Consider the following 115,343-nt stretch of genomic DNA (forward strand, 5'->3'; position numbering starts at 1 on the left):
CAAATCCTTCTCTGCTACAAGATAATTGAGCATCCCAAGCTTATAGGCTTCCTCTGCTTTAAACATTCTTCCTGTAAACACTAAATCCTTTGTTGTGGCTGGGCCAACAAGCTGTACTAAACGCTGTGCAAATTTATTATTTAATGTAATCCCTAATTTACCAACAGGAATGCCCAGTTTGGCTTTGTCAGAGCCAATACGAATATCACAGGCTAATGCTAATTCCAAGCCAGCCCCCATTGCAGGCCCATTAATCACACCAATCGTAGGGATAGGCAAGCGCTCAATAGTGGAAATGGTCTTTTCCATATGTATAAACGCCTCTTCAGCCTTGTCGAGAGAAATGGCATTAAATTCTTTAATGTCAGAGCCAGCAGTGAAATTTTGTCCTGAGCCTCGTAAAATAAGGACTTTATTTTTGGGATTATCTAATACTTGCAGGGCAATTTTTGCTAATTGATCCCACATATTTGCGGTTAATGCATTCTTCGCCTGTGGTCGATGGATCGTAATAATTGCTAGCCCAGCAGTTTCTTGATAAATAATTTTTGCGTCTTCTGCTTCCAGTCGAGTCGTCTTTACTTGCATTTTAGAGAGCCCCCTACATATTTGTCTATACCATTATTATATAACACCATGAACGATAAACACGAAATTATACGAATTTTCATATAAAATTGCGTTGTTATACAAAAATAGATGGAATAAATAGCAATTGTCTTACAACAGGGGAATGGAATTTACTATTGTAAGAAAGCAAAAGATGTGAGAAACTAATAGTCGAACATTTGTTTCTTTACGATGCAAGAAGCACTTGAATGATGGGAGCATGTATGAATCTAAAATACAGATTATCCGACACTATATATTATTTAGAAAATAAAAACATACGCTCCACATATATAGTAAAATAAAACTAACTAACGCACAGCACACAAGGAGGGAGCCTATGGTCACACTCAAGGAAGCGTGGAACAGCTATATTTTGCTATTACAGTCATTAAAAAAAAGTGCAGCAACGATGAAGCAATACAATATGGACGGGCAGCATTTTTTATCATTTGCCCATGAAAAAAATTACTTGTATGTAGATCACCACTTTCAAGAGTTATTACAAATCTATGGTCACTATTTAAAGGAAACCTATCACAATATCAATACGTTTAATCATAAAATAGCAACTATGCGGGGCTTTGTAGACTTTATTTTCCTACGAGAATGGATAGAGCCCTTTGATTATCAACATATTTTACAGCCGAGGAAAAGGCAAAAAGAGGCACTACAAGTACTTACAAATAAGCAAATCGGGCAAATGGCTAATGTTTGGCCTATTTATTTTCAATATGCAAAAACAGCAGAGCATGCATGGCTGGCGAGACGCAATGGTTGTATTGTGCAGGTTTTGATGGAGACAGGGTGTAAGCCAGCTGAGCTTGTACGAATGAAGTGGTCGCATTTCCAAAAGGAAAAATCAACTCTTTATATTGCGAATCGAAATGGACGCCGCGAGGTAAAGTGTTCGCCCATACTTATGGACATGCTAGCGCATTATCAGGAAGAAACAGAAACCATGCATGACAAGGAAATGGGGGAATGGGTGTGGGTGAGCGAGGCAAGCCTGACAAAGCCGATTACAACGAAGACAGTGGAACGTATTTTTCAAACGATGTCCAAGGATATTGGGAAAAACGTCAGAGCCACCGATTTGCGTTATACTGTTATGCAAAGGGCGTTTCAACAAGAGAAAACATTGGAACATATTCAGCAAGAAATGGGCTATGTTCGCAAATGGGTACTAACAGAAAGACAACAGCGCTTTGAATAAAAAACGTGCAGGAATTGCGTGTTCTCGCCAATCCTGCACGTGTCAATAATGCTTATAAATGATTCAATGCTTTGACACTTACTTTTACGGTTAAATCATGCTTGCCTCCTGAATAAACCCCTTCAACAGGGCTTATATCACTATAATCTCGGCCAATACACAAAATAATATGGTTTTCTAATACTTCCACGTTATTGGTAGGATCCAGACCAATCCAGCCAATACCAGGTATCATGACTTCTACCCAAGCATGTGTTGCACTATCGCCGACGAGAGCTGAATTTTCATCGACATATAAATAACCACTAACATAGCGTGCAGGAATTCCTTTAGAGCGTAATACACCCAGCATAACATGAGTGAAATCCTGGCATACTCCACGCTTTAGGGCAAATGCCTCACTAGCTGTTGTACTTACATCTGTTGCTGACGGGTCGTATTCAAAACTAGAGTATAAGTATTGCATTAAATTAAGCGAAAAGAGCACAGGATTTTCAGCATGGCCTATCGCATGAAAAACCTCCTCCAGCTGTTGCTCTGTCATATACGTAAAATGAGTTGCTTTTAAATAGGGAAGATAATGTTCATAAAATAGCTGTGAGTGAAAAATAGTCTGCATTTCGGGTGAATATTGAATACGATGAATAAATGGCGCACGCTGGATACTGACAATCGACGATGTATGAATTTCTAGTACTTGATGCTGCTCCGGGATATAAAATGAACCTACTGTATTTCCCCAAATATCCGTATGCTCACGGGTAAGAGAGGATGGAGTAATTGCAATTCGATAGGATAATAGCCGTTGACGCTCATCACTGCGTGGCTTTAAGCGAATCGTATTTAAACTTTGGTCGACTTCAGACTCATATTGAAAAATATTTGTATGTTGAATTTCAAATTTCATCGTGTCCGCTTCCTTCTGCTTACTGACTTGCCTGTTGAAAGGGAGCTGTGATGGATTCCTTTCAAGGTTGTACGCTGGGTTCATATAAATGATAGATTGTCGAGAATGTTTCGCTAAAGGCAATCCATTGACTCAATCTTTCCTCCATGATTGTAATGGCTTCCTCGACGCTCATTGTCCAAAAATCAAGATGATTGAATGCTAAAACAAAGCTTTTGATGGTCGAATGGAGCGTTAAACATTTTGGTGATAAAGGATCATGCTCGATGGACTGGAAAGCTTCTTCTAATTTCTTCAGACAAAACATGACCGAGCAAGGAACATGTTCATCCTGCCATAAATATCGAATGCCCAATAATAAATTTGTTTGGCGATGCTTCTGCAAAAAGGATTCTTTTGCGGCAGCAAGCTCTAATAAAAATGTACCATCCATCTCATGAAGGGATTGGCCTGTTATTTTCTGTTGCTCGAGAATAATTAACGACATCCGCATCGTTTTTTCTGCTCTTTCCAGCCATTTCCCAATTTCCATGAAATAAAAGGGGAGATCGCGATCCATTGTGCCCTCGACCAGTCCAGTCACCATCCACAATGTCTTCCGCACTTCCTGTAAAAAAGCTTGAAGATCAATTAACGGGATAGGTCGATCCATTGTTAGTATGTCCTGCTGCTTCGTTAAATAAAAGGCATTTTGTATTTCCCATAGCTCCGCAGGTAGACGATCTCTTGTCACTCGGGCATTTTCTCGAATGGCACGTAAGGTAGCAAGGAGGGCGTTGCCATTTTTCTCGGAAAACAATAGATAATCAATTAATGGATTAACACGTAATGCTGTATAATTGGCTAAATACTCCTCCTTCGAGGCACAAATATTTAAAACAGCCTCCCAATGATCAATATAATCATGTTCTTGCCCAGATTGCTCCAACATATTCAACAGCTGTACCTGTAATATATGTGTATTGGTTTGTGTGCGTTCACTATACCGTGCCATCCAGTATAACGCGTCGGCTACTCGACTCAGCATGCTGCACCTCCTCCTTTAAAATCCATGTGTCCTTAGCACCGCCGCCCTGCGATGAATTGACCACAAGTGAACCTTCTTGTAAGGCCACTCGTGATAATCCACCTGGCAATACATAACAATCCTCACCCTTCATGGCAAACACACGTAAATCCACATGGCAAGGATAAAACCGCCCATTTTGAAAGGCTGGTGCTCTGGACAATTTTATGGTTGGTTGAGCAATATATTGGCATGGATGCTTCATTATTTTTCCCTTAAACAGAGCGATTTCTTCCTCACTTGCATGGGGACCAATGAGCATATCATAGCCCCCGGAGGCACTTACATTTTTAATGACTAGCTCCTGAATATGCTCTAATACCCATGCTCGCTGTTGCTCATCTTCTAAATGATAGGTTTTCACATTCGGTAATATAGGCTCTTCTTGAAGGTAATAGCGAATCATATCAGGTACATAGGCATACATCGCCTTATCATCTGCCACGCCATTGCCAACAGCATTTAAAATGGCCACATTGCCAGCTTGGTAAACTGCCATTAAATGAGGGACACCTAACAAAGAGTCCTCACGAAATGCAATCGGATCTAAAAAATCATCATCAATCCGGCGATAAATAATATCGATTTGTTGTAAACCGTAAATGGTTTTCATATAAACCTTCAAATCCTGTACGACCAAATCGCGGCCCTCTACTAGTTGAATCGTTAAATGCTGAGCTAAAAATACGTGATCATAATAGGCTGAGTTGTACATACCTGCTGTTAGCAGCACCGCTTTTGGTTCTCGTCCTTCCTCCATAGTAGGTGGACGATGAGCAAGCAGTGCTTTTTTCATGTTAGCCATCTGCTTATCCAGAGATAAAATAGTATGCTTAGAGAAAAATTCAGGATACACCTCCTTCATGACGTCACGGTTTTCAAAAACATAAGAAATGCCAGAAGGATTCCGTAAATTATCTTCCAGCACGAAATATTCACCATTCTCATCCCGTATTAAATCAATACCTGCTAAAAATATATGATTAGCAATTGGTACCTTAAGTCCATGCATGATTGGTGAGAAATATGGATTATTTTCTACCAACTGTCTAGGAATATAGCCATCACGAATGATTCTTTGTTCATCATACACATCTTGTAAAAATAAGTTCAGCGCTTCCACACGTTGCTTGACGCCTACCTCAATAATTGCCCACTGTGTTTGAGGAATAATGATAGGGACACAATCAAAGGGCATGGTCCTTTCGGTTCCACCTTGTGCACCATAGACAGTAAAAGTAATTCCTTGTCTGAGAAAGCTTGCTTGTGCTTGCCGATATTTCTCTTCAAGTTGCTCCTGAGAAAAAATGGATAGCTTATGATGAAAAGATCGATAATGGGGCTTCGGTTGATTGCCATCAAACATTTCATCGAAAAACAGACTAGAATCATATAAATTCATCCTATGAATCCCTCCGAATTTGAGTAGTAATAAAAACATGGTACACTGTGAGTAAATACATAAAAGGAGCTAACATTCATGACAATCATTAATCTAATGCAAGCTTATGAACTTGATAAACTATCTAAATTAAATTATTCAGACGAAGAGATTTTGCGTGCTTTACGGGCGGGGGATGTATCAGCTTGGCAGGAACAAGTCCCAAACTATGAATTTAGTGAAACAATGGCACTTTTCCAGGATGGCGAACAAGAGTTCTTAGATGCGTTACATGGCCATTATCGAATTAAGTATGTAACATTGCCTGGCATCCAACGTTTATTGCATCTACGCTTTAATCTTGAAGAAGGGGTAGATTACCAACTTTTAGAAAATGGTATCCAACATTTGATGTGTGATGAGGAAACGGTCACAAAACTACAGCAAATGTTATCGACGAACTGGTCACTTACAAAACAAGGTGATGAGAAGTACTCGGTTTTTGTAAAATAGTCAATTTATCCAAATAATCCCATGCGTGTTGTGAGACGAATCGACATGGGTAGTTACCCACCTTTCTAATTTTCGAGTCGCCTCACAAACCAATAGAAGTATACTAGATTTTAATATTCATCGAACGTCAACTTTATACCTAAAAACCAGTAACTGTCACAATTCTTTTCTTATTTAGTCAAAGGATTCCCTTTAAAAAAAGGGGATCTTTTTTTATTTGTATACACCGAATGTATGTTCTTAATAATAGGAAAATGACCTATTTGTCCAGATAAAGTTCCCAAATTTATATTTGGGAACGTTTTTTATGGTAAAATAGAGCAAATAGAGGTGATTGGAATGCAAAAAACAAAACTACCAAAAATCATGAAGGACTTTCTTGTTTATTTAACGACTATCAAAGGAAAGTCCCAGCGCACAAGAAAAGAATACGAATATGATTTGTCTTTATTTTTCCGTTTCCATACAGCTGTTCAGGAGGATCTGAATATAGAAAATTTAGCAGCAATTGATATTGCCACTATTTCAATAGAAGAAATTCGAGAGATTACATTGGAGGACCTTTATTACTTTATGGAATACTGTGAGGTACAGCGTGGTAATTCTGCAGCTTCAAGAGCACGTAAGGTGGCGACATTAAAATCCTTTTTCAAATATTTAAAAGGCAAACGGCGACTTATTGAGGAAAACCCAGCAGAGGAATTAGAATCGCCGAAAATTGGTCGAAAAAGACCTATCTATATGAATTTTCAAGAAGCTACACAATTTATAGATGGCATACCAGTCAATCAGGCGTCACCAAGAAATTACTGTATGATGATGTTTTTCTTAAACTTAGGAATTCGTGTGACGGAGCTATGCCAGCTCAATATTACATCGATACAGGGACGTCATTTAACTGTGGTCGGGAAGGGTAATAAGGAGCGAACTGTCTATTTGAATGATAGCTGTATGCAGGCACTAGCAGACTATGAAAATAGTGGGAAAACACCGTATAAAGGGAACGGAGATGAGCCTCTTTTTGTTTCACAAAAGGGAACACGTTTTACGCGTCAAACGGTTGCCAAAATCGTGAAACGTATTAATCAGCAATCAGGTCTTCAAAAGGAGCGGCTTACACCACATAAGCTGCGCCATACTTCTGCAACAATGATGTATAAAGCTGGTGCTGATATTAGAAGCTTGCAGCATATTTTAGGGCATTCAAGTGTAGCAACCACTCAAATTTATACACATATTGAGGATGAGCAGCTACAGCAGGTTTTAGAAAACAATCCATTTAATATGGTGCAGGAAAGATGATTTACAGCCATCTCTGTCGAATATAATGGTATAACGAATAAAGGGGGTAGCGTATGCTATTATTAGCAAAGAATCAATTTGATGCTACAAGAGAGCAATTACTTCAGGAGATTAACCTTTTAAGTGATGCAGAATTTAATAGCAAGCCAGATGCACAAAGTTGGAGTATAGCACAAATCTGTCATCATCTTATTTTAGTAGAGGAAGCCACTAAGAAGGCTATTACTTGGGGCTTAACATCCCAAGAACAATTGGCTCCTGAACGAAAGGATATGCGACTGCTGTTAGACCGTACACGAAAAATTCAAGCACCAAACATAGTGGAACCTTCGGAAGAGCCCTTCCAGGTTCAAAGGATGCTGGAATTGTTAGCAACCACAAGAGCGGACTTCCTGGGATTTTTAGATACCATTGAGGATGCGGATGCTTTAACCAAGCGTACAATGAAGCATCCGGCTCTTGGTGAATGTCCACTAGATCAATGGATTGAGCAGATTTATCTTCATGAACAACGGCATATTCAACAAATTCAGGAAATAAAAAATAACTGACAACAGACTCCATATTGATGTGAAAACCCATCTATCCTTTAAGCAGATAGATGGGTAATTTTTTGCGTGTTTATCATTAATCATTCTTTTCCATTTATGTCAGTGTAAATGGCTTTAGCTGTACTGTCCACATACTCAGAAAAAAGCACACTCCCATGGCTATAGGGTTCCATGAGGGGGTCAGTATCCAACAAGTGATGCCAGTGCGAATCGGGAACGCAAAGATAGTTGCGGTCCATTAGAGGATGTACATCCTTCTTTATAAATTCATCATGGACAAAAACTCCAATAGCTAGAGGCGCTGCGAGTGTAGGTGTATTGGCTATCTTTTCAAAGCCTAATATTAAAATGATTTCTTCTTCAAAGTGTTTATCTCCCGTAATCAAAAGGTTTAGAAGGCATCGTTATTTTACCATTGAATACCGTAAAACACGCCTTATTTTGGAAACACTACGTTCATAAGCGCAAAGCGATGCAAGCTTGTGGCGATTTTTTTCTATCATAAATACTTGACGTTCCTCATAATCTGTTATATATTAAATAAAAATAAAAACAACTGTTATAAAACAGATTGAACCAAGGAGGAACTTTTCATGTCAAAGTATCGAGATGGGTATGAATTTTATTGTGAAATGTGTGAGCGTTATGGGCTAGAACCAATTTCTTTCCGCTATTATGTATTACAGCTATCACAGCAGCAGCTTTCTGCCTATAATATGCAAGCGAAGCAATTAGGAATTTAAAAGGATATGGTTATGATGGAAGCCGACACGAATATTTTATGAAAAGCCCAGCCATACTAAGTAAAATGGACTGGGCTTTCATCTTTTTGAAGCTAATTTCAGAACATTCATTGATTTCTAAAGTAGAGATGTAGATAGATTATCAAAATAAAATACAGTTATAGTTCCAGGAAAAGTAGCTCAAATGAAAGGAAGAATTAAAGATGACTGATTATCGAGAAGGCTATGAATTTTATCGACATATATGCGAGGAGCATGGATTAGAGCCCATTAATTTTCACTATTATATATTAAATTTATCGCAAGAGCAGTTAAATGCTTATAATGAGCATGCTAAAACATCTGGAGGATCAATAGAATATGAGGTCTCCTAACTATTAAAATGCCTTACTGCTCATAAGTGACAGTAAGGCATTTTTGTCTAATCAATTTTAAATTCTGAACAATTTATACGTTATTAGTTTTTTGTATTTAATAGAGAAATAGCCTAAGGAAAATACTATCAATAGTACAAAAGTATTTAAAAACCTTAAAATTAGACAATGTTTTTGAGTTAATAATAACTAATATTTGTATTTTATATCAAAAACTATTCCAACCTTCCTGTGAATGATTGCATATTTGGGTTGAATTAACTGCTTTTCTAAGACTATAATATAATTACAGAAAAAAGGGCGATATACCACAACTTTATACCTCGCTGTAAAATAAAGCAAAAGTACCAAACCCTTCATATTTTAATGAATGGAGAATGAGAATGATGAATATCACGCCTAGTAGTAATCAAATGAACTACAGTCTTAAAGAATTGCAAGATATTTTTTCCGCTATGAATAGTTCCATTATTGTGGCAATTACAGATCGTACCGGAAAAATTACTTTTGTTAATGATCATTTTTGTAAAATTTCGAAGTATACGCGTGAAGAATTAGTAGGCCAAGATCACCGTTTACTGAACTCAGGCTATCATCCTAAATCTTTCTTTAGAGAGATGTGGAGAACAATTGGAAATGGTGATATGTGGAATGGCGAGGTTTGCAATCGTGCGAAAGATGGCAGTTTATATTGGGTGAAGACTACTATTTTCCCATTCCTTGATGAGCGGGGAAAGCCCTATCAGTATATCGCTATACGCGTCGATATTACAGCGCAAAAGGATATTAAAAAAATTACCCACATAGCCTATCACGATGAATTAACAGGGCTACCAAATCGTCGTAAATTAGAACAGCGTTTAGAAAATGAATTCCATCAATCTCGACGTTCAGGAGAAAAATTTGCGTTATTTTTCATTGATGTGAATCGTTTTAAACACATTAACGATGGACTTGGTCATATTATCGGTGATATGTTTTTAGTGGAAATGTCGAATCGTTTGAGAAATATTGATTATACCTCTAATTCTTTTTATCGTCACAATAGTGATGAATTTGTCATGATTTTAAATGATGTGAATCGTATAGAGGAAATGGCCAAGGAAATAATAGGTGTCTTTAATGAAAGCTTTGTCGTAGATAACTATGAATTTTATGCGAGTATTAGTATTGGCATTAGTATTTTCCCAGATCACGCAAACACGGTAGAAGAATTACTGAAAAATGCTGATATTGCCATGTATGCTGCTAAATCTACGCGAGGAAATCAATATCGCCTTTACCGTGACAATATGGATGAAGCGAACGATAAATGGCTTTTACTAGAAACAAAATTACATCAAGCTTTAAAAAACGATCTTTTAGAATTACATTATCAGCCCAAAATCGATTTAAAAACAGACACAATTATTGGTATGGAGGCTTTATTGCGCTGGTATGATCCCGAATTAGGGCATATTCCGCCAGATCGATTTATTCCATTTGCTGAAGAATGTGGACTCATTAATGATATTGGGGTATGGGTGCTAGGTAAAGCCAGTGCACAGGCTAAACTTTGGAATGAATCCCATAATCTCAGATTACGTGTAGCAGTTAATATTTCACCCATTCATATTAGTACTTCTGGCTTTGTAGAGATGGTGAAGGATGTTATTGCAGAAACAGGCATTGACCCTCAATTATTAGAAATTGAAATTACCGAAATGAGCATGCTCGATTATACAGAAGATCTAATTAATACAATTAATCAATTGAGAGCTCTTGGGATTACGATCTCCTTAGATGATTTCGGGACAGGCTATTCTTCACTAAATTACTTAAAAAAATTCCCTGTGGATGTACTTAAAATTGATCGTGCTTTCGTGCGTGATATCGTTCCTGAAAAATCAGGCATCGCGATGATTTCGGCGATGATTTCTTTAGCTCATGCGCTCAACCTACAAGTAGTTGCTGAAGGTGTTGAGGAGGAGGCTGAATTAAACGTACTTCGCGAGCATGGCTGCGAGTATGTGCAGGGCTATTATTTTAGCAAGCCTCTTTCTGTCGAGGATTTTACAAATGTTATTGTCCAGTCGTTCACTAATAGCTCCAGTTATTAATTGCTATTTATGAATGATTTTGCTAAAGTGAAAGATAATATACATGACAATTTGATGATGTGGCCAAGTAAGTTAGAATAGTGAAACAGAAAATATAGCATTTGCTGAGAGCTATATCACCGCTTCTTTACTGAACACCTACCACGGAGAAGTTATGAAAACATAACCGAGTCGTTTTCGTTACTAAACGCTAGAGGGTTTTAAGCTTAGCTTAAAGCTAAATTCAAGGTGGTACCACGTCATTCCAGCACAAAGACGTCCTTTATACAAGGACAGCTTTGTGCTTTTTTAATTCAGGAAATCGAATACTTAAAAAAATGGAGGTAAGTACGATGTCAAAACAACTAGAAGATTTTTCAAAATGGTATATCGAAACCATTCAAAAAGCAGATTTAATGGATTATACGCCCGTTCGTGGCTGCATCGCCTTTAAACCAGATGGCTACGAAATTTGGGAGCATATACAGGAGGAAATGGACCGTCGTTTTAAAGACACAGGCCATCGTAATGCGTATTTTCCTATGTTAATTCCTGAATCCTTCTTCCAAAAGGAAAAGGATCATATTGAAGGATTCTCACCTGAGCTTCCTTGGGTGACAGAAGCAGCAGGTGAAAAATTAGAAGAACGCTTAGCACTTCGTCCAACATCTGAGACGATGATTGGTCACCTTTATTCAAATTGGATTAAAAGCTACCGTGACCTACCTGTTCTCATTAATCAATGGGCAAATGTCTTCCGATGGGAAAAGAAAACATTGCCTTTCATTCGTACCTCAGAATTCCTTTGGCAGGAAGGGCATACGGCCCATATAGATGAGGAAGATGCACGTAAAGAAACGATGCAAATGCTAGACATTTATAAAGAAGTGGTGGAACAAGTTCTAGCAATTCCAGTCTATGATGGACAAAAAACGCCATCTGAACGTTTTGCAGGAGCTGTCGATACGTATTCAATTGAGGCGATGATGAAAAATGGGAAGGCTGTGCAAGCAGGTACGTCCCATTATTTAGGAACAAAATTTGCGGAAGCCTTTAACATAAAATATTTAAATAAAGCGAATCAGCACGAATATGTCCACACAACATCTTGGGGGACATCTACACGTTTAATTGGTTCAGTCATTATGGTACACGGTGACGAGCAAGGACTAATTTTACCGCCTCGAATTGCTCCAACCCAAGTAGTGTTAATTCCAGTAGGACCATGGAAAAAGAATCCTCAAATTATGGAGCAGCTGGATGCAATTTTTGCGGCTTTAAAAGCGAAGGGGATTCGCGTGCGACTTGATGATTCAGACCAATCGCCAGGCTTTAAATTCAATGAATGGGAACTAAAAGGAGTGCCTGTTCGTATTGAATTGGGACCACGAGATCTTGAAAACAATCAAGCATTATTGAAAGCGCGTGATGAGGACGAAAAACAAACGATTGAATTAGCAACTGTTGTGGCAGCTATTGAGGAAGAATTGACGACCATGCAAGCACGTTTACTAGAAAAGGCTCGTCAATTCCGAAACGAAAATACACATTCTACGATTGATACACTGCCACAATTACAGCAGCACATTGAAACAGCTAAAGAAAACGGCTCTATTCCGGGCTGGGTACTTGCTGGATGGTGTGGGAAGGATGTATGTGAGGAAAAAGTGAAGGAAGAAACAAAATACACAACTCGCAATATTCCATTCAATCCGCCAACAATAAAAACGACTTGTATTTGCTGTGGAAATGAAGCAAAACATACGGTTTGGTTTGCCCAAGCATATTAATAGTACACTAACCCCTGAACGAAAACTCAGGGGTTTTGTTCTTCTATGTGAAGAAATTGAATACATGCTCCAACGAATGAATCTCGGCATATGGCTGAATATCCGTGTCATTTTTGCGCATGGATGGATTAAACCATATGCCCTTTATATGTGCCTGTTGACACCCACCAATATCCTTTACTAAGTCATCCCCAATGAAAAGAGTATTCTCTGGTTTTACATTAAGTCTTTTTAAGGCAATTTCAAAGATCCGTCCATCTGGCTTACTCCATCCTACTTCCTCAGAAATAATGACCGTATCAAAATAGCGGTCTAAATTCGTATAGGATATTTTAGCTTTTTGTCTTTCTACGGAGCCGATGTTAAAACTTTATAAATTCTTACAAAATAAATTGTAATTATAAGGTTAAATTCCCTGTTCAACGAGTCCCGCCTTGCCGAAGCTACTACGGTTTGATATAACTCTCCGAGGGCTTAAATTCCCGTGCATCACACGGTACATATCTAGGATTTAGTTTGGAGTTAAGCTTCCTAGATTGAATAATTCGCTAAATTGATTGAAGCATTCAAATCACGGTCGATTTTCAAGCCACAATCGCACCTGTAAACACGGTCTTTCAGTTTCAAATCAGATTTAATTTGACCGCAACAAGAACACATTTTAGACGATGGGAACCATCTGTCTGCCACTGTCACATCAATACCAAGATAAAATTTGGCTTTGTATTCGAGTTGTCTTCTAAATTCGAAAAACTTTTGATTTGCGACCAATTTTGCCAAGTGTTTGTTCTTCATCATGCCCTTGACATTTAAGTCTTCAACGACTATCTTGCTTGGTTTTTGCTTGATAATCGTCTTTGTAGCTTGATGAAGGTGATTGTCCCTAATGTTCGTCAATCGTCTGTCTACTCGCTTGCGAAGCCTCTCTAATTTTAAAATATTATGGGTCTTCACAAACTTCTTGCCATCTTTGTTTGCCTCGTATTTTCTACTGATTTTATGGGACATCCGCCGATGCTTCTTCTCCAAACGCTTGACTTCACGTTTTTTGTTGATGTTGTCGAAGCTCAAACCTTCCACGTTGGTAACAGCCAGTTCTTTAATTCCCAAGTCAATACCGATGGATAAATCTTGGTTAGGTGTCCAGTATTCTTCTGGGGTTTCAATCCCACAAGTCAGATACCAGTTCTTGTTATCGTATCCGACACGGACGTTGGAGACCTTGATTTTATCCTTTTTGTAATTTCCTTGAGGCAGTCTTCCTTCGTCTTTCATCTTGACGAAGCCTATCTTTTCGAGATAAACCTTGTTCCCGTAGACTTTCAGCTTACGCTCATCATGATAGAAGGAAGGCTTTGACTTGGACTTTTTCTTGAACTGAGGGTAGCCTGCATCGGGGAACGGGATTCCTTTTTTAAGGTTTTCCCGAAACACCTTGAATGCCTTGGTCATATCTTGGAATACGTTACGCCAAGCGTCAGCGCTGATTTCACCTAGCCATAGATAATCCTTATTGGACTTCTTGGCATCAGTAATCATCTGCCTAGCCTGAGCTGTGGAGACGCTATTTCCTTTTTCGTATTCGTCTTTGATATAACCAAGACCAACATTCCAAGCGCCCCTTGCGTGGTTGGCTGTTTTCCATAACATCGACTCTTGTTCTTTCGTGGGATAGAGCTTGATTTTAATGGCTTTAATCATCTTTTTTCAGCTCCTTAATCAGTTCCTTAGTTTTCTTGGAACGTTTCCCTTGGAGCTTGCAACTGAACACTGTGATAATCTGAACCAAATCCTCAACGACTTCCTCCTGTTCGGATTTCTCATTGTGGTCGATGATTTCGATGCTCACATTGTTCTTGTCGCAAATGTTTTTGATGAGTTCGTAGCCGAATCGGACAAGCCTATCCTTGTAAAGAACAACGATTTTAAAAGGCTTTCCTTGCGCCAACAGATACGTCTTCATGTTCTGAACCTGTCGCTTCAAATCTGCTTGCTGCTTCTTGGAGCTGACACGGCAATAACCAACCACAATCTTTTCCTCGGCTATCTTCCCGAGTTGCTCTTGTAATTGTTCTTCTGAATAATACCTATAGCCTGTATCTGGGTTCACGTAGGCGGGCTTCAACTTGCCTTCTTTATCCCAGTTACGCAAAGTCTGAGGATTGACATCAATAAGGTCAGCGAATTTTCTTATCGAATATCTTTGCATTACAATCACCTCTAAAGTAATCATCACACAAATACCTTAAAATATCACAACTATTTTATAAAGTTTTATAAAGTTTTAACCGTTCACTATCAAACGCAACTTTGACAGCAGTTCTCTTATGAACTTCTCATGCTTTCACATGAGCGCAGACTATATGTTTACCCAATTCCTTGGGTAGAGGATTTTTCCACCACCATAAGCTTGTGATGTACTCCCGTCAGCTATACGGGATAGTCGTTGAACGTTCCCCAGTTTAAAGGGGAGTCGATGCGGAAGACCGATTGTTCCATAGCACTTAGGATTTAACCTTATGCCATCCAGATGATTTTTTTTACTTTCGTAACCGTCACGCACGGCTTTCTATATAACATTACAAACATTATTTAATTTGTAACAATTTATAAAGAATTTGTTACCGTTTGTGATAATACCCACTTTCATTTGCTGCTTTATCCGATGAATAATCGTTAATGTATCTTCACTGACAGAAAAGCATTGAGGAAAGTGATGGTTCCAAAAGTCTTGAATAGCATGTTTTGGCATGCCATATTGAGGCGGAAAGTCATCAAAAAAAGAGGCTACCACATCCGTTTTATCACTTTTACCAAAGTATTTTTCATCATATTCCCTAAATTTTTGTCGCATTTCATTTTTTATCGCATGCTCGTCATCCACATAACACATTTTTACTAGCCTAAGAAATAATTTATCTACTGCTTCATCTCGATTCAGTAAGGTGTTATCTAAATCAAATAACATAGCTTTACAACCGTTCAACTAAGTCACGACCTTTCATCCAATCAGTGACGTTTTCCTTTAATAAAAAGGTATCGATAATATCTATCGCTTTCTTAACCATATTAGATGGCAATGCATCTAAAGAAAAATAGGCTAGCTGTAAACTCTCATCGTCAAGCATTGTTAGCTGCCCCTCTATTTGTTCAGCTATAAAGACGGCGGTTACTCCATAAACCTCATCTCCGTTTGGATATAGATAATAGTCCTGTTGACCAGATAGCATGGTTATAAAACGAAGTTGGGAAGTCTGTAGCCCAGTTTCCTCTAATAATTCACGTCTAGCTGTATCCTCTAAGCTTTCGCCAGGTTCCATCGCTCCACCAGGTAACCCCCACATTCTTATATCAGAGCGTAGCTGTAGAAGAATTTGTTTCTCCTCATTAAAGACAATCACCGTCGAGCCTACTAAAATAAGGGGCATTGTCCCAACCTGTTGTCTTAGTGCTTTTACATAATCACTCATAACATTCCTCCTTTTCCCATCAACCGTTAAGTACACCTTAACATAAATATCCAGACTCATCGTATGATTGTGATAAAATAAAAGGGTGGTTTCCTAAAATCAAGGAACTTGACTATGCAATGCGATAGAAGGTTGTATAGGTCTCAAAAAAATTACAAAGAAAGTCAGTTTAAAAGGAGAAATAGAAATGACAGAAACAACTGGCTGGAAAAATAATGCGCGTAATCATCCATTCATCGCTTCATTCAGTGGGGGAAAGGATAGTGTTTTAGCTTTATATAAAGCATCACAGGTGGGGCGAGCAATTGGTCTCATTGTCATGCTGGAGGAGGAAGGGAAGCGCTCTCGATCTCACGGTATGCCACCTGAGCTTATACAGGCTCAAGCCGATTCTATTGGATTGCCAGTGTATACAGCTGCTGCTAGTTGGACGGAATATGAACATGTATTTATCGATCTTTTAAAAAATGCGAGAAATCAAGGGGCAGAGGTGTTAGTTACGGGTGATTTAGATATGCCTCAGCACGGCTGCTGGCATGATGAGGTTACGAAGAAGGTTGGATTAAAGCTTGGCATGCCATTATGGGAGATGAATCATCGGGATGCTGTTGATGAATTTATTCACTTAGGGTTTGTCACGATAGTGGTGACAGTGAATTTATCGTTAGGGATGACAGAAGAGGATTTAGGACGAATACTTACCCCTGATTATATCAAAGAGCTGGAAGAGCGTAATATTGACCCTTGCGGAGAAGGGGGAGAATTCCATACGACAGTTTTGGATGGACCTCTTTTCCGATATCCCATCAAGGTTCGTAAATGTTCTATTATTCGAGATGGGGAATATGCATTTTTACCATTAGAACTTGCTTAAACATAACCTAATCACAACGATGGATGCCTGTTTAATGGCGTATGCTACATGAGGTTACAAAAGCATCACATCCAAAACCAATCATAAAAAATGAGCACAAAGGTGATCACCTTTGTGCTTTTTGTATTTATAAGTATAAAATCCATAACAAAATGTCCAAAATAATAATTGACTAGACACTAAACGGTGTCATATAATTAGGACACCATTTAGTGTCCAATTAGAAAGGGTGGTGGTTTTGAATAATAATCATCAAGAGCGTGATGTGTATGTAGCCATTGCTGACCCTACAAGACGCCAATTGATTAATTTATTAGCAAATGCCGATGAGTTACCGCTGCACGAATTAACAGCTCATTTTGAAATGGGACGTACTGCTGTGTCTAAGCATTTAACGATTCTGAAAGACGCAGGACTTGTGATCGCTCGAAAAGAGGGTAGAGAAACAAGATATAGGCTCAATGCCGCCCCGTTGAAAGAAATACAAGATTGGATATCGATTTACGAAGACTTTTGGAAAGCAAGAATTTCAAAATTACATTTATTATTGGGGGAAGACAAATGAAACCAGATGTAGCATTAGATTTTAAATTTACAAGTTCTATCGAGCAAGTATGGCATGCCTTAACGGATTCGGATACACTTGCAAAATGGATTTGGAACAATGATTTTAAGCCGATTGTAGGTCATAAATTTCAATTCCGTGCTGAGCCAAACGAATGGTGGGATGGCATTGTCGATTGTGAGGTACTTGAAATTGAAGAGCCTCATAAACTATCTTACACATGGAGAAGTGCAGGAGAAACTACAACAGTAACGTGGACTTTGACACAAGCAGCTGATGGTACAACTCAGTTACATCTCGATCAGGGTGGATTTAGTGAAGAAACAAAAGCTCGTCAAGGAGCAATTGAAGGCGCTAAATACGCTTGGACTAACATGGGTAGTCAGCTCGAAAAAGTATTAGCCTAGTAATTGAATCAGCCTTTATGAAAAAGAGCGCAATTCCTTCAAATGAATTGTGTTCTTTCATTTTCCGAAGGTCGTTCTTCATAGGTAAATAAAGTATCCTTGTGAAAATAGTAAACACGGAAGGAAAACAGAATGAAGATTAATCAACTAATTGCTAATAATATTAACCGTTTACATGTCGACTTACCAGAAGACTTATCCCTTGGCATTGCAGGCTTGTCTGGGTCAGGGAAAACCACCTTTTGTCAAACAATAGGGGAAGAGTCCAAAAAGCGTCTTGTTTCTTTATTACCTAAAGCTGAATATCAATATTTATTTCCTGCGATTATGGAAACAAATTTTAGTGCTATTAAAATGGAGGATATGCCATTAGTTCTTTTTCTAGGGAAATCATCCATATCTACAAATCCACGTTCAACTATCGGTACGCATACAGGTGTATTTAAGGAAATACGTGATCGTTTAGCAGAAGAGTTTCAATTATCTCCAGAAGTTTTTTCCTTTAATAATGCGCTAGGCTGGTGTCCGACATGTAAAGGACGTGGTACGACGAAAAATGTTGAATGTAAAAAATGTCAGGGGAAGCGCTACAGTGAGGAGGTAGAACGTCATCAGCTACCATTAAGAGGTGAACTGTATAGTATTTCCGATATTCATCAATTAAGTGTGGAAACGATCTATTCCTTAGCAACGGAATTAAAGATTAGTGAAGAGAAGCAACATATTCTTCAAAATATTATTCAAATGAATATTGGTTATTTAACATTAAACCGCATTATGGGGACATTATCAGGGGGAGAATTAACAAGACTGTATTTGGCTGAGTTTATGGCAACGAGTGAGAATACAGTGATTATTGTTGATGAAATCTCTGTAGGTCTAGATCATGACACACTCCTGAAAATTTTAGAGCAAATTCAACGACTAGGCTCTAAAAATCAAATTTGGCTAATTGATCATTCGGATACAGTTTTAAATACAGCAGATAAACATCTATTCTTTGGACCAGGTAGTGGAAAATACGGAGGAAAAATCGTGGAAGAATCCCCTCGACCACAGCCCATTTACTGGGAACGAAGTCAGGTAAGACCTAAGACCTTCTATCAATTCCGTGACCTATATTGCCGCAATATCCAAATGGACGAAATAGAAATTCCACAAAATCAGCTTGTCACCTTCACAGGAGAGTCGGGCTGTGGAAAATCAACATTGGTGAATGAGTGTATCGCAAAGGATTTTGTAAAACGTTACCCAAAAGATAAATTAGTGATGGTAGGGCAAGATCGAAATCAATCGATTACAAGTCGATCCACCGTTGCGACATTTCTCGATATTAAAAAGAAGTTAACGAAATATAGTGAGGAAATCGATGATATTTTTCAACGCTCGATTGAAGATATTATCGTGGAGCTCCCAAAGGAAGATATTGCTCATAAACGGTTAAGCTTGCTCATCAAACTTGGCCTAGGCTATTTAACGCTGGAAAGAAAAACACAAACACTATCCACGGGTGAATTTCAATGTGTGCATTTAGTGTCAGAGCTGTTTGCCAATTCTCGAAATCCTCACACACTGTTTATTTTTGACGAGCCTTCCAAAGGATTATCCCAAAATATATTAAACCAATTTATTGATAGTGTGAGGGATATTCTGAAAGATGATTCGATTTCCATTGTTATGATTGAGCATAATGCCTATATGCTTGAAAGCTCTGATTATATCGTTGACTTTGGTAAAAGACAGCAGGGGCCAGTGACACATCTTGATGTAGTGGAGCATGAAGCATATTTTAAACAATCGCACCTTACGAAAAGCACCTCTGACCTACAAATCACATCTACTTTTGCATCGAAAAAGGGTATTCATTATTTACAAGACCATCCTATTAGCTATTTTAAAAATGCAGAAAATATATACAAAGGTGGCATTTTAAAAAGCCTATCATCCATGGCCCGCCTCATTTACGGTGAATATGAATCGAATAAGATAGCCCCTGTCATTGCGATTGATCTTGAGAGGCATTTATACAGCCAATATAGCTTTTTATATGAAATAGCTGGTCTTATCAATCATATTGTCGCGGCCCATCCGACCAATAAGGATACAAGAAGCTTTGATTTCTTTAGCCAAGAAAACCATTGTCCGAGCTGTTCAGGTCGATTACAAATAGAAGAATTCGATTTTGATGTAGTCATCCAAGATAAAACAGTGCCATTCTGGGACGGCTTATTGCATCCAGATGTGATGGAGGTTCTAAAATACTATCAGCATTCAAAATTGGCGTTCCTTTTTGAAGAGATACAAAATGAACTGGGGCAAGATATTAGTAAAAGCTATACTGATATGACAGAAGAAGAAAAGCATACATTTTTATATGGTTATTGGGACAAGTCATTTTATGATAAAGCAACAAAATCCTCGAAAAAATGGGAAGGCTTCAATTTTATTATAGGCCGTTATATCGTCATTTCTAAATCCATTATCAAAGAGCAGATGAAGGAAACAAGAAAGATGGTCCCTTGCCCAATTTGTCATGGTTCGGTTCTTAATCACCAAAAGAAATTACGTTTTGGTGACATAGATATTCGAGAAATCATCCATCAACCGATTGATGAGGTCATCAAAATAGTAGGCAATTTACCACCACTTGAAAAAATCAAAGCGATTGTAGGCAGTGATATGTCACTCATACAGGATGTCTCTTTATTGCCAAGGGAAATGCAAGTAGCACTGAAAATGCTGGAAATAGAGCTTGCCAGCTTTGTGGGCTATGAAATTGTTCTACAAAATACATTGCCATTCTGGGATAAAATTAAAGATAATATTGCTTCCATCAGCCGTAAAAACGAGGTTACAATTTGTGATTTCGCTTCTATTTATGAAACGAGAGACACAATTATTGATCAATATTTTACAAATGGTCAATATAAAAAATTAACGTATGTTTATGAAGCTTTAGGCTACAAAAAAATTGTGACGCAAATCAATAAAGTTAAAGGGAGTCATCCATGTCCATTCTGTAAGGGGAAAAAGGTTCTGACGGAAGAAGGGCTACATGACGGTGTCTATAAATTAACGGTTCCATGCGTCAGCTGTGGTGCAACCGGTATTAATGATGAGGGCCAAAAGGCAATTATCGAAGGTATTGACGTGCATACATGGCTAACGGGTACGGTCAGTGATGTTGTAAAGGAAGGAAACCAGTTGGGGGTAGTGGGGAAAATTCCTATTTTCAATCGTATTAGAGAGTTAAATAAACAAGAGATGATGGCGGTTTATCAGTACCTTGAACAGAACCGTTAAAATCCTACGTTCGAAGCCCATTTGCCAATTGCAAGTGGGTTTTTTTATGTATCACTAATTTTTCCAAAAAAGTAAACAATCAGTGGCGTCTTGGTTGTATGAACCGTACTATAAGGATAGGTAAATCGGCAGTACAAGGGAGGCCTTTGTTTGAAGAAAAAAGTATTGTTATTCGGTGACATTGGCATCGACGATACGATAGCATTGATTTATGCAAGATTACACAAAGAAATCGAAATTGTCGGGTTAATTGCCGATTATGGCAATGTATCAAGAAAGGATGCGGTAGCTAATATTTATTATGTTATGAAATTATTTGATTTTCCCGAGGGAATTCCCGTTATTTTAGGTGCAGAGATCCCACTAACCGGCGAACAGCCAACGTATTATCCAGAAATACATGGAGAACATGGACTTGGTCCGATTATCCCGAACGAAGATCATGACATAAAAATCGAAAACTTTTTGGAAATTGTTAATATTATCGAGAAACACAAGAATGATGAACTAATCATTGTCAATATTGGGCGTCTTACATCCTTAGCGACCATGTTTATTCTTTATAATCAGCTCATGCAACATGTGAAGGAAATTTATATTATGGGTGGGGCGTTTTGGGTGCCGGGCAATGTTACGACCGTAGCGGAAGCAAACTTTCACGGGGATCCATTTGCGGTTAATATTGTGCTCACCTATGCAAAAAATGTCACAATTATTCCATTGAATGCTACACAGAAGGCAATTGTTACACCAGGAATGGTTAATTATATAGACTCATTTGGAAAGACGAAAATCCTTAAACCATTGATGGAATACTATACAAAATTTTATCAAGAACGGGACCCATCACTACTAGGTAGCCCCGTCCATGATGCTTTAACGCTAATGGCAGCAATTTATCCTGAGATGTTCATCTATGAGTCATATCCTGTGATGGTTGTTGATAAATTAGATGGACCTGCTAGAGGGCAGAGCATTGCCGAAACACGACCGTTTGAAAATATAAATAGTGGTAAAAAAAGACATCGCATTGCATTTGATATCCACTATGATATATTCTTCCATCACTTTATATCTATTATGACCGGCCATGATTGGCAATAAATTATTCAAAAACACCGTCTCTTAAGACCACAAAGTCAACATTTACATTTACTTTCATATCCTTATACATTTCATGCCATTTGTCCTTTGTTAAATGGGAATATCTCACAACGCTTCTATATTTCTCCCCGAAGCCAAAAATATCGGATTCCACTTTCTGACTATGAGCAATGACTCTTGCTATTTCCTTCGACAATTTTTTTTCAATGGCTTTTTCAAGGGCAATCACGCTGTCTCGGTCACCCTGATTAATATCTGGAAATACTTCTAATACCCTTGATTTGATTTTAATGTTTAAATCAAACGCAGGTGTTTTTGCATCCAGTAATTTCATCTCTCTTGTCGAGTGGATGGCGTCGAAAGCGACCGTTATTTTATCCGCAGGTTTATGGAGTAATTTAGGAGGAATATCTTCTTGCTCCAAAATGGTTTCATATAAACCTACTTTAAACGTATCTCTGACAATTTTTACATAAAAGCTATCCTTTGCAGGAAGTGTACTAACCATTTTGCCACCTTTAAAGAGAGCTACACCACTTAGCTCCACAAATTCACCATCTCTTCTGATGGTAGGCATAGCTAAATCCTGTCCAATGGAATAATAATCATGAGCAATCTGATGAAGAGTCGCCGAAATCATATATTCCTGTTTCACATTTTGCTCGATTAATCTGAAAACATGCTGACCAATATCCTCAATATTTTGGTATTCGTATTTCAAAAATGGGGCTGCTTTACCTTCCACTACGGCCATATAAATACCGTTGCTGACGCTGGCGTTTTCTAGACTAGTATCAATATAATAACGTAAATCTTCTTTCGCCAATTCTTCACCAAACAAAATAACCCTCATTTGACCAACCATTATTTTTTTTGAAAGCTTTCTGTTCGCTTCCATTCGATTCCCTTTACTTGTGTCATTTTCTGTTGTCAAAATTTCCACTTTACTTTGGAACTCTGGATTGACTTCACGAATAACAGCTGTCGCAGCCATTTTGCTTTCTGTCCCTACATCGTAGCCAACTAATGTGGTTAATCCTACTTTATCTAAAACATTGGTTTGAGCACATCCATATAAAAAAACCAATGAGAGCAGCATAATAAAAGAGCATCTAAGCTTGTTCATTTTTGGTCACCTTCTTTGATGAAACCTTCTTTTTTAATATAGCCAAGATCCATAATAAAATAGGGTAAATAAAAATAACATAAAATGCTATATTGCCAAATACGGTGTTAATCGTATTGATTTCTGTACGGGTTTGAATGATCATTGTGAAAATGAAAACGATGAAGGAAAAAAGCCAAACAAATGTCGTGGCGCGTATTTTGACTAATCGAATGGCTCCGCGATATGCGGCCCATAAATACAGACATAAATTCGGTATAATAATGAGCATCCAAAAACAAACGGCTATAAATTCAAAACGTTCTATAAAAGGGAAGCTGATAAAGCTAAACAATGTCAATGTTGCCCAGATGGTTTTTAGTAATTTTCCCTCACTGTAATAAGCAATGGACACCATCATGACTACTAGATAAATCAATGTCGTAAACAATAATCCTAAATGAACGGGCTTGCGAATATTTTTTTTGTCTTTTACAAAGGGATAAATAACATTTAAGATTTCGAAGCCGATAATGGTAAAGGTCATGGAATGGGCACCCTTTAAAATGGAGCGAATGTCGTTTTCTAAAATAGGAAATAAACTTTCCGCTGAGGCATACTTTATTGGAAAGGCTAGCACGGGTAGTATCCATAAGGAAAGTATGATACTGAAAAAGGATACACCGACTATTACTCGAAGCCCACCTGTAAAGGCATAAATAATAATGACTAATAACGTAGCGGACAGAAACCATGTCCCAATACTAGGGAAAATCCATGCGTGAATCACTTCAATATAATTTCGCAAAACAGAAAAAAAGGCGACAGAGCAATAAGTAACATACAACGCATTTAAAAAATTGCCCATCCATTTTCCAAAAATATCTTGTTGGATGCCATATAAATCATGGGAGCCGTATATGTCTAATGTTTTAATCATGCAAAATGTGACTATATGGGTGGCAATGCCTGCTATCAGAACTGAAATCCATGCATCCTGCCTTGCATCTTGATAGATAATGCGTTGAAATCCCTGTATACCGACCCCAATTTGAGCGCTGTGCACGACAAAAAAGAGCAAATAAGCGTTAATCATCTCTTTTGGGTTAAGTTGTATAGGATTGTTCATTTCTTTCACCTTCAGTTCAACTTTTTTCCGGTTTTATTGGCTCAGGCTCGAATTTATTGGTATCTTTTGGTCTTGTTAACGCAGGTCTTTTCGCTGTATAAGGAATAGGCATTCTGATAATACTATCCCGCATTTCTTTCAACCTTGGTGGATAGAAAGGAGACAAATACGGAGCACCCAAACTTGATTGACGTAAAAGATGAATAAGAATAAAACAAAAAGCTAGCATAATGCCATAAAAACCCCAAAAGCCTGCAAGGATAATGATGGGGAAACGAATCAAACGAATCACGTTGCCCATCATATAACTCGGAGAAGTGAAGGAAGCGAGTGCACTTAAAGCAATGATAATCAATAAAATATTACTCGTAATACCTGCCTGTACGGCTGCGGTACCTATTACGATACCGCCAACGATACCGATGGTTTGTCCAATTTTTGTTGGTAGTCTTGCCCCAGCTTCTCGTAGTAATTCAATAATAAACTCTAATAATAACGCTTCGAATATAGGTGGGAAAGGAACTAAGGCTCTGGACTCACTTAATGGCACTAAAAAGGCTTGTGGAATGACCTCGTAATGAAAGGTTAAAGCGGCCACGTAAAAGGGTGTTAAATAGACGGATAAAAAGAAAGCAGATATTCGTAATAAACGAAGAAAGGTAGCAATTTGCCATCTTAAGTTTTGATCTTCCTGGCTTTGAAAAAATTCCGTAAAGGCTTGCGGGCAAATAATAGCCATCGAGCTACCATCAACTAAAACACCTATTTTTCCATCTAATAACGCATCACAAAATCTATCTGGCCTTTCCGTTAGCAGCATTTGAGGGAATACTGACAATGAATTATCATCAATCATTTCTGCCAAAACGGCACTATCAAGTAGCTCATCGACATATAAATCCGTTATTCGTTGGCGCATTGTATGGACCATTTGCACATTAGCAATGCCACTCATATATAGCAGTGAGACAGAGGTATTGGTACGCGTGCCGATTTTCAGTTTTTCATTACAAAGGTTAGGACTTACTATGTAGCGACGGATTAAAGAAATATTTGTAGTTAAGCTTTCATTAAACCCAACCTGTGTTCCAATGACCTGTGATTCATTTTCTGGTGCCGATAATGATCGGGATTCTCGCGTAGCGATATTGCCAATAAGAACTTGGGAGCAGCCGTCTATATGAATAACGACAGATCCATTGACCATCGATTCTACTGTTTCCTGTAGTAGATTGGATTTTACAATTTCGGGGATAGAAAGACTTACCTCAATGCCTTCTAGTGTTTCTTGAGGATTATTGAGCAAATTTGCAATAATGTCATTGTTCAATGTCTGATTATCGACTAAATTATCTATATAAATAAGCGTAATATTATGTGGGATGGCCTTCATTATTAAATCAGCTGGGTTATTCGTTGCATTTTGAATCGACTGAATAAAATGATCAGTTGTCGGGGCGACCCTTACAAGATTTTCTTTTGGTGGCTGTTCAACGGATGGTAGTTGTTTTTTGTTGAAAGCTAGTTTAAATTTCATGCTGAATTGTAGGCTCCCTTCATGGTTAACTTCTTTATAGATTGAACATTTGCAGGATATTCTATACTTATACTATTCTTTTTCAGTCTAACTAACATGGTCGATACATCAGGGAATTCATCTAGACAGCATTTAGCAGAAAGTGGTAAGATTAGAGTATTCTTAAAAACAGAAGGGAAATTAGACATTTATGCTAAAACTTATTATCGCGATTTAAATTCCTATGAATTTAATAGAAGGGCTATTCTATAATGTTAGAAAATTATAGATTTATTTAGTATGGCCCTTTTGCGATAACGAAGAGAAGCATAATCTTGTCTGATTCAAATAAACAGATACTTTAGTAGCCACTAAAGTGGTGAGCATTGTTTTCTGTGTATCAACAAAGGACTTTATGAGGTTTTCTCATAGGGTCTTTTTCTGTTTTTAGGAGGTGAGGATTCCACTAATAAAGATGTATTCCTATATATAATCGGAGGGAAAAACATGAAGAAGTACGAATTGGTGTGTGATTATCGTCATGATGATCGATTAAAGGATAGTTTTAATGATTTAGCCATAAAAACATTTGGTTTGGATTTTCGAGGCTGGTATAACAGAGGGTATTGGAATGACCAATATATTCCTTATTCATTTATACATGAAGGAAAAGTGATCGCCAATGCTTCTGTATACAAAATGTCGATTTGCATAAATGGCGAGCAATTAAAGGGGATTCAGATTGGGACGGTGATGACCGATGAACATCATCGTCATCAAGGTTTGGCAAAGCAATTGATGCTACATATCATGAAGGAGTACGAAGAAGCCTGTGATTTCATGTATCTCTTTGCCAATGAAACAGTACTCGATTTTTATCCAAAGTTTGGCTTTACGCGTATCCATGAAAGTGAATTCAGCTTAGACCTTACTACAAGACCTATACAACGAAAGCAGACTAGCGTCCAACTGCTGACCATTGATCAAAATCTAGCCCTTCTTGAAGCTTATGCGAAAAATCGTTATACCCATTCAAGTGTGATTGCTGTGGAGCAAAATGAAAGCTTATTAATGTTTTATTTTACGTTAGTTTTCCCGCATGCTATTTACTATTTAGAAGAATCAGAAACAATAGTATTAATGGAGGAAGAAGAAGGGGTACTAAATATTTATGATATCATCTCTTTGCATGCTATCAATGTAGAGGATTTGCTAGCAAGTATTGTCAAGAAAACAACCAAAAAAGTAGTGTTTCATTTTACACCAGAGTTTATGATGGAAGGCATGAATGCAACCATCCTGCCAAATGATGACGACGCTTTATTCGTGCTTTCGAAAAAAGCGATTGTGCAAGGGAATTTTATGTTCCCTTTCACATCGCATTGTTAATTGCAATAGGATGGACTCTATACACAAGCTCGTACTTTAAAAAGTGCGGGCTTTTTTTGCCACTTTTCATGTTTTGTCAAATAACTGTAACATTGCTGTTTTACGATACAACCATCAGCTTAATGGAAATGAGGTAAAACACAATGAAAAAAATCAGCATGCTATTACTTACAGTTATTTTAGCCCTATACATGGCCAAGCTATTTGGACAGGGTCATAACGACGAAGTAGCATTTATTGATGAAATCGCACCAATAGCGGTGACATTAAATCAGCAAGGTCAAGAAATATTGCCAAGCATAATTATTGCACAGGCTATATTGGAATCGAATTATGGTAAAAGTGAATTAGCTGTTAACGCAAATAACTTGTTTGGGATGAAGGGCAGGTATCATGGTAAATCCGTTAAAATGCCGACAGTTGAATATGAACATAATAAAAGCTATACAACGGAAGCAGAATTTCGAGCTTACCCCGATTGGAATAGTGCATTAAAGGACCATCGTCAGCTATTATTAGAGGGTACCAGTTGGAATGCACATCAATACGAAGAGGTTTTGGCAGCGTCAACCTATCAAGAAGCTGCCTATGCCTTGAAAAAAAGCAATTATTCGACGGATCCTTTATATAAATATGATCATTAGGAGTTTCATAAAATGAATATACTCATTGCAGATGATGAATTAGCTATGTTAAAGATTTTACAAAACTATTTTCAAAGAGAGGGGTTCACGGTCTTTACCGCAACAAATGGAGAGGAAGCACTTGCCATTTTTTATCAAGAAAAAATTGATTTGGCCATTTTAGATTGGATGATGCCTAAAAAAGATGGGTTGATGGTCTGTCGTGAAATGAAACAAACACAAAAGATAAAGGTCTTACTGCTAACAGCAAGGGACACTGGTGAGGATGAATTTCAGGCGTTGGCAGAGGGGGCCGACGATTATGTCAATAAACCCTTTTATCCCAAAGTACTCATTATGAGGGCGAAAAAATTACTGCAAATCGAAGCTATACAACAGCTACAGAATGTGTCCTTCGATGTGACAAGTAAACGTGTTTGGCGAGCAGGGATAGAAATAGAGTTAACGAAAACGGAATTTGAGCTGTTACGAATTTTTAGCCAAAATCGGAGACAAATCTTGACGAGAGATCAGCTCCTGGATTTAGTGTGGGGATTGGACTATATGGGAGATGCTCGAACAGTGGACACACATATACGACGATTGCGAGAAAAAATAGGGGAGAACATTATCCAAACACATAGAGGTATTGGGTATAGTACAAGCGAATGAAACAGAAAATCGGCACAAAATTAACCATTTATATTACTTTAGTAGTCATACTTACATTTTCTATATCCCTTGGTGTAAGCCAGTTTTTTCTCCCTAAATTTTATCTTTATCAGCTGAATAAAAAAGTATCAGAAGCCTTTGAGACTTATCAAGTTTTAGAGGATGTAGAGTTGGTGGAGCGTCAATTTGATGTCACGATTATAGCAGTTCCATTGGAGGATTCCCTCAATGATCTGAATGAAAATTTAAGACTTCAACTGGCGAGAAAGCATATAGCTCTAAATAAATTTTGGGTTTCCGAGGAAGTACTTCAAACTATCTCGGAAGATAAAGTTGTAGGAAAGCTCTATGATCAGGGGAAACAAAAGTCTAGCTTTATTGTGCATTATGCGAAAGAAGAGGATCAGCTTGTGATGATTGGAGCCACTATGGCACGTTTTACAGATATAGCCTCTTTTATTAATCGTTTTAATTTAGCCTTTCTAATAGTAAGCATTTTAATCATTATTATAGTTACGGGGCTCCTATCTCGAAAAATAACCAATCCATTAAATGAATTGCAACAAGTAGCAAAAGAAATTGGGGAACTGAATTTTCAACAGACGACCATTCAAACGGGTGATGAAATCGAAGAATTAGCAAAAAGTATTAATAAAATGAGTTTAACCCTTGAATCAGCACAGCAATTATTAACCCAACGAAATCTAGATTTAAAGCAATTTATGATGGGCTTAACACATGAGTTGAAAACGCCTCTCGCCCTCATTAATGTTTACTCAAGTGGGATTGAAGATGGGTTGGATGATGGCACCTATTTAACTGTTATTCATCAGCAAGTGGATCGTATGGAGAAAATCATTACAGATATGCTTTATTATGCTCGAACAGAAGAAAATGCTATGTATGTATCACATTTTGACTTTTTCCAGCTACTACAAGAAATCATCCAAAGCTATCAGCCTTTGAAGGGGGATAAGCAGATAGTTCTTCAATCTGACGTAACTACCTTTATGCTGAATAGTGAGCAGGAAAAAGTCTATTATATTGTAGAAAATTTGGTTAGCAATGCACTAAAATACACCTCGGGCAATGAAATAATGATTACCTTTCATTCGGGTATATTGAAAGTAAGTAATCATACAACGCTTCAGGATATTTCTAAAATATGGCAACCATTTTATGTAGGGGAAAGCTCTCGAAATAAACATTTCTCTGGAACAGGGCTTGGTCTCGCTACAGTGAAAAGTCTTGCCGAACAGTTAGACTTTGTAACGGAGTCCACACTATCAAATGGAAAAATAACGTTTACTATAGATTTTACAAGCAAGTAATAATCATAGGTAGTGAATATATGAAAACACGGTTTAGGCATATTCCTAAACCGTGTTCAGACAGAAGACAAACATCTTGTTCAATTAATACTATGTTTGGAATTAAAACGTAGAAAATCTACAGTCTAAGGTTGAGAAATGATATTCTTAACCTTTTTCTATATTTAAAGACTTAGTTTCACAGTAATACCCTTTGCCGCCAACATAAACTTTTTCTATTTCATTCTTGCTATTGGTTGCTAATTTAACTAAAATTTCAGAAGGCGAGTGTAAAGAATAGCCTTGTTCAAATACATAGACTTCTTTTTGCAGGTGATGCTGTTCATAAAGGTAGCAAGCTAATGCACCATTAGAAGTTCCAGTTGCTGCTTCTTCATTGATGTCGTATAGGGGAGCAAAATTTCTGCATATAATACGATTGTCATTAAAAGTATATAGATGCATCCCAACAACATTATAATACTGGCTCATTTCTTTAATTTTTTCAAAATTAGGTTGCAGTGCATGTAATTGTGTTTCATTGGTTATAGGAATTAAAATATCTTTTAAGCCTGTCGAGACAATTTGAATGGGGTATTTATTGTCTATAGCTTTACTATCAAAACAGTTGATGAATTCGTTTGAAGATATAACATCATAGAATATCGGTTTGTTTTGTTCCATGAAAATGATGTCATCTTTTATCGTAATAGTAAGAACACCGCTGTTCGTTTCAATTGTATAGCAATCCCTGAAAAGTTTGTGTAAATGCATCAGTATCGTGAAAGAGCCAATTGTAGCATGACCACATAAATCAACTTCTTCTTTTGGTGTAAAATACTCAAATTTATAATCAGCCATTTCAGATTTTGATATAAATGCAGTTTCCGCATAGCCCAGCTGTTTGGCTATTTCCATTTTTTGAGTAGTGGTCAATGTATTCTCATCAAATACTACTCCTGCTTTATTTCCGCCTTGATGATCCTTGCTAAATGCACTTGCAACATAAACGGTTACGTTCATTAGACATCTTCCTTCCTCATTTATAGTGAATTGTAGCATAGAAAAAACTACGTAAAAACGTTGTTGTATAAATATACAATAAAACAAGAGGCGAACTATTTTAGTATCTGAACTCTCCAAAATAGTTTACCTACAGTCAAAAACGCGGTGCCGTCCTTCATCTACTAGGAAGAACGCGAATAGTAGCTGATTCCTTCTTTGTTTTAACCTTTAACGTCAGCCCCATGATAACGATGATAATAATTAATAAGGTGAAAAGGGCAACGTCAAATGTATTTGTCATATCTTTGATAATCCCAACAAGCATTGGTATGATACCACTAATGATATAGCCACCGAATTGAATCATTGCTGTCCATTCACTTGCCTCTTTTGGTGTAGTCGTTGCATCTAAAGGTAAAATCATTGCTAATGGGAATAAACCACCAGCACCAATCCCTGTTAATGTCGCACAGAAAATAGGGGAGATTCCACCCATAATTAACATGAAAATGCCGATAAAGGAGCTTGAAGCACAAAGTAGCATCCAAGGCTTTCTCTTGGAACTATTATTTATTAAGATGGGAATGATAAAGCTGCAAACCATCTGCATGACAGAAAAAATAGTGACGGTCGTTGCAGCGTAGGCGTCACTATATCCCATATCCTGTACTTTTGGAGCGAGCCATGTCGCGAGGGAATAATAAACACCTGATTGGAAACCGAACATAATCATAAGGAGCCAAACATATCGGTTTCCCCAAGGTAACCGACTTTTTTGATTTGCAGTTTTCTCAAATGACTCTTGAGATGGCTTTGATTTTTTAATGATAGGAATCCAAACAATGATACCTATAAGAGCGAATACCGACCATATCGCTAAAGCTGCGTTCCAAGATTGATGAAATGCATGCATAGCAGGAACAACTAAACCAGCACTTAAAGAGGCTCCAATTCCCATACCCGCAGAATATACACCAATCATAGTAGAAGAATATTTAGGAAATTCCTTTTTGATATAGCCTGAAATCAGTGGACCTGTTATGGCAATCCCTATCCCACTAAGAATAGCAGTTAATAATAAAAGGAAGGGGAAAGTTGCCACTAACCGTAAAGCAGTTGATATACCGATTAATAAAACGGATCCACCAATCGTCCACTCAATACCCCATCGTTCACTTAGCTTGCCAGCCAATGGCGCAAAAATCCCCATACAAAATACGGGTAGTGCCGTTAATAAACTTACTACAACACTTGTCATCTGCAAGTCTACTTGAATATTTTTCAATACTGGCGAGATAGATGTTATCGAAGCTCGTAGATTCATGGAAAGTATAAACAAAGAAAAAACGCTCCAAATAATCGGGAAGTTTTTTGATTTCGCCATCACTGAAAACACCTCTTTTAGTTATTATTTGATATACTATAGTTAACTTTTTGTTTAAAAAATAAACTATGATTAACCGACTTGTATAATATAGTATACTATTGGTACAAAGTCAATGGAAAGGGTGCCATCTATTGCAGGAGGAGCATATGGATTTATCTAGTCAAGTAGGTATGAACTTAAGAGAGATTCGAAAAAATAAAAGGATGAGTCTCGAAGAGCTCGCGAGTGTTAGTAATGTCAGTAAGCTAACATTAGGGAAAATTGAACGGGGGGAAACAAATCCAACTGTTAATATCCTTTGGAAAATATGTAGAGGGCTTCATATTCCATTAATTTCTTTATTATCCTTTGAAGAAAATGTAGAGGTTCATCGTTTTGGATCGGAATATCAATTTGCAGGTCACAATAACGACTGGTTTGTCGAGCCTTTATTCAAAACAAATGGAACTGAATGGTATAGAGGTCGTCTTGATCCTAATAGTGAATATAGTGAGTGTCACTTAGCAGGCTCTGAGGAAGTTGTGCTTGTGTTGAATGGGCAATTGGAGCTGAAGGTCGGAGAGAAAACCCATCTGTTAAACCAATGGGATGTCATTAAGTTCAAGGGTGAAGAACTTCACACGTATATTAATCACTCAGATGAAAAAATACATTTAATGCTGTCATTAACGTATACAACTCCGTGATTGTCCCCTAAAAATTAGGCACGGATGAATGGTAAGGGTTACAAAGTAAAATAGATTGAATCTTTTAAAGAAAGATTTGCTCTCATTCAAAACAAACATCGGTATTTTCACGTAAAAATCGTCCTTACTAAGTTCAAGTAAGGACGATTTTTCACCGTTGTATTATTAAATATAACCCCAAATCATACATAGTAATGTTCCAAAAATGGTAACGAGCGCTATGACTAACCCATAATAAATATTGGTATAGATGGCGGGTTTATCATTCGTTTCACCAGCATGCATAAAGACAACTAACTGTAAGCCTGCCTGAATAAATGCTGTGACTAAAAGTATTGTCATCGTAATAGGCATTGCTATTTGAAAAAAATAGACACACGCTGCAATGATGGTAAGGATTATCGACAAGGCAAATCCCATCACCTGTTTTAGTGGGAATAAATCACTCATTTCACACCATTCCTTTCAAGTAAATGAAGCTGAAGATAAAAATCCAAACCACATCTAAAAAGTGCCAGTATAAGGAGAAGATGAAAGATTTATTGGCTGTTTCAGGCGTTAATCCACGCGTAATTAATTGGTAGACAATAAACATCCCCCAAAACACACCAAATGTGACATGGGCACCATGTGTCCCTAATGTTGTCAAAAGGGTAGCTGTAAAGGCGCTCGTTTGTAAGCCTGCACCAACATGCACATAATGAATAAACTCATAAACCTCAAATCCAATAAATGCTACGCCTAGCAATAGCGTCAACACATAGAACGTAATCATCGCTTTCATATAGCCTTTGCGCATAGCGTGTATGCCTAGACCAATCGTAAAGCTACTAGTGAGAAGAATAAATGTTTCAAATAAAACAGGTGTAATTTCAAAAATATCTGCTCCAGTAGGGCCAGTTCCGGTGCGATCCACTAACACAAAATATGCTGCGAACAGCGTTCCAAAGAGCATGATTTCAGCGCCGATAAAAACCCAAAAGCCTAGTATATTCAATTGATTTTGCTGTGTACTATATTCTAAAGGGAGTGATTGATCGATTTTCATGATTGACTACCTCGCAATTTTGATTCCGTTTCTTTCACTTTTTCGACAGGTACATAGTGTCCAGTGTCTTTTTCCAATGAACGATGAGCCATGCAAATAAAAATACCGATAGTTGTAACAATAGTTGGAATCCACATACCAAATACAAATGAGAAGCCCCAAGCAAAGAATATACAGCCTAGAATGAATGGTATCCCACTGTTATTTGGCATATGAATGTTTTCGTATTTTTCTGGGAACAAATCATGCTGGCGATATTTTGCATCCCATAATGCCTCAGTTGAAATGACATGCGGTACTTTTGCAAAATTATAGTACGGCACTGGATTTGGTGTAGCCCATTCTAATGTACGTGCGTCCCATGGGTCTGAGCCAATGTTTCTTGGTGCATAACGAATGCTGTAATAAACGTTGTATACAATTAACATAAAGCCAATCGTAAGACCAATAGCGCCGACAAAGGAAACCATATTCCACATACCAAAACCTGTGGAAGCTGAGTAAGTATACATGCGGCGTGCTTGTCCATCTAAGCCAGAGAAGAACATCGGCATAAAGGCAAGTAGGGTGCTAAGTGCAATAATCCAAGCCGTCACTTTGCCGATTTTTTCATTTAACATAAAGCCAAACATTTTTGGCCAATAGTAATGTAATCCTGCTAGCATGGCAAATACAACACCAGGAATAATGACCATGTGAAAGTGAGCTACTAAAAACATCGTATTATGGTACTGGTAATCTGCTGCTGACATACCTAGCATTACCCCTGTTACGCCACCAATTGTAAAAGTAGGGATAAACAACATGGCATACAGCATCGGCGTTGTAAAGACAATTTTTCCTTTCCACAGGGTGAATAACCAGTTAAAAATCTTCACCCCAGTGGGCACAGCAATCGCCATCGTTGTTATTGAAAAAATACTATTTGTTAAAGCACCTTGCCCCATTGTAAAGAAATGATGGGTCCATACTAAAAACGATAGGAAGGAGATAATCACCATGGAGCCGACCATCGATTTATAGCCATAGAGATTGCGTCCCGAGAAGGTCGAAATAATTTCACTGTAAAGCCCAAAGGCAGGTAATATGAGAATATAAACCTCAGGATGTCCCCAGACCCAAAAGAAATTCGCCCATAGCATATCCATACCACCATTGGATGTTGTGAAGAAATTCGTAGCAAATAGGCGGTCGAATGTTCCCATGACAAGTGCTACCGTTAATACAGGAAAGGCAAAAACAATAATAACGTTTGCGACTAATGAAGACCACGTAAACATAGGCATTTTCATTAATGTCATTCCTGGAGCACGCATTTTGAGAATGGTAACAATCATATTAATACCAGTAATTAATGTACCTAACCCTGAAATTTGTAGAGCAAACAAGTAATAGTTGACCCCTACAGATTGACTAAATTCATTATTAGCAAGAGGGAAATAATTCGTCCAGCCAGCATCAGGTGAACCCCCAATAACAAAGGAAATATTTAATAGCATAGCTCCCATGAAAAATAGCCAAAAGCTTAATGCATTCAAACGTGGGAAGGCCACGTCTCTTGCGCCGATTTGAAGCGGCACAATGTAATTCATAAAGGCCATAATAAACGGCATCGCCATAAAGATAATCATGACTGTTCCGTGTGTTGTAAATATTTCATTATAATGCTGGGCATCTAGTAATTTATTATCAGGTACTGCCATTTGCGCTCGCATCATAATAGCATCCGCACCACCACGGAATAGCATAAGAATGGCTGAAATTAAATACATAATACCAATGCGTTTATGATCCACTGTTGTTAACCATTCCCGCCAAAGATAACTCCACTTTTTAAAATAAGTTAATCCTACAATAATCGCTATAACCGTTAGACCAATAGCGACCATAGATGCATAAATAGCTGGGCTTGGATGGGGTATAGCAAAACGTTCAAAGTAATCCATCTGACTAGGTCTCCTTTCGACATAAACCTTATCGTAAACTAGTTTCGTTTGAGAAATTCATGATTAATTTATGGAGTGGCATGATCTTTTACGTGGGAAGAGCCATGCTGATGTCCGCCATTTTCACCCTCAGGCGCTGGTAGAAACGTTAAATGCGTTCCATTGAATGTGGCTTGTCCCACATGACCTGGTTGTAGTAACGTATTAAACTTTTCCTCCGTTAATAAATCTGCTGTTTCCTTTACTTCCTTGACCCATTCATCAAATTCATCATGAGTCACCGCTGTAACATTAAACGTATTTTCCGCAAATCCTTTTCCATTAAAGTTTGCATTTCTTCCCATAAACTCTCCGGGCATATCCGCAGCCAAATGCAAGGTATTCACCATATCGGCCATCGCATATTTTTGACCCCCAAGTTGTGGAATCCAGAAGCTAGTAATCGGTCCATACGAATAAAGCTTAAATTCGATTGGACGCTCTGCAGGAATATACAAATAATTTACGGTTTCAATATCTTCTTCTGGATAACTAAAATGCCATTTCCAGTTAGATGTTGCAGCATAAATGACTAAAGGCTTTTCATCTTTGTATTTTTCCGGCGTAGACTCCACCTTGTAATTACTTTGAACTGAAATAATAGACATGTACGCAACAATTAACACAGGGATACCTACACAAATTATTTCAACCATTGTACTTCCCTTAATATGGGGAGGCTTATAGTCGGGACTTTGCTTGGAAGCGCGAAATTTCATTAACATATAAGCTAAAATCACAAAAACGACTAGCACGATAAAGGACATAATCCCTATCGAAAGCATAATATCTTTGGCTTGTACTTGAGCTTGAGGACCTTTTGGGTCTAATACTAAAAGCGGGTCACAGCCCGTTAACATAGTGACAATAGTGAAAAGACCAATTAATCTGAGCCAACTTTTTTTCATAAACAAACCCCTTTAACTGATTCTTTGAAGTGCTATCGGTTACTATAGGCTTGTATGGATTTTGATTCACAATTGATTTTTATGATAGTGGTCCATATTTTGAAAGACAAGGTGTTTTGCAAGATTACACAGAACGTTCTAAAACAACAAAAATAATTTTAGTATAATATTATCGAGAGGAATAAGCGTCAGGTAAGGGTTCTCGTAGAATTCTACGGGTTATAATTAAAAGTGGATGGTGAAAGTAATAAGGAAGTGGATGGTCATTAATCATTAACATTCTATTATGATTGACTTTTTAGCTTTTCAGACAAAGCTAGAAATAAGAGGCAATATAGAGGTGAAAAACTATGAATTGGAAACCAGATCGACATGCAAAAAAAGCTATCTATAAACAACTCGCAGAATATATGGAAAAAGGGATTGCTGATGGAACATTTCCGCCCGATAAACCATTACCATCAGAGCGATATTTAGCGAATACTTTACAAGTAAACAGAAGTACAGTTGTTAGTGCCTATGACGAATTAGAAGCAATGGGACTCATTGAACGCAATAGAGGAAGCGGTACGACCATTAGCAAAGATATTTGGGGAATCACACGAAAGCGAATTCCGAGCTGGAATCGATATATTGAGGCAGGCTCCTTTTTACCGAATCTACCAGTTACGCAAAAAATAAGAAAAGAGGCAGTGGATCATAAACTCATCAATTTAGCAACCGGAGAATTATCGGAGGATCTTTTTCCTAAAAGCGCATTAAGAGAGATTACGGCAACACGCTCTTTCATTGGTAGTCTAGGATATGATCATCCTCAAGGAAGTGAGATTTTACGAACGACCCTAGCAAACCATATAAAAACTAGCAGAGGAATTGATACAAATCCTTCTTCCATCCTCATTACGTCTGGAGCTCAACAAGCATTACATTTGATTGTCCAATGCTTGTTAAAGCCTGGAGATGCTGTCGCGATTGAAGATCCTTCGTATAACTTTAATTTACCAATTTTTAAATCGGCTGGATTAAAAATCCATTATCTTCCTGTTCATAAGGATGGCATTAATCCCGATGATTTGCAAGCCCTTTATAAAAAACATCGAATTAAAATGATATTTTTAAACCCAGATTTTCATAATCCAACTGGATCTTCGTTAAATATAAAGAAACGAGAGGCTATTCTAGACATATCGTCCAAGCTCGGGATTCCGGTAGTAGAAGACGATCCCTATAGCTTAACGGCCTTTTCAGGTGAGAAAAGACCAACTTTAAAATCATTAGATACAAACGGAAATGTATTATACATTAGCTCCTTGTCCAAAATCGTAGCTTCAGGTTTACGAATCGGCTGGATTATTGGTCCTACATCCGTTATTGAAAGACTATCCGATGCCAAGCAACAAATTGACTTTGGCCATTCCAGCTTCACACAATGGATAGCGAATGATTTTTTACAGTCCTCCAATTTTAACCTGCATATCGAGCATTTAGTGAAGGAATTGGAAAGACGCCGAGATACTATTGTCCAAAGTCTCCATACGTACTTAAAGGATGAGGTGACATTTTACGCGCCACAGGGTGGCATTCATATTTGGTGCCAAGTAATGGTAGAAGATTATAATGAAACACAATTACTAGAAGAATCCATTCAACGTGGGGTCATCTATGTGCCTGGCTCTACTATGGGATCACAAAAGGGATTTGTCCGTTTTACGTACGCCAGAGAAGATACCGAGTCAATAGACGAAGGAATCAAAAGGTTTGCAGAAGCACTGCATTGTCTAAATGGAAAAAGATGAATTTTTGTTAATTATAGACAAGTGGATGGTTAAATTAACAATGATGTGGATGGTTAAAAAAGTAGGGAAAGTATTTATGATAGAAACATGGATAACCAACATCCATCAAAGCTATCAACAATCATGGACGTGTGGAACGATTCACAATTATTCGCACAAGTAATGAAATCTGTAAATAGGGAAGGTGATAGAGGAACCTTGACTGTAATGCCGAGGACATTAGGGATGAGGTAGATCACTAATGCTAGTAGGTTTTGCGCTTCACAAAGGTTTAGGGAAAAATGCTAGAAAGCCACTTTTAATAAAGAGGTTATAACATTCACAACACCTATCGTTAATGTTGTCTGAAAGCTTTACCTGTTCGAACAGTCTCATTTTTAGCTTTAGCTGCTGATGAAAAAAATCAAGGCAGTCACTACTTATTATATTTTTATGCCCACGAGAATATAGAAGGGATATAGGCACCCCTTATATATTCAATTAAATCTAGTTAAAAACATCACTTAGCCACCTAGCTCCGCAATACCATCAGCGCGCTAGGTGGCTACTTTTATAGAAAGATTGAGTAAATACCTAGTTTCAATATTCTTGTTTACTCGCTAAGGGGAATGATGGTGGAAGTACAGGTAGGTGTGAAATAATATTAGAACACATATTTACAAGGGGAGATGTGGAATTTTTTACGAAGGTTTTTCAAGATGCAGGGGGGTCATTATAGGATGACTGGAACACGGGTGGTTTCTTGTGCAAGGTCTATTAACAGCCACTCAATTGACATAAAATATCAAATGGTGCACAGATTGAAAGCTCTGGGCTAATTGATACATAGGGAAACTATTTTTATTGCACAAGATGCTTCTGTTGATAAACAGAAGCATTTTTTGATTTTATCAAACGTCGGGGTGATGCAGATGAAATTTTAGTCCTTTGACAACGCCTGTACTGTTGTGTAATGCGTTAGCCCAATATGGTGGCACCATTATTAGTGTTTCGCATGACCGCCGATATTTAAAGGAAGTTGTATCAACCATTTATGAATTAACGAATGATGGCTTAATCAAGAAATCAACAATAAAAAAAGTCAATTCTCTGTAAGAAAAGAATCGACTTTTTACAAAAAAATATATGTACAACACATTGAAATCAACAATGGTTTATGGTAAATTTATAGAGATAGACATTGTATAATTAACGTACCACGTACTTTACCTATTTTAATTATACAATATACTCTATTCTTTCGTCAACAGTTTTATTATTTATTTTTAAAGGAGTGGTTGCTATGAAATCAGCAAAGGCACTACAACAGATGGGAGGAAAACCTACTCAGCTCATTGACGAAGAAGTCGAGACCTAAAAAGATAATCGAAATTCTCAAGAAAATGAAAAAGATAAAAGAAAGTAGGATTGATATTATATGTCGGAGAATACCATGTCTGCCCAGACAAAAACGCCATACGGCATGATTGCCATTTTATTTATTGGGGCATTTGTAGCGATTTTGAATGAAACATTATTAAACATTGCCCTCCCAGCCATTATGACGGAATTTGACGTAAAAGCCACTGCCGTACAATGGCTTTCAACGGGCTATATGTTGATTAACGGTATTTTAATACCTGCGAGTGCGTTCTTTATTCAACGCTTTACGGATAAAAAGCTATTTATTACCGCCATGGCCTTATTTACGCTAGGTACGTTCCTAGCGAGTATTGCACCAGCATTTGGTGTATTATTAGCAGCCCGTATGATACAAGCTGCAGGCTCAGCCATAATGATGCCTTTACTAATGAATGTTATGCTTACAGCATTTCCAGTTGAAAAAAGAGGGGCAGCGATGGGGATGTTTGGTCTCGTGATGATTACTGCTCCCGCAATAGGACCTACACTTTCCGGCTGGATCATTGAACATTATAGCTGGAGAATGTTATTCGATCTTGTTCTGCCAATTGCCATTTTGACATTAATTTTTGCAGCGTTTAAATTGAAGGATGTGACACCACAACGTGCCATTAAGCTTGATGTGATATCACTCATTTTATCAAGTATCGGATTCGGCGGCCTGCTGTATGGTTTTAGTTCAGCAGGGGAAAAAGGTTGGGACGACATACTTGTCTATGGAACAATCATCATCGGGACGATTGCTTTAATTACCTTTGTCCTTCGTCAACTTCGAATGGATGAACCAATGCTTGAGTTTCGTATTTTCAAATATCCTATGTTTGCCTTATCATCGGCAATTTCCATCGTCATTGCGGTGGCCATGTTCTCTGCAATGATTTTAATGCCTATTTATGTGCAAACAATTCGTGGCATTTCACCAATGGATTCAGGTTTATTAATGCTACCAGGTGCTATTGTAATGGGAATCATGTCTCCAATTACCGGGAAGCTCTTTGATAAATATGGCGCAAGAAGTTTAGCCGTATTTGGTTTAATCATCACCATTGTCACATCCTATTACTTTAGTAAAATAAGTATGGATACGGCTTATTCGACACTTGTTCTTCTGTATACATTACGGATGTTTGGGATGTCAATGGTCATGATGCCAGTTATGACTAATGGGCTGAATCAGCTACCAGCGTATAATAATCCACACGGAACAGCAATGAACAATACACTTCAGCAAGTATCCGGTGCTATTGGGTCGGCTGTATTGATTACAGTCATGAACAATAAAACAACTGCCAAGGCAGAAGAAATAGCTGCTAGCGCTATGAATAATATGAGTGCCAATGCACAGACATCTACACAGGGTGCCGCTGAGCTAAAACAACAAATCATGAATGAAGCCATGCTTCATGGTATTAATTATACCTTCTTTATTTCAACATTGATTGCGGTAATCGCACTCATTCTTGCATTCTTTATTAAGAGAGTTCAACCAAATCATGAAAATATGATGACTCATGAGGATGCTGAACAACAAGTAGACGTGAAATAAGTAGTCAAAAACGGGTGTTGCTAATGATAAGCAGCACCCGTTTTTTAGTGAAAATAAACCTCGGCTTCAGCTACAACTATACAGTGGTTATCTACTGGCTTTGTGCGATAGGAGCTGCTGTTGTATTACCCTTTTTACAACACAAACGAAAAGCCTATTTGTAGAAACACTCAATGCTACGGCTGAAATGGTTCTCTATCTTAGTCCAGTGATACCTATTATTTCATGACCATCTAGGCGATTATCGCCTTTATTTTAACGCGATTGGTTCCCTCTAAAAAATGGTGCAACAAAACGTTTAAAAATGCTTTGGGTTGAGGGGCGAGCGGAGAAGGGGAGCTTGACATAAAAAAATGGCGTTTCATCCATGTGAAACACCATTTCATATTATTGAGTTAATCGTTGGATAAAAGCATCTAAATGTTCGATTGTCACATAATCGTTAACACCAAATAAATTATCACCTTTACCTACCGTAATTTTATTGGATGCAAGGATGGATACATAGCTGTTAGCCCAATGAGCTCCAGGAACATCTACAAAGTTTTCTGTTGTTCCTTGTTGTTTTAAGTGGAATGCTTCTACTAAAACTTTTGATAGTTGACCGCGTGTAATAGGTGAACCTGGATTGAATTTCCCGTTTTCATCACCAGTAAAGACACCGATTTTTTTTAGCGCTTCAGCAGCACCTGCATATTTAGACCCTGGCTTTACATCAGGAAAACTTGAATTTGTTTGACTAGTATCTAATTGTAGTTTTTTAGCTATTTTAAGAGCGACTTCTCCACGTGATGAATAAATAGTAAAGTCTATTTCAGCATCTTTTACCTCTCCATAATCCGAGAAGCTTGCAACACGTTTTGCCCCCACGTAACGAGATCCCCAATAATAAGGGTCATTGATTTTATCCATTTTAACCCCTGAACTTGTCGTAGCCGAAATAAAATTGCTGTCACCTATGTAAATGCCAACGTGTGAAACACCGCTTCCCGAAGTATTAAAAAATACAAGATCGCCAGTCTTTAAATTACCTTTTGCGATAGAAGTACCTTGTTGATATTGAGCATTCGATGTACGTTCTAATGAAATACCTACCTTAGAAAATACTAATTGTGTATAGGCTGAACAATCAATACCTGTCTTAATATCTGTGCCCCCATATTTATAAGGAGTGCCAATATATGCTTTAGCTGTATTTGTTATATCTGTATATGTAGCTGCTTGAGCATCGTGAATACCTATTCCTGTAAAGAACATAAAAGACGCAAAAATCGGTAGTAATATTTTTTTCTTCAATTAATCCTTACCCCTTTCAAAAAGCAATCGCTTTTGAACTAAAGTAAGAATATCATGAAACGGTTAAGAGTTATTTTTCAATCATATTACTGATTAACACTTTCCTATGATTCTGACATGTTATTTTTAATCATGTAATGTATCTGCAATAATTATGGTCAATTTTACTAAAAATATATGAATTAATTGGATATTTAGGGATAAAAGAGATATTAATTATATTTATGCTAAATTCCATAATCAATATCTCTTACTAGCAAAATATAAATAGTGGAGATTTAATAATGAATCTTCGTTATAAAAATAGAAAGGAGGGAATTATGGTCAATTGACTTGAATAAATGAAATCTTCATCTAGGTAAGACACTATCAGATAAAGAATATTCAATCAGAGGCAAGTTTCCAATTTAGATAAAGCGTATTTCTAGTTATTTTAAATAGTAGCTTTAGTCAAAAACATGTAATGTCGTTTCTTTTTTTGTTTAAAGTGAACAATGTTATTTAAATGCTCCTATCCTACAATTAAATTAAGCAATTAACATAATAAAAAATAAAAAAGGAAGTGATCGAAAACGAAAATACCTGATTTTTTTGTGCAATATGTGCAAAAAATCTCAACCACCTCTTGCTGTGAAATAACAGTCTTGAAGAGATGCGAATGTCTCTTCTAGAAACCTATGGTAACTAGTTAATCAACAGACGTATTAGTAAAAAAATAATAGGAAGGAATTGATTGAAATGTTAGTCAAATTATTAGAACCATTAAATGTTTCAGATTCGATCATTGAAAAATTAGCGGAGCCAATCAAACAGGCCGGACACGAATTTGTTTATTACAACAAGAAAACAACGGATAGTGCAGAATTAGCAAAACGTAGTGAAGGTGCAGATGTGATTATGATTGCTAATAATCCTTATCCTACAGAAGTGATTGATCAAAATGCCAATTTAAAATTAATAAATGTAGCCTTTACAGGTGTTGATCATGTAGGTATCGGGCAAGCGAGAAATCAAGATGTTATGATATGTAATGCAGCTGGATATGCGAATCAAGCAGTTGCTGAATTAACAATTGGTTTAGTATTAGATGTGTACCGCCGTATCTCTCAGGGTAATAAAGAAATCCATGCCGATCATTTCCCAGGAGCATTCCAAGGTAGTGAAATTAAAGGGAAAACAGTTGGTTTGATTGGTACAGGAAAGATTGGCATGATGACTGCTCGTTTGTTTAAAGCATTTGGCGCAAAAATAGTAGCTTCAGACCAATCTAGAAGAAATCCGGAAGCTGAAGCTTTGGGTATCGAGTACATGGAATTAGATGAGTTATTAGCACAATCAGATATTGTGTCATTACATATACCACTACTTTCAAGTACAAAAGGATTAATCTCTAAAGAAAAATTAGAATTAATGAAAGAATCAGCTATTCTAATCAACTGTGCACGAGGTCCAATTGTTGATAATGATGCATTAGCCGATGCTTTAAATGAAGGGCGAATTGCAGGAGCGGGGATTGACGTATTTGATATGGAACCGCCAATTCCTGGAGACTATAAACTATTACAAGCCAAAAATGTTATTTTAACACCCCATGTAGGCTTCCTTACAAATGAGGCAATGGAACTGCGTGCTAAAATTGCATTTGATAACACCATGGCTTTTTTAGAGGGAAAACCTCAAAATATTATTCGCAGATAATCATTTTCTAATAAACGCTAAATGACGTGGGTATAGTTTGAAATTCGAAACAAGGAGAAAATACTATGACATTAAAACAATTAGCAAGAGAAGATTTAAAAAATCGTATTTTCCATTGGCCTGATATTCAAGAGTTTAGAGAAGAAGAAGCGACAAAACATATTTTTTATGAAACACCTAATACTGTTGGAGCTATATGGTGTATGCGTCCAGGACAAACTTTGCCACTTCACTCACACGAGAAAGCGGATGATATATGGGTTGTTATTGAAGGGACAGCTGATTATTATCCAGAATGTGGTGAAATGGTTCAAATTAAAGCTGGTGATGTTGTCGTTTCACGTGCAGGAGAAAAGCACGGAATGACTAATAATTCTAGTAGAGATTTCGTCATGTTAGGGTTCGCAGGTCCCACACCAATAGGCTTTATTGCGCATAAACATCATTAAATTAACGATCACGTCTGTTGATTAACTAGTTTTCATAGTAAAAAGATTCCTCCTTGATGATCCATTATCTACAAGGTGGAATCTTTTCTGCGATCACAAAGGATTGTCACATGAGAAAAATTCCATTTTTCAAAATAGGATTTGAGCAAAGATGTTTGCACGAGGATGGCGATCAGTCCGATTACCTATAGGGTAGTCGGGCTTATTTTTGTTTATTCGAGCCGAGAAAAGTTTGTAGATACAAAAGCACTGAGTAGGAATCGGTAAATAAGAATGCCATAAGTCATGCATTTATAAACAATTCAAACATTGGCTTTTGTCTAAAATGTGCAATGCTGGTTCTGTTTTTGTTAAAAGTGAACAATGTTATTTACGTACTCATCACCTAAAATTAAATTAAGCACTACATAAGTAAAAAAAAAGAAAAATGGGAGTGTCATATTATGGGACAAACAGTTAAGAATGACCCGAATTATTACAAAAAAATCATTTTTACTCTGTGTTTAGGTTGGGTAGCTATTTGGATTTATCGTACAATACTTACACCAATATATCCACAAATTCAAGAATCGCTTGGTAATATTAGCGATACTCAAGTAGGACTTATTGCTTCTATTTATTTCTTTGCCTATACGGGTATGCAAATTCCATCAGGAATACTCGTTGATAAATTTGGACAAAAACGAGTATTGATCCCTGCGTTTATCATATTTGCATTAGCAGCATTCGTCATTGGATCAAGCACGACAATCACTCAAGTTTATGTAGGCGCCTTAATGGCAGGTCTTTCGACTGGCTCATACTATGGTGCGGCCTTCTCTTTATCCGCTAAATATATGCCAAAAGATAAGAAAAGCTTTTCTAATGCGATCATCAACAGTGGTTCGGCATTAGGGATGGTTATTGGTCTAGTAGGCTCATCTGTATTAGTAGGTGGCCTTGAAATCCAATGGAATTACATGCTTTATATGATAGCAGTCTTAATTGTAGCTGTAACATTTGTGTTTATCTTATTTGTTAAACAAGACAAAAAAGCTACAAACGAAACATCCGAAGATAAAATAACAGCACAAGCCACAGTATCTCAAGGCGTAGAATTATTCTCGATAAAAAAATTAGTTATTTACTTCGTCTATTTTGCAACATGTTATGGTTATTACATGATAGTGACATGGTTACCATCATTCCTTGTCGGAGAAAAAGGATTTGAACAAGGTTCAGTAGGATATGTAGCTGCTTTAGTTGCAGTCACAGCAGTACCTGGTGCATTGATATTTTCTAAGTATATTGATAAAAATGCACATATGCGTCAGAAATTAATAATCTTCTTGTTAATTGGGGCAGCCGTAACTATTAGTTTAACCGTATTTGCACCTAACCCTTCTGTCCTCTATGCAGCATTAATTTTATACGGTTTATTAGGTAAACTTGCCATTGATCCAGTTTTAATCACATATGTAACGGATTCAGTACCTTCCAACAGCATGGCCAAAGCACTAGGTATCTTTAACTTCTTTGGAATGACTTCATCAGTTATTGCGCCAACTCTTACAGGTTATATTGGTGATATCACTGGTTCAAAAGTATTAGCATTCTATATTGCAGCAATACTTCTTGCAGCAGCAGCGATTTTATTCTTCCTGGTCGTGATGTTGAAAGAGAAGAAAGCAACCCATCCCCTAACTAATGAATAAAGTAAAGCTACCTATTAGCGGAGATTTAATACATCTCCCGCTGATAGGTAGTTTTGTTATTGCTGCCCAAAAGCGACGATGCTCGTGGAACCGTTGTGAAAGCAGCTTCATTTAAATGTGGATTCAATCGAATAAGCGTGTCGGTTTATTGATAATAGCTTGAGTAGGAGCTGCTACATTGAATGGTAAAATAGGTAAAAAGAATCCCGCTAAAAAGCATTCATAACAGCTTTTTAGCGGGATTTTTAAGTTTAAAAATTTACTTTCTCTGAGGCAAATAATGCTAATCGTAGATCCAATGAAATATCAGGCGATTCGATAGACTGACCTAAAATCTCTTCACATTTTTTAATACGATATTTTACTGTATTTCGATGAATAAATATATCTTCAGAGGTCTTTGTCAGATCACAATGATTCGCCAAATAGATTTTCAATGTATGCTTTAGTTCTTTTTCTTTTGTCGATTTTGGATAGGCTAATGAACCTAGTGTGTACGTGATAAACGGTTTTAATTTATTGGCTGGAATGAGTTGTAACAATTCTTCTACACTTTTAGATTTATAGAGTTCAATAAATTCCACTTTACTACTTTCAGACTTATGATCAAAAGCTTCATTCGCTTCAAAATAAGAGAGTGGTAACTGTGAGAATTCAGTCACTTCATTACCAATACCGAATGACAGTGTACTATTAAAAAGTTTATGATACTCTTTTTGGATATATTTGCAGTAATCTAAATAATATTGATGTTTAGTTTGTAATAGGATCGTAAATCGATGATTACCTGGAGACCTATAAACACTGATAGAAGGATCAATGTCAGTAAATTTATGTGTTAGCCACTCAAAAGTCATTTGATAACGTTCATTCAAATAGATATTATTTTCCACATCCCTTTCTTGATCAATCGCACAAACGATCACTTGATAGAAATTGGATGGGTGAATATGGTGCTTTTTTAAAAACTCAGGGTGCTGTTTGACTGAAATAAGATTATCAGGATGCTCAGACATCAATGTTTCGAAAAATCGGTTGACATCTTGTTGTTCCGCTTCTTTGATTTTACTGTTTTTATAAATGGCGAGACTGAGTGTATTGACGGCTTGTTCTATGGCAAGCAAACTAAATGGATAGGTGAGCGTATTAACATTTGAAACCATCAAATAATACGGGAAATATTTAAATGCTGGAACTTCAAATATAATATGCTCCTCTTGGAAAGATGCTTTATTATTAGGTGAAATTTGCTTGGAATTAACACATCTTTTGAAGTAACTAAGATTTTTTTGAATTTGCTCTGATTGTTCTTGGAAGTGATGGCTCATCGTTTTAATTTGATGAAAAGGATTTAAGAGCATCACAGGGACTCTAAGAAGTCTGCTCATACGTTCAATCATCATTTCCAAGCTCAAACCTCTCATCAGCATGGTATTTAATTCTTGTTGGATATCTAATGCAAAATATAACTTTTCAGTTTCTTCATCCAAGATATAGGATGATATATGATGTGTAATGGATCCGAGATTCCAACTATCAGGGATTCTAATAATGGGGAATTTTAACTTGTTTGCAAATTCTATTACTTCATCATCAATTTTTTCTAAAAAACGCGATAATTTAACGCCTATGCCAGCAACTTGTATATCATTTAATTCTAGAATGAGATCCTTTAATCCGGATTGGTCGTGTTGATAACACATACCCGTAGTGACGATAAATGAATGAGGTGCTGTGAAATTTTTAATATCTGGTGTTTCCGTAATATCGACCATTTCTACTTCTCTATCTAAATCTCCCTCATCATTTAATAATGTTAAATCAGAAAATTGTTGGACAGACATGATTTCTTTTAATGTTGTCATAAGGATCATCTCCTTTATATTTGTTAGAAAAAGACCAAAATAATAAGAAATATATTTGTAAAACGCTACAAGGATAACCTATCACTCTGATTGTATACTATTTTTGAAGGTTAATATACGTATAATTCTTTATTTCGAAATAGTAAAGGAGGAATCTTACAATCGTACTTGTAATGACTTTTGCCAATCTTTCTGACTTCTCTGGGCTTAGCACTTCTCTAGGACCCGACCTGCCAAAACGGATGAATTCTTCCCATTTGTTAGTCCAGTATTAGGATGGATGGGTGTCTTTCTAACGGAATCGGTTGTAAATAATCATGCACTATTCGAAAGCTTACAGGCAGTTACTGGGAAGCAGATTGGCATCTCGCGTTTATGCTAATAGCAGCTAACACTGCTGGGGGAAGCAAAGCAAAAGTGATTTCTCCACAATCTATCCCGATTGCAGCAGCAGCCGTTCATCAAACCGGGGATGAGTCAAAAACCTTTCAATAGCCAATACGATATAACTGGCTTGCTCCTATTTGTAAGGTTCATGATTTATCCTTTAATCATTTTAATAGGGACTATACCACATAGATTTACTATGTGGTTTTTGTTTTTTAGTAAGGATAGAATGGATGATTTACTCCACTCATACCCCGTCTTAAAGCCTTTCCATAATCAATAGCAAAAAGCGTTCTTTTTTACTCCGACAGCTACTTGCTCCTTATCCATATCTATTTGTCTAAAGTGCATAAAAAGACTATCCATTATTGTTCATTGTGTCAATGAATGGTTATGGGGGAGGACCTATAATAAAAGTGTAGAAGGAAGGAGTGAAAGAGGTATGGATATTCAATCAACTTTTGAAATGTTAGATAAGAAATTTACAGGTTTTGGTGGCTTAGAACAAGGTGGAATTACACGCCTTTTATATTCTCAAGAATGGAATGATGCAGTTCGTGAACTGGAAAAAACATTCAAAGAAGAAGGATTAGAAGCAAGCTTTGACGATATCGGGAACTTAACTGGGCGTCTGGTTGGCAGTAAATATCCGGAAGAAACCATTTTAACAGGATCACATATCGACACAGTAGTTGAAGGGGGTCATCTAGATGGCCAATTCGGTATCTTAGCTGCACTAGTGGCTGTGAAATATTTAAAAGCTAAACACGGCCAACCACTACGCTCATTAGAAGTATTATCTCTTGCAGAAGAAGAAGGCAGTCGATTCCCTTACACATTCTGGGGTAGCAAAAACTTCTTTAACTTAGCTAAAAAATCGGATGTTGACACAATTGCAGATGCTGAGGGCATTAAGTTCGAAGACGCGATGCGTAAATCAGGCTTTGATTATCGTAAAACTACTGACGTTCGTAATGACATCAAAGCATTTGTTGAAATTCATATTGAACAAGGCAAAGTGCTAGAGACAGAAAACAAAACAATCGGTGTTGTTAATGGCATCGTTGGTCAAAAACGCTTCACGATCAATTTAAAAGGTGAAGCAAACCACGCTGGTACTACGCCAATGTCATTACGTCGCGATACAGTTGTTGCCTATAGTGAAATTGTCTCAAATTTAACAAAACGTGCTAGAGAAATTGGGGAACCACTTGTATTAACGTTTGGTCATATCACACTTGTACCAAACACAGTAAATGTAGTTCCTGGTGAAATTACGTTCTCAGTAGACTGTCGTCATATTGATCAGCAAATATTAAATGATTTTGCAGTAGAAATCGAAGACAAAATTAAATTAGTCGCTGAAGCAAATAGCATGACTTATGACATTAATTTATGGATGGATGAAGCACCAACATTGATGGACAAAAAAATTGTTCAAATCATTGAGCAAGCAGCAAAGAACAATGTAGGGAATCAATATAAAGTGATGCCATCTGGTGCAGGACATGACTCACAAATCTTTGCACAATATGTTCCAACGGCAATGTTATTTGTACCTTCTATTGGTGGAATTAGTCACAACATTAGTGAAGAAACGAAGATAGAAGACCTTGTTAAAGGTATTGAAGTATTAAGTGATGTACTTTATGAACTAGCATACAAAGAATAAAAATAATGAAAAAGGAGCCAGATACTTATGGGTTACTTAAATCAAGTTCAAGGATACAGAGAAGGTTTATTAGAAACACGTTCTGTCATTAAAAAAGACAATTATGCGGTAATCACACCAGATGGCCTAGTTAATAATGTTGTACCTGGCTTCAAAGATTGTGACGTCACAATTTTAGGGTCCCCGCGTTTAGGTGCAAGATTTGTAGATTACTTAGTAACAGTAAAAAACCAAGGTGGAAACAAAGCGGGCTTCGCTGGTGATGGTATTCAATCTTTTGTATACGTTGTTTATGGCAAAATCAATGCTTTTGCAGATGGTAAAAAATACGAATTAACTGAAGGTGGGTATTTATATGTGCCTCCACACTTACAGTTAACTTTTGAAAATAATAATAACGGTGAAGATAGCCGTTTATTCTTATACAAAAAACGTTATCAACCTCTTAAAGGACAACCTCTTAAAGGGTTTACGCCAGAAGTCGTTACAGGTAATGTGCACGACATCGAACAAGAGGCATATGAAGGTATGAAAGAAGTATTAATTCAAGACTTATTACCAAAAGAAATTGGCTATGATATGAACATTCATATTCTTTCATTCAAACCAGGTGCTTCACATGGTTACATTGAAACACACGTTCAAGAACACGGCGCTTATGTTTTAAGCGGGCGAGGCATGTACAACTTAGACAATGAATGGATGCCGGTTGATAAAGGTGATTATATCTTTATGGGCGCTTATGTACCACAAGCAACCTATGCAATTGGTTTAGATGAACCATTCTCATACATTTATTCTAAAGATGCAAATAGAGATATTGATTTATAAAAAGGGAGTCTATTATCTCCGATAGTGAACCAAAGATAAATTAGGCATCTTAGTTACAAAAAAATTTCTAAAATAAAATTCTGATTATTCAGAATGTGAAACAAAATATTAATTAAATGAGGAGTAAACAAGATGCGTGTATCTAAAGAAGAACTATTTAATTTAATGAAGCAAAAGTTTATAAAAGCTGGATTAAATGAAGGAGCGGCACATGATGTTGCAGACGTATTAACATACGCTGATCATAGAGGTATTCATTCACATGGTGCTGTACGTGTTGAATACTATTCTGAACGAATTGCAAAAGGCGGGATTACAAACAATCCCAACTACACATTTGAACAAACAGGACCAGCATCTGCGATCTTTAATGGGGATAATGGTCCAGGTCACCAAATAGCAAAACAAGCGATGGAAAAAGCGATTGAAATGGCTAAAAAATCAGGTGTTGCCGTTGTTGGTATGAAAAATATCTCACATAGTGGTGCTTTAGGTTACTTTGTTGAAATGGCAGCAGAACAAGATATGGTTGCTCTAAGTATGTGTCAATCAGATCCAATGGTCGTACCGTTTGGCGGAACTGAACCTTATTTTGGGACAAACCCGATTGCTTATAGTGCACCATCTGCTGATGACCGCATCATTACATTTGATATGGCGACTACTGTCCAAGCATGGGGCAAAATCTTAGATGCAAGAAGTAAAAATGCATCGATTCCAGACACATGGGCTGTGGATGCTACTGGTGCACCTACAACGAATGCAAGAGATGTTCATGCACTCCTACCAATTGCAGGTCCAAAAGGATACGGCTTGATGATGATGGTAGATATTTTATCAGGTAGTCTTCTAGGAGTCCCACATGGTATCCATGTATCTTCTATGTATCAAGACTTAACTAAAGGACGCGATTTAGGTCAAATTCATATCGTCATTAACCCTGCCTATTTCACAGATCTGGATGCTTTCAAGCTACAAATTACAACTATGCTCAATGAATTAAAAGCACAGCCTGCGGCAGAGGGCTATGGAGAAATTTATTATCCAGGTGAACGCGGTATATTAAGAAGTAAGGAATATGATAAGGAAGGTATTGAAATCGTAGACGACATTTACAACTATCTTGTGTCAGACGACGTTCATTACGATCGTTATCATGGAAAAAATAGATTTGCAGAATAATAAAATTGGAGGTTCATCATGTTATACACAATTATAAAAGAAAACACTTATAAAGACTCCATCGTGTTAATGCTTTTATCCAACAAGTTGTCTGCAATTGATGGTGTAAACAAAGTATCGATCATGATGGGAACACCAGCGAATAAGGACATTTTTAAATCTTCTGGCTTAGGCACGGATGAATTAGAAAAAGCAAAGCCAAATGATATCGTCATCGTTGTAGATACAGAGCAGGAAGAAAAAGTAGACGAAGTGAAAGAAGAAGTAGAAATCGCTTTAAAAGGTGATTCAGATTCACAAAATACGTCTAAAGGTCAAGAAGCTCATAACTGGAAACGTGCAATGGAGCTTGCGAACAATCCAAATTTAGCGTTAATTTCAATTCCTGGTCAATATGCCGCAATGGAAGCGGAAAACGCATTGAACGAAGGTTTACATGTGTTCATGTTTAGTGACAATGTTTCGAAAGAAGACGAAGTGAAACTAAAACAAAAAGCGCATGAAAAAGGGTTATTAGTGATGGGTCCAGACTGTGGCACTGCCCTTATTCACGGTGTCCCCATTGCTTTTACAAATAACGTCAACGAAGGCGATATCGGTATTGTTGGGGCATCAGGTACAGGGATTCAAGAAGTCACTACAATTATTGACCGTTATGGTAAAGGTGTTACAAATGCTCTTGGAACAGGTGGACGTGATTTATCGACGGAGGTTGGTGCTATCACGATGTTAGATAGCATCAAAGCGTTAAATCAAGATCCAAAAGTAAAAGTCATTACAGTGATCTCCAAACCACCTGCAGAGGAAGTACAACGCAAAGTATTAAACTTATTAAGAAATATTGATAAACCAGTGGTTACGCTATTTTTAGGTGACAAACCTTCCTATCAAGAAGAGAACATCTATCATGCTTATACACTTGAAGAAGCAGCAGTTGTAGCTGTCCAATTATCAAATGGTGATAAACCGAATTTTGAACCGACAACAGCTGATGTTAACGTTGTATTAAAAGAATCACAAGTTGGTATTAAAGGTTATTATTCAGGTGGTACATTAGCATCTGAAGCGGCTATGCTAGTGAGAGATGCTTTTAAAGATACAATGACTGAAGAGAAAAGCGAAAGCTATGTTTTAAAAACAAACACTCATGAAATCATTGATTTAGGTGATGATGTTTATACAAAAGGTAAACCACATCCGATGATTGACCCTGAAAAACGTATCGAAATGCTTGAAAAATCTATGAATGACCCTGAAACTGCAGTCATTATGATTGATAACGTAATCGGTAACGGTGGTCATGAAGATATGGCTAGTGAGCTAGCACCAACCATCAAACGTATTTTGGATAATGCACGTCAAGAAGGTCGTCAGCTTGCAGTGCTTGCAACGGTTGTAGGTACAGCACAGGATATTCAAGGTTACGATAAACAAATTGCCATTTTAAAAGAGAGTGGTGCAATTATTTGTAAAACCAATGATCAAATGGTCCGCACAGCTATCCAACTTGTAGGTGGTAAAGTGGAACAACCAATTACTGATGTACAAAAATTTGACTATACAGAAGAAAGCTTAGTAGTGGATGAGAAAATCATGTCCTTCATCAATATGAAACCTAGCGTTATCAATATTGGGCTAAAAAGCTTTACGGAAGCTGTTCAAAACAGTGGCTCAGAGTGTGTTCAATTTAACTGGCGCCCAATTGCTGGTGGCGATGAGAAGTTAATGAAAGTACTTCAATTCTTAAACTATTATGAAGGAGGCACAATCTAATGGGATACAAAACAATAAATGAAGCGAACGAAGCCGTTATCCAAAAGATCATAGCAGCAGCACCATTTTTAACGGATGTTGTACCTGCTAAATCTGTGATTCCTGAATTAGAAGAGTACGTGTTATTACATGCTGGACCTCCAATTAAATATGAAAACATGACAGACCCAATGCAAGGTTCCTGTGTTGGCGCAATCCTTTTTGAAGGATGGGCAGAAGACGAAAAGAATGCACGTGAATTACTTGAAAACGATAAAATCAAATTCATTCCATGTCATCATGTGAATGCGGTTGGACCAATGGGTGGTATTACTTCACCTAACATGCCAGTCCTTGTTGTTATTAACAAGGAGAGTGGTAACGAAGCGTATTGTCAAATGAACGAAGGGATTGGCGCAGTATTACGTTTCGGCGCTTATAATGAGCAAGTCATCAATCGTTTACACTGGATGAAAGATGTATTAGGTCCCGTATTAAGTAAAGCCTTAAAAAGAATTGATGGAGGCTTGAACGTCAACGTATTGATTGCTAAAGCTATTGCTATGGGAGATGAGTTCCACCAGCGAAATATTGCAGCTTCACTTGCATTTTTAAAAGAACTATCTCCAGTAATTGCTTCATTAGATGACGTTGAAAAAGATCAACGTACAGAAGTAATCCAATTCTTAGCTGACACAGACCAATTTTTCTTAAATATTGCTATGGCGACTGGAAAAGCGATGATGGATGCAGCACGGACAATCGAACACGGTACAGTTGTTACCGCAATGTGCCGAAACGGTGAAAACTTTGGTATTCGTATTGCCGGTATGGGAGACGAATGGTTTACTGGTCCTGTTAATACCCCGCAAGGATTATATTTCACTGGTTACTCAGCAGAAGATGCCAACACAGATATCGGTGATTCAGCGATTACAGAAACAATTGGTGTCGGAGGTATGGCGATGATTGCAGCACCTGCCGTAACACGCTTTGTTGGTTCGGGTGGATTTAATGATGCGCTTGAAACAAGTAATCAAATGACTGAAATCTGTATTAGCGAAAATCCAAACTTTGTCATCCCAACTTGGGACTTTAAAGGCGCATGCTTAGGTATTGATGCACGGAAAGTTGTTGAAACAGGGATCACACCAGTTATCAACACTGGTATTGCCCATAAAATTGCGGGGTACGGACAAATTGGTGCCGGTACAGTACATCCGCCAATCGAATGTTTTGAGAAAGCTATCACAGCATATGCTGAAAAGCTAGGATTTAAAGGATGATTTTACAAGCAAGTGCGGTTGGTTCAATCGCACTTCAATTATTGAATGAAGGAAAAACCTTTACCGTGCACAGTATGTTTGAAAAAGGTTTAAATATGGTTGATCAAGATGGAGAATTGATATTTGTTGGTACCGATGAAAATGGGACATTTCCGTTCGGGATCTTGCTTGATCCTCAAACGAGACAAACAGTAAAAACCAATATTAAGGTAGGCGATACATTAATATTTCGGAATAATCGTCTTTTTCATAACCGCTTCGAAATGGTGTTTAATATAAAAATACTACCGTTATATATGGATTTTGAACATGCAAATATAAATAAATTGAAAGAAAATTTTAAATACATTTCATTTACATCCTATGAATCATCAGATTTTGAACGAGCACGTGTATTATCCTTAATTAATCAATTACAAGATCCAACCCAAAATCTTGACGAGACATTCCGTTACTTTATTGGGCGTGGACAAGGTTTAACACCAACTGGTGATGATATACTAGTCGGCATATTGTACGGACATTTTATTAAAAATTTTATCGAACCTAAACATCTAGAAACACTAAAAGCTCTAATCAAGGAACCTTTAACAACCATTGTCAGTAAGCGTTTCTTAACCTGTGCTATAGACGGTGTATTTAGTTCGAAGATTACAGCATTGCAACATGATCCATCTTTAGAAAGCATGAACAGGCTTATAAAAGTAGGATCATCATCTGGAATGGATACGTTATATGGCATTTACTTGTCATTAACTAAGGAGTGAAAGAAATGGGGAAAAGTGTAGTTATTGCTTTAGGTGGTAATGCTATTTTACAGCCGAAACAAGAAGCAACTTATGATAATCAATTCAAAAATGTAGTGTCGGCAACAGGCCATATGGTAGAAATTCGAGAAGCGGGTCATAACATCGTCATTACACATGGTAATGGTCCGCAAGTGGGGAATATCATTGCCCAAAATGAAGCTGCGAAAAATGTAGTCGAACCACTACCAATTCATGTCTGCAACGCAGAATCACAAGGTTTCATTGGTTATATGATGGAAACAGCTTTAAAAAACCATATGAAAGAACGTGGCATAGCTACAAATGTAGTGACATTGCTAACGATGGTTGAAGTCGACAAGGATGATCAAGCTTTTAAAAATCCGACTAAACCAATCGGTGTATTTTTTTCAGAAGAAGAAGCGCATCGTTTAGAAGAACAAGGCTTTACTATGGCAGAAGATGCTGGGCGAGGATATAGACGAGTTGTCCCTTCACCAGAACCAAAAGTGATTCATGGTATCGATGAAATTAAACGTTTACTTGATGAAACGATTGTTATTTCATCTGGTGGTGGCGGTATACCTGTATATCGTGAAGACAGTGGTCAATTACATGGTATTGAAGCAGTTATTGACAAAGACCGTTCAGGATTAAAGCTAGCACAACAAGTGAATGCAGAAGTTTTCATGATGCTAACAGATGTACCAAATGTCTATATTAATTTCGGTAAAGAAAATGAGCAAAAGCTAAGCCACATTACTGTGGCAGAAGCTGAACAGTATGTTAAAGAAGGACAATTCCCGGCGGGTAGTATGTTACCAAAAATGCAAGCAGCTATAGAATTTGCAAAATTAGGGAAAGAGTCAATCATTTGTTCAATCGATCAAGCAGTAGCTGCATTAGATGGAAAAGCAGGTACACGTATTACAAAATAAGTTTAAAGGATGGTTCAAGAACCATCATCCATTAAGTTTGCAACGTCATGAAGTGAGGAATCACGGACTATAGACGTTGCAAACTTTTTTTCATTTGTGGAATTAGTGTGAAAAAGGAGTTTGAGACATTAACTGTTTAGAAAGAGGCTTAAGTAGTACAGGTACATTTTATGTCCATTACTCTAATATCTTTGCTGCCATTGAAGTGGAGGACCTGTCTTACTAAATTTTTATTAATTATTGGTTTAGTTGGTAGCCAGGAGCCATTTTTCCCCTTTCGTACTCGTCAATAACAGGAGGAAGGTAAATTCCGGAGTATCATCACATACTATTAGGTGGTGCTGGAAAACGAGAAGGCGAAACCAGTAGTTGATTTTGTTGAGGAAAAGATGAGGAAATTATGGCTGTTATATAGATTTTAGAATAAGACTTTAAGAGATATAGTAAATCAGTAATTTTTCGCACATTCCTTTATAAAACGAAATGGTTTTAACACTTAATCCTCAAAGTTAAACTTTGAGGTCTTATTTATATACCGAAAAAAATTAACTTTTCTTAAGCTATAGTTATTTTATTATTGATGAGATGGACTAGGAGTAACAACTTTCACAGAACATCTATTGTACTGTTGATTTTTGATTAAACAAAATGATTGAATCTTTTCTCCAATTTACCCCTGAATATTCTTACTTTTGTTTGGGTAATATATTTTTGAACATTAAACGTGATTATATAACTTTCAATTCTTTTTTGATTTAAAAGTAGGAGTGACGGACAAGTCAGTTTGTTTTACTTGGTGGAGGTCTTAGAAATAAAATGGCCATTTGAAAATTTTAAAAAAGTTTTGGTAAGTAAAAATCTCGAAGCGCCAGGTGCAATTTAAATTTCAGGAGGAAAAAATGATGACAAAAGATTTCTACACTACACTTAAAGAAAGACGTTCTTACTACGGAATTAGTAAAGAGGTAAAAATATCGGATGAAAGAATTAAAGAAATTGTAGAATTTGCTGTGAAATATACTCCGTCAGCATTTAATTCCCAAACAGCTCGTATTGTTGTATTATCTGGTGACGCACATAATAAATTATGGGACATCACTACTGAAACATTAAGAAAAGTAGTAGGCGATCAAGATTTTTCAGGAACTCAACAAAAAATGGATTCCTTTAAGGCAGGTTATGGCACAGTATTATTCTTTGAAGATCAGGCTGTAGTTAAATCGCTTCAGGAGCAATTTGCACCCTATGCTGAGAACTTTCCAATTTGGTCAAATCAAGCATCAGGTATGCATCAATTGGTCGTATGGGCAGGTTTGGAAGCAGAAGGATTAGGAGCTTCTTTACAACATTATAATCCACTAATTGATGATGAAGTGAAAAAAGAATGGAATATACCTGAAAATTGGAAACTTATTGCACAAATGCCCTTCGGTAACCCAACGGTAACACCAGGTGAAAAAGATTTCCGACCGCTTGAAGAGCGAATGAAATTTATCAAATAATTAATTACAATATACCCCAAATGTTTCAAACCCGTACCGTCATTCATGGTAAGGGCTATGTTGTGAAAACGAGTATGGTAAAATTACAGCATCTACAATCAAATATATAAACGAATGGGAGAGCCTGTTCAGGGTTCTCCTTTTTAAGAATCTGGTGTTAAAAAAGAGCGAAAGTCCCCCTGTAGGTATCTGTTGGAAAGGGGAGCTTTAAAGTTCTTAATCCTTGATATAGCCGGCGGGATACTTTGCGGAAATGAAACGATATGTATACATCAACTAATCAGGTTCCATTTTTTATTTTCTCCATATAATTAATTGGAGAAGGAGAGGATGTTAAAATGTTGGAGAGTGAAAGATTAGTTTAGTTAATTATACAGAAGATGATATTAGTGTTTCAGAGAGCTTGCTAAATAATCCTATATGGTAAGGCACATAGTAAATGGAGAAGTTCGTGATAAAGAACAAATTCATAAATTAGCATCAAAGTACGGTCCTCCACAGATAAGTTTGTGGAGGACCGCCTTTTTATTATAAACAAAGTCAGCATTTATAGTCGGTTACATGTGATTCATTTAACCGTCTTGAAATAAAAACTAAACGAAGTAATTTAGCGTACTACGCTTGACGCAATGATTTCATTATTAAGCTTACAATGAACACTAGTATAATGGCTCCAATGAGAGCAGGGAAGATGTAGAAATCAGAAATTTTAGGACCCCAACTTCCTAGAAGCATCCCACCAATCCAAGCACCGATAATCCCTGCAATAATATTACCAATAATGCCACCTGGAATATCTTTTCCTAAAATTATTCCTGCAAGCCAACCGATAATCCCGCCAATTATTAAAAACCAAATAAAACTCATACTATCCATCTCCTATTTTGTATTTTAAGTATTTCGCTACAGTGTTATATAACCCTTATGAACACCTTTCAAACTATAAGGAGAAAAAAATTAAAATTGGTCTTATGTTTAAAGAAGAACTTATGTTCAACAATCGGGCGCAATTGTTGAACAACATAGATATTGCTTAATAAGACTCTCTTTTGGTGAACTTATTTTCAGAAGAGAGTCTTTTCATTTATCATGGAATATGGATTTATGAGATTTTCTAATCAAACTTTCTCCTAAAGCCACAAATTATTCTGGTGGATATTAATACGTTTTTAGGAGAGTGTGATATTTTTTACCTCAGGCCCATAAGATATTTCATTGGTCATTCGTTCCTTCTCTAGTGACGAGGGGGTACAACCAGTTTCTGCAAGTGTAATTGCTACGGAACACCTGAATGCAGAAATTCCAAGAGAGTTAACAGAAGTGAAATCTATCCACTTTAGGTGTTGTTTTGCATTTTACATATAAAAAAGCTATCCAAGGGGGATAGCTTTTTTATATGTAATTCCGAGAAGTCTAAAGCTTCCTCCTTTAATCTTAATCATACTGGTAATTGCCTCGTAATCAGAAAAATTTTCAAGCTTTATAGAAATGCCTAACAGTGAGACAGGTAGTTGGTTCCTTGAATTATTTGTGGTAAGAGATGTACGAATCCAATCGCCTCTGCAGATGTATACTCTATTCCTGCCACACGCTCATAGGGTCCCATGGCTTAATTCGATTGCCATATTTCTCGGATAAAAAAGCTTTCATGTCTTCCAGTTTTGTAGGAACCTCGTTCCAATTTGGAAGAGATGGCAACCCGCGTTTGCTTTTTAAAAGAATATCTACCGTAACATATAAACGTTCTGGCTGAATCCAATGAAGGAAGCGAGAAATATCGATTTCCTTAGTTAGGGACAAGGAATCAATCTCGTCATTGTAATGCTTGTTGAACTCGCTTATCACGTTCAAGAGGTAGTCTCTCTGTTCCTTCACGAAATCCAGGCCGCATATGGCGCCATGCCCTGGAACAACGATTTCAGGTTGAATGTCATCAATAATGCGATCAAGTACTTTAATCCAGTTGAGGGTTCCTTCTTCACTGTATGCCGTACAACCGTTAAACACGACATCGCCGGCGAACAGCACTTTTTCTTTTGGCATCCACAACAGCAAGTCACTGTCAGAGTGGGCCGGAGCTACATTGTAAATCATAACTTCAGTATCGCCAAGCCGTATGTTAATATCGTCCTTTAACTCTATATTCGGGTGCACCCATTCTACGCCCTCCAGGTCGAATCCTTCAAATTCCGCTGCAAAAAACTGCTCTCCCTGAGTCGATTCTGGAGAATGTTTCCCTCTTTTGATGACGCTATCCATCCAAGCTATATTTTCAGAAAGACGCTCCCTGGCCGCTTCCTTGTGCATAATAATGCAAGCTTCTTCAAACACTTTGTTCCCCCAAGTATGGTCGCTGTTATAGTGCGAGTTCACCACGTAGGCGGGAGAGCCGCCATTGCTTACTTCCTTAAAAGCCTCTCGCATTTCTTGCGCATGGAACAGATCAAAGAACGTGTCATACACCAGACCTTCGCCTTTGTTGATAAACCCAGCATTGGCCCAACTGATACCACGATACGGCGAAATACCGGCAAAGACGCCATCTGCGACTTCAAAAAATTTAACCCGAGGTTTTTGTATAATACTTTTATACTGCATAACAATTCCCCTTTACATATATGTTTATTGAGGTTAGTCACCCTATATCTTTATTATAGAGAATGGAAAACAAAAAGCAAGCGAGCACTTGCGTGCATTCATTCTATTATGTAATATGATAATAACTGAACAACACCACACTACATGGATGGAGGCGCTATAAACATGAAACTGGTAACCTTTCAAATCGAAACTTCGAAAGGAGATTTTTTGGGCTTGTCATTAATGAGAAATTTGTCGTGTCTTTTGCCGCAATCATGAAAAAGCAAGGGACATTCAATACGCTGTTAGACAGCCGCATCAATTCAATGAAAATGAAATCTGTCCAATTAAAGGGGTAAAACTGCTGCCGCCGATTCCGAACCCGGCTGCACTTATTGATTTCGGGATGACGCCAAGACATCTGAGAAATGCTGGCGTAAATCTGCTGAAAAGAGAACACACATGAGCGAAAAGAGAGGAGTTTAAATAAACGTTTACGAAGATGATGAACCCCGACCCTATTGTCTATATATAACTTGTTGTATAATGGGTTTAACATATGCAAAAGGAGTAATACAATGCATACTTCAGACAGAATCATTGAGGCCGCGACACGGCTCATAAAAAAGAATGGCTATCGGGGAGTAAGCACTAAAGCCATCGCAGCGGAAGCTACAGTCAATGAATCTACAATTTTCCGGCACTTTGGAAGCAAGCAAGGCATACTGGAAGCCATCATTGAAAGGCATTCGGATATCCCACAATTTGAGAAGCTGTTAATGGAGGAAGCGACCGATAATCCGGAAGTTGATCTGCTGAATGTAAGCCAGCAGTACCGCTTGTTTTTCCATAAAAATAAGGATATTATTTTGATTGGCATCCGCGAAAAAGGCATATTTCCTGAATTAGACAGAGTGCTGGCAGAACCACCAGTGAAGCTGCACTCTTTGCTCGTTGAATATTTTGAACGACTGCAGAAGAAAAAAATCATAGCCAGTCATGATGCGCGTCTTGCCGCCATGTCTTTTCTCTCGACGTGCTACGGCTTTCAGATGAGCGAGCTGATTCACCAGCAATATCAGTCTCACTTCGTCACCGAGGAAGAGTTCTACAAGTACATTGTCTCATCGTTCGTTAAAGCAATATTGTCTTAGTCATAAAAAGGCTGTAGCCGTTTATACGAAATCTTATGGGTATGCTTCACTTGATGAAATAAAAGAAGGTATATTCCAAAGTGTAATTAATAAAATTCAATAGATATCAAATTTTAATTATCTAGTGTATTAAAGAATTTTCTGAAGTCGAAATAAAATTACATTATAAAAACATGAGACAAATAATAACATCTTTGGTTGAAATACAGGGTAATGCATCTTATCAATTCAACGTCTATAGGTAGTTGCATTGTAGAAATAAGTTAATGTATTAAGGAACAATAAAGTCATAAAAATTATTAAAGAAAGCTGCTGTCTGTATTTTACAGTCGGCAGCTTTTTCAAAATCTGTTTTTTGAAGAAATTAAGGCGACAGTCACCAATAATAAATCTATTAAATAAAACTCCACAACAAGCTTCCCCCAAAAAAATGAAATTATTAGCAGTAAAATCAATTAAAGTATAGCTTTTTTAATCAATTTTTTTATTAAACTAACAAAAATACTTGCAATACGCATTGTAGTACTGTACAGTACTAATTATGACAAAGGTAAAATTAATGAATCAAAAACGTGTGATTGAAGTCGCTGCAACATTATTTTTAGAAAAAGGGTTTGCTTATACTAGCATGGATGAATTAGTTCGTGTAAGCAAAGTTTCAAAGTCTAATGTGTATTATCACTTTTCTAATAAGGAAGAATTGTTGGAAGGGGTCGTGGATTATTGGATTGAAATGTATCAATCTGCAATTGATGACTTACTATCTCAAAACCAATTATTAGTTGAAGATCGTATCCAACTGTTTTTAAAGCAATTATCACAAGGAGTTCAGACGAGGGAATATAAGGGGAGCTGTCCGTTTATTACGCTCTATATTCAAAGTCCAACAAATGCCACTAAAGTAAAAGAGAAAATAGGTCTTTTTTTTCAAGGATTACAAACGAAAGTTTCTCTATTACTTAAACAAGGGGTAGAGAATGGTGAATTTAGAAAGACAATTAATATTGACGAGGTTGCATCTCTTTTTATTACAAATCTTGAAGGAGCGCTATTTATTTCAGAAACACTGGAGGATGCAACTGTAATTATGAAAACAGCAGATCATTTTTTTAACTTGCTTCGATAAAAGAAGCATTTTTTTTACACCAAATTAGTACTGATTAGTACTACAAGGAGGATTTTTATGAAAACAGTATTTTTAACGGGTGGAACAGGTTTTATAGGAAAGCAATTAGTGAAGGAATTAGCCAAAGAGCATGTTAAAATTCTTCTATTAGTGAGATCGAAAAGTAAAGCAACACGCATTTATCAAGAAAGAGGCATCTTAAAAGAGGCAGTTATGCACTTTATTGAAGGTGATTTGACAAAAATAGACTTAGGTCTAAGTGCTGAAGATAAGGAGTTGGTATTGAAAACGGATGTAATTATTCACGCAGGAGGCCCCATGGATATTCAATCGACAAGCAAAGAGGCATCTTCCGTCTTTTTAAATGGCGCCAAACATATTAGTGAATTCGCTAAAAGTATTCATCAATTGAAGGGCTTGCAGCAATTTATTCATGTTGTAGGCTATATGAGTCCCTTTGATGATAAAAATAGCAAGATTGCAATTGATGTGTTTAAAGAAGGAAACAATTATTTAAAAATAAAAAATCCATATGAGAAAACAAAATTTTTAGCAGATCTTTATATCCGTCAGCAGGCCTCAGCAGTAGGTTACCCGCTGTCTGTCATTAATCCGCCAACTGTGGTCGGTAGTAGTAAAACAGGGAGTACAGAGCAGATAGCAGGATTAGGTTTGCTTGTGACAAGTATGCGAAGAGGGCTCATGCCAGTGATTCCTGGTGGTAAGGGATATAGGTTGCCACTGATTTCAAACGATGAGTTTGCGAAGTTTATTGTGCAGGTTTTCAAATTGGAGCAGCCGGCTATTCAAACATATACACTTGTTGAAGACAAAGAGAACGATCCGAACATTGCTGAATTATTAAGTGTTATGTCGGAAAGTATGAATATGAGGGCACCAAAAATCTCTGTTCCCATGCCGCTTATGAAAACAATAATGAATAGTGGCGTAAGCAAAATAACCCAAATTCCTGCTGATGGGCTGAACTTTATTACAAATCGAACATTTTCAAATGGTTCAGCGAAAAAGATTATGGGAGAAGATTGGTTTAAGGAGACAAATGTAATGAAATTTTTCCCAGCCGTAGTAGCTGATCTGGATTATCGATTGATGTATCAAAATGGTGAGCATCATCATTTATTTGAGCGAACATTATGTGACAACAATACCCTTTACCAATTACAAGGAGAGGGTAAACCATTTATTTTATTACATGGTTTATTAAGTGATGGAGAGGATTTATTTCCTTTAGGGAAAGAGCTTCATGAAAAAACGGGTCGACCTGTATGGATTATGGACCTTCCAGGTTTGGGACGTTCTCCTTTTAAACGAGAGAAAAATCTTTTAAATATCTATTTGAATGTATTGAGAAAGTTATTGGAGAAAGCTACTAGTGGTGCCCATCTAATTGGCCATTCGTTTGGTGCGTATATTCTGCTGAAAGCATTAGAACAAAAGTACATAGATAAGAAGTATACAATTACTTTACTTCAGCCACCTGTTGCTAAAAAAAATGCTAAATCGATAAATGTTCCTCAATTTATGAACAAATGGACATTGAAATTGGCAACTACTAATTTGATAGAGCGTTATTTATTAAGTAATGGTTTATTTGAAAGTACGGAGAGCATCCCTGAACATTATATTGAGAAACTAAGTAACAGTTTTACTTCTCCTAGAATTTTAAATACTACGGTTCAGCTTAATAGTTTACTATTGAAAAACGTTCAAGGTGATTTCAATGAAGTAACAAAGGTTAATCTTCACATTATTTGGGGGGATTATGACAGAGGCTATTCGGCTCCTTCACATCTTGGTAAGATTGATTTTGTTCCATATGGTCATCATTTTCCTCTTAACCATCCAAGTGAAACGGCTAATCTGATAATAAAATAGGAATACTAGTAGATGAACGAGTGGGATTAATGAAATAAAGTCGTCCTGTTGAAAACTAATGTTTAGTATCCTTTACAGGTAGAAGTGAAAATTGCTGATAGAATACAGTCGAAAAAGTATACACCTAACCAGTTGTCGGAATTTATTTGACGACTGGTTATTTAGTATTGTTCTGCAGAAGAATTGTACTTTTTCTTTTTGGGGGATTTTATAGTGTATGAAATCTGTCATTTATCAGTGTATATTTTGGAAAAATCTGATAAAATAATGTTCATGAGAAGGAGGCGGTATATTATGAAAATCGCGAACAAATTTAACGGGGTGCATCTTTTTTAAGGGATGAGCGTATAAATCATCTTTAAACACTGAAGGGAAATTAGTGATTATTAGAGACTATGAGTTAATGATAAGACTGGTTGGGTAAGATGCCGAACACTTGCGTTTTTACGATAATTGGTACTAATCAATAGATTAATTAATGGAAAAATATTCAATAGAAAAAATTTAATACATATAGGAGGGTCGCTCATGGATAAAAATGAATTAATATCACTATTCCACAAAGAACTTCGACAAGAGGCTCACGTACAAGGTTACATAAGAGAGGAAACAGAGCATGTCGTGCGCCACATTTCACAGTTTGGTGAAAAAGGGTTCATTATCTCATCTAATGTAACCGAAGGCAATGTAAGAGAAATTATTAAGAACGAGTTAAACTATTTTAGTAACTTTGAGCAGGATTTTGAGTGGAAAGTGTATAGCTACGACAAGCCTGATAGTTTAAAAGATATTCTTAAACAAGAAGGATTCACAATAGAGGATCCTGAAGCACTAATGGTCCTGAAGTTAGATAATCAGCATCCCTTGCTTATTCATGACCAACACATCGACATTAAGGAAATAACGGATGAACAAGGTATTCAAGACATTATTGTTCTAGAAGATACCATCTGGAATGCATCGCACGCTGAGCTGGGAGAAAGACTTTGGAGAGATAAACAGAATAATCCTGACTCCCTATACCTTTATGGAATTTATGAAGATGGTCTGCTTATAAGTGCTGCTTGGATGTACTTAGAGAAAAACTCCTCCTTTGCTAGCTTATGGGGAGGTTCAACGCTACCGTTGTCCCGAGGAAAAGGTTATTATACAGCACTTTTAGCTACTCGAGCAAAAAAGGCTTATGAAAATGGGCATCCTTTCCTTACTGTTGACGCCAGTCCAATGAGTAGACCTATCCTAGAAAAGTGCGGTTTTCTATGTCTTGCATACTCTTATGGCTGCCAATCACCTTCTACTAAGTAGTAGAGCCAAATAGAAGCCCATGTTTTATTCCGTTAAAGGGCGCTATTATTGAACAACATAGCTGGAAAATAATCAAACTTTTTTATAAAAATCTTATACTTATATAAAAGGAGTAACTCCATTTTGAACAAACTTTATTCAAAATGGAGTTTTTGAAGTTGCTATTAGATAAGGATTGAGGGATATTTTTAATCAATCTTTATTCCAAAACTACAGTAATATCGATAAAAGGATAAACAAATCCTAATTCCGATGGATTGTTTAACGGAGTTGAAAAAAGAAATTTTCAAATATTGTCACGATAAAGACGGGCGCAGAACTTACACGCTTATAAATTATGCTACGTTCGTGGAGCTCGCTGGAGAAATCAAATAGATAGCTAATCAACAGCTTGTTGATATAAAAAGAAATCACTAAAATGGTTTCTTTTTTCTATAGCGAGATAATCCTTATGCTTCTTCACTAAACATGAAGATAAAAAACCAAATGGCTTTCATAATCCTGATTATTGACATTTATCCAAATAAATTATTGCGTTTTTTTCATTGTTTCGCCCTTTCATAACATCTATAATAACCCTGTAAATGATAATCATTTTCAATTAAGGGTAAATCGGAAAGGGGTAACAAATATGAAGCAGTATATAGAAAAACGAATTATGCTATGGGGGAGTTTCCTCCTGTTGCTAGTGGTATTAGTGGCATGTAGTTCTAGTAGCAACACATCTGATGCGAAGGAAAAGGAAAACGAGAAAACAGCTCAATCTGATGTGCAAGCAGAGAAAAGTGAGACAACTGTTCCATATACAACGATTACAGGTGAACAGATTGAAATACCTGCAGATCCAAAACGAGTTGTTTATATTGGTCAGACAGTTGGTGATTTCTTGGCGATGGATATTCCGGTTGTTGGTAATAATCTTCCCAAAGATTCTCCAAGTTACTATGAAGGCAAACTTGAAGGAATCATTGATATTGGAAACCCTGCTGACTTAGAGACGATTCTGACTTTAAAACCTGATCTTATTATTAATGGCTATTACAAGGCGGATCCAAATCTTAACGAAAAATTGTCAAAAATTGCTACTACGATTCCCTTTAACCCTGCTCTTCCTTATACAGAACGAGTAAAAGAGATGGGGAATATCCTAGGTAAGCAGGAAGAAGTAGCTCAATTGCTTGCTACGTATGAAACAAAATCTAATGAAATGTTTGATAAGTTTCATTTAACAAAAAGAGAGACCGCAACAGTTTTCTATCAGCTAGGTAAGACGCTTTATGTTATGGGGGATCGTAGCCTAGGTGCTATTATTTATGGAAAAAATGGCTTTGCCGTCCCATCAGCAGTACAAAAAAATATTATTGATGTAGAAGGGGTATCTTTCCTTGAGGTTTCCGAAGAGGTGCTTCCTGAGTTTGCTGGTGATCATTTGTTTGTAATTGTACAAGAGGATAGTGAAAGTGAAGCAGAAGCTGATCGGCTGCTACAAAGCCCGATATGGGGAACTTTGCCTGCGGTCAAAAAGGGAACAGTTTATGTTGTTCCTAATGAATGGAATACAGATAATTTATTAGCTTTGGAGCAATTATTCCAAAAGCTACCAGAGTGGATACGCAAACAGTAAAAATTGTATCCGTCCAATCAATTTTTAAACGGCTAGTATGCTAAATAGCACATATTCGAACAATAGTTGATAGTGGGTCATTCTATGTTACAATAACGATAATGATAATCATTTTCAATAGTTGGAGAGTTGCTTATGAATCTGGCATCCTTATATATTAGACTACAACACTTTGACCGATTTCAAGTTGATCGAATCATGTCAGCTAATAGCCATAAAGAGGGAATAAATAATTATGAAACAAATGTATGCACATTATTGATAGCTCTCAGTCATGACATACGACTGTATGTAGACAAAATGGCAATCGATCTACGACAAGGAAGCTGCGCTCTCATTTTACCTGTACAAAGCTACACGGTAGAGTCAAGTAATAAAGAGGCACAGCTTGCTCACTTTACCTTTGAAACCTTTGAAGTAGAAGGAATCACTTTGAACCGAATTGCTCATCCACCCTTGCTTTATGGTTATCCCTATCATCTGTTATTTTCTCAAGTCAAGCAGGTATTAGGAAATGAAGCAATGATAAATAATCGATTTAGTTCCATGGCCATGCTGCAAGGTAAACTTCAGCAATTACTAGCTATGATGGTTCAGTTAGATGAACAAGCTAACCAGCTACAGAACGAAGAAAAGACACAATTGGTTCAACAAACTGTACAGTACATAGAACAGCATTATGATGAGGATTTGACAGTTGAACAATTAGCTACCATGGCTGGAATGGTAAGATGGCAATATAGTCAAAAGTTTAAAATATTGACCGGTAAAAAACCGACTGACTATTTGACTCAGGTACGTATAAATCAGGCAAAAAAACTTCTAAGTAATTCCACAGAGCCATTGAGAAAAATAGCTCGACAAATTGGGTTTAAGGATGAATATTATTTTAGTCGATGCTTTCATAAATTAACTGGAAACACCCCACGTGAATATACAAACAGTCATCTTTATACTCCAGAAAGAACAGTTATTGATTCATTTGGTAGAAAGATTCATGTTCCTAAAGATGTAACACGTATTGTGACTGATGGCAAATTTACACTTGGGGAATTGCTTGTTCTAGGTATACCCCCTATAGGAGCGGCCATCTCAATAATGAAAGATAACGTGGTTTATCACAATCAATTAAGGAACATTCATAGTATCGGGCATTGGGTAGATCCGGATAAAATAGCACAGCTGCAGCCAGAGTTATTATTGCTTAGCTATTTTCATCCTGAACATGACTTGCAGAAACTAGATGCGATTGCTCCTACTATTATACTGAATAGCAAGTTTAGTCTATTTGAGCGGTTACGATATATCGCTAAACTATTTGGACGGTGTAAAGCGGCGGAGAAGTGGATTACAACATATGAGAACAAAGTAAGATTAGTACGTAGGCAATTAGCAGATGTTTATGTTGCTGGGGAGACGGCTACTGTTTATCTCAAGTTAGAAACTAAATATTATGTTATGTGTCAGACTGGATTGGCTGCCAGCTTGTATGAATCACTTGGCTTTCGTCCTACTCTCAAGGTAATGCAGCTAATCGAGCAAGGTCAAGCATGGATAGAAATTCAGCAGCATCAAATAAATCACTATGCTGGAGAGCGTAATTTTATCTTGGCTTCCCCCCAAGATTTACTAACCATTACTCACTGTCCACAAATCGCCACGTTAATCGAGCTAGCCCCTGGTAAGACTCATTTTATAGATTTTACATGGAATCATTGTGATCCCATTACACGTGAACGGTTGTTAGAGGTAATACCGTCTATTTTTAAGAAGAAAGTTATTCAATAATCAAAAAGTAAAACTCGATCCATTAGCTGGATCGAGTTATTACCATTAATCGTATTTCTGTTGAGACTGTTAGGGTGACGTCCAAGCTCTCCTCCTCGTATAAATACCTTGGTCACTACTTTCTTATTATTAAAAGCTTCCTATAATTTATTGTTCAAAAGGGAATTATTCGTTCAAATAATACTAATTATCGTTTAAGCTGGATTCTCCTTAAGACGAATAAAATATTCATCGTCACAATTAATTGCACTTCCAATTGTCAGACAATAATCTAATCTAAGCCAACAGATGTAGCAGAGAAGCGCTAGAAGAGTTAGGTGTAAAGGTAATAAGGGGCAAGGATTGTAACGCAGAAGTTAAATTTAATGGCAATCACTATTTTTTCATATCGGAAATAATTGAAGTGGATTTTGGAACTGGGTCTTTATTCTTTATCTGAGAATAGAAATTATAAAAGGGGTCACTGAGTTAAACTGACCCTGAATGAGGGAAGATATGACGGTCAACCAAAATCTGATTGACGAGATTTCTAATAGGGAGCTTGCTACTAAGGATTTGTGCTTGCCTTTTTTTGAATTAAAAAATAATAAGTTAGATTTTTTTTGTGACATTCGTGTAACAAACCGATATTACACTAGGTATGGAGGTGTGTTACATGAAAAAAATTCTATCAATCATGTTAATTGCTGCACTATTAACAAGCGTTCTTACGGGATGTAAGAAAGAAAAAATGAATACAGGTATAGAGAGTAAGCCACAAATAAATAATTTAGACTTTAACTTTAGTGTGAATCCTGAGACATTTGCGCTTGAGGTGGAATCCAATGGAATTACTGAGAAATTATCTGAACCATTGGAGAAAATGAGAGTGTCAAATTTAAAAGACAGTGGAGATAACATTAGCTGGACCTATTCAGAACAGGGAATTAAGGTTGATATCGAAAAAAAAGATAAGTATGTTGATGTAACCATAAAATCCAGCAAGGATGAAGACAACATGTTTGCATGGCCAAAAGTTAAAGGTGACGGATATATGCTCCCATTAAATCAAGGGAAGTATATTCCAAGCGATGATTCAATTTGGAAAAATTACTTAAGTGAAGAAAAAATGAAGGTAATTGAGGCTTTATCTATGCAATTTTTTGCAGTTGATAAAAGTGGGTATTCACTAGTATATATAATTAAAAACCCTTATAATAGTGAAATTGTTTATCATACAGAAAACGATATTGAGTTTACTTTTAATCATGAGTTTCCAACTATAAATAAAGAGAAGGAATATGGTTTCAGAATATATATAACGAAAAAAAATCCAGTAGATGTTGCAAAAACCTATAAAAATTATTTGATTGAACAGGGGGACTTCAAAAGCTTGGCGGATAAGGCTAAAGAAAATAGTAATATTGAAAAGCTTTATGGAGCACCTCATGCTTATTTTTGGGACAGAACTGTGATTTCAGAAGAAAATATTAAATGGGCAAAGCTGAGAGACATTTTTCCCGAAAAACTGAAATTATGGATTCAGAGGCTATTAACTACTAATGTTGAGGATGGATCAGAGCTTTCATCAGCTTTTGAAGAGTTAAAAAGCTTAGATTATGTAGATAAATACAATAAGAAAAGAATAATAAAATCCTTAAGTGCAGTAATGCAACTAAATGAATTCTATAATCCGGAAGTATTTACTGAAATAGATAAAGATACTCAGAGGCTGTTAAACAAAGGAATAGAAAAATTAAATCCCGTTGAATTAATTGACCTAAATAAGAGATTATTAAAAAGCATACTTGGAGATGTAGTTGACCCAATAAAGAAGTGGGCAGATGCTAATACTGTAGATGTGATAAAGGACATGAAGGATTCTGGGCTAGAACATATGTGGATCGGCTTGGATGATTGGCAGGAAGGCTTCATTAAACCTGAGTTAGTAAAAGATGCAGAAGAATTCGGCTATCTATTTGGTACCTATGATTCATATCATTCAATCCATGAACCAGGTAAAGAGAAGTGGGAAACTGCTAAGTTTAAGAATGCTTTACTTTACGAGAATGCAACTGTAACAAATAAAAATGGAGAAAAGATTGAAGGATTCCAAGGTGCAGGTAGAAAGTTGAATCCAACGCTTGCAATGCCTAGTGTAAAAGAAAGAGTAACTTCGATTTTAAATACCGGCTTAGCATTTAACTCATGGTTTTTAGACACAGATGGCACTGGAGAAATCTTCGATGACTATTCTCCAGAACATATTACTACTGAAAAGGAAGATATCCAGGCTAGGATTAAGAGAATGGAGTATCTGCAAAAAGAATGGGATATGGTAGTAGGAACTGAGGGCGGAAATGATTTTGCTAGCAAATCGATTGCCTTTGCACATGGAATAGAAACGCCATCATTTTCTTGGATGGACGAGGATATGGCAAAAAACAAACAAAGTGAGTATTACGTAGGGAGATACTATTCGAGCAATGGTGGAGTTCCCGAAATGTTTTCTAAACAAATACCACTAAAGGATAAGTACAAGAAGTTATTTTTGGATTCAAACTACACGATCCCCTTGTATAAGTTGGTTTACAACGATTCAGTGATCACAACTCATTGGTGGGGATGGGGAACCTTAAAATTTAAAGACGAAATAACAAATAGAATGTTGTATGAGATACTTTATAATGTTCCTCCTTTATATCATATAGATAAACACGAGTGGGAAAAACATAAAGAAACAATTGTAAGGCATTCAAAGGTATGGTCAAATTTTAGCAAAAAAGCAATAACGAAAGAAATGACAAATTTTAAAATTATATCAGATGATAGACTCGTTCAAATGACGGAATATGGTGAAGCATTAAGAGTAGTCGCAAATTTTTCAGAAGATGAATGTAACTATCAAGGCAAGACAATACCAGGAAAATCGGTGTTAATTATTGATGGAAATAGTAATACTATCTATTCACCGGAAAAATAAGCGTGAAATTCGCAATAGTATATCTGCTAATAATTTCCCTTGAGATAATCTTCAGAGAGGCTAAATCTGAACGCTAAGGAATAAGTTTACAAGAAGAATAGAAGTAGCTTATCCATTGTGGGGGTTCATTGAAAAAAGGATTAAAAAAGTAATTATTACGTATGCTGCAGTTAGCGTAAAAATATTAGAGAAAACGTGAAGTTTACGTTTTAAAATGTACTCTATAAGATAGACACTTTCAAAGAGGTCATCTTATAGGGTACATTTTGTTTATGTTGTAGAAGAAACGCTGAAGTATGAACTTTCTCACAGCAAGAGCTTCGTTGGCTATTTGAACGACTATCGATTCATCAGCCAAAGGCAATTGTGAAATCTGCATAAGGTGTCTTTAAACAGGTCTATTATTAATGATGCCATTATCCATATATGAAACTGAAAGGAATTGTGGTAATCGATTTGACGAATGTTAATCCGAAGTAAGAAGAGGTGGAGTCAGATTTATGCGGATACAACGATAAGGACAACATATCCAAACCACGCTTTTTGATGTATTTTTACTTCACTTACGTGGCAGAATAATGAAAAATTAGTTAATATTAAAAATAAATATTTTTGTAAAGAAAAGGGGAAAAATTTATGTTTTCTAATGAAGAAAGAGAGTCTATTTATAAAGTTATTTATAATAGGAGAGATATTCGAAGTTTTTTATCAACTCCTATCCCTGAAAACATTATACATAGAATATTAAATGCAGCTCATCATGCACCTTCAGTAGGATTTATGCAACCTTGGAACTTTATTTTGATTTCCACTGACGAAATTAAAGAAAAATTGGCCTGGGCAGCAGAAAAAGAAAGCAGAGCATTAACTGTTCATTATGATGGGGAGAAAAAAATGAAATTCCTTGATTTAAAAATTGAGGGTTTAAAAGAAGCTCCTATAACTATTTGTGTTACATGTGACCCTACAAGAGGAGGTTCCCATGTATTAGGACGAAATTCAATTCCTGAAACAGATATATTATCAACAGCTTGTGCTATTCAAAATATGTGGTTAGCTGCTTGTGCTGAAGGACTTGGAATGGGGTGGGTAAGTTTTTATAAAAAAAATGATATTAGAGACATTTTAGAAATACCACCACACATCGATCCCATTGCTCTTATATCAATCGGTTATACTGAAAATTACCCAGAAAAGCCCATTTTAGAGTTAGCTAATTGGGAAAAAAGGCGTTCTTTAGAACATCTTATTTTTGAAAATAAATGGGGACAAAACTAAAAACTTCTTAATCTATCAGGGTGCGTTATGGGTAGTTTTGAAACACAAAGAAAGCTAAAGCTTCCTTAAAGATTGTAAAGCAATGTACTTAAAGTAACGGAGGCTTTATTGAAACAAGGATTTATAACTTATACATAAATAACCCTAATAACGTTTATCGAATTTTTATTAATTGAAAATAATTATTGTTTACATAATATAAATACCTGAGTCACAACTTTAAAATTATCGGATGTTTCTCATAATTTATCGTTCAAAAGGGGATTACTCGTTTAAATAATGTTAATGATCGTTTAATGTAGATTTGGCCAATATTCATAAAAATTATTCTAAGAGAGATGAACTTAGCTTGTTGTTAAAGAATCACGATTAAAGTTCATAAGAAAGTATATATTGAGATTCTAAAGCGGAGTCGAACATACAAATTTGTATGTTCGACTCTTTTTATACATTATATAGAACCTATGGATAACTTTTTTATATTGTTGAATTGACTGATAAAAGATTACTAAAGGATTGAAAGTAGCGACAAGTAATAAATTTGATACTCTGAATTTTCAAAAAGTATTTAAAAAAGGTGTTGATTATGATCTTGCAAAATCTAATAAAAGACAAAAGTGAAGCAGCCTAGATTCATGTAAATAAATTTAAACAAGTGTTAATGAACACTTTAAGGAAAAAAAAGGTCACTTGGGATAGGAGTGACCCTAAGTAACAAAATTCTGAGGTGTAAGGCTAAAATAGCTATACTTTACTATCAATATGCGGTGATAGCGTAGTTTGTATAGTTCATAGCCTGAGTAATAGATTTAAAAAATGCTCTGATATGATTCATAATTAACTTACCGAAATTTAAAGAATGACTTATTTTAATTTTTTATAAATTTAATCCAAATCTCTTTAGTGCAATGAAAATACCTTCCAATTGTTTTCCTTTGTCTGTTAACGTATATTCCACACGAGGGGGAACCTCCGGGAATACCTTTTTATTCAATATCCCATGATCTTCTAGTGTCTTAAGACGGAGTGAAAGTGTTTTCGGGCTAATTCCATTCATTGATTTCAATAGGTCACTGAATCGCATTGTTCCTTCTATAAGCAGATCGTGAATAAATAAAAAAGTCCATTTAGTCCCAATCACGTTGAGCGTTTTAGCAATGGGGCAAGTCTCATCTGGTGCTCCTTTGGTTATTATACTGGCTCAAAAACACTCATATGGAACATCCTCCTGAAAATTTTTTTGTTTAATTCACCTTATCATTTCACAATAGTATACTTTCAGAAACTTTATGAAATAAATATCACTACTTCCATAAATGAAGTTACTATATTTATAATATCGTTGTACTTATAATTTCATCCCTTATTGAGGAGGTAACTAAAATTATTGCAAGAAATCAACGAAACAAACTACCGTTTGCTCTCATTGCAATATAAATCAATGGTTTGCTATTGATACATAATCATGAGTATTCTTCCGGATGAAGCAAACGATTTGAATTTTACCTTAAGTGCAGTAGGGTTATCAACTACACGCTAGGCAGTTTTTTTAGAAAACATATAATTGAAGGAGCTAGATAAAGATGAAAAATATACTTATAATTAACGGTCATCAGAAGTATAGTTCAGCAGAGGGTAATTTAAACCAAACATTGATGAACAAAATGGTCAGTTTTTTAAGTGAAAAAAACAATGTAAAAACAACAATTATTCAAAAAGGATATAAAATCGAAGAAGAACAACAAAAATTTATATGGGCTGATATTGTCATTTACCAAACACCTATCTATTGGTTCAGTGTCCCCGGCTTATTGAAGTCGTATATGGATGAAGTATATGCTTATGGTTTATTTTTTAGGGGTGCTGATCAGTATGGAAAAGGTGGGTTGATGACTGAAAAGAAATATATGTTTTCGACTACCTGGAATGCTCCTGAAAAAGCATTTAACGATCCAAGTCAATTTTTTGAAGGGAGCAACCTAGAAGATGCATTAAGTCATTTACATCATATACATAAATTTCTCGGAATGAAACCTTTAAAGAGTTTCTCTTGTTATGATGTAGTCAAAAATCCGACAGTTGAAAAGTTTGTATCCGAACTTGATTTACATCTGCAAGAGGTATTGAATTTTTAATCTATTAAGTAAACGTTTAAGGGGAGAAAAACATGTTAAAAGATAAAAAAGTTGTAATGATCGGTGGAAGCTCTGGGATTGGTTTGGAATCAGCTAAACAGCTAATAGCTCATGGTGCAGAAGTAATCATTGCCAGCCGTTCCGAAGATAAATTACGGAATGCAAAAGAGCAACTAGGAGATAGAGCAACGGCTTATACTCTAGATACAACGCAAGAACAGCAAGTCCAGTCTTTCTTTGAAAAGATCGGCCAGTTCGATCATCTTGTGGTAAGCGCTGCAGAAACATCCGGTGGGTCATTCCTCCAAACGGATACAGCCCTAGCCCGAAAACTGTTTGAAAACAAATTCTGGGGACAATATTATGCAGCGAAATACGGTGCTTCCAAAATTTTACCAAATGGTTCAATCACTTTGTTCTCTGGGGTTGTAGCCTACAAGTCTATGGTTGGCTCAGCAATTCTAGGTGCAGTCAATGCGGCTATTTCGAATCTAGGCCAGACTTTGGCTTTAGAACTTGCTCCGATCCGAGTAAACATCGTTTCACCTGGAATAATTGATACACCTTCCCGTAGCAAAATGGCAGAAGAAGCACGTAATAACTTCTATAATGCAGTTGAAAACAAACTCCCTGTGAAACGAATAGGAAGAGCTGAAGATGTTGCACAAAGCGTACTATACTTGCTAGAAAATAGTTTCGTGACTGGAACCGTTCTTCATGTAGAAGGCGGTCACATTTTAACGTAAGCCAGCAATAGACAGGATGCGCTCTTTGGCGATTCAATATATCGTATTAAACAATAATTATTATCCGTACAAAATCATCCCATTATCGTAAAAAAGGAGAGTTATCGTTCACATGAAAATTATAAGGAACTTAAGAATTACAAGTCGAAAAGTACAGATATTATGGGTAGTTGACGAATCCAAGCCCTCCTCCACGCCAAATAATTTTAGTTTACATAATATAAATTATAGGAAGTTATGTATCAATTAAGAGTATACTAATAATAGTGAGATGAAATTTGTACATAGACATCAAAGTCTAAACTTAACGATTATTTTAATATCGAATTATTATAATTAACTTTTGTATATTTTAGGCTTTCATTCACGATTTTCTAATTGGAATAAAGTTTGATTAAAAGTTTGTTGCAAACGTTGATTTTATAAAAATAGAAGAAACCCATTCATTTTGATCAAACTTTTATCAAAATGAATGGGTTTTATTTAAAATGCGAAATCCATCATTGGGATATTAATTTATTTAAGAAACAATTTTTCTCTCTTTACGAACAAATTCACATGTCCAAAAACCTAAAAATGAATTTAAGCTTCTGTATATTGTCCAATCTTTCTGAATTTCTCATAGCGATCTTCAATTAATTGTTCGCCATTTAGGGAATTCAATGCTTTTAGTGTGACACTTATACATTCTTTTATATAAAATGCTTGCTTCACAACATTGTGGTGTGCTCCACCCGTTATTTCAGGGATTATTCCATCAATAACGTCAAGCTCTTTTAAGTCAGGTGCTGTTATCCGCATTGCTTCTGCAGCTTGCTTCCCTAGGCTACCATCTCGCCGTAAGATCGATGCAGCCCCTTCAGGCGAGATAACCGAATACGTTGAGTTCTCTAACATAAAGACGCGATTAGCTACCCCTAATGCAATTGCACCCCCACTTCCGCCTTCCCCAATAACAATACTAATAACTGGTACTGTTAGAATCGCCATTTCTGAGAGAGTTCTAGCAATGGCTTCACTTGGGCCGCGTTCCTCGGCTGCCTTACCCGGATAGGCTCCTTTTGTATCAATAAAACAAATAATTGGGCGCTTAAATTTCTCAGCTTGCTTCATTAAGCGTAATGCTTTACGATATCCTTCAGGGTGTGGCATACCAAAATTTCGTCGAATATTTTCTTTAGTTGATTTTCCGCGCTGATGTCCAACAATTGTTACGGGCTGTCCTTCAAAGAGAGCAATTCCTCCAAGAATAGCTGCATCATCACCAAATTTACGATCTCCATGTAACTCAATAAAGTTTTCACACATAGCTTCTATATATTGTAAAGTTGTTGGTCGTTCTGGATGTCTAGCAACCTGTACACGATCCCATGGCTTCATATTGGCATAAATAGATTGTTCTAGCTGTGTTAGACGTGTTTCAAGCCTTTCGATTTCGCCTGTCATGTCTACATTTGCCTCTGTAGCAATCGTTTTTAATTCATCAATTTTTTCTCGTAATTGTACTACTGGTTCTTCAAAAGCAAAATTTTTAGACATGTTGCACACCGCCTTTTGTATGCATTTTTACAAGCATTGCTACTTGGTTTCGTAAATCCTTCCTATGGAAAACTGCATCAAGCTGACCATGCGCTAGTAAGAACTCTGACTTTTGGAAATCATTTGGTAATTTTTCTCTTAATGTTTCTTCGATTACACGGCGACCAGCAAAGCCAATTAATGCTTGCGGTTCTGCAATATTTATATCTCCAACAGAAGCAAAGCTTGCTGAAACGCCACCGTATGTAGGGTGCGTCATGATCGAAATAAATAATAGTCCTTCTTCACTATGACGTTTTAATGCCACACTCGTTTTTACCATTTGCATTAATGATAGAATACCTTCTTGCATGCGCGCTCCACCACTAGCAGTAAAGATAATAACCGGTACACGTAATTCAATAGCTTTTTCAACGGCACGTGTGATTTTTTCTCCTACAACGGAGCCCATTGAGCCCATACGGAAATGAGAATCCATAATTGCTACAACAATTTCTTCTCCATCAAGAGTACCTACCCCAGTCAGTACAGCTTCGCTTAATCCCGTTTGTTGTTTAGCCACTGAAATTTTTTCTACATAATCAGGGAAATTAAGTGGATTACTTGTTTGTAAATGATCATCCATTGAAACAAATGAACCTTCATCTATGAAATATGCTACGCGCTCCTGTGCAGTCATTTTGAAATGATGGTCGCATTTTGTACACACTTTATGATTTTTTTCTAACTCCTTTGTTAACAGAATGTGACGGCATTCTGGACATTTTGTCATAAGTCCTTCCGGAAATCCCTTTTCCTGTCCGTCCTCATTCTTTTTTCTAAATAAGCTACGTATTGCCATGTTTTACTCCTCCTATGTTTGTCTAAATGCCTTGTTCAGCATTTATGTTCGTAAGCTTTTAATGCTTCTTTTTCATAGCCAAGCTGCATCGATTTCAACATAGTTTGAATGATTAATTTCTCTTCTTCTGTTGAGTTTCGATTTAAACATCACCGGCATTAACTGCTAATTGAAACCAGACTTTAAGTAAAAAACGATTTCTGACATGATGACTATTTCTCGTAAAACATGCAGACAATTAATCGTACCTCTATCTCTAGCTTACAAAAAACTGTCCCACATAGGTAGTGTTCGCAGAGTCACTGTACAACTTATAACGCGAATGGCTTCCATTTCATGAATTTGTCGCGTTAATTCGACATCCTTTTTTTGATTTTTCATCTTCTAATATAAACATCGACAATTTTTCTACGAGCGGATGCTTTTGTGTAGAAGCTAGAAACGTACCTACCCCATGTCTCGTTTCAATAAGACCTAACAACTCTAAACTTCGCAATGCCTCTCTCACAGAGGATTGCCTGACACCCAGACGTTCTGAAAGGACTCATTCGAAAGGTTCCTTTTCACCAGCCTGTGTTTTTTTCATTTTAATAAGTTGTCGTAATTGTTGGACGATATCTAAAAACACTTTCTTTTGTTCGTTTTTTTTATCCATACGATCAACTCCTGGGTCAATCTATTCGCCTTGGAATAATTATCGCTGTCGCTTTCCTTTCGCGCAGGTAAACAATACATCCTAAGGCTTTATCTTATTTCTACGAGCGGATGCTTTTGTGTAAAAGCTAGATGTTTCGTTTCAATAAGACCTAACAACTCTAAACTTCGCAATGCCTCTCTCACAGAGGATCGCCCGACACCCAGACGTTTTGAAAGGACTCATTCGGAAGGTTCCTTTTCACCAGCCTGTGTTTTTTCATTTTAATAAGTTGTCGTAATGTTGGACGATATCTAAAAACACTTTCTTTTGTTCGTTTTTTTATACACACGATCAACTCCTGGGTCAATCTATTCGCCTTGGAATAATTATCGCTGTCGCTTTCCTTTCGCGCAGGTAAACAATGCATCCTAAGGCTTTATCTTATTTCTACGAGCGGATGCTTTTGTATAAAAGCTAGATGTTTCGTTTCAATAAGACCTAACAACTCTAAACTTCGCAATGCCTCTCTCACAGAGGATTGCCTGACACCCAGACGTTCTGAAAGGACTCATTCGAAAGGTTCCTTTTCACCAGCCTGTGTTTTTTTCATTTTAATAAGTTGTCGTAATTGTTGGACGATATCTAAAAACACTTTCTTTTGTTCGTTTTTTTATCCATACGATCAACTCCTGGGTCAATCTATTCGCCTTGGAATAATTATCGCTGTCGCTTTCCTTTCGCGCAGGTAAACAATGCATCCTAAGGCTTTATCTTATTTCTACGAGCGGATGCTTTTGTATAAAAGCTAGATGTTTCGTTTCAATAAGACCTAACAACTCTAAACTTCGCAATGCCTCTCTCACAGAGGATTGCCTGACACCCAGACGTTCTGAAAGGACTCATTCGAAAGGTTCCTTTTCACCAGCCTGTGTTTTTTCATTTTAATAAGTTGTCGTAATTGTTGGACGATATCTAAAAACACTTTCTTTTGTTCGTTTTTTTTATCCATACGATTAACTCCTGGGTCAATCTATTCGCCTTGGAATAATTATCGCTGTCGCTTTCCTTTCGCGCAGATAAACAATACATCCTAAGGCTTTATCTTCATTCAATAGGTGTTTGGATACCTACTATAAAGAAACAAAATCCACCACCTCCAGATGGTGGCGTCTCTTACTGAATGAATCCAAAAGTGGTCTGGCCACTTTTGAATTGGCTTTATCTTACAAAATAATTATTTAAAAGTAAAGAAGAAACTGTATAAAAATTTATGTAATTTCTAAAATTACTTCAATTTCATATTCTTTTCGTCGTTTGGGCATGTTTTACTTTTACTTGAGGTCTACCAAAGCGCTTTTCAAGCGTTCTCTCACTGTAAAGCAATTCATCTTCTAGTAACAGCTCTTGAACAAGATGAGAAACTTTCCGGAATAAGGTTGCAGATACTCTTCCAAACTCATCCTGAAGCTAATAAAGGCCATTTGTAAACGGCGACTTACAAGGAAAGCACGTATCTGGCTCGTTCGGACGTGCCCCACTGAGCCAATATCCAGGGTTATTAATCGTAACTTTTTTATAATTGTCGCCACTTTACTAAATCAAGAGTTTTAGTATAGGTGTATATATCGTGAAAAAAACAATAAATATGAACAAACTATCCGTATTAAAAAACAAGCAGGGTTAAAAACCTAGCTTGTTTGAAAATAATTTTCATATAAAAAATCCATATAAGTATCTTTTGTAAGATTAAAAATAATTACCTGTCTTTGTATTATTTTCAACTAAAGCTATTTAGAGAGTTTTTTTACAACTAACCGCTCTCACTTTTTGCAGCTCATTATATAAGCAGGTGGGAAATTTCTAATTTCTCTATTAATATCAATTTTAGAAAAATAGCTTTCTAGAAATGTTAATTTAAATTTGGTGTATTGAAACGTTATAAAGAGCCCATCTTCTTTAAGGACTTTTAAAGAGTTTCGTAATATATTACTTGATACATTTTTAGGCAAACTTGCAAATGGTAACCCTGAAATTATATAGTCTGCGTAAGGTATATCGTTTTCGATTAAAATATCTTCAATATACTCAGCAGAACTATCTATAATTACAAAGTTTTTTTCTTTTATATATCTTGCTTTTAATAATGTGTAAAATTCTTTATTATTTTCTACTAAAACAACTTTAGTTGTTTGTTTCCTCTTTTTTAGAATATTCTCTGTGAATACTCCGGTACCTGGGCCAAACTCAACTATATATTCTGCTTGTTCAAAATCGATTTCTTTAACCATTTTTTTACTAAGATACTTGGAACTTGGAAGAATTGCTCCCACTGATCTAGGGTTAAACATATATTGAAAAATAAAAGATAGGTTTTTCATGATAACACTCCATTGCGTTAAAGTTATTTCTACTTAAAATCTAAACTTAAAACCTTAAGTAGTTATCATGAAATTCCTTAAGAATTCTTAAGAAAAAGGGTCTTGGAATTTATATATTCCAAGACCCTTTTATTTTTTTAAAGGATATTCGACAGTAATACTCAAAAACCCATTACCATATTCTGCATAAATTTTCCCATTGTGTAATTCCACAATCCTTTTAGAAATGGCCAGTCCTAAACCTCCCCCTTGATTACTTACGCGAGCCTTATCTCCAGTATAAAACCGCTCGAATAAACTATTTAAATCTTTACTCGGCTTTTCTTCAACCTGATTCATAATTTTAAAAATTACGTAATTTCCCTTTGCCTGTAGAGATATTTGTAATTCTGAGGGCTTCATACTAAATTTTATTGCATTTGTGAAAAGATTTTCATAAACCCTCACTACCTGTTCTATATCAATGAGTACAGGAGCTTTCACTTCAATTGACTTTATAACATTTAATTTTTCTTTTTCAAAAATGGGGATATACTCTCCTACGATTTGTTGTAACAAATCACTCATGTCTACTTCACATAAATTCAGATTTATATTTGGATTCGATAAACGAGTATATTCAAACAATTCATCAATTAATAATTTGAGTCTCTGTGACTTTAAATAGGTTATCTCTAAATACTCTTTATATTTTTCGCTATCACTGTAGTTCCCTTTTTTCAATAAATCTAAATACCCGATTAATGATGTCAAGGGTGTTCTTAGATCATGAGAGACATTTGTTATGAGTTCATTCTTTCCTTTTTCTATTTCTCTTTCATGCTGGAATTGGTTTTCTAATTCATTTGACATAAAATTAATATTTTGTGCAAGTAAGGTTAACTCATCTTTCCCCATTATATTAATGTTAAACCCTAGGTTTCCATTAGCAATTTGTTGTACACTATCAGAAATATGCTTTAAATATTTTAGTTTATTTCTTATCAAAAATAAAAAACAAGCAATAAACGAAAAAATTATAACTAGAAATTGGAATGTAATAAAAATACTTGCATTAGTAGTGTTCATTTCTATATTTTTATAAGTTATATAGTATAAAAATAATTGCGATGTAAGTAAAGAAATAAACAATGAAAAGAATAAACTGATTGCAAATGAACTTAGTAATCTGACAGTAAGTTTGTTCCTAAGCTTAATGTTTTTCATATCTTATATCCCACACCCCAAACGGTTTTAATATATATTGGATGTTTAGGATCTTGTTCTATCTTTTCCCTTATATTAGTGATATGAACCATAACCGTGTTGTCTGACTTAAAATAATCTTCTTTCCATACAGCTTCATATATTTTTTGAATGCTGAGTACAATACCTTTGTTGTATGCTAGAAGTTCTAAAATATCAAATTCTTTAGGTGTTAATCTAATTTCTTTTTCTTGTACAATAACCTGTCGAGTATCTGTATTTATAACTAAATTTCCTATTTCTATAATTTTCTTATTGTTTTTCATGTTTACATTATATTTACTGGAGCGTCTTAGCTGCGATTTAACCCTTGCAATTAACTCTAATGGGTTAAATGGTTTCGATAAATAATCATCAGCTCCAGAAGTCAGTCCTTGAATCTTATCTATATCTTCTGACTTTGCTGATAGCATAATTATAGGCATACTTTTTTCTTCTCGTATCTTTAAACAGGCTTGAATACCATCCATTTTTGGCATCATAATATCGAGGATTATTAAATCTACATCATTTGATTTTAAAAATTCTAGCCCTTTTATCGCATCGGCTACTTTAATGGTCTCCATCCCTTCATTTTCTAAGTAAACAGAAATCAAATTTCTAATATCATTATCATCATCTATAACAAGAATTTTGGGTATCATGGTTTCTCCTTTTTAGTAATCTTCCCGAAAAAACATTAAATATGTTTTTTAAATCGTTATTAATTCCAACTAGCTAAAGTTATTATCTATTTCATGTATATGCTATATTATTATTCTATCATTTTTTAATACAGCTGAATCAAGTAGCTTACTACCTCTATTCATTATTAAAAATGCTATCTTTAGGGCACAAACCCAGCCTGGCTCACATAAACTTGTTTTTCGGGAAAGACTTCAATAAATCTTTTATATACTTTTCTAAGAACATCCGATCCGTACCATTCCTCTAAACCAAGCTGGGCGTATTTGCTGTCAATACCGAGTTTTCGTGTGCGTTTACCACCACTACCATCGCCCATGAAGTAGTCATCTATACATATCCGATCGACATAAGACTTTAGCTTTAACGGAAAATCATCCCCACTTGGCAATATGGGAGCTATAGCCACTTGGATGGGTATGCCCGCGGCTGCTAATTTTTCCAATGTTTTAAAGCGTGCCTGAATGGGAGGGGCCTTCGGAGTAAAGTGTTTTCGTATCGTTTCCGAATCGGTCTCAATCGTCATACTTACTCGAACTTTGTCCTTCAATTGTTGCAGCAAATCGATATCTCGACTTACAAGTGGACTTCTAGTCTGTACTAATAGAAAATCAGGTGGATCTTCTACCATTACTTCTAGTAAAGATCGCGTGACCTTTTCCTTTTGCTCTATAGGTTGATATGGGTCTGTACTTGATGACATAAAAATAGTTACATTCCCTTTAGCTTTGGCTCGATAAAGTTCTTTTTTTAATAAATTTGCAGCTCCATTTTTAACATCCACCCAATTTCCCCATTCACCCTCCCGAAACAGAGATACAGGCATTTCACGGACATAACAATAGGAACACCCAAAAGAACAGCCTGTATAGGGATTAAGTGAATGCGTATAGCCAGAGAGGAAGCCTGTCCCTTTATTCAGAATGGTTTTCGGATTTTTATAGAATAATTCACTACTCATGACGGTACCTCCATTTGTTGTACAGCAATAACTAGATTACATATTGCTTGATAAAGCTCGCTTTTCCAGATCAAGGAGCAATGTCTTCATTTCTAATCCACCTCGATAGCCAGTTAATGAGCCGTTCTTTCCTATTACGCGATGGCATGGCACAGTAATCAATACCGGATTAGCCCCGATCGCTGCGCCTACTGCCCGCACAGCTGCTGGATTATTGATAGCATTGGCAATATCAGAATAGGATTTCGTCTCGCCATAAGGGATATCACAAAGTGCCTGCCAGACTGCTAGCTGGAATGGTGTACCTACATACTCAAATGGAATCGTAAAGGTTTTCCGCGTTCCTTCTAGATACTGAGTGATTTCATCGACAAAGGGCTCAAGCTTTTCAGCATCTTCCACAAGCGGACTTCCTGGAAAGTGTTTCGAAGCCCATTCTAATAATTCCTCGAATGGATTGTTCTGTGACCCAACAAACACAAGCCCCTTTGATGTTGAAGCTACATAGAATTTCCACTCTTTAAACTTTAGTAAAGACCAATAAAGGGTTGGTTTATTCATTTTTTCCATTGCACTGTTCCTCCATCTTCCTCATTTGACGAAATTGCGCTGGTGTCTGGCCCGTTTTCTTTTTAAATAAAGTAATAAAATAAGGCGTGTTAGCCATACCCACACATATGGCGATATCACCAATTGATTTATTCGTCTGAATCAAATACCTTTTAGCTGCGTGAACTCTAACTTGCTGTATATACTCTACTGGCGTAATGCCTTTAATTTTTTTAAATGTCCGCTGCATATGATACGGACTTCCATGACAAATATATGCTAACGATTCTAGCGTTAATTTTTCTGTAAAATTTTTATCAATGTATTCCGTAATTAAATTGACCCACTCACTATCAGGTAGATTTTCATTTGTCGGCTTACATCGTTTACATGGGCGAAAATTAGCACGGAGAGCTTGTTCTGCATTTAGAAAAATACATACATTTTCTTTTTTGGGGACGCGTGATTTACAAGAAGGCTTACAAAATATCCCTGTTGACTTGACAGCGTAGAAAAATTGATTATTGTATGCAATATCATTATTTATAATGGCTTGCCACTTCTCATCAGTTATCATTTCTCCATCATTCAAATGACTTTGAGCATAGCTCTCTTTGTAGCCGTGATCCATTCTATCTGACATTTTCTCACCTCACCTTATAATATACTCCCTATCCATTCGAATGGATATCTCAAAGAATGGAATAGCAAAATATTGAAACGTAATATTATTGAGAATCATGAAAAATGATTCCAAGTCCGTATCGTTCCCCAGAAGTAACGGTGCTTACACCGTGACGAATTGTATTTTTATAATAGCCTTTTTTACCGAGAACGGGTCTGTGGTTAGTGGGGAAAATAAGGGCACTACCTTGTTCTAACGTAATGACATGACCCCTGCTTTGCGCACGTGGAATTTGTTCTACTAATAGAGATTCCCCACCGCAATAGTCTTGATCTCGCTGATTTAATACAAACACTACTTGAAACGGAAAAAATAGATCGCCATATAAATCTTGATGCAGACAATTAAACCCGCCTGCTTCATACTTTAATAGTAAAGGTGTCGGTCTCGTTTGATTAAACTCCTCACAGGTGTTCAAAAAATCTTGAAGATGTTGTGGATACCGTTCTGTTTTCTTCAAATAGCCCAGCCATCGATTAGCAGTTTTCGCTAATTCCGAATAAAAGGACTCTCTTAAATGTTGGATGATATCAGGAAATGGATAAGAAAAATATTTGTACTCCCCATTCCCAAAACGATATCTTGTCATATTGATTGTCGTCCTGTATAGCTCTTCCTCCCCATACATTTCCATGAAAGATTCACATTCCTCTTTTGTTAAAATTGTTGGAAGCTTTGCGAAACCCTGCTCATCTAATTCATTTTGAATGCACTCCCAATCTAAGCCTTCGACACGTGTCTTTATGTCTTGCACCATGTTATCCCTCCTATTTAGCAATGTTGATAACTAACACTATAACCTCATCAATCGAAAAAAATAAGGTATTTAGAATGTAAGAGCAAGATAACAAAATTAGTAAAGATGATGATGTGATAAAGTAAAAATGACATCAGTGTATTTTGTAAAGGAGAATGAAAAAATGAAATGGCATGAAGTCAATAATAATATTGTCATTACCCTACCTAAACATTTCAACATGAATGCCAATCTAGGCTATCTAACAAGAGAAAAGAATGAATGCATGTATGAAATAGAGAACGATAGTATTACAAAAGTGATTGCTATTGGAGAAATTCGGTCTCTGGTACAGGTAAACGTCATGAAGAATAAACAAATGATTGTTCAATTCTTAAATGAATCAAGACCTATTGAAAGCTGGCAACGAGAACAGGTTGTAAAATATATTCATGAGTGGTTTGATCTTCATAACGATTTAACACCCTTTTATGAAATGGCAAAGGCAGATCCTTTATTAAAAATACCTGCTGAAAGCTTCTACGGATTGCGAGTTATTGGCATTCCTGATTTATTTGAAGCTTTATGCTGGGGAGTTTTAGGCCAACAAATTAACTTAGCCTTCGCGTACACCTTAAAGAGGCAATTTGTTGAAAAATTTGGCGATTTCATCGAATGGAATGGTAAGCAATTTTGGGTGTTCCCATCGTACGAAAGAATTGCACAGTTAACACCCTCTGACCTTGCAGATATTAAAATGACGGTAAGAAAAAGTGAATATATCATTGGCATTGCGAAATTAATGGCAAGTGGAGAATTATCGAGGGAAAAATTAATGAAGATGAACTTTAAAGATGCTGAAAAAAGCTTAATTAAAATACGAGGAATCGGTCCTTGGACAGCCAATTATGTGCTAATGCGCTGCCTCAGGTTCCGAACCGCCTTTCCAATTGATGATGTGGGTCTTATCAATTCAATCAAAATATTACTGAACATGAATCAAAAGCCGACGAAAGATGAGATCTTGGAATTATCGATACCATGGAAAAACTGGGAATCCTACGCTACCTTTTATTTATGGCGTGTCCTTTACTAAAAAAATTTTAAGATGAGAACAATTATAAAGAGCATGCTTTGAAACAAATGAATCAAAAACATGCTCTTTTTCAACTATTCTTTGCGAGCTATCTAATCACAGGCTCTATTATAAATGTAAATCTATCCTACAATCCATCAATAATGTTATTATGGTAAACTTTCCACGATTTCCTCGTTGGAAGCCCCATCATGCTTCATGAAAAATTTTCTTGTAAACGCACTAACTGTTAAACTCACTACAATATTAACACCTAATCTGGTATAAAGGAGAACAAAGAAAGAGCGTGTTTTGGAAAAAGATAAATCCAAATACGCTCTTCTTATTTCCAATAATTCAGGTAAGCTATTGCCATTCGCCCTATCTAGAGCGTCTCATCCAACTTCTTAACTTTTGACTGGGAAATTAAATATACATTACCTAAAATGTCGATGCTGTTTCCCTTTACACGTACTGCACAATCTTTGTTCGACGCATAAATATTTAGTTCTTCCGATAAGGGAGACAACTCGTTTTGCACCAACTCTATGTTATTTTCAAGATCAAAATGCGAGAGGACGGAAAAATTGTCAAGACCGATTCCATCGTATAAAGAGCTTTTTTCAACTGGATAGCCAAAGTTTTTTGAGCATAACCATTTAGCGGACATATTGATTGCTCCTGCGCTTGCTCCCATCACAACCGCTGTGCTTTTTTTGATTAAATCCGACAATTCATAGTCTAGTAAAAACTCATTTTGTTTCAGCGTATCTCCACCTAACAAAAAAATGGCTGACGCATTTCGAATAAAGGTTTGGGCATCTTCCTTCTTTACGTGATAATTAATTAAATGATAGTCATCGAATAGGATACCTGCTTGGTCAAGCCATGAGCGTTCAGTAGCACCCCCATCTTCATACAAAAGTGGATTCGAGCTAATCATAGCAAGCGATTTTCTATCAGTTATATCCTCCTGTAACACCCTGCCTAGATTCTCTGGAAAAAAATCATTAAACCACCCTAAATAATAGTGTGTTTTCATGTGTACCTCCGTCATTATTACCTGCTTTTATAAGTTCTGTTTGTAGTACGAAATAAAAGGCTTTTTACTTTTTGCAATTTATATTTCATCGCGATAAATATCAATATCGTATTCTGAGTCGGTGTCATAAGCAAATTTAATAAGTTTTTGATTTATAAAAAGACCGGAAGTTTCAGGAAAAACAAGGATCACTGCTATTTTACATTGTAACTTATATTTCTTTTTAAAGTGATTGATAATGTTTACCTTATTCGTGAAAATATCTATTAGTTCATTTATTTGTAAAGTAGGATCACTTGTTCGTTGATCATCTATTTCGTAAGTCCACGATGAAGTATAACTTTCGTGTTGTGTTTTTCCGATTGTATAGAGTGCACCTTTTGTACGTGTTTCTGTTGGTGTTATTGCTATTTTTTGTGTGAATTCATCTAGTGGAAAATTATCTCCAAATACACAAAAATAAGACCTTATATTAGTTGTTGGCTTTTCCATTCTTTCTCCCTTCTTGAGGAATTAATTAAACGCCATCATGAATAAAATTTAAAATACAATTACAGTACTCTCTCAACCATGGGCTACTGTTTGTTATTTAGCAATGCTCATGCTCAAACCTGAGCCACTTGTAATTTGCAAAGACACGCGATTAAAGTAACGACTATTTATATAAAAAGTAAACCTTCTAAACTTTGAATGTTTAAAAGGTTTTTTTCATGTTTTGCTATCAATATTTGGAGATAGCCATTTTATATATACCGTGCATGTGCTCGAAGATATTTTTCTACGTCATTATACAACCCTGATTGATTTGCGTATTTAACATAATTTTTTGCTGTACGAAGCCAATCTAATGTAGAAGGCTGAAGTTCATGTAGTGCCCTTACTAAGTCATCGGTAGTAATGGGTCTTTCATTACCTGAAAGTAATATTTCTTCTAGCACATACTCAGTAGCTAATTCCACTACATTAGCTATATCAGCACCTGAGAAAAATGGCGTTTTGGCTGCTAATACGGCTGTATCAACATTTTCAACAAATCTTCCCTTTAATTTCAAATTAAAAATTTGCTCTCTTGCTTTTTCATCTGGTGGCGCTACAAAGATGAGCCGGTCAAATCTACCAGGTCTTTTTAGAGCGCTATCAACATCCCATGGTGTATTGGTAGCAGCCATTACCAGAACCTCATCATTGTTTGTATCCACACCTTCCATCTCGGTTAGAAACGTATCGATTATGCCACGAACATGGGAGGACGTTTGTGAACGACTCATGCCAATAGTATCTACTTCATCAAAAAACATAATGCTAGGCTTTTGGAAGCGAGCCTTATCGAATATGGCTTTTAAATTCTGTTCACTTACTCCTATATAAGGGTCTAAGATATCTGTAATATGAACGGGATAAAAATTAGCCTTACATTCTCCCGCTGTCGCTTTAGCGATATAGGTTTTCCCACAGCCAGGAGGTCCATAAAGAAGAACGCCACCCCCAACTTTTTTACGGAACTTTGCAAACAATCCCTTGTTATAAAATGGACTAATAATACGTAAGTTGATCGTTTTCTTTAAATCCTCAAGACCAGCAACATCCGCAAAAGTTACTATTTCCTCGATTTTTTTTATAGCCTTTTTAGGTGCATCCCCATCAATCACCCTAAACTTCGGTTCAAGGTTTTTTACTTTTCTATCGTCTAACTGTATGTCAGGAATGTTATCTTGATTATCCAGTTCCACCTCTGCTACTGTGTCTAGACAACGATCTACGATAGCTAATTCAGCCTTATCTTCATCGTCAATTTCAACGGCGCTAGCAACCTTTGGAGAGTGTTGAATTTGTAAACTAGCCTTTGTTAATTCCTGAATGATGTCATTTCGTAGCTCGTCGTCCGAGCAAAAAGAAAGACCCAATGAATAAGTTTGAACCGCTTCAAGCCAACGATGCTGATCAGCTAGTTCTTTGCCAAGCCACAAATACCCTTGTGGATCATTAGCATTTTGATCTACCATTTGTTGTAACCATTTTATTTTATCCATACTTGTAGCCCCTTAATTTTTTTAATCCCTTTACAAGAGGAAGTGAAATCCATGTATATAGAGCTAATGCAATATAGCATTTTATAAATAGAACCGCTGCCGTATTAAAATCTAAACCTATTAATGAAAAGTAAATGACCACCCCTATCAGCCAAATGCCAGCAGTACCACCTACCACTTCAACGAGGTGATTAGGTATTAATAGCGGGTGTCCTGACAGTTCAAACTCCTCTAATAATTCATACAATTCTTTATCCTCAGGGTTAAGTAGAAAGGCCTGTCTAAAATATTCTTGTGCTTCTTTTTCTTTATTATGAAAGGCAGCATGGATTCCCAAGTGTAATAGTTTAGATAATTCACTATCACTTGAATTCATATATTGCTCTAATGCAAGGACTCGTTGTTTTTTAGGGCTATTAATCTCCTCTAATATAAAATAGTTACGTAATACAAAACTATTTTCAGGAGCCATCTCACGTGCTTTAGTAATTAATTGCTTTGCTTTTTTTCGATGCCCCATTTTTTTCATTAGAACTGCATAAGCAGCGTGGTTTTCAGCATCATCTGGATTGGCTCGTAATGCTTCTAGAAAAGCTTCCTCAGCCTCCTTCCAACGCTCCTTTTTCATATAAATAAATCCAAGAAAATAGAAAATTATTTCTTCACTATACCCCAAATGCAAGGCTTCCTTTAATTGCAATTCAGCTCTATTGTAATCTCCCATAAGATAATAACTGTAGCCTAAAATAAACCATAGTCGACTGTTTTCAAGGTGATCAGCTATCACCTCATGAATAAGTTCAATCGTTTGTGCATATTTCCCTATTTGAAAATAGTGTTCTATTACTTCAAATGTTGCCCCTTCATAGTTTTCATTCATTTGAATATCTTCACGTTCAATCATTCTGTAGTAAAGCTCCTTTTTAAAGCGCTAATAGGAATGCTATAGCGATAAATTCGATAAATCCAGAAACAATACATGCTAGAAAGCCTGGCATCCATAAGGACTCAATTTGTCCACCAACAACTAGATGTTCTTTATAGGGCCTATTTAAAAAGGCGAAAAAAATAAAATAGCCCGCCACTGCAATAATTCGTCCAAAAACCTTTATGTAGTCTTCATCAATCGCTAAGATTCCTTGTCCAATGGCATAAACCATGATTAGTTTTCCTATAATTAGTAAACCACTAAGAATCGTTAGTATTCGGATATATTTTTTTTCAAGCTTTAACCACTTAGCATTTTGCATACCTAATACTACAATGGCAAAAATTCCACCAAAAAAAGCGACGAAAAATAAATTGTTTACAACATAACTTCGTGTTCGATCCTCATTTTCGTTTAGTATACTAGGTTGATAAATATGTTCCATTATTCCTTAGTTGTCTCCTTTTCAATTTTTTCCTTCCTTATTTAGGGCTCTTCCATTTTCTTAAGCCTTTTACAATGGGAATAGATATAAAATAATAAAGTGTGAAAAAAATAGAAAAGCGAAGAAGGTGATTGACAAAGTTATCATTGGAAATAAGCTTGTCAAGAAGCAGGCAAAGTATAAGCCACATCATGAATACAAATCCAATGCCGCCTATTCGCTCTACTATACGGTAAGGAAGCAAAAGCGGGTGAGTTTTAATTTCCAATTCCTCTAAGTTCGATAAAATTCTTTTATCCTCAGGTTTTATAAGAAAAGCTTGTCGATAATATTCTTTAGCTTCCTTAAATCGATTATTAAAGGCAGCACTCCAGCCCAGATGAATTAACTTTGCAAACTCACTATCCGCTGAATTCATATAAAGAGCTAGTGCAGTATTGTGCTTTTCCTTTTTTGCAGCCATTTCAGTAAGGGTATAGTGGTATAAAACGGCTGTGCTGTTAGGATCTAATGCTAGAGCTTTTTCTACTAATAAACTGCCTTTTTTTCTATGACCTGTCATTTTCATCAAAATTGCATACGCTGAATAAACATATGCATCATTTGGATTATTATGTAATGCTTCCAAAAAAGATTCTTCTGCTTTTTGCCACTGTTCCGTTGCCATATAGATGCCGCCTAAAAAATAGTAAATGACGCCTTTATCATATCCTAGCTGAAATGCTTTAAGAAATGGCTCAAATGCTTCTTCATATTGACCTATGGAATAATGACTGACAGCTAGCATATACCATAATTCCTTATTTTCCATATCTTCAGCCATCCGTTGCTTCACTAAGGAAATAACATTTGTGTATCTTCCAATCGCAAAATAGTGTTCAATAAGAGCCATAGGTGTATTTTCTTTTTCACTGTTCATGCACATAAATTCCTTCCCTAATTAGCTAGGACACTATTTCTAAGAAAACCATCTATAAAGATGGAAATTAAACAATAGATAATCCCTATCCAGTACAGGGATTTTGTTTCCCCCACAAATACTAAATGTTCTTTATAAGGTCTTTTCAAAATCACCAAAAAGATAAAATAACTTACTCCAGCCAGTAACCGATTGATTAGCAAATCCATTTCAGCGGAAAAAGGAAGGAAAACATAAAAGATTATAGTAGCCGTATGGAGAAATACACTGCTTACTATTAGTAGTCTGATGTAATGCTTCTCTAGTTTGAGGGCGTTGGCATTTATAAACCCAACGATCGTAATGGCAAGTAGACCTCCAATAAAGGCAACGATGACTAAATTATGTATGCTAAAGCTTTTTGTCCTTCTTACTTTCTTACCAGTTAAGCTTGGAGTATAAAGTGAATGCAACTAACCATAAGCCTCCTTCTATTTAGTACCTATCCCATTGACATTTCGTATTATACATTTATTTATCAATAATGGAAACTATTTCTTTAAATGTATAAGCAGATCATTTATTGAAATGCTTTCTGTTAAAATTACTGTTTTCATCGTTGAATGTTAGAAACATCTTCATAATCATTAAATATTCGTGTTTAATCCAAAATGGACGGTCTCCAGTCGATGGAGAAAGCGCATTTCATAGTTTAAAATACGAATATTTTAAATATGTATTTGATTAATGGTTCGTTTTTATACTTTTTTTGCTTTAAACCTTTTTGGTTATACGTATTTTCCCCATCTAGTTCCTTTAAAAAAGTAGTGAAATTTAAAAAACATAAAACTCCTAATACTGGTATGACAAACAACGTATAAATAACATAACGTAAACCCCCTTTTTCATTAAGAATTGCCTCACAAAATAATCAAATAAGCGACATCTTTAGCTTAATAACAAACGGTCCCATACCTTTTCATCCACCCAGAAAAAACCTTCGTGCGAACAAGCTGCTAATACACATTGTTCATCTTCATAAAACATTAAATCCTCTGGTAATTCTGGCGTAATCCAACCAAAAAGTGAATCGCTATGCTCCTTCAAGAATTGAGCAGTCGTATCATTTAATAGAAAGTAAAAAACAAAGGCTGTATGCTCGCCAAGCGTTGTTGTCTCCCATTCATTTTGAACCTTTCTTTCGATAAGCAGGTTTTCAATAGGTGCTATTAGCTCATCGACAGCGGCTAAGCGTAATTCTTCATTTTCCATCAATTGTCTGTTCTCAACAAAGGCAAAGCGGCTACATCGTTTCGCTAGTATATCAATAAGCTGATAATAGCGTTGCCCCCTTATATTTTCAGTAATCATCATCAATTTTCTGTTTCCTCCTCGTCCATACTCAAGAGATAGCGCATAATTTCCATTAAACGGCCTTGTAAGCCCTATAAAAAAAGAGCTGCTGGTGCAACTCCATGATTTTGAATGAAATATTTTTCCTACCCTTTGCTTGTCATAACGAAATGGATGCAAAAGCATAAAAGCTTATGTTGATTAATCCCTGCATCCATTTATTCCATTGAGAATGTGTAACGCTGTCATCTCATTTGCAATTATCTATCCAGTTCCTAAATTTTAGACCTACAGGTTTTATCGTTTCTTTATTCGTCGCGATGACCTCACAACCTCTATCATCATAAATAAACAAGATAACATTTTTGGTCAAATTAATAAAAAATACATCTGGATAGCTATAGCCTGTACCAAATTTAGGCTTTAAGTGGAAATCTTCATTACAGGCTGCTTTGATAAGTAATACATAGTGAATATCTTGTTTGCGGCACTTTAAGGAAAATCGTGAAATATAAACATCCTCATCATCCAATACATACGGCTAGGTTTGTTGATTTAAATGGTATTTTAACTCTTTATTTTTTATATAACGATCATATACCTTTATGCGCTTTTTCTTACCTTCAGCAAGCTTATACTGATAAACATTTGTCACAAGTAAAATTTCATCCGAATACGAAAAAATTTCGTTAAAAATGGTCAAAGCTTGATGGTATACATCATTAAACATGGCTAGATTTAGACGAACATTATTTTTCCATTGATAAAATCCAGTCCCAAATTCAACGTGAATACCAATATCCCATTGCTGAAAAAGGCTAGGTGTTAACGTGAGTCCAGGAAAAGTCTTATTTAAATATTGTTCTACATCTATCGTCATTCACTCAAATCTTCCTTTAATATAATCTAGCATAAAATTGAAAAAAACTAGGTCACATTTTTATACTCATGATAATACATAGAATACAAATCATTTAATGTCACTTTTCCAAATGCAAAATCCACTACATTTCTCTCCACTAAAAAAGATGTAAGCGAACTTAATAAAGCGGCTTCAGAGCTTGGTAAATGAATTAATGTGATTCCATTTGTAAGAGTTTGAAGTTTGATGTTTGGAAACAGCTCATACAACTGTTTTTCAGTAGGATGCTCCATATTTTTTACGCGAATTGTTTTAATATGTGCTTGACTGAAACCTTCTATTATTTCATTGGTATCCACTAGTTTTCCTTCGTTAAACAAGAAAATTCGATCTGCATATTTCTCTAAATTATCGAGTAAATGTGAGGCAATAATAATAACCTTTCCCTCCGCCTTTTTCTCTACTAATATCTTCGAAATAATTTCTACATTATTTGGATCAAGTCCGTTCATCACCTCGTCCATCATCATAATGTCCGTATCCGTCACTATTTGCATAGCAAAGCAAAGGCGCTGGCGCATACCCAGAGAATACGTGCCTGTTTTTTTATTCACATAATGCCCCATATTTAACATTTCAATGGTTTCATCTATAAGTTTTAAATCGGATTGCCACATGGTTGCAAACATTTTTAAATGTTCGCGCCCGCTTAAGTGATTATACAAGTCACTTTGGTCTGGCATCATCGACACAAAACTATGAATTTTTACTTCATTTGATTTATTCGAGTAGCATAGACCATCTTTAAATACTACTTTCCCTTTCATAGGCTTTACATAATTCATCAACACATTCATAAATGTGGATTTTCCTGTTCCATTTGGTGCAACAAGTCCAATCATTTCACCTTGCTCAAATGTCATTGAGATATCATTTAACACTTTATTTTCCGCAAATTGCACAGTAATATTTTGAATGTCAATCACCTGTGTCCCTCCTATTTTATTAGCTTATACCGTCTATTCATAACAATAAGCAGCATGAATAAAATGACGACTACAGCTAAGACTAGTAACAACTGTAATCCTAAATTGAAATCTAAATAATCGTTCATATAATAAAAATTTCGTTGTTTTGATACAATTTGTCCGACTTGAATGTACGAGGTTGGATAAATTTGAATATCCCAAAAGTAGCCAACATATCGGCTGAAATAAAACTTCTCCCCAAAAATAAGGAGTAAGCCGATGGCGACATTCATCATCTCGTTACGGAATAGGATACTGAACAATAATACAACGTTGATGATGACCATAAACCAAGTTAAAAGCAGAATGAGGGTTTGTCCTAAAAACATCCCTAAAGTCATCGGTTCAAATTTACCCTCCTGACGCCAATCGAGATGAGGAGCATACATGGGTGATGGTAAATTGAAATTTCCAAAGCCGGATTGTAAGCCTATAATAATGAACCCAGCAAAAAGTGGTACAAATAATACGAAGCTACCTAGTAGTGCAACGATCATTTTCATCAATAGCTTTTTCCAATCGCTAATAGGAAATCCTTTGATAATAGATGGATGACGGCGATCTTTTGTCACGATATCAATAGCTAAAAGTAGTACACACACAATTAAAATAACAGGTAGTAATCCCTTTAATAAACGCTCTAACGTTTGAAGGGCTGTCCGCTGTTCGAATATGTCCATGGATAATTCATACTTTGCTTCCGCGTACGTATCATAACGGGCTGCCTGCTCTAAATAAGCATAAAAGGCATCATCTTCTGCATAATCATTATTTTTTATAAAATACTTTGAGTTATAGGAGAATGAATCACTTTTGTATGTAATCGCATTCGTAAAGTAGTACCAATCACGAGTTACCTCGGCATATTTTTTTAGGTCCCCCTCCTCTAATGCTTCTAATCTTGCTTTATCTAGTGGATTAATTTGCCCAAATATCTCAACAGCATAAATGATGGCAGGATGTAGACTATATAAGTTGCGACCTTCCATCGAATTTAAAAACTCTTGCCGTGTTAAATAGCGAGCCTCAATTTCTTCATATTCGACTTGCTCAATCGGATCGTATGCGGGTGCTAATTTAAATACATAAAAAAAGGTTGCAAAAGCAAGCAAAAAATAGATGGCTAAGTTTTTCTTATTCGTAAAAAATTGTTTGAATTCAAATTTGAAATAACTCCACATGCTTATGAGTACCTCCCCTATGCCCTTTTGATTTTCCCTGTTGAGAAAAACGTTTTAATAGTGAACAACATTAAAATAATACAGATAAACAAAATAAGTAAGCCAAGATTCATCGTAATCTCAACAGGCTGTGCTAAATCAACTGGTACGCCTCCTAAAATATCATTGAAGTTCATGAAATTAAAAGGATTATAGGGAAATACACTAATTAGTGATGGAAAAATCATCGGTAAAAAGAACAAAATAAAGTGTATAAATAATGTTAAATACATATTTTTCAGTAACACATTTAATATAATCGACAATAGCATGACGAAAATGGAAATGACGAACATATAGCCAAGGCTCATCGCGATATATTGGATAGAAGAGATTAATACAGCATCTCCTACGTATATGCCTACTGGATCTTGTGGGTTACCAAGTCCATTTAATACCCACAATGGACTGGCGCAAATAAAAATGAGTAAAAAGCTTGTGATGATGGTGAACAAAGAAATCATACATTTGGATAAAATATAAGAATCAAAACGAACAGGAAAGCCTTGAATTAAACTAGAATGCTCAAAATCATCTAGCAAAATAGAACTTGTTTGGAAGCTAATAAATATGTACCAGCCTGCACCTACGTAACTAAAGAAAAATAATAAGAAAGGTATGTATTGAAATAAGTCAGTTATTTTATCCCTTCCCGCATCATTCATCCATTTAAAATAAAGATAGTCCATCGAATTTTGTAATTTAGAGGGTAATAATTCTGCGATATCATGGTATCCTTCTAATTGGAATGCCTCTTGTCTTAATTCAGCAAGCTGAAGTGACGCCTCATAATACATGGATTGTCTGTCCATCGTTAATGTGGCTATTTGCAATGCAATCTTACTTTTTTGCTTCGTTAAATTTTTAAATATATCGCTGCCATCACCTGTTTCCGAGGCATCCTTCACCTGAAACTTTGATAGTATGGCCTGTGTTGAATAATAATCACCCTTTTTTTCAATAAGCTGATTACCAACGGCTTGCGCCTTTATATAAAACATAAAGCCAAAAACGATTAATACAACAGCTATTAGTGCAACTAAATTTCGTCGATTCGCTCGCTCTATCACTAGACCTACTTTTAATGCTTTTAACACGGTCATCCTCCTAGCTTCTTCAATGTGAAAGTCTTTAGATTACTATGATAATGCTTTGTGGATATTTTTTCAATTTTTTGTATATTAAAGGTTTAGAATATTACGAATAAAAAGACTAACGATTTTGGAGGAATAGCAAAATAATAATAAGATACTATATAATTTAGTTCCTTTTTAATAACTAAACTATTAAACCATTCAAATTTTCATGTTGCGTATTATTAGCTTTCAATTTTGTATAGTCATTATCAATGCACCGCTTTAAAAATAGTTTTTTCGTTACAGGTACATTCATCACGACAAAAGTAAAAGGACTGCTTTTGACAGTCCTTAAATGATCTACTATTAAAATGGCTTGAATGCCTAGTACCACATATATTTCTGGAACCCTATCTTTTCTACAATAGCCACAGCAGGCTTGTTCATAGCCCTACAATGCGAATAGGCCATCCAATTCTTCTTTAAACATTCTTGAACATCATGGTATGCGAGTTTGAGCAGGTTTTTCTTGGTGAAACTCTATTATTTCGATATCTATGCCATGTTTATTAGCAGCAACAAAGCCTGAAATACACGTTCTACAATGTTATTTATCTCCCACCACTAACATTTATAATTTCACCAAGAATATAATTGGAGGCATCAGAAGTGAGGAAGGCAATTACTTCTGCTATTTCCTCAGGGGTTGCAGGCCGTTTAATAGGTACAGTTGAAGTCATACGCTCGAGACGATTATCGCCAGGAGCAAATTTATTGTGAAAAGGTGTTTCTACCATTCCTGGCGCTACCCCATTTACAATAATCCCATAGTCAATTAGCTCTCGTGACATACCAATCGTCATTGTATTTATCGCTCCTTTAGCAGATGCATAATGAATACTTTCTCCCGCTCCTCCAATTCGTGCAGCCGCCGAAGAGATATTGATAATTTTTCCGGATTTTTTAGGAATCATATACTTTAATACAGCTTGGGAACATAAGAGAACACTAGTAACATTTAAGTTGAACGTTTCTTCCAATAGTCTTTCACTTATATCCATAAATGTACTTTGTTGGATACCTCCTCCAGCGTTATTAACTAAAACATCAATCGCACCAAAGGAGGAAATAGCTTGGTCAACCATTGCATTCACTTCTTCTTTATTCGTAACATCAGCTTGAATGGCCATAGCCTCTCCATCCTTTTCTTGAATACGTTGGACAGTTTCCATGGCCCCATTCACATTTGTATGATAATGAATAATTACTTTAGCGCCTTTAGATGCCATCAGCTCTGCGGTAGCAAGCCCAATACCGGAGCTTGCGCCTGTGATGAGAACAACCTGTCCTAATAAGTTCTGCATAGCTTCTCTCCTAACAAATGTTTACAATAGTTATTCTCCTTTTCTATGGTAAACCCTTTTAAAGAAGCTTCGATATACATGTTTAACTATCGCTATTATGTTGGATTGTTGCGGGGATTAAATCCTTGCTTATTTAGTCCATGTCTTGTGAAAAAGATTTTAATTGAAAGGTATCTGAATAGATTTAATTTCAGCTAAAGTTCAAATCTATTAGCTAATCATATAATAAAATGCTTTTCTTAATAAAGAACATGATTAAGTGTAACCAAAAAAATGAATGTACGCTAAAAAGAACGGAAGTCAGTTCCTTTAGCGTGCATTCATTTTACCAATGTGGGTATAAATTTTGGTTACTTATTTTAAAGATTAAACGGCCTGTTCTAACATGGCTTCTAATTCACTTTTGTTAAATTGATACGTTTCATTACAGAAGTGACATTGTGTTTCTGCTTGACCATCTGTTTCAATCATATCTTGGAGTTCTGCGCTTCCTAAGCTAACTAGCACTTTAGTAGAGCGATCTTTTGAGCAAGTACATTGGAATAGTACTTCTTGTGTTTCGAGAATTTTTACATTCCCCTCTCCTACAACCATAGTTAGAATTTCTTCCGGTGTTAGGCCATCACGTACCATTGCTGAAATGGTAGGAATACTGTCCAAACGCTTTTCAATTTCTTCAATAATTTCTACTGCTGTACCAGGTAATGCTTGAATAATAAAGCCGCCTGCTGCTTGGATTGTATTATCAGGGTTCACGATCACTCCTACCCCCACTGAAGAAGGAATTTGTTCTGACTGTGCTAAATAGTATGTGAAATCTTCCCCTAACTCCCCTGAAATAATAGGTACTTGTCCTACAAAGGGTTGTTGTAGACCAATATCCTTTGAAATCGTTACCATACCATCTGTTCCTACGGCTCTTCTAACATCTAATTTGCCAATACTGTTGAGGGGGAAATGTGTTTGCGGATTCGTAACATATCCTCGTACTTTTCCATTCGCGTTAGCGTCTACAAGGATTGTACCTAAATCGCCTCCACCATTGATTCGAATGGTTAATTTATCTTCATTGTTTAACATAGAACCAAGCATCACGCCGAAAGTCATTGAACGTCCTAACGCTGCTGATGCAGTCGGCCATGTATAGTGACGATGTTGTGCTTCACCTACTGTATCGACTGTCCTTGCTGCTATTATTCGAACCTGTCCGTTATAGGCTAAACCTTTTACTAAATAATCCTTCATTATTATCTCTCTTTTCTTCATTTTATTAAAAGATGAATCTGCATCATACATCATCGCCTTTTTACGCCACAAGCCCAACAATTTGCCCATCGACGATTCAATAATCTAATGATTGTGTTATACATGTCACAAAGACCTCAGTTGCGTATCATGCGAGTGCCGTCTGTAAAAATACATGTTGTCATTTCTCTTTTATTGGCATGGGCTTCTGTTTCTACATAGCCAATAAACAGCCTACGTATTGTAAAGCACATAGTGGGAAAAATTCGTTGGTCCAAGAGTCCTTTATTTCACTATGTCTAATATACATCTACGTGTTGAGAGGACAAATTCTATACAAATAGTTCAATTATGAACTATTAGAGGGAATAAAAGTTAGAACATAGCTGCTCTAACTCAAATTACCTAACACTTTTTGAAGTAGAGTAAAAGAAGTAGCTTTCTCCTCCTCACTAAATCCATGAAACATTTTGGTTGTCAGATGATCAAAGATTTCTTCAAAATATTTCTGGACCTCCAGTGCTTTTTTAGTTGCAACCACATACATGACTCGTTTGTCCTGGCTATGTCCCTCTTTTACAAGATAGCCTGACTTGACTAAACGGAGAATCATTTCAGTAATCGTTGATTTTTGTTTTTGCATTGTATCACAAATACATTTTATTTGTATGCGTCCCCCATTTTTGTACACAACGTATAACAGCATGAAATGGCTTGGGGCTAAGTCCGTATAGCCTAATCGTTTTAACTCTTGTTTTAATTCATCTTGTACTGCGGTAGAAATTATGGAGTTAAATAAAATTGCTTCATGTGCTTGTATCTCTGCCATTCATATCACCGCCTTTAGAATAGTTCAATTTTGAAGTTATTTCAACTTATATACTCATTTTTCCACAATGATTTTCGGTAGCCATTTAGTAGCTAGATGTAAGTTATGATTGATAATAGATGTAGAACACTTTAATGGTTATCTGACATCTAGCGTGGTGATTTCGCAGAAAAACCTATGAAGGTACAAATTCATGGCCGTGTTTATTGGTAGCGAATATGTAAAAAAAACCACCTACTATTTCAGATGTAAGTGGTTGTATGTCAATAAATTATAATTTAACTTTTACTACTGTACCATCCTGTGCTTTGACATCAACTAGCACGATGCCTTTATAATGCTTGAGCTCCTGGACAATGGGCTTGAGTGTTTTTTTGTCTAGTGGCGGCAAAGTAAAGTTCAGTTTTTTTCTTTCAAAGTATTCTTTTGTCCATTTGTTTATATTCCGCTGAAATAATGGTGAAGACAAAATGGAAATAACAATATTTAACATAGCATATGGGATTGGGATGGTAAGCCGAACATCCTTTGTTTTCACTTTGACATGTATCATCAGTCACTAGTCAATGAACACAGAAACGGAATCCCCGTTTGCCGATTTAATATCAACGATTTGGCCATCTAATTCGTTTTCGATGGCTTCCATTATAAGATTAATATCTAGATCTTTCACGTATTTTTCCGATTGAGGAATACTAGCTGCGATACTATGTCCAGCCATTAATACCACCTTGACCAGCTTGATAGGTAAATTGACTGTTACGTTATCATTTTCAGTTGAGACAATACGAACTTTTAAAGTTTTATCTAAATACTTAGCTGGTTTATCTATTAGCTTATTTCCTGCTTCATCTTTCTCTTGCAGTACTTGAATAAGTTCTGAACCTTTTTCTGCATCGATTTTTCCTTCCTGAACCATCGTTAACACTCGTGCAATTTCCTCTTTCATGATCATTTCCTCCTATTCCTCTTTTAAAAGCTTAATGGCTTCTTCCGCTGTGATTTCACCCTTTTCTAGCAGCGTAACAACATTTTTCTCGTCTACTTCATTTTTCTTCTTCTTCTCCACATGTCCGAGAGATGAAATAATATCTGTTAGCTTTCCTCGAACTGTTGGATATGAAATCCCAAGTTCTTTTTCAACATCTTTAATATTCCCTCTACAAGTTAAAAATACTTCCACAAAATGAAGCTGATCCTTTGATAAGGAGGCCAGTTTCGATAATTCAAACTCATTTTCGATTGTAGTGTGGCAATGAGAGCACTGCAACTTTGTAATTTTCAATGTTTGACTGCAAACAGGACAATTTGTGATTACTTGATAGGCCATAATGAAATTCCTTTCTTTAGGTTGATTTGATTATATAACAAAGAATTTAAAAAATAAATAATTAAGTTTAATTATTTATCCAAAAAAATTAAAAATATTAATATGTAGTTTAAAATAATTAATTTTTACAAAAAACGTTAATATAAAGTGAAGAGACGATATAGAAATGGAGTATGTAGGGGCAATATGGGAAAACAAAAATTCGCCTTCGTTCATCGATTTCAATCCAAGATACTGAAATAGTAGTAGTAAAGTAGGCACTTAACCCAATTTTAAGTGCTTGCCACCGATAGAAGGTTAGAAAGTGACAAGAAAATTTCCCCATATCCAAGGGAGATATATCCCCCATGTACGGCGGATTTGGGCGTAATCCTTTAAATAGAGTGGTTTTCCCAGCATATGAATTGGAAGGATTTCCACCATACAAGTATCCTCGCTAGGTATTATTGTTCAAATTGATTTTTGTATAAAAATAGCAGCATCCATACAAACTGATAAAAACATTTACTTCGTTAACCCCATAAGGAAAAAATGAAGGGAGTATTATTAGATGCCATTTGTCACCGTGTTTGGAGGAAAAACTTTTGAAGTTGAGGAAGGAAAAAAACTAGTGCTAGCACTTGAGGAAAATGGGATAGAAATTTATCATCAATGTGGCGGAAAAGCTAAATGTACCACTTGTAGAGTGGAGGTTTTAGCTGGTGAGTATAAAGATATTTCAAAAGTAGAAAAAACAGCCTTCGCTTTAAAAAATATAGATGAGAATTTATATGACGACTGCTTACGACTATCTTGTCAAATCCGTGTCATTAGTGATATTACTGTTCGCCCCATTCTAACTTCTGAAAATACAAAGGGCAATAGAGGACCAAGACCAGCAGAATAATCCTTAATGTTAAAGAAACGCGGAGGCTAAACCCGCGTTTTTGTTCTTAATATTTATGTTTTAATAGTATTCCAAGGCTAATGATTGTATTTATATGATGGAAATTTTCTTAAAATACACTGCGTACTAATCCACCATCAATCCTTAATGCAGAGCCATTGATGGCAGATGACAGTGGACTACATAAAAACGTGACGAAATTAGCAATTTCCTCTGGGCGAATAAGTCATTGTATAATAGAAGTTGGTCGATTCTCCTTCATAAAGCGCGCTTCAGCTTCTACCATTGTCAAACTTTCATGATATGGAGTCGTTCTATTAGCTGATTTCTACTGACTCCGTACCCCCACCCGAATAGGGATAGGTATTTTCTTGCGATTAAAAATCTGTTTTTATGAAGGAATTTGCTTATATCATCCAATAAGGTCCTTTTATATGATACTTTTATAGAGGAATTCCCCTAGTAAATATACGGGGTTAAAAAAATAGGAGTTCAATGATGATGATTGCAAGAGAAACATTAGAAAGAAATCAGATTTCCCTGTATGTATTCGTTTTATTGTTGGCAGGAGGTATAGGGTTATTCGCCCCTGAGATGGGCATCCATTTAGACATTACCATTTCATTTGTCATAGCTATTTTAATGTATAGCATGTTTTCACAAATTCCTTTTACTACATTAAAAGAATCCTTTTCTAACCGTCGTTTTTTGGGAGCTCTGCTAACGGTCAACTATATAGCGGTACCCATTGTTGTTTGGCTACTAACTTTGTTTTTACCAAACCACCCGCCTTTATTACTCGGTGTCTATTTAGTATTACTGACACCTTGCATTGATTATGTCATTGTTTTTACAGCACTTGGTGGTGGTAATGAAAAAGCTATGCTGATTTCCACACCTATTCTTTTCATTACCCAAATGCTATTACTCCCCTTCTATTTGTGGTTATTCATTGGTCATGAAGCATCGGAAATAGTTGAAAAAGGTCCTTTCCTAGAGGCATTTTTAGAGCTGATCGTCATCCCATTAGTCATTGCTATTATTTTTCAACTACTAGCTAAAAAATCAATAATTGGTCAAAAAATTATTCATTTTTCTGCATGGCTACCTGTTCCGTTTATGGCGTTAACATTGTTTGTTGTTGTAGCTTCACAAATTGGAAAACTATCGTCGTCCATTGATTTGATTGTAAAGGTCATTCCAATTTATATTGCCTTTATGCTTATCATGCCATTTATTTCAAAACACATCGGCAAACGATTCAAACTTGATCTTGCATCTGGTCGAGCTTTAATTTTTAGTGGTTCAACACGCAATTCACTTGTCGTTCTGCCCTTGGCCTTATCTTTACCGGATTCAATTCATACAGTTGTGGTTGCTATTATCGTTACACAAACGATTGTCGAAATTATAGGAGAAATCATGTACATTCGTATTGTGCCTCATTTACTGTTACGCAAACAATAGGCTGATTTGTCATTCATGAAAAAATTTGGTACAATGAATATACAATTATGAGAGGACTGATGGATGAACAATGATGAACTAATCTATATTTTAAGTTGAAATCAATTACTTCAAACTACAAAATATAGGATTAGTCTGTCCATTTTTATTCATCAGTTTATACTTTATTTGTCATTTTCCTATGGCAAAAAGGTCCTTTATTATTACCTGTAACCGACTAATCCTTCCAATGAAATTGGGGGGATTTTTTTATTCTCTCATAGTTACATCAAAATTCAAAAAAGGAGTGTGGAAAATGAGCGATTTAGACACAATTGTTACACATGTAAATCTCCGTATAAGTCGTTAATATCCATCCTACTTATGCGGAGACATGAACACCAGATGGATATGCCGACTTTGTATATAAGAAAGAAAAACGTGTTGCTATACAAAGGAGGAATTATCATGTCAATGATACAAGTTCAAAATTTAACATTTTCCTATCCAGGTAGCTTTGATCCTATTTTTGAAGGTGTTAACTTTCAATTAGATACGGATTGGAAACTAGGATTTATCGGTAGAAATGGTCGAGGGAAGACAACATTCTTTCATTTATTATTAGGGCATTATGAGTATAGTGGGAAAATTAATGCTTCGGTAGACTTTACTTATTTCCCCTACCCTGTTGCTGATCGAAACAAATTTACGTATGAAATATTTGAGGAGATTTGCCCGCATGCAGAGGATTGGGAGTATCTTCGCGAAATATCGTATCTACATGTAGATGCGGAGGTCATGTACCGACCCTTTAATACATTATCGAACGGAGAACAAACGAAGGTATTGCTTGCTGCCCTTTTCTTGACGGAGGGCCAATTTCTATTAATTGATGAGCCGACTAACCATCTAGATACAGATGCGCGAAAAATGGTTGCTAACTATTTGAAGAAGAAAAAAGGATTTATTTTGATTTCGCATGATAGAACGTTTTTAGATGGCTGTGTGGACCATATCCTATCCATTAATCGAGCAAATATTGACGTTCAAAGTGGTAACTATTCTTCATGGAAGTTAAATTTTGATAGACAGCAGGAGCACGAGGAAGCAACAAACCATCGTCTACAAAAGGATATAGAAAGATTAAAACATTCCTCGAAGCGTTCAGCAGGCTGGTCCAACCAAGTCGAGGCTTCCAAAAATGGGACGACGAATTCAGGTTCTAAGCTAGATAAAGGCTTTGTCGGACATAAGGCGGCTAAGATGATGAAGAGAGCGAAGCACATTGAATCAAGACAACAAAAAGCGATTGATGAAAAATCAAAATTGCTAAAAAATGTAGAAAAGACGGAGTCATTAAAATTAGAGCCATTGACGTTTCAGTCAAAGCAACTAATGACGTTGACCGATGTATCTGTTCGATATGATGACCAAATGATTAATCAGCCATTAAGCTTTAAAGTTGAGCAAGGTGATCGTATTGTCCTTGATGGAAAAAATGGAAGCGGAAAAAGTAGTATTTTAAAACTCATTCTTGGAAACGACATACAGCATACGGGCAACATTCATGTAGGCTCGGGTCTCATAATATCCTATGTTCAACAGGATACTTCCCATTTGAAGGGATCGTTATCGGATTTTATTGAAGATAACGGCATTGATGAAACATTGTTTAAATCCATCCTTCGTAAAATGGATTTTGATCGAATCCAATTTGAGAAGGATATTGCTCATTATTCAGGTGGACAAAAGAAAAAACTACTTATTGCCAAAAGTTTATGTGAGAAAGCACATTTATATATTTGGGATGAACCACTTAATTTTATAGATATCTATTCCCGTCTGCAAATTGAAGAGCTCATCCAAAGCTTTAATCCTACAATGGTGTTTGTAGAGCATGACCAGGCATTTCAGCAAACCGTGGCAACCAAAATTATTTCTATGTAGCTAAGTAGGAAACTATAAAAACTGAACGTTTGTAAATCAATAGCTCTCTAAGCGTATCTCCCTAATAAAAAGACAAAATCCCAAGGAAAAGATGATACATATTTTTCCTTGGGATTCTCTATAGCCTTATACTTATTATATTTGCACCAGCTGCAAAGCCTTCTTAACATCGTGAATATCTTTTGTTAAAACACTCTTCACATTCGATCCAAACCATTCCAGTGAGGCATTTATCTCCATGGTTGAATCTACTTCCGCTAGGAATTCTCCATAATCAATGACTCCTTCAAATAATGGAACCATCCCTTCTCTAGACCCTGATGCAGCATACACATTATGTGGTGCAAAAACATCAAGTTGTGTACGGGAGGCAATATTTTTAAAGTGGAAATGTAAAATATAAGGACGAAGTTGCTCCATAGCGATAATAGGGTTTATCCCTGATTCCCATACATGTAATACGTCAAAATTTACTCGTAGCCTTGGGTGATTCGTTTCTTCGAGTAGCTGCATGGTTGATGGTAAATTATCTGTCAAAGTGTTCGGATGAGTTTCAACAAGTAAATATTGTCCCTTTGACTCAAGATAATCACAGAGCAATTCTAGTCTGAAAGTAAGTTCCTCTCTTTCTTTCTTACTTGTGTCTGAGCTGCCCTTCTTTCCGACAAATGTACGAATCTTATTGGTTCCCCAGCGTTCCGCAAGTGCAGATAACCTCTCCGTTTCAGCCATCATCTCAGAAATAGGAGCATCTAATGGTAAATAATCACTAAGCATGCTCGTTTCCAAACCGAAGGATCTTAACCAATCCGCTCCATAATGAAGGTCATCAGCCAAGTTCTTTGCATGAACACCCCAGAGCTCGATCCCCTGAAAGCCTTGAGCTTTGGCAAAGTCAGCCAATTGATCTATTGAGTGAAGATAGTGGCGAAACGAAATTGTACAAATAGATAGTTTCATAACTGGACCTCTTTCTTATGCTGTAGTGTTAACCATGCTTGAAAACATTCATGTAATCCTTGCTTTATGTTGAACTCAAGGATATTTTGTTTTGCTAACTTCGCAAAAATATCTTCTGTTACTAGCGGGTCTTGCGTCATCGCAAGTTTCATCACCCGATACTGAATCGTAGTATAGCCATTCACTAAACGCTCAATATCATCACACCATTTATCAAAGCCTTCTTCAGCGCGGCCAAGTGCTTCCCAAAAAAATGCAAACGCATGCTCATATGCATACTTTCTAATCGCTATAACTGGCAATTGTTTTATTGCAGCTGGAAGTTTTGATATACTTTCTTTGTCATTCCCAGCAGTATGCTCTTTAATAATTTCAGCAATGGTATCTGTCAATGGATTACAATGAAGCTTAATACATGTATTAAAATAGGCTTCCACCGTCTCGGTAGTTGGAGCAATGATTGTCTCCGAATCAAAGTAATAGCCTCCTCCTACAGATGGCTCTTGGATAGCAGCTAAAATTCTTTCCTTCGGTAATAACCCTTCCCAGCGAAAATCAGGATCATACATGAACCACTCTTCTTCATTTTCTGTCGATTCTAGCATCACATAATGAGGGAATGGACTTTGATGAAATTTATTCTCTCGTTCTGGAAGCTTCGATAAATCTAACATTACCATTACATGTTGCTGGGGAGATTTATGCGCTAATAACCCTAGTAGCTTGTTGATATTTTCTTGTTTGGTTTGTTTTTCGTCATACCATTTGTAAAGCTTGATGCCATAGAGCATTTCATACCATGTTTGAAAGAAATAATGATCTATTTGTTCAGAATGGTATGTGAGCACACCATTATCAAGTACATCGAAATCTGCATCCCATACCCCAAAATAGTAAGGCCTATGATCGACACCCTTTGTCTTCTTAATAACCTCACAAACACAGCTTACAAAACAATGAACTTTTATCATTTTTAGCCTCCGATTAATCTATCTTTTGCTGTTCTTCTAAGAAGCTTGCTAGAGTCCCTACTGTTTTGAAATCTTTCGGAACGAGCCCCTCATCGGGAATGGAAATGCCAAGATCCAATTCTATATGAAGGATGAGTTGAAGAACCATAATTGAATCCATATATAAATCCTCATTTAATCGGGCATCTTCATTAAAAGAAGACAGTGTCTGCAACTCTAATGAATTTTCCATAATATCATAGATGCTCTTAATCAATTGTTGCCGACTCATACAGGGATGCCTCCAAGTTTTTTTCTACTTACTTTTCCATTAGGTAGCTTTTCGATTTCATGAACAAATATGAACTCAATCGGAATTTGATGGGGGGCAAGAAATTTCCGGCACCATTCTCTAAGTTCTATAGTATCGATTGGTTCAGAAGACACATAGAGTGCGCAAACTCGCTCTCCTGATAAACTATCCTGTTTCTTATATACGACGGCTTCTGTTATTCTTGGCTCATCCATTAACACGCTTTCTACTTCTTGCGGATACACATTCAAGCCTGCTACATTAATTGTGTCATCGATTCTTGCAAGAAAAGAAAGAATATTATGTTCTATATAGCCAAGGTCTTTCGTATAAATCGTTTGTGTAGACGTTTCAATGATAATCTCGCTAGGTCTTTGTTTGTCACCAGCTGTCACCTTTACATGAGGTAGAGGATATCCCATCTCTTTTGGATCTTCCACATGAGGGTGAATCGCAACACAGCCAGATTCGGAGCATCCATACTGCTGTAGTACTTGGTTAGATTTTTCTCTTAATGATGTTAACCAGCTATGTGGCATCACAGTTCCTGACGTCATCACACGATCAAATTGTTGATCAATTGGTAATAATCGGCTTAATGTATACAGTAACGCTGGAGCTCCATAGAGTATGTGCTGAGGATGTTCTTTTAGCTTTTTCAATATATATTTAGGATTACTATTCGTAATAATAACCGGCTTTGCTCCTCTTCTTATGCAGGCTAGAACCCCACAAATAAATCCATAAGAATGAGTAACTGGACAAGCAACAACAGAATTTGTCATGGCATCAACAGGTAACGCTTTTACATAACTTTCAATCTCCTCCTCCACTGAGCTCCACGTTCGTTCAATGCACTTCGGAGCTCCTGTTGTACCTGAGCTCATTTGAACCAATACCCCTTCTTGGTTATTGGAATGATTGGATAGTTCAATAAACGTATCAATCGATTGGAACAACAACAGATGACTACCCGCAGTAGAAGCAATCCTTATGGCCCCCTCTTTGGGCGTAGCCTGATGGATTGGGACAACTGATCCTCCATTTTCACGAATGTATAAACAAAGAGTCATATATTGAAAAACATCATCCGTACAAATCGCTATCCTGCGATTGCTACACTCCTTTAGATGAGATAAGCCTTCATATATATCAAATTGTTTTTCAATATTTTCTACTGTATAAAATTGATCGTTAACATAAAACATCATTATTTCCCCTTTTCATCTGCTTGTGCCAACGTATTGTTGACGATATGTCGAAAATTTCCTTCTTCTTGATTTTGCAGTTTCTTTTTTAGTAAAGATTCAACAAAAATATGTGTGCTAGTAAACTGAAGCTGTTCATTTCTTGGGCATAAAGATGGAAAGCGGTCAAAGTGCTTCTGTATTCCGTTGTTAACTTGACTCCAAAAGCGTGTTTCTTCGTATCCATAATGCTCTTCTAGCAAATAAGATAGCTCACTTAAATGAAACACGAAGAGTGTATCCATAGCTAACTCTCGTAAACCCTCTACAGAAGACATCCAATAATATTGATCGGCAGGTGCATCTTTAAAGCGTTCATGTATCATTTCAAAATCTGGAACGAGTTTTCTATCGGCAATGAATTCTTCCGTATATTCGATACTGTCATGAAAATCCCGCCATACAATTCGTGTCGGCCACCCATTTTGATGCAATAAAATCATATTTTGCGCATGGGCCTCTACAGCAATTCCTTGAGCAACAAGTAAGTGCCAAACAGGAATAACACTCACTTCAATCAATCGTTTTATCCACGCCTCGGTTCCATATCGGCATAGCCAGTCATCAATAAAAGGACGCCCATCTAACTCCGTCATCATGAGTACCGTAAACGGTACTGCTTTCTCTTCTTCCTTCATGTACAAGCGCACACTTTCTCGCCATATGGTGCCAAACTGACCTTCTAATTTTCTACTATGCATTGTGGCATCCGGTTCAAAAATAATGCCTGCATATTCTTCCAGTACAATAACGCTCTTTTGTAAGTAGGCATCGGATTCAATGACCTGTTTAAGCCATGCAGAAATATGAGGAGCAGCACAAACAGCATGAGAATGTAACCTTCGTAATGAAGAGGTATTCACCATATTCATGGAGCATTTTAATTGTGCCTTTTTTGGATCTGAAGAATTCCATAATGTTCGCACTGATTGAGTTGCCCTATAGTAATCTCCTTTCACATCAAGAGGTATGAAATCTTTTTGTTCTATTAATTCAGCAAGTTCCTGTTTCATGGTACGCCATTGCCATGGGTGAACAGGTAAGAACGTATAGTCCTCAAATGTTCCTTTGAATACTGCAAGCTTGTCAAGAATGGTTTCCCACAGTAAATGCCCTAGCTCTCTTTTCCAAAAATTCGCTTCATCCTCAAGTACAGCGATTCGTACATAGCTTCTTCTCACTGCAACCCATTGAAGAGTAAATGCTTGCTTTCCCTCAGGGCCATAGGCTGCATGGTCGTCAATTGTAAAGCCGGTTCTGGATTTGAAACAAGGATGATAGGGATGTCCTTCCATAATTTCCGATTCTAATTCTTCATAGATTGATTTTCTTCTCGACATGGGCATTTGGAGATGTCGTTCATTCCATTCACAAAGCTTATTCGTTCCATGAAGTTCTTTCAGTAATCGAATTTTGTCTTGACGACTCGTCAGTAACTCATCGACTAGCTCCTCAAGCGTTGCCTCATGTACCGTTTCATCTTCGCTTACTAAAAAAATATGATCTTCCTTTATTCGAATGCGATCAAATGCCATCCTTCTACCTTCACAACGATAGGTGTATTTCTGTCCAATAAGTGTAAAAATTATAGTCCTTTGATCTAGACGTGTTTCTTCATATTTGATTAGTCCTTCAAAGATCATTGCTTCTACAAGCTGCCGCCTTACACGGAGTTCTCCTTGTTTAGCTAAAGGCTGTAGCTGCTGCATACTCTGCCTCCTCAAACTGAATAACAAATGGATTAGGAATTTTAGTATATACGGCTTGTTCCAGTTCGGCCTCCAGTTCATCTACATCATGAAACCTTGTTAATAGGTTTGCTTTGAAGGCAAGCTCCTCTTGTTTTAGAATGTTACGAACGAATATTTTTCCAAAACCTGTAAATTCTTTTTCTAATAAGTGCAGTTGATCCATAGACCACTTCAAAAGTTCATTTTCATTAATTAACTGATCTGCTCCAAATCGAGCAATAACAGGGAACAATTGATTCATAAATAAATAATAGGTAAATCTATCATGGATAAGGGCATCTTCGTAAAATAGCTCCTCCGTTTCATGTAAAGATGGTTCTATTGAAAGAAGTACATCTTTATATGCTTTTGATAAGTAATAACCTTGGTTATCGCGGTAATAATATTTAGTTGGATAACCTGAAGAGATGTTTAACAGACTATTTTGTTGATGGGCTTCAAGAGCGATCCCATGCTCATCGTATAATCTTAATAATGGTTCAATAGCATTTGTCCAATAGACTTTAAACCAATCTAAACTGACGCTCTCTAATGACCGGAATTCAGATTGAGCGATTTTCATGATGAGCTGACATAGCTTTGATTTTTCTTCTAGCAGGGGCTCTTGCACAAGCGTAGCGATCATGCAGATTCCTTCATCATGCCCCTTAGGAAATATGTTTGAACGAAAAATAACCTCAAATCCTGATTCCGTCTGATTTGGAAACTTTATAGTCATATACGCAGGGTCATTCATCATTTGAAAGGATGAATGCTTTTGTAAGAAATCTATCTTCTTCATTAATCGAGCCATAGCAATCCCCGCTTTGAGTTCATGAGTTCTATTGACCCTCAATGAATTTGTTATTTTTACGGGAATTGAAAACTTATACATCATTTCTTCCTGGGCGTTGTAAACCGTTCTGATTGAAGAGGTTGCTGTATAATATGCCCCTAGTGCTCCTTCGTATTTTATTAAATCTTCAGCAATCGCCTTTTTGACATACTGTTGCTGTAGAAGCCATTGTGCTTGTAAGGGGTGTACAGGAATGTAACAGACATTCTCTGACTTAACAAATTCAGGCTGTGATTTGATTAAAGATCGAGCAATGTGTTCACTAGCACTTATTTCTAATACGGAGGCCTCGTTCACCATTTTACGGTCGACTCGAAAGTAGTGAAGTTGGAAAGAACCTTGTAACTCTGGAGCAA

Annotated in this window: 100 protein-coding genes and 5 pseudogenes (2 of these 105 cut by a window edge); 46 read left to right on the plus strand and 59 right to left on the minus strand. The window is 36.4% G+C overall.

What is annotated here, in order from left to right; genetic code table 11:
- Window positions 1–588: the 5' portion of an enoyl-CoA hydratase/isomerase family protein gene (locus AC3CH7_RS07630; RefSeq protein WP_012294465.1), read on the minus strand. The gene continues 207 nt to the left of window position 1, outside the view; 588 of the gene's 795 nt are visible here — the first part of the coding sequence; it begins with the start codon at window positions 586–588; its stop codon lies beyond the left edge, outside the window.
- 361 nt (window positions 589–949) lie between these two features.
- On the opposite strand from AC3CH7_RS07630, the gene AC3CH7_RS07635 reads away from it, so the two are divergent.
- Window positions 950–1,825 carry a tyrosine-type recombinase/integrase gene (locus tag AC3CH7_RS07635; protein ID WP_099805136.1) on the plus strand — a complete coding sequence of 292 codons (876 nt, stop codon included), beginning with the start codon at window positions 950–952 and terminating at the stop codon, window positions 1,823–1,825.
- A 52-nt stretch (window positions 1,826–1,877) separates the two neighbouring features.
- Here the strand turns inward: AC3CH7_RS07635 and AC3CH7_RS07640 are convergent, their stop codons facing one another.
- From AC3CH7_RS07640 to AC3CH7_RS07650, 3 genes are all read right to left on the minus strand, one after another.
- Complete coding sequence (locus AC3CH7_RS07640; RefSeq protein WP_012294467.1) at window positions 1,878–2,732, minus strand: transglutaminase family protein; 855 nt, start codon at window positions 2,730–2,732, stop codon at window positions 1,878–1,880.
- 61 nt (window positions 2,733–2,793) lie between these two features.
- Entirely contained in the window at window positions 2,794–3,759 is a 966-nt protein-coding gene (locus AC3CH7_RS07645) for an alpha-E domain-containing protein (protein WP_197149055.1), read from the minus strand.
- Window positions 3,713–5,200 (minus strand): circularly permuted type 2 ATP-grasp protein, encoded by a 1,488-nt coding sequence (locus AC3CH7_RS07650; RefSeq protein ID WP_012294469.1) that lies wholly within the window; start codon window positions 5,198–5,200, stop codon window positions 3,713–3,715. Before AC3CH7_RS07650 ends, AC3CH7_RS07645 begins: the two co-directional genes overlap by 47 nt.
- Before the next feature lie 78 nt (window positions 5,201–5,278).
- Between AC3CH7_RS07650 and AC3CH7_RS07655 the strand changes: the two genes are divergently transcribed.
- The 7 genes from AC3CH7_RS07655 to proS all read left to right on the plus strand — a co-directional run bounded on the left by AC3CH7_RS07655 (window position 5,279) and on the right by proS (window position 12,530).
- Complete coding sequence (locus AC3CH7_RS07655) at window positions 5,279–5,692, plus strand: hypothetical protein (RefSeq protein ID WP_031415882.1); 414 nt, start codon at window positions 5,279–5,281, stop codon at window positions 5,690–5,692.
- Between the two features lie 339 nt (window positions 5,693–6,031).
- A complete protein-coding gene (locus tag AC3CH7_RS07660) occupies window positions 6,032–6,994 on the plus strand; it encodes a tyrosine recombinase XerC (RefSeq protein WP_036216182.1) in 963 nt (320 codons plus the stop codon).
- Between the two features lie 53 nt (window positions 6,995–7,047).
- A complete protein-coding gene (locus AC3CH7_RS07665; protein ID WP_036168291.1) occupies window positions 7,048–7,545 on the plus strand; it encodes a DinB family protein in 498 nt (165 codons plus the stop codon).
- 593 nt (window positions 7,546–8,138) lie between these two features.
- Window positions 8,139–8,288: a hypothetical protein gene (locus AC3CH7_RS07670; protein ID WP_004230023.1), complete on the plus strand. Its 150-nt coding sequence runs from the start codon at window positions 8,139–8,141 to the stop codon at window positions 8,286–8,288.
- 203 nt (window positions 8,289–8,491) lie between these two features.
- The gene (locus tag AC3CH7_RS07675; protein ID WP_012294474.1) at window positions 8,492–8,662 is read left to right on the plus strand and encodes a hypothetical protein; all 171 of its coding nucleotides are present in this window, start codon (window positions 8,492–8,494) and stop codon (window positions 8,660–8,662) included.
- Between the two features lie 383 nt (window positions 8,663–9,045).
- Window positions 9,046–10,761, plus strand: coding sequence for a putative bifunctional diguanylate cyclase/phosphodiesterase (locus AC3CH7_RS07680; protein ID WP_227256846.1), 1,716 nt, complete (start codon window positions 9,046–9,048; stop codon window positions 10,759–10,761).
- A gap of 332 nt (window positions 10,762–11,093) precedes the next feature.
- A complete protein-coding gene (proS, locus tag AC3CH7_RS07685) occupies window positions 11,094–12,530 on the plus strand; it encodes a proline--tRNA ligase (protein WP_036161675.1) in 1,437 nt (478 codons plus the stop codon).
- A gap of 43 nt (window positions 12,531–12,573) precedes the next feature.
- Here the strand turns inward: proS and AC3CH7_RS07690 are convergent.
- The 5 genes and pseudogenes from AC3CH7_RS07690 to AC3CH7_RS07710 form a co-directional block, all read right to left on the minus strand.
- Window positions 12,574–12,888 (minus strand): annotated as a pseudogene (locus tag AC3CH7_RS07690) (HAD family hydrolase); the annotation flags it as partial.
- Between the two features lie 173 nt (window positions 12,889–13,061).
- Window positions 13,062–14,231, minus strand: coding sequence for an RNA-guided endonuclease InsQ/TnpB family protein (locus AC3CH7_RS07695; RefSeq protein WP_036216221.1), 1,170 nt, complete (start codon window positions 14,229–14,231; stop codon window positions 13,062–13,064).
- Window positions 14,224–14,739 (minus strand): MerR family DNA-binding transcriptional regulator, encoded by a 516-nt coding sequence (locus AC3CH7_RS07700; protein ID WP_207872879.1) that lies wholly within the window; start codon window positions 14,737–14,739, stop codon window positions 14,224–14,226. Before AC3CH7_RS07700 ends, AC3CH7_RS07695 begins: the two co-directional genes overlap by 8 nt.
- A 360-nt stretch (window positions 14,740–15,099) precedes the next feature.
- On the minus strand, window positions 15,100–15,498 hold the full coding sequence (locus AC3CH7_RS07705; protein ID WP_012294479.1) for an HAD family hydrolase: 399 nt from the start codon (window positions 15,496–15,498) through the stop codon (window positions 15,100–15,102).
- Between the two features lie 4 nt (window positions 15,499–15,502).
- Window positions 15,503–16,000, minus strand: a complete 498-nt coding sequence (locus AC3CH7_RS07710; protein ID WP_036161679.1) for an NUDIX hydrolase — start codon at window positions 15,998–16,000, stop codon at window positions 15,503–15,505.
- Between the two features lie 187 nt (window positions 16,001–16,187).
- On the opposite strand from AC3CH7_RS07710, the gene AC3CH7_RS07715 reads away from it, so the two are divergent.
- From AC3CH7_RS07715 to AC3CH7_RS07735, 5 genes are all read left to right on the plus strand, one after another.
- Entirely contained in the window at window positions 16,188–16,874 is a 687-nt protein-coding gene (locus tag AC3CH7_RS07715) for a Dph6-related ATP pyrophosphatase (protein ID WP_099805833.1), read from the plus strand.
- A gap of 238 nt (window positions 16,875–17,112) precedes the next feature.
- The gene (locus tag AC3CH7_RS07720) at window positions 17,113–17,439 is read left to right on the plus strand and encodes an ArsR/SmtB family transcription factor (protein WP_447402287.1); all 327 of its coding nucleotides are present in this window, start codon (window positions 17,113–17,115) and stop codon (window positions 17,437–17,439) included.
- Window positions 17,436–17,846 (plus strand): SRPBCC family protein, encoded by a 411-nt coding sequence (locus AC3CH7_RS07725; RefSeq protein ID WP_036216232.1) that lies wholly within the window; start codon window positions 17,436–17,438, stop codon window positions 17,844–17,846. The genes AC3CH7_RS07720 and AC3CH7_RS07725 overlap by 4 nt, the downstream gene beginning before the upstream one ends.
- A 132-nt stretch (window positions 17,847–17,978) precedes the next feature.
- Window positions 17,979–21,149, plus strand: a complete 3,171-nt coding sequence (locus tag AC3CH7_RS07730) for an ATP-binding cassette domain-containing protein (protein WP_488381654.1) — start codon at window positions 17,979–17,981, stop codon at window positions 21,147–21,149.
- A 150-nt stretch (window positions 21,150–21,299) separates the two neighbouring features.
- Entirely contained in the window at window positions 21,300–22,253 is a 954-nt protein-coding gene (locus tag AC3CH7_RS07735; protein ID WP_447402289.1) for a nucleoside hydrolase, read from the plus strand.
- 1 nt (window position 22,254) lies between these two features.
- Here the strand turns inward: AC3CH7_RS07735 and AC3CH7_RS07740 are convergent, their stop codons facing one another.
- From AC3CH7_RS07740 to AC3CH7_RS07750, 3 genes are read right to left on the minus strand one after another with little or no spacing between them, the layout of a single operon-like run.
- Window positions 22,255–23,379 (minus strand): Ger(x)C family spore germination protein, encoded by a 1,125-nt coding sequence (locus AC3CH7_RS07740; RefSeq protein WP_447402290.1) that lies wholly within the window; start codon window positions 23,377–23,379, stop codon window positions 22,255–22,257.
- Complete coding sequence (locus tag AC3CH7_RS07745) at window positions 23,366–24,487, minus strand: GerAB/ArcD/ProY family transporter (RefSeq protein ID WP_447402291.1); 1,122 nt, start codon at window positions 24,485–24,487, stop codon at window positions 23,366–23,368. Before AC3CH7_RS07745 ends, AC3CH7_RS07740 begins: the two co-directional genes overlap by 14 nt.
- A 16-nt stretch (window positions 24,488–24,503) precedes the next feature.
- The gene (locus AC3CH7_RS07750) at window positions 24,504–26,024 is read right to left on the minus strand and encodes a spore germination protein (protein ID WP_488381655.1); all 1,521 of its coding nucleotides are present in this window, start codon (window positions 26,022–26,024) and stop codon (window positions 24,504–24,506) included.
- A 486-nt stretch (window positions 26,025–26,510) separates the two neighbouring features.
- On the opposite strand from AC3CH7_RS07750, the gene AC3CH7_RS07755 reads away from it, so the two are divergent.
- The 4 genes from AC3CH7_RS07755 (at window position 26,511) to AC3CH7_RS07770 (ending at window position 30,018) form a co-directional block, all read left to right on the plus strand.
- Complete coding sequence (locus AC3CH7_RS07755; RefSeq protein WP_488381656.1) at window positions 26,511–27,392, plus strand: GNAT family N-acetyltransferase; 882 nt, start codon at window positions 26,511–26,513, stop codon at window positions 27,390–27,392.
- Between the two features lie 143 nt (window positions 27,393–27,535).
- Window positions 27,536–28,036, plus strand: coding sequence for a glycoside hydrolase family 73 protein (locus tag AC3CH7_RS07760; protein WP_488381657.1), 501 nt, complete (start codon window positions 27,536–27,538; stop codon window positions 28,034–28,036).
- Between the two features lie 12 nt (window positions 28,037–28,048).
- Entirely contained in the window at window positions 28,049–28,687 is a 639-nt protein-coding gene (locus AC3CH7_RS07765) for a response regulator transcription factor (protein ID WP_012294492.1), read from the plus strand.
- The gene (locus tag AC3CH7_RS07770; protein ID WP_488381658.1) at window positions 28,684–30,018 is read left to right on the plus strand and encodes a sensor histidine kinase; all 1,335 of its coding nucleotides are present in this window, start codon (window positions 28,684–28,686) and stop codon (window positions 30,016–30,018) included. Before AC3CH7_RS07765 ends, AC3CH7_RS07770 begins: the two co-directional genes overlap by 4 nt.
- A 147-nt stretch (window positions 30,019–30,165) precedes the next feature.
- Here the strand turns inward: AC3CH7_RS07770 and AC3CH7_RS07775 are convergent, their stop codons facing one another.
- Window positions 30,166–31,020, minus strand: coding sequence for a PhzF family phenazine biosynthesis protein (locus AC3CH7_RS07775; RefSeq protein ID WP_036216252.1), 855 nt, complete (start codon window positions 31,018–31,020; stop codon window positions 30,166–30,168).
- Window positions 31,021–31,177: 157 nt separating this feature from the next.
- Window positions 31,178–32,386 (minus strand): MFS transporter, encoded by a 1,209-nt coding sequence (locus AC3CH7_RS07780; protein WP_031415913.1) that lies wholly within the window; start codon window positions 32,384–32,386, stop codon window positions 31,178–31,180.
- A gap of 149 nt (window positions 32,387–32,535) precedes the next feature.
- Between AC3CH7_RS07780 and AC3CH7_RS07785 the strand changes: the two genes are divergently transcribed.
- On the plus strand, window positions 32,536–33,075 hold the full coding sequence (locus AC3CH7_RS07785; protein ID WP_031415915.1) for a helix-turn-helix domain-containing protein: 540 nt from the start codon (window positions 32,536–32,538) through the stop codon (window positions 33,073–33,075).
- A 165-nt stretch (window positions 33,076–33,240) separates the two neighbouring features.
- Here AC3CH7_RS07785 and qoxD read toward each other — a convergent pair whose 3' ends face one another.
- The 4 genes from qoxD to qoxA form a co-directional block, all read right to left on the minus strand.
- Window positions 33,241–33,525, minus strand: a complete 285-nt coding sequence (gene qoxD / locus AC3CH7_RS07790) for a cytochrome aa3 quinol oxidase subunit IV (RefSeq protein WP_031415917.1) — start codon at window positions 33,523–33,525, stop codon at window positions 33,241–33,243.
- A gap of 1 nt (window position 33,526) precedes the next feature.
- Entirely contained in the window at window positions 33,527–34,123 is a 597-nt protein-coding gene (qoxC, locus tag AC3CH7_RS07795; protein WP_012294499.1) for a cytochrome aa3 quinol oxidase subunit III, read from the minus strand.
- The gene (gene qoxB, locus AC3CH7_RS07800) at window positions 34,120–36,069 is read right to left on the minus strand and encodes a cytochrome aa3 quinol oxidase subunit I (RefSeq protein WP_422762326.1); all 1,950 of its coding nucleotides are present in this window, start codon (window positions 36,067–36,069) and stop codon (window positions 34,120–34,122) included. Before qoxB ends, qoxC begins: the two co-directional genes overlap by 4 nt.
- A 68-nt stretch (window positions 36,070–36,137) precedes the next feature.
- The gene (gene qoxA / locus AC3CH7_RS07805) at window positions 36,138–37,016 is read right to left on the minus strand and encodes a cytochrome aa3 quinol oxidase subunit II (protein ID WP_036161687.1); all 879 of its coding nucleotides are present in this window, start codon (window positions 37,014–37,016) and stop codon (window positions 36,138–36,140) included.
- A gap of 350 nt (window positions 37,017–37,366) precedes the next feature.
- Between qoxA and pdxR the strand changes: the two genes are divergently transcribed.
- Both pdxR and AC3CH7_RS07815 read left to right on the plus strand, forming a co-directional pair.
- Window positions 37,367–38,812: a MocR-like pyridoxine biosynthesis transcription factor PdxR gene (pdxR, locus tag AC3CH7_RS07810; RefSeq protein ID WP_197148614.1), complete on the plus strand. Its 1,446-nt coding sequence runs from the start codon at window positions 37,367–37,369 to the stop codon at window positions 38,810–38,812.
- Window positions 38,813–40,229: 1,417 nt separating this feature from the next.
- Window positions 40,230–41,759 carry a DHA2 family efflux MFS transporter permease subunit gene (locus AC3CH7_RS07815; RefSeq protein WP_036161689.1) on the plus strand — a complete coding sequence of 510 codons (1,530 nt, stop codon included), beginning with the start codon at window positions 40,230–40,232 and terminating at the stop codon, window positions 41,757–41,759.
- 387 nt (window positions 41,760–42,146) lie between these two features.
- Here AC3CH7_RS07815 and AC3CH7_RS07820 read toward each other — a convergent pair whose 3' ends face one another.
- Window positions 42,147–43,055: a C40 family peptidase gene (locus tag AC3CH7_RS07820; protein WP_488381659.1), complete on the minus strand. Its 909-nt coding sequence runs from the start codon at window positions 43,053–43,055 to the stop codon at window positions 42,147–42,149.
- A 738-nt stretch (window positions 43,056–43,793) separates the two neighbouring features.
- On the opposite strand from AC3CH7_RS07820, the gene AC3CH7_RS07825 reads away from it, so the two are divergent.
- The 3 genes from AC3CH7_RS07825 (at window position 43,794) to AC3CH7_RS07835 (ending at window position 46,896) form a co-directional block, all read left to right on the plus strand.
- Window positions 43,794–44,753 (plus strand): 2-hydroxyacid dehydrogenase, encoded by a 960-nt coding sequence (locus AC3CH7_RS07825; protein ID WP_197148609.1) that lies wholly within the window; start codon window positions 43,794–43,796, stop codon window positions 44,751–44,753.
- Window positions 44,754–44,818: 65 nt separating this feature from the next.
- Window positions 44,819–45,202 carry a cupin domain-containing protein gene (locus tag AC3CH7_RS07830; protein ID WP_012294507.1) on the plus strand — a complete coding sequence of 128 codons (384 nt, stop codon included), beginning with the start codon at window positions 44,819–44,821 and terminating at the stop codon, window positions 45,200–45,202.
- Between the two features lie 443 nt (window positions 45,203–45,645).
- Window positions 45,646–46,896: an MFS transporter gene (locus AC3CH7_RS07835; protein WP_012294508.1), complete on the plus strand. Its 1,251-nt coding sequence runs from the start codon at window positions 45,646–45,648 to the stop codon at window positions 46,894–46,896.
- A 251-nt stretch (window positions 46,897–47,147) separates the two neighbouring features.
- Here AC3CH7_RS07835 and AC3CH7_RS07840 read toward each other — a convergent pair whose 3' ends face one another.
- Window positions 47,148–48,761, minus strand: a complete 1,614-nt coding sequence (locus tag AC3CH7_RS07840; RefSeq protein WP_012294509.1) for a PucR family transcriptional regulator — start codon at window positions 48,759–48,761, stop codon at window positions 47,148–47,150.
- Between the two features lie 155 nt (window positions 48,762–48,916).
- Between AC3CH7_RS07840 and AC3CH7_RS07845 the strand changes: the two are divergent.
- The 9 genes and pseudogenes from AC3CH7_RS07845 to AC3CH7_RS07885 all read left to right on the plus strand — a co-directional run.
- Window positions 48,917–49,253 (plus strand): annotated as a pseudogene (locus AC3CH7_RS07845) (L-lactate permease); the annotation flags it as partial.
- Between the two features lie 337 nt (window positions 49,254–49,590).
- Window positions 49,591–50,820 carry an allantoate deiminase gene (allC, locus tag AC3CH7_RS07850; RefSeq protein WP_012294511.1) on the plus strand — a complete coding sequence of 410 codons (1,230 nt, stop codon included), beginning with the start codon at window positions 49,591–49,593 and terminating at the stop codon, window positions 50,818–50,820.
- Between the two features lie 27 nt (window positions 50,821–50,847).
- On the plus strand, window positions 50,848–51,651 hold the full coding sequence (allE, locus tag AC3CH7_RS07855; protein ID WP_012294512.1) for a (S)-ureidoglycine aminohydrolase: 804 nt from the start codon (window positions 50,848–50,850) through the stop codon (window positions 51,649–51,651).
- Between the two features lie 132 nt (window positions 51,652–51,783).
- Window positions 51,784–52,833: an ureidoglycolate dehydrogenase gene (gene allD / locus AC3CH7_RS07860; RefSeq protein ID WP_012294513.1), complete on the plus strand. Its 1,050-nt coding sequence runs from the start codon at window positions 51,784–51,786 to the stop codon at window positions 52,831–52,833.
- 18 nt (window positions 52,834–52,851) lie between these two features.
- On the plus strand, window positions 52,852–54,606 hold the full coding sequence (locus tag AC3CH7_RS07865) for an acyl-CoA synthetase FdrA (RefSeq protein ID WP_036216262.1): 1,755 nt from the start codon (window positions 52,852–52,854) through the stop codon (window positions 54,604–54,606).
- Window positions 54,606–55,871: a YlbE family protein gene (locus AC3CH7_RS07870; protein WP_012294515.1), complete on the plus strand. Its 1,266-nt coding sequence runs from the start codon at window positions 54,606–54,608 to the stop codon at window positions 55,869–55,871. Before AC3CH7_RS07865 ends, AC3CH7_RS07870 begins: the two co-directional genes overlap by 1 nt.
- Complete coding sequence (locus tag AC3CH7_RS07875; RefSeq protein WP_012294516.1) at window positions 55,868–56,638, plus strand: oxamate carbamoyltransferase subunit AllH family protein; 771 nt, start codon at window positions 55,868–55,870, stop codon at window positions 56,636–56,638. Before AC3CH7_RS07870 ends, AC3CH7_RS07875 begins: the two co-directional genes overlap by 4 nt.
- A gap of 5 nt (window positions 56,639–56,643) precedes the next feature.
- Window positions 56,644–57,576 carry a carbamate kinase gene (gene arcC / locus AC3CH7_RS07880; protein ID WP_036161696.1) on the plus strand — a complete coding sequence of 311 codons (933 nt, stop codon included), beginning with the start codon at window positions 56,644–56,646 and terminating at the stop codon, window positions 57,574–57,576.
- A gap of 902 nt (window positions 57,577–58,478) precedes the next feature.
- Window positions 58,479–59,078: a nitroreductase family protein gene (locus AC3CH7_RS07885; protein WP_036216265.1), complete on the plus strand. Its 600-nt coding sequence runs from the start codon at window positions 58,479–58,481 to the stop codon at window positions 59,076–59,078.
- 615 nt (window positions 59,079–59,693) lie between these two features.
- Here the strand turns inward: AC3CH7_RS07885 and AC3CH7_RS07890 are convergent.
- Both AC3CH7_RS07890 and AC3CH7_RS07895 read right to left on the minus strand, forming a co-directional pair.
- Window positions 59,694–59,945 (minus strand): GlsB/YeaQ/YmgE family stress response membrane protein, encoded by a 252-nt coding sequence (locus AC3CH7_RS07890; protein WP_036161700.1) that lies wholly within the window; start codon window positions 59,943–59,945, stop codon window positions 59,694–59,696.
- A 708-nt stretch (window positions 59,946–60,653) separates the two neighbouring features.
- Window positions 60,654–61,676, minus strand: coding sequence for an MBL fold metallo-hydrolase (locus AC3CH7_RS07895; protein ID WP_036168332.1), 1,023 nt, complete (start codon window positions 61,674–61,676; stop codon window positions 60,654–60,656).
- A 560-nt stretch (window positions 61,677–62,236) separates the two neighbouring features.
- Here AC3CH7_RS07895 and AC3CH7_RS07900 point away from each other — a divergent pair.
- The 8 genes from AC3CH7_RS07900 to bluB all read left to right on the plus strand — a co-directional run bounded on the left by AC3CH7_RS07900 (window position 62,237) and on the right by bluB (window position 74,791).
- Complete coding sequence (locus AC3CH7_RS07900) at window positions 62,237–62,812, plus strand: TetR/AcrR family transcriptional regulator (RefSeq protein ID WP_031415937.1); 576 nt, start codon at window positions 62,237–62,239, stop codon at window positions 62,810–62,812.
- Between the two features lie 559 nt (window positions 62,813–63,371).
- Complete coding sequence (locus AC3CH7_RS07905; RefSeq protein WP_036161706.1) at window positions 63,372–63,938, plus strand: TetR/AcrR family transcriptional regulator; 567 nt, start codon at window positions 63,372–63,374, stop codon at window positions 63,936–63,938.
- Window positions 63,939–63,995: 57 nt separating this feature from the next.
- Window positions 63,996–65,834 (plus strand): alpha/beta fold hydrolase, encoded by a 1,839-nt coding sequence (locus tag AC3CH7_RS07910; protein ID WP_099805842.1) that lies wholly within the window; start codon window positions 63,996–63,998, stop codon window positions 65,832–65,834.
- A gap of 528 nt (window positions 65,835–66,362) precedes the next feature.
- Complete coding sequence (locus tag AC3CH7_RS07915) at window positions 66,363–67,139, plus strand: GNAT family N-acetyltransferase (RefSeq protein ID WP_036216268.1); 777 nt, start codon at window positions 66,363–66,365, stop codon at window positions 67,137–67,139.
- 631 nt (window positions 67,140–67,770) lie between these two features.
- On the plus strand, window positions 67,771–68,763 hold the full coding sequence (locus tag AC3CH7_RS07920) for an ABC transporter substrate-binding protein (RefSeq protein ID WP_488381660.1): 993 nt from the start codon (window positions 67,771–67,773) through the stop codon (window positions 68,761–68,763).
- Window positions 68,764–68,898: 135 nt separating this feature from the next.
- Window positions 68,899–70,551, plus strand: coding sequence for an AraC family transcriptional regulator (locus tag AC3CH7_RS07925; RefSeq protein WP_488381661.1), 1,653 nt, complete (start codon window positions 68,899–68,901; stop codon window positions 70,549–70,551).
- A 655-nt stretch (window positions 70,552–71,206) separates the two neighbouring features.
- Window positions 71,207–73,513: a glycoside hydrolase gene (locus AC3CH7_RS07930; RefSeq protein ID WP_197148607.1), complete on the plus strand. Its 2,307-nt coding sequence runs from the start codon at window positions 71,207–71,209 to the stop codon at window positions 73,511–73,513.
- Between the two features lie 636 nt (window positions 73,514–74,149).
- Window positions 74,150–74,791 carry a 5,6-dimethylbenzimidazole synthase gene (gene bluB / locus AC3CH7_RS07935; RefSeq protein WP_488381662.1) on the plus strand — a complete coding sequence of 214 codons (642 nt, stop codon included), beginning with the start codon at window positions 74,150–74,152 and terminating at the stop codon, window positions 74,789–74,791.
- 877 nt (window positions 74,792–75,668) lie between these two features.
- Here bluB and AC3CH7_RS07940 read toward each other — a convergent pair.
- Window positions 75,669–75,986 carry a winged helix-turn-helix transcriptional regulator gene (locus tag AC3CH7_RS07940; protein WP_207974190.1) on the minus strand — a complete coding sequence of 106 codons (318 nt, stop codon included), beginning with the start codon at window positions 75,984–75,986 and terminating at the stop codon, window positions 75,669–75,671.
- 388 nt (window positions 75,987–76,374) lie between these two features.
- On the opposite strand from AC3CH7_RS07940, the gene AC3CH7_RS07945 reads away from it, so the two are divergent.
- Together AC3CH7_RS07945 and AC3CH7_RS07950 are read left to right on the plus strand one after the other, a co-directional pair.
- The gene (locus AC3CH7_RS07945; protein ID WP_488381663.1) at window positions 76,375–76,926 is read left to right on the plus strand and encodes an NAD(P)H-dependent oxidoreductase; all 552 of its coding nucleotides are present in this window, start codon (window positions 76,375–76,377) and stop codon (window positions 76,924–76,926) included.
- Between the two features lie 32 nt (window positions 76,927–76,958).
- Window positions 76,959–77,672 carry an SDR family oxidoreductase gene (locus tag AC3CH7_RS07950; RefSeq protein WP_036216284.1) on the plus strand — a complete coding sequence of 238 codons (714 nt, stop codon included), beginning with the start codon at window positions 76,959–76,961 and terminating at the stop codon, window positions 77,670–77,672.
- Window positions 77,673–78,254: 582 nt separating this feature from the next.
- Here AC3CH7_RS07950 and AC3CH7_RS07955 read toward each other — a convergent pair.
- The 11 genes and pseudogenes from AC3CH7_RS07955 to AC3CH7_RS08005 all read right to left on the minus strand — a co-directional run bounded on the left by AC3CH7_RS07955 (window position 78,255) and on the right by AC3CH7_RS08005 (window position 87,948).
- The gene (locus AC3CH7_RS07955) at window positions 78,255–79,211 is read right to left on the minus strand and encodes an acetyl-CoA carboxylase carboxyltransferase subunit alpha (RefSeq protein WP_488381664.1); all 957 of its coding nucleotides are present in this window, start codon (window positions 79,209–79,211) and stop codon (window positions 78,255–78,257) included.
- Entirely contained in the window at window positions 79,204–80,052 is an 849-nt protein-coding gene (gene accD, locus AC3CH7_RS07960; protein WP_012294537.1) for an acetyl-CoA carboxylase, carboxyltransferase subunit beta, read from the minus strand. The genes AC3CH7_RS07955 and accD overlap by 8 nt, the downstream gene beginning before the upstream one ends.
- Window positions 80,053–80,386: 334 nt before the next feature.
- Window positions 80,387–80,560: a hypothetical protein gene (locus tag AC3CH7_RS07965; protein ID WP_230586096.1), complete on the minus strand. Its 174-nt coding sequence runs from the start codon at window positions 80,558–80,560 to the stop codon at window positions 80,387–80,389.
- Between the two features lie 571 nt (window positions 80,561–81,131).
- Window positions 81,132–81,299 (minus strand): annotated as a pseudogene (locus tag AC3CH7_RS07970) (GntR family transcriptional regulator); the annotation flags it as partial.
- A gap of 1,210 nt (window positions 81,300–82,509) precedes the next feature.
- A complete protein-coding gene (locus AC3CH7_RS07975; protein ID WP_012294539.1) occupies window positions 82,510–83,067 on the minus strand; it encodes a class I SAM-dependent methyltransferase in 558 nt (185 codons plus the stop codon).
- A 129-nt stretch (window positions 83,068–83,196) separates the two neighbouring features.
- Window positions 83,197–84,273, minus strand: a complete 1,077-nt coding sequence (locus AC3CH7_RS07980) for a sensor histidine kinase (protein ID WP_488381665.1) — start codon at window positions 84,271–84,273, stop codon at window positions 83,197–83,199.
- Complete coding sequence (locus AC3CH7_RS07985) at window positions 84,270–84,956, minus strand: response regulator transcription factor (RefSeq protein ID WP_012294541.1); 687 nt, start codon at window positions 84,954–84,956, stop codon at window positions 84,270–84,272. Before AC3CH7_RS07985 ends, AC3CH7_RS07980 begins: the two co-directional genes overlap by 4 nt.
- Window positions 84,957–85,138: 182 nt before the next feature.
- Complete coding sequence (locus AC3CH7_RS07990) at window positions 85,139–85,957, minus strand: SPL family radical SAM protein (RefSeq protein ID WP_197223929.1); 819 nt, start codon at window positions 85,955–85,957, stop codon at window positions 85,139–85,141.
- Between the two features lie 36 nt (window positions 85,958–85,993).
- Window positions 85,994–86,527: a methylated-DNA--[protein]-cysteine S-methyltransferase gene (gene adaB, locus AC3CH7_RS07995; RefSeq protein WP_488381666.1), complete on the minus strand. Its 534-nt coding sequence runs from the start codon at window positions 86,525–86,527 to the stop codon at window positions 85,994–85,996.
- Window positions 86,511–87,149, minus strand: a complete 639-nt coding sequence (locus tag AC3CH7_RS08000; RefSeq protein WP_099805854.1) for a bifunctional transcriptional activator/DNA repair enzyme AdaA — start codon at window positions 87,147–87,149, stop codon at window positions 86,511–86,513. Before AC3CH7_RS08000 ends, adaB begins: the two co-directional genes overlap by 17 nt.
- An 85-nt stretch (window positions 87,150–87,234) precedes the next feature.
- Window positions 87,235–87,948 carry a 2OG-Fe(II) oxygenase gene (locus tag AC3CH7_RS08005; RefSeq protein ID WP_099805855.1) on the minus strand — a complete coding sequence of 238 codons (714 nt, stop codon included), beginning with the start codon at window positions 87,946–87,948 and terminating at the stop codon, window positions 87,235–87,237.
- 163 nt (window positions 87,949–88,111) lie between these two features.
- On the opposite strand from AC3CH7_RS08005, the gene AC3CH7_RS08010 reads away from it, so the two are divergent.
- Entirely contained in the window at window positions 88,112–89,023 is a 912-nt protein-coding gene (locus AC3CH7_RS08010) for a DNA glycosylase (protein ID WP_036161718.1), read from the plus strand.
- A gap of 364 nt (window positions 89,024–89,387) precedes the next feature.
- On the opposite strand, the gene AC3CH7_RS08015 is transcribed toward AC3CH7_RS08010, so the two are convergent.
- The 18 genes and pseudogenes from AC3CH7_RS08015 to AC3CH7_RS08100 form a co-directional block, all read right to left on the minus strand.
- The gene (locus AC3CH7_RS08015; protein WP_488381667.1) at window positions 89,388–90,044 is read right to left on the minus strand and encodes a Type 1 glutamine amidotransferase-like domain-containing protein; all 657 of its coding nucleotides are present in this window, start codon (window positions 90,042–90,044) and stop codon (window positions 89,388–89,390) included.
- A gap of 78 nt (window positions 90,045–90,122) precedes the next feature.
- The gene (locus AC3CH7_RS08020; protein WP_012294548.1) at window positions 90,123–90,536 is read right to left on the minus strand and encodes a DUF4279 domain-containing protein; all 414 of its coding nucleotides are present in this window, start codon (window positions 90,534–90,536) and stop codon (window positions 90,123–90,125) included.
- Window positions 90,537–90,787: 251 nt separating this feature from the next.
- Window positions 90,788–92,074 carry an ATP-binding protein gene (locus AC3CH7_RS08025; protein ID WP_488381668.1) on the minus strand — a complete coding sequence of 429 codons (1,287 nt, stop codon included), beginning with the start codon at window positions 92,072–92,074 and terminating at the stop codon, window positions 90,788–90,790.
- A complete protein-coding gene (locus AC3CH7_RS08030) occupies window positions 92,067–92,978 on the minus strand; it encodes a tetratricopeptide repeat protein (RefSeq protein ID WP_488381669.1) in 912 nt (303 codons plus the stop codon). Before AC3CH7_RS08030 ends, AC3CH7_RS08025 begins: the two co-directional genes overlap by 8 nt.
- A 19-nt stretch (window positions 92,979–92,997) precedes the next feature.
- Window positions 92,998–93,447 carry a hypothetical protein gene (locus tag AC3CH7_RS08035; RefSeq protein ID WP_481276432.1) on the minus strand — a complete coding sequence of 150 codons (450 nt, stop codon included), beginning with the start codon at window positions 93,445–93,447 and terminating at the stop codon, window positions 92,998–93,000.
- 37 nt (window positions 93,448–93,484) lie between these two features.
- Entirely contained in the window at window positions 93,485–94,366 is an 882-nt protein-coding gene (locus AC3CH7_RS08040) for a tetratricopeptide repeat protein (protein WP_036216291.1), read from the minus strand.
- 17 nt (window positions 94,367–94,383) lie between these two features.
- The gene (locus AC3CH7_RS08045) at window positions 94,384–94,818 is read right to left on the minus strand and encodes a hypothetical protein (RefSeq protein ID WP_031415973.1); all 435 of its coding nucleotides are present in this window, start codon (window positions 94,816–94,818) and stop codon (window positions 94,384–94,386) included.
- A 475-nt stretch (window positions 94,819–95,293) separates the two neighbouring features.
- Window positions 95,294–95,719 carry a stage III sporulation protein AH gene (locus AC3CH7_RS08050; RefSeq protein ID WP_200991356.1) on the minus strand — a complete coding sequence of 142 codons (426 nt, stop codon included), beginning with the start codon at window positions 95,717–95,719 and terminating at the stop codon, window positions 95,294–95,296.
- Window positions 95,720–95,948: 229 nt separating this feature from the next.
- A pseudogene (locus AC3CH7_RS08055) lies at window positions 95,949–96,578 on the minus strand (DUF3885 domain-containing protein).
- Between the two features lie 47 nt (window positions 96,579–96,625).
- Entirely contained in the window at window positions 96,626–97,546 is a 921-nt protein-coding gene (locus tag AC3CH7_RS08060; RefSeq protein ID WP_447402307.1) for an ABC transporter ATP-binding protein, read from the minus strand.
- 11 nt (window positions 97,547–97,557) lie between these two features.
- On the minus strand, window positions 97,558–98,769 hold the full coding sequence (locus AC3CH7_RS08065) for an ABC transporter permease (RefSeq protein WP_012294557.1): 1,212 nt from the start codon (window positions 98,767–98,769) through the stop codon (window positions 97,558–97,560).
- 17 nt (window positions 98,770–98,786) lie between these two features.
- Complete coding sequence (locus AC3CH7_RS08070; RefSeq protein WP_447402308.1) at window positions 98,787–99,911, minus strand: ABC transporter; 1,125 nt, start codon at window positions 99,909–99,911, stop codon at window positions 98,787–98,789.
- 584 nt (window positions 99,912–100,495) lie between these two features.
- Window positions 100,496–101,248, minus strand: a complete 753-nt coding sequence (locus AC3CH7_RS08075; protein WP_207889104.1) for an SDR family NAD(P)-dependent oxidoreductase — start codon at window positions 101,246–101,248, stop codon at window positions 100,496–100,498.
- A gap of 366 nt (window positions 101,249–101,614) precedes the next feature.
- Window positions 101,615–102,493 carry an Hsp33 family molecular chaperone HslO gene (gene hslO / locus AC3CH7_RS08080; RefSeq protein ID WP_031415980.1) on the minus strand — a complete coding sequence of 293 codons (879 nt, stop codon included), beginning with the start codon at window positions 102,491–102,493 and terminating at the stop codon, window positions 101,615–101,617.
- Window positions 102,494–102,884: 391 nt separating this feature from the next.
- Window positions 102,885–103,322, minus strand: coding sequence for a MarR family winged helix-turn-helix transcriptional regulator (locus tag AC3CH7_RS08085; RefSeq protein WP_012294563.1), 438 nt, complete (start codon window positions 103,320–103,322; stop codon window positions 102,885–102,887).
- A 271-nt stretch (window positions 103,323–103,593) separates the two neighbouring features.
- Entirely contained in the window at window positions 103,594–103,875 is a 282-nt protein-coding gene (locus AC3CH7_RS08090) for a hypothetical protein (protein WP_031415983.1), read from the minus strand.
- Between the two features lie 6 nt (window positions 103,876–103,881).
- Window positions 103,882–104,271, minus strand: coding sequence for an SHOCT-like domain-containing protein (locus tag AC3CH7_RS08095; RefSeq protein ID WP_197223921.1), 390 nt, complete (start codon window positions 104,269–104,271; stop codon window positions 103,882–103,884).
- Between the two features lie 12 nt (window positions 104,272–104,283).
- Window positions 104,284–104,652, minus strand: coding sequence for a DUF2089 domain-containing protein (locus tag AC3CH7_RS08100; RefSeq protein ID WP_031415985.1), 369 nt, complete (start codon window positions 104,650–104,652; stop codon window positions 104,284–104,286).
- Between the two features lie 550 nt (window positions 104,653–105,202).
- On the opposite strand from AC3CH7_RS08100, the gene AC3CH7_RS08105 reads away from it, so the two are divergent.
- Window positions 105,203–105,538 carry a 2Fe-2S iron-sulfur cluster-binding protein gene (locus AC3CH7_RS08105; protein WP_031415986.1) on the plus strand — a complete coding sequence of 112 codons (336 nt, stop codon included), beginning with the start codon at window positions 105,203–105,205 and terminating at the stop codon, window positions 105,536–105,538.
- A 109-nt stretch (window positions 105,539–105,647) separates the two neighbouring features.
- On the opposite strand, the pseudogene AC3CH7_RS08110 reads toward AC3CH7_RS08105, so the two are convergent.
- Window positions 105,648–105,836 (minus strand): annotated as a pseudogene (locus AC3CH7_RS08110) (SDR family oxidoreductase); the annotation flags it as partial.
- 203 nt (window positions 105,837–106,039) lie between these two features.
- Between AC3CH7_RS08110 and AC3CH7_RS08115 the strand changes: the two are divergent.
- On the plus strand, window positions 106,040–107,005 hold the full coding sequence (locus AC3CH7_RS08115) for an arsenic resistance protein (protein ID WP_488381788.1): 966 nt from the start codon (window positions 106,040–106,042) through the stop codon (window positions 107,003–107,005).
- A 447-nt stretch (window positions 107,006–107,452) separates the two neighbouring features.
- Window positions 107,453–108,931, plus strand: coding sequence for an Lsa family ABC-F type ribosomal protection protein (locus AC3CH7_RS08120; protein ID WP_488381670.1), 1,479 nt, complete (start codon window positions 107,453–107,455; stop codon window positions 108,929–108,931).
- A 135-nt stretch (window positions 108,932–109,066) separates the two neighbouring features.
- Here AC3CH7_RS08120 and AC3CH7_RS08125 read toward each other — a convergent pair whose 3' ends face one another.
- The 6 genes in view from AC3CH7_RS08125 to AC3CH7_RS08150 are tightly spaced (at most 13 nt apart) and all read right to left on the minus strand, a layout consistent with a single transcriptional unit that may run on beyond the window.
- Window positions 109,067–109,891: a sugar phosphate isomerase/epimerase family protein gene (locus AC3CH7_RS08125; protein ID WP_031415994.1), complete on the minus strand. Its 825-nt coding sequence runs from the start codon at window positions 109,889–109,891 to the stop codon at window positions 109,067–109,069.
- A complete protein-coding gene (locus tag AC3CH7_RS08130; RefSeq protein ID WP_488381671.1) occupies window positions 109,888–110,862 on the minus strand; it encodes a DUF6005 family protein in 975 nt (324 codons plus the stop codon). The genes AC3CH7_RS08125 and AC3CH7_RS08130 overlap by 4 nt, the downstream gene beginning before the upstream one ends.
- A gap of 13 nt (window positions 110,863–110,875) precedes the next feature.
- Window positions 110,876–111,133: a petrobactin biosynthesis protein AsbD gene (asbD, locus tag AC3CH7_RS08135; RefSeq protein WP_031415996.1), complete on the minus strand. Its 258-nt coding sequence runs from the start codon at window positions 111,131–111,133 to the stop codon at window positions 110,876–110,878.
- Window positions 111,130–112,362 carry an AMP-binding protein gene (locus AC3CH7_RS08140; RefSeq protein ID WP_488381672.1) on the minus strand — a complete coding sequence of 411 codons (1,233 nt, stop codon included), beginning with the start codon at window positions 112,360–112,362 and terminating at the stop codon, window positions 111,130–111,132. The genes asbD and AC3CH7_RS08140 overlap by 4 nt, the downstream gene beginning before the upstream one ends.
- A gap of 2 nt (window positions 112,363–112,364) precedes the next feature.
- Window positions 112,365–114,110 (minus strand): IucA/IucC family protein, encoded by a 1,746-nt coding sequence (locus AC3CH7_RS08145; protein ID WP_488381673.1) that lies wholly within the window; start codon window positions 114,108–114,110, stop codon window positions 112,365–112,367.
- On the minus strand, window positions 114,085–115,343 hold the 3' portion of the coding sequence (locus tag AC3CH7_RS08150; RefSeq protein ID WP_012294576.1) for an IucA/IucC family protein. 562 nt of this gene lie beyond the right edge of the window; only the last 1,259 of its 1,821 coding nucleotides appear in the window; its start codon lies beyond the right edge, outside the window; its stop codon occupies window positions 114,085–114,087. Before AC3CH7_RS08150 ends, AC3CH7_RS08145 begins: the two co-directional genes overlap by 26 nt.

It is taken from the genome of Lysinibacillus sp. F12 (assembly GCF_057773605.1).

What these genes read in the sequence shown, in the direction of transcription:
- AC3CH7_RS07635 (WP_099805136.1), top strand. Translation starts at nt 950, where the DNA reads ATGGTCACACTCAAGGAAGCGTGGAACAGCTATATTTTGCTATTACAG.
- AC3CH7_RS07640 (WP_012294467.1), bottom strand. Translation starts at nt 2,732, where the DNA reads ATGAAATTTGAAATTCAACATACAAATATTTTTCAATATGAGTCTGAA.
- AC3CH7_RS07645 (WP_197149055.1), bottom strand. Translation starts at nt 3,759, where the DNA reads ATGCTGAGTCGAGTAGCCGACGCGTTATACTGGATGGCACGGTATAGT.
- AC3CH7_RS07650 (WP_012294469.1), bottom strand. Translation starts at nt 5,200, where the DNA reads ATGAATTTATATGATTCTAGTCTGTTTTTCGATGAAATGTTTGATGGC.
- AC3CH7_RS07655 (WP_031415882.1), top strand. Translation starts at nt 5,279, where the DNA reads ATGACAATCATTAATCTAATGCAAGCTTATGAACTTGATAAACTATCT.
- AC3CH7_RS07660 (WP_036216182.1), top strand. Translation starts at nt 6,032, where the DNA reads ATGCAAAAAACAAAACTACCAAAAATCATGAAGGACTTTCTTGTTTAT.
- AC3CH7_RS07665 (WP_036168291.1), top strand. Translation starts at nt 7,048, where the DNA reads ATGCTATTATTAGCAAAGAATCAATTTGATGCTACAAGAGAGCAATTA.
- AC3CH7_RS07670 (WP_004230023.1), top strand. Translation starts at nt 8,139, where the DNA reads ATGTCAAAGTATCGAGATGGGTATGAATTTTATTGTGAAATGTGTGAG.
- AC3CH7_RS07675 (WP_012294474.1), top strand. Translation starts at nt 8,492, where the DNA reads ATGACTGATTATCGAGAAGGCTATGAATTTTATCGACATATATGCGAG.
- AC3CH7_RS07680 (WP_227256846.1), top strand. Translation starts at nt 9,046, where the DNA reads ATGATGAATATCACGCCTAGTAGTAATCAAATGAACTACAGTCTTAAA.
- proS (WP_036161675.1), top strand. Translation starts at nt 11,094, where the DNA reads ATGTCAAAACAACTAGAAGATTTTTCAAAATGGTATATCGAAACCATT.
- AC3CH7_RS07695 (WP_036216221.1), bottom strand. Translation starts at nt 14,231, where the DNA reads ATGATTAAAGCCATTAAAATCAAGCTCTATCCCACGAAAGAACAAGAG.
- AC3CH7_RS07700 (WP_207872879.1), bottom strand. Translation starts at nt 14,739, where the DNA reads ATGCAAAGATATTCGATAAGAAAATTCGCTGACCTTATTGATGTCAAT.
- AC3CH7_RS07705 (WP_012294479.1), bottom strand. Translation starts at nt 15,498, where the DNA reads ATGTTATTTGATTTAGATAACACCTTACTGAATCGAGATGAAGCAGTA.
- AC3CH7_RS07710 (WP_036161679.1), bottom strand. Translation starts at nt 16,000, where the DNA reads ATGAGTGATTATGTAAAAGCACTAAGACAACAGGTTGGGACAATGCCC.
- AC3CH7_RS07715 (WP_099805833.1), top strand. Translation starts at nt 16,188, where the DNA reads ATGACAGAAACAACTGGCTGGAAAAATAATGCGCGTAATCATCCATTC.
- AC3CH7_RS07725 (WP_036216232.1), top strand. Translation starts at nt 17,436, where the DNA reads ATGAAACCAGATGTAGCATTAGATTTTAAATTTACAAGTTCTATCGAG.
- AC3CH7_RS07730 (WP_488381654.1), top strand. Translation starts at nt 17,979, where the DNA reads ATGAAGATTAATCAACTAATTGCTAATAATATTAACCGTTTACATGTC.
- AC3CH7_RS07740 (WP_447402290.1), bottom strand. Translation starts at nt 23,379, where the DNA reads ATGAACAAGCTTAGATGCTCTTTTATTATGCTGCTCTCATTGGTTTTT.
- AC3CH7_RS07745 (WP_447402291.1), bottom strand. Translation starts at nt 24,487, where the DNA reads ATGAACAATCCTATACAACTTAACCCAAAAGAGATGATTAACGCTTAT.
- AC3CH7_RS07750 (WP_488381655.1), bottom strand. Translation starts at nt 26,024, where the DNA reads ATGAAATTTAAACTAGCTTTCAACAAAAAACAACTACCATCCGTTGAA.
- AC3CH7_RS07755 (WP_488381656.1), top strand. Translation starts at nt 26,511, where the DNA reads ATGAAGAAGTACGAATTGGTGTGTGATTATCGTCATGATGATCGATTA.
- AC3CH7_RS07760 (WP_488381657.1), top strand. Translation starts at nt 27,536, where the DNA reads ATGAAAAAAATCAGCATGCTATTACTTACAGTTATTTTAGCCCTATAC.
- AC3CH7_RS07765 (WP_012294492.1), top strand. Translation starts at nt 28,049, where the DNA reads ATGAATATACTCATTGCAGATGATGAATTAGCTATGTTAAAGATTTTA.
- AC3CH7_RS07770 (WP_488381658.1), top strand. Translation starts at nt 28,684, where the DNA reads ATGAAACAGAAAATCGGCACAAAATTAACCATTTATATTACTTTAGTA.
- AC3CH7_RS07775 (WP_036216252.1), bottom strand. Translation starts at nt 31,020, where the DNA reads ATGAACGTAACCGTTTATGTTGCAAGTGCATTTAGCAAGGATCATCAA.
- AC3CH7_RS07780 (WP_031415913.1), bottom strand. Translation starts at nt 32,386, where the DNA reads ATGGCGAAATCAAAAAACTTCCCGATTATTTGGAGCGTTTTTTCTTTG.
- AC3CH7_RS07785 (WP_031415915.1), top strand. Translation starts at nt 32,536, where the DNA reads ATGGATTTATCTAGTCAAGTAGGTATGAACTTAAGAGAGATTCGAAAA.
- qoxD (WP_031415917.1), bottom strand. Translation starts at nt 33,525, where the DNA reads ATGAGTGATTTATTCCCACTAAAACAGGTGATGGGATTTGCCTTGTCG.
- qoxC (WP_012294499.1), bottom strand. Translation starts at nt 34,123, where the DNA reads ATGAAAATCGATCAATCACTCCCTTTAGAATATAGTACACAGCAAAAT.
- qoxB (WP_422762326.1), bottom strand. Translation starts at nt 36,069, where the DNA reads ATGGATTACTTTGAACGTTTTGCTATACCCCATCCAAGCCCAGCTATT.
- qoxA (WP_036161687.1), bottom strand. Translation starts at nt 37,016, where the DNA reads ATGAAAAAAAGTTGGCTCAGATTAATTGGTCTTTTCACTATTGTCACT.
- pdxR (WP_197148614.1), top strand. Translation starts at nt 37,367, where the DNA reads ATGAATTGGAAACCAGATCGACATGCAAAAAAAGCTATCTATAAACAA.
- AC3CH7_RS07815 (WP_036161689.1), top strand. Translation starts at nt 40,230, where the DNA reads ATGTCGGAGAATACCATGTCTGCCCAGACAAAAACGCCATACGGCATG.
- AC3CH7_RS07825 (WP_197148609.1), top strand. Translation starts at nt 43,794, where the DNA reads ATGTTAGTCAAATTATTAGAACCATTAAATGTTTCAGATTCGATCATT.
- AC3CH7_RS07830 (WP_012294507.1), top strand. Translation starts at nt 44,819, where the DNA reads ATGACATTAAAACAATTAGCAAGAGAAGATTTAAAAAATCGTATTTTC.
- AC3CH7_RS07835 (WP_012294508.1), top strand. Translation starts at nt 45,646, where the DNA reads ATGGGACAAACAGTTAAGAATGACCCGAATTATTACAAAAAAATCATT.
- AC3CH7_RS07840 (WP_012294509.1), bottom strand. Translation starts at nt 48,761, where the DNA reads ATGACAACATTAAAAGAAATCATGTCTGTCCAACAATTTTCTGATTTA.
- allC (WP_012294511.1), top strand. Translation starts at nt 49,591, where the DNA reads ATGGATATTCAATCAACTTTTGAAATGTTAGATAAGAAATTTACAGGT.
- allE (WP_012294512.1), top strand. Translation starts at nt 50,848, where the DNA reads ATGGGTTACTTAAATCAAGTTCAAGGATACAGAGAAGGTTTATTAGAA.
- allD (WP_012294513.1), top strand. Translation starts at nt 51,784, where the DNA reads ATGCGTGTATCTAAAGAAGAACTATTTAATTTAATGAAGCAAAAGTTT.
- AC3CH7_RS07865 (WP_036216262.1), top strand. Translation starts at nt 52,852, where the DNA reads ATGTTATACACAATTATAAAAGAAAACACTTATAAAGACTCCATCGTG.
- AC3CH7_RS07870 (WP_012294515.1), top strand. Translation starts at nt 54,606, where the DNA reads ATGGGATACAAAACAATAAATGAAGCGAACGAAGCCGTTATCCAAAAG.
- AC3CH7_RS07875 (WP_012294516.1), top strand. Translation starts at nt 55,868, where the DNA reads ATGATTTTACAAGCAAGTGCGGTTGGTTCAATCGCACTTCAATTATTG.
- arcC (WP_036161696.1), top strand. Translation starts at nt 56,644, where the DNA reads ATGGGGAAAAGTGTAGTTATTGCTTTAGGTGGTAATGCTATTTTACAG.
- AC3CH7_RS07885 (WP_036216265.1), top strand. Translation starts at nt 58,479, where the DNA reads ATGACAAAAGATTTCTACACTACACTTAAAGAAAGACGTTCTTACTAC.
- AC3CH7_RS07890 (WP_036161700.1), bottom strand. Translation starts at nt 59,945, where the DNA reads ATGAGTTTTATTTGGTTTTTAATAATTGGCGGGATTATCGGTTGGCTT.
- AC3CH7_RS07895 (WP_036168332.1), bottom strand. Translation starts at nt 61,676, where the DNA reads ATGCAGTATAAAAGTATTATACAAAAACCTCGGGTTAAATTTTTTGAA.
- AC3CH7_RS07900 (WP_031415937.1), top strand. Translation starts at nt 62,237, where the DNA reads ATGCATACTTCAGACAGAATCATTGAGGCCGCGACACGGCTCATAAAA.
- AC3CH7_RS07905 (WP_036161706.1), top strand. Translation starts at nt 63,372, where the DNA reads ATGAATCAAAAACGTGTGATTGAAGTCGCTGCAACATTATTTTTAGAA.
- AC3CH7_RS07910 (WP_099805842.1), top strand. Translation starts at nt 63,996, where the DNA reads ATGAAAACAGTATTTTTAACGGGTGGAACAGGTTTTATAGGAAAGCAA.
- AC3CH7_RS07915 (WP_036216268.1), top strand. Translation starts at nt 66,363, where the DNA reads ATGGATAAAAATGAATTAATATCACTATTCCACAAAGAACTTCGACAA.
- AC3CH7_RS07920 (WP_488381660.1), top strand. Translation starts at nt 67,771, where the DNA reads ATGAAGCAGTATATAGAAAAACGAATTATGCTATGGGGGAGTTTCCTC.
- AC3CH7_RS07925 (WP_488381661.1), top strand. Translation starts at nt 68,899, where the DNA reads ATGAATCTGGCATCCTTATATATTAGACTACAACACTTTGACCGATTT.
- AC3CH7_RS07930 (WP_197148607.1), top strand. Translation starts at nt 71,207, where the DNA reads ATGAAAAAAATTCTATCAATCATGTTAATTGCTGCACTATTAACAAGC.
- bluB (WP_488381662.1), top strand. Translation starts at nt 74,150, where the DNA reads ATGTTTTCTAATGAAGAAAGAGAGTCTATTTATAAAGTTATTTATAAT.
- AC3CH7_RS07945 (WP_488381663.1), top strand. Translation starts at nt 76,375, where the DNA reads ATGAAAAATATACTTATAATTAACGGTCATCAGAAGTATAGTTCAGCA.
- AC3CH7_RS07950 (WP_036216284.1), top strand. Translation starts at nt 76,959, where the DNA reads ATGTTAAAAGATAAAAAAGTTGTAATGATCGGTGGAAGCTCTGGGATT.
- AC3CH7_RS07955 (WP_488381664.1), bottom strand. Translation starts at nt 79,211, where the DNA reads ATGTCTAAAAATTTTGCTTTTGAAGAACCAGTAGTACAATTACGAGAA.
- accD (WP_012294537.1), bottom strand. Translation starts at nt 80,052, where the DNA reads ATGGCAATACGTAGCTTATTTAGAAAAAAGAATGAGGACGGACAGGAA.
- AC3CH7_RS07975 (WP_012294539.1), bottom strand. Translation starts at nt 83,067, where the DNA reads ATGAAAAACCTATCTTTTATTTTTCAATATATGTTTAACCCTAGATCA.
- AC3CH7_RS07980 (WP_488381665.1), bottom strand. Translation starts at nt 84,273, where the DNA reads ATGAAAAACATTAAGCTTAGGAACAAACTTACTGTCAGATTACTAAGT.
- AC3CH7_RS07985 (WP_012294541.1), bottom strand. Translation starts at nt 84,956, where the DNA reads ATGATACCCAAAATTCTTGTTATAGATGATGATAATGATATTAGAAAT.
- AC3CH7_RS07990 (WP_197223929.1), bottom strand. Translation starts at nt 85,957, where the DNA reads ATGAGTAGTGAATTATTCTATAAAAATCCGAAAACCATTCTGAATAAA.
- adaB (WP_488381666.1), bottom strand. Translation starts at nt 86,527, where the DNA reads ATGGAAAAAATGAATAAACCAACCCTTTATTGGTCTTTACTAAAGTTT.
- AC3CH7_RS08000 (WP_099805854.1), bottom strand. Translation starts at nt 87,149, where the DNA reads ATGTCAGATAGAATGGATCACGGCTACAAAGAGAGCTATGCTCAAAGT.
- AC3CH7_RS08005 (WP_099805855.1), bottom strand. Translation starts at nt 87,948, where the DNA reads ATGGTGCAAGACATAAAGACACGTGTCGAAGGCTTAGATTGGGAGTGC.
- AC3CH7_RS08010 (WP_036161718.1), top strand. Translation starts at nt 88,112, where the DNA reads ATGAAATGGCATGAAGTCAATAATAATATTGTCATTACCCTACCTAAA.
- AC3CH7_RS08015 (WP_488381667.1), bottom strand. Translation starts at nt 90,044, where the DNA reads ATGAAAACACACTATTATTTAGGGTGGTTTAATGATTTTTTTCCAGAG.
- AC3CH7_RS08020 (WP_012294548.1), bottom strand. Translation starts at nt 90,536, where the DNA reads ATGGAAAAGCCAACAACTAATATAAGGTCTTATTTTTGTGTATTTGGA.
- AC3CH7_RS08025 (WP_488381668.1), bottom strand. Translation starts at nt 92,074, where the DNA reads ATGGATAAAATAAAATGGTTACAACAAATGGTAGATCAAAATGCTAAT.
- AC3CH7_RS08030 (WP_488381669.1), bottom strand. Translation starts at nt 92,978, where the DNA reads ATGATTGAACGTGAAGATATTCAAATGAATGAAAACTATGAAGGGGCA.
- AC3CH7_RS08035 (WP_481276432.1), bottom strand. Translation starts at nt 93,447, where the DNA reads ATGGAACATATTTATCAACCTAGTATACTAAACGAAAATGAGGATCGA.
- AC3CH7_RS08040 (WP_036216291.1), bottom strand. Translation starts at nt 94,366, where the DNA reads ATGAACAGTGAAAAAGAAAATACACCTATGGCTCTTATTGAACACTAT.
- AC3CH7_RS08050 (WP_200991356.1), bottom strand. Translation starts at nt 95,719, where the DNA reads ATGATGATTACTGAAAATATAAGGGGGCAACGCTATTATCAGCTTATT.
- AC3CH7_RS08065 (WP_012294557.1), bottom strand. Translation starts at nt 98,769, where the DNA reads ATGTGGAGTTATTTCAAATTTGAATTCAAACAATTTTTTACGAATAAG.
- AC3CH7_RS08070 (WP_447402308.1), bottom strand. Translation starts at nt 99,911, where the DNA reads ATGACCGTGTTAAAAGCATTAAAAGTAGGTCTAGTGATAGAGCGAGCG.
- AC3CH7_RS08075 (WP_207889104.1), bottom strand. Translation starts at nt 101,248, where the DNA reads ATGCAGAACTTATTAGGACAGGTTGTTCTCATCACAGGCGCAAGCTCC.
- hslO (WP_031415980.1), bottom strand. Translation starts at nt 102,493, where the DNA reads ATGAAGGATTATTTAGTAAAAGGTTTAGCCTATAACGGACAGGTTCGA.
- AC3CH7_RS08085 (WP_012294563.1), bottom strand. Translation starts at nt 103,322, where the DNA reads ATGGCAGAGATACAAGCACATGAAGCAATTTTATTTAACTCCATAATT.
- AC3CH7_RS08090 (WP_031415983.1), bottom strand. Translation starts at nt 103,875, where the DNA reads ATGATACATGTCAAAGTGAAAACAAAGGATGTTCGGCTTACCATCCCA.
- AC3CH7_RS08095 (WP_197223921.1), bottom strand. Translation starts at nt 104,271, where the DNA reads ATGAAAGAGGAAATTGCACGAGTGTTAACGATGGTTCAGGAAGGAAAA.
- AC3CH7_RS08100 (WP_031415985.1), bottom strand. Translation starts at nt 104,652, where the DNA reads ATGGCCTATCAAGTAATCACAAATTGTCCTGTTTGCAGTCAAACATTG.
- AC3CH7_RS08105 (WP_031415986.1), top strand. Translation starts at nt 105,203, where the DNA reads ATGCCATTTGTCACCGTGTTTGGAGGAAAAACTTTTGAAGTTGAGGAA.
- AC3CH7_RS08115 (WP_488381788.1), top strand. Translation starts at nt 106,040, where the DNA reads ATGATTGCAAGAGAAACATTAGAAAGAAATCAGATTTCCCTGTATGTA.
- AC3CH7_RS08120 (WP_488381670.1), top strand. Translation starts at nt 107,453, where the DNA reads ATGTCAATGATACAAGTTCAAAATTTAACATTTTCCTATCCAGGTAGC.
- AC3CH7_RS08125 (WP_031415994.1), bottom strand. Translation starts at nt 109,891, where the DNA reads ATGAAACTATCTATTTGTACAATTTCGTTTCGCCACTATCTTCACTCA.
- AC3CH7_RS08130 (WP_488381671.1), bottom strand. Translation starts at nt 110,862, where the DNA reads ATGATAAAAGTTCATTGTTTTGTAAGCTGTGTTTGTGAGGTTATTAAG.
- asbD (WP_031415996.1), bottom strand. Translation starts at nt 111,133, where the DNA reads ATGAGTCGGCAACAATTGATTAAGAGCATCTATGATATTATGGAAAAT.
- AC3CH7_RS08140 (WP_488381672.1), bottom strand. Translation starts at nt 112,362, where the DNA reads ATGTTTTATGTTAACGATCAATTTTATACAGTAGAAAATATTGAAAAA.
- AC3CH7_RS08145 (WP_488381673.1), bottom strand. Translation starts at nt 114,110, where the DNA reads ATGCAGCAGCTACAGCCTTTAGCTAAACAAGGAGAACTCCGTGTAAGG.